Annotated in this window: 95 protein-coding genes, 3 pseudogenes and 1 riboswitch (2 of these 99 running past the window's edge); of the genes and pseudogenes, 34 read left to right on the top strand and 64 right to left on the bottom strand. The window is 74.7% G+C overall.

Annotated features, from left to right (window positions below; translation table 11 throughout):
• Together sdhA and V2S66_RS07045 are read left to right on the top strand one after the other, a co-directional pair.
• Positions 1-798, top strand: the end of a protein-coding gene (gene sdhA / locus V2S66_RS07040; protein WP_330793643.1) for a succinate dehydrogenase flavoprotein subunit. 957 nt of this gene lie to the left of the window's left edge; the window shows 798 of its 1755 coding nt (coding positions 958-1755); its start codon lies beyond the left edge, outside the window; the stop codon is at positions 796-798.
• On the top strand, positions 798-1580 hold the full coding sequence (locus V2S66_RS07045; RefSeq protein WP_330793644.1) for a succinate dehydrogenase iron-sulfur subunit: 783 nt from the start codon (positions 798-800) through the stop codon (positions 1578-1580). Before sdhA ends, V2S66_RS07045 begins: the two co-directional genes overlap by 1 nt.
• 75 nt (positions 1581-1655) lie before the next feature.
• On the opposite strand, the gene V2S66_RS07050 is transcribed toward V2S66_RS07045, so the two are convergent.
• From V2S66_RS07050 to V2S66_RS07070, 5 genes are all read right to left on the bottom strand, one after another.
• Positions 1656-4136: a DUF4132 domain-containing protein gene (locus tag V2S66_RS07050; protein ID WP_330793645.1), complete on the bottom strand. Its 2481-nt coding sequence runs from the start codon at positions 4134-4136 to the stop codon at positions 1656-1658.
• Entirely contained in the window at positions 4136-4528 is a 393-nt protein-coding gene (locus V2S66_RS07055; RefSeq protein ID WP_330793646.1) for a hypothetical protein, read from the bottom strand. Before V2S66_RS07055 ends, V2S66_RS07050 begins: the two co-directional genes overlap by 1 nt.
• Before the next feature lie 61 nt (positions 4529-4589).
• The gene (locus tag V2S66_RS07060) at positions 4590-5411 is read right to left on the bottom strand and encodes a carboxymuconolactone decarboxylase family protein (protein ID WP_330793647.1); all 822 of its coding nucleotides are present in this window, start codon (positions 5409-5411) and stop codon (positions 4590-4592) included.
• A 262-nt stretch (positions 5412-5673) separates the two neighbouring features.
• Entirely contained in the window at positions 5674-7143 is a 1470-nt protein-coding gene (locus V2S66_RS07065; protein WP_330793648.1) for a sensor histidine kinase, read from the bottom strand.
• Entirely contained in the window at positions 7140-7910 is a 771-nt protein-coding gene (locus V2S66_RS07070) for a response regulator transcription factor (RefSeq protein ID WP_330793649.1), read from the bottom strand. The genes V2S66_RS07065 and V2S66_RS07070 overlap by 4 nt, the downstream gene beginning before the upstream one ends.
• Positions 7911-8070: 160 nt before the next feature.
• Here V2S66_RS07070 and V2S66_RS07075 point away from each other — a divergent pair, with 160 nt between their 5' ends.
• From V2S66_RS07075 to V2S66_RS07090, 4 genes are all read left to right on the top strand, one after another.
• Complete coding sequence (locus V2S66_RS07075; protein ID WP_330793650.1) at positions 8071-10851, top strand: MMPL family transporter; 2781 nt, start codon at positions 8071-8073, stop codon at positions 10849-10851.
• Between the two features lie 196 nt (positions 10852-11047).
• Positions 11048-11458: a hypothetical protein gene (locus V2S66_RS07080; RefSeq protein ID WP_330793651.1), complete on the top strand. Its 411-nt coding sequence runs from the start codon at positions 11048-11050 to the stop codon at positions 11456-11458.
• A 1-nt stretch (position 11459) separates the two neighbouring features.
• Positions 11460-12134, top strand: a complete 675-nt coding sequence (locus V2S66_RS07085; RefSeq protein WP_330793652.1) for a thiol-disulfide oxidoreductase DCC family protein — start codon at positions 11460-11462, stop codon at positions 12132-12134.
• Positions 12135-12182: 48 nt separating this feature from the next.
• Positions 12183-12986, top strand: a complete 804-nt coding sequence (locus tag V2S66_RS07090; protein ID WP_330793653.1) for a TetR/AcrR family transcriptional regulator — start codon at positions 12183-12185, stop codon at positions 12984-12986.
• Between the two features lie 191 nt (positions 12987-13177).
• Here the strand turns inward: V2S66_RS07090 and V2S66_RS07095 are convergent.
• A pseudogene (locus V2S66_RS07095) lies at positions 13178-13423 on the bottom strand (SCO4848 family membrane protein); the annotation flags it as partial.
• Between the two features lie 119 nt (positions 13424-13542).
• Between V2S66_RS07095 and V2S66_RS07100 the strand changes: the two are divergent.
• Positions 13543-14868, top strand: coding sequence for a D-alanyl-D-alanine carboxypeptidase family protein (locus V2S66_RS07100; protein WP_461949942.1), 1326 nt, complete (start codon positions 13543-13545; stop codon positions 14866-14868).
• 169 nt (positions 14869-15037) lie between these two features.
• Here the strand turns inward: V2S66_RS07100 and V2S66_RS07105 are convergent.
• The 4 genes and pseudogenes from V2S66_RS07105 to V2S66_RS07120 all read right to left on the bottom strand — a co-directional run.
• Positions 15038-15979: pseudogene (locus tag V2S66_RS07105) on the bottom strand (YihY/virulence factor BrkB family protein); the annotation flags it as partial.
• Complete coding sequence (locus tag V2S66_RS07110; protein ID WP_330793654.1) at positions 15967-16503, bottom strand: GtrA family protein; 537 nt, start codon at positions 16501-16503, stop codon at positions 15967-15969. The pseudogene V2S66_RS07105 and the gene V2S66_RS07110, both read right to left, overlap by 13 nt.
• Before the next feature lie 77 nt (positions 16504-16580).
• Positions 16581-17540 carry a decaprenyl-phosphate phosphoribosyltransferase gene (locus tag V2S66_RS07115; protein ID WP_330793656.1) on the bottom strand — a complete coding sequence of 320 codons (960 nt, stop codon included), beginning with the start codon at positions 17538-17540 and terminating at the stop codon, positions 16581-16583.
• Positions 17537-18064, bottom strand: coding sequence for a phosphatase PAP2 family protein (locus V2S66_RS07120; RefSeq protein WP_330793657.1), 528 nt, complete (start codon positions 18062-18064; stop codon positions 17537-17539). Before V2S66_RS07120 ends, V2S66_RS07115 begins: the two co-directional genes overlap by 4 nt.
• A 111-nt stretch (positions 18065-18175) precedes the next feature.
• Between V2S66_RS07120 and V2S66_RS07125 the strand changes: the two genes are divergently transcribed.
• Entirely contained in the window at positions 18176-19591 is a 1416-nt protein-coding gene (locus tag V2S66_RS07125) for an FAD-binding oxidoreductase (protein WP_330793658.1), read from the top strand.
• Between the two features lie 88 nt (positions 19592-19679).
• Positions 19680-20435: a decaprenylphospho-beta-D-erythro-pentofuranosid-2-ulose 2-reductase gene (locus tag V2S66_RS07130; protein ID WP_330793660.1), complete on the top strand. Its 756-nt coding sequence runs from the start codon at positions 19680-19682 to the stop codon at positions 20433-20435.
• A 309-nt stretch (positions 20436-20744) separates the two neighbouring features.
• Here V2S66_RS07130 and rocD read toward each other — a convergent pair whose 3' ends face one another.
• On the bottom strand, positions 20745-21968 hold the full coding sequence (gene rocD, locus V2S66_RS07135) for an ornithine--oxo-acid transaminase (protein ID WP_330793661.1): 1224 nt from the start codon (positions 21966-21968) through the stop codon (positions 20745-20747).
• A 194-nt stretch (positions 21969-22162) separates the two neighbouring features.
• Between rocD and trpS the strand changes: the two genes are divergently transcribed.
• The 3 genes from trpS (at position 22163) to V2S66_RS07150 (ending at position 24813) form a co-directional block, all read left to right on the top strand.
• Positions 22163-23176, top strand: coding sequence for a tryptophan--tRNA ligase (gene trpS / locus V2S66_RS07140; protein ID WP_330793663.1), 1014 nt, complete (start codon positions 22163-22165; stop codon positions 23174-23176).
• Positions 23177-23269: 93 nt separating this feature from the next.
• Positions 23270-23890: a 2'-5' RNA ligase family protein gene (locus V2S66_RS07145; RefSeq protein WP_330793665.1), complete on the top strand. Its 621-nt coding sequence runs from the start codon at positions 23270-23272 to the stop codon at positions 23888-23890.
• Positions 23891-23949: 59 nt separating this feature from the next.
• Complete coding sequence (locus tag V2S66_RS07150; protein ID WP_330793909.1) at positions 23950-24813, top strand: hypothetical protein; 864 nt, start codon at positions 23950-23952, stop codon at positions 24811-24813.
• Here the strand turns inward: V2S66_RS07150 and V2S66_RS07155 are convergent.
• A complete protein-coding gene (locus tag V2S66_RS07155) occupies positions 24770-25318 on the bottom strand; it encodes a carboxymuconolactone decarboxylase family protein (protein WP_330793666.1) in 549 nt (182 codons plus the stop codon). The two genes, V2S66_RS07150 and V2S66_RS07155, sit on opposite strands and share 44 nt — an antisense overlap.
• A 49-nt stretch (positions 25319-25367) precedes the next feature.
• Here V2S66_RS07155 and pdxR point away from each other — a divergent pair, with 49 nt between their 5' ends.
• A complete protein-coding gene (gene pdxR / locus V2S66_RS07160) occupies positions 25368-26855 on the top strand; it encodes a MocR-like pyridoxine biosynthesis transcription factor PdxR (protein WP_330793668.1) in 1488 nt (495 codons plus the stop codon).
• Positions 26856-27044: 189 nt separating this feature from the next.
• On the opposite strand, the gene V2S66_RS07165 is transcribed toward pdxR, so the two are convergent.
• The 4 genes from V2S66_RS07165 to V2S66_RS07180 all read right to left on the bottom strand — a co-directional run bounded on the left by V2S66_RS07165 (position 27045) and on the right by V2S66_RS07180 (position 30607).
• On the bottom strand, positions 27045-28034 hold the full coding sequence (locus tag V2S66_RS07165) for a malate dehydrogenase (protein WP_330793669.1): 990 nt from the start codon (positions 28032-28034) through the stop codon (positions 27045-27047).
• A 217-nt stretch (positions 28035-28251) separates the two neighbouring features.
• Positions 28252-29097, bottom strand: coding sequence for a helix-turn-helix domain-containing protein (locus V2S66_RS07170; protein ID WP_330793670.1), 846 nt, complete (start codon positions 29095-29097; stop codon positions 28252-28254).
• Between the two features lie 228 nt (positions 29098-29325).
• Positions 29326-29766 carry a DUF3017 domain-containing protein gene (locus V2S66_RS07175; RefSeq protein WP_330793671.1) on the bottom strand — a complete coding sequence of 147 codons (441 nt, stop codon included), beginning with the start codon at positions 29764-29766 and terminating at the stop codon, positions 29326-29328.
• The gene (locus V2S66_RS07180) at positions 29756-30607 is read right to left on the bottom strand and encodes a bifunctional methylenetetrahydrofolate dehydrogenase/methenyltetrahydrofolate cyclohydrolase (RefSeq protein WP_330793672.1); all 852 of its coding nucleotides are present in this window, start codon (positions 30605-30607) and stop codon (positions 29756-29758) included. Before V2S66_RS07180 ends, V2S66_RS07175 begins: the two co-directional genes overlap by 11 nt.
• A gap of 152 nt (positions 30608-30759) precedes the next feature.
• On the opposite strand from V2S66_RS07180, the gene V2S66_RS07185 reads away from it, so the two are divergent.
• Entirely contained in the window at positions 30760-31521 is a 762-nt protein-coding gene (locus V2S66_RS07185) for an RDD family protein (RefSeq protein WP_330793673.1), read from the top strand.
• Positions 31522-31734: 213 nt separating this feature from the next.
• Here the strand turns inward: V2S66_RS07185 and purH are convergent, their stop codons facing one another.
• A complete protein-coding gene (gene purH / locus V2S66_RS07190; RefSeq protein ID WP_330793674.1) occupies positions 31735-33324 on the bottom strand; it encodes a bifunctional phosphoribosylaminoimidazolecarboxamide formyltransferase/IMP cyclohydrolase in 1590 nt (529 codons plus the stop codon).
• On the bottom strand, positions 33321-33941 hold the full coding sequence (gene purN / locus V2S66_RS07195; protein WP_330793675.1) for a phosphoribosylglycinamide formyltransferase: 621 nt from the start codon (positions 33939-33941) through the stop codon (positions 33321-33323). The genes purH and purN overlap by 4 nt, the downstream gene beginning before the upstream one ends.
• A 226-nt stretch (positions 33942-34167) precedes the next feature.
• Between purN and V2S66_RS07200 the strand changes: the two genes are divergently transcribed.
• Entirely contained in the window at positions 34168-34998 is an 831-nt protein-coding gene (locus V2S66_RS07200) for a hypothetical protein (RefSeq protein WP_330793676.1), read from the top strand.
• On the opposite strand, the gene V2S66_RS07205 is transcribed toward V2S66_RS07200, so the two are convergent.
• On the bottom strand, positions 34995-36845 hold the full coding sequence (locus V2S66_RS07205) for a cell division protein PerM (protein WP_330793677.1): 1851 nt from the start codon (positions 36843-36845) through the stop codon (positions 34995-34997). The genes V2S66_RS07200 and V2S66_RS07205 overlap by 4 nt on opposite strands.
• Before the next feature lie 137 nt (positions 36846-36982).
• Between V2S66_RS07205 and V2S66_RS07210 the strand changes: the two genes are divergently transcribed.
• On the top strand, positions 36983-38197 hold the full coding sequence (locus V2S66_RS07210; protein ID WP_330793678.1) for a SigE family RNA polymerase sigma factor: 1215 nt from the start codon (positions 36983-36985) through the stop codon (positions 38195-38197).
• Positions 38198-38204: 7 nt separating this feature from the next.
• Here V2S66_RS07210 and sucD read toward each other — a convergent pair whose 3' ends face one another.
• The 5 genes from sucD to V2S66_RS07235 form a co-directional block, all read right to left on the bottom strand.
• Positions 38205-39089, bottom strand: a complete 885-nt coding sequence (gene sucD, locus V2S66_RS07215; protein WP_330793679.1) for a succinate--CoA ligase subunit alpha — start codon at positions 39087-39089, stop codon at positions 38205-38207.
• Positions 39090-39110: 21 nt separating this feature from the next.
• Positions 39111-40283, bottom strand: a complete 1173-nt coding sequence (sucC, locus tag V2S66_RS07220; protein WP_330793680.1) for an ADP-forming succinate--CoA ligase subunit beta — start codon at positions 40281-40283, stop codon at positions 39111-39113.
• Positions 40284-40594: 311 nt separating this feature from the next.
• A complete protein-coding gene (locus V2S66_RS07225; protein WP_330793681.1) occupies positions 40595-41770 on the bottom strand; it encodes a VWA domain-containing protein in 1176 nt (391 codons plus the stop codon).
• A gap of 80 nt (positions 41771-41850) precedes the next feature.
• Positions 41851-44343: a DUF5682 family protein gene (locus V2S66_RS07230; protein WP_330793682.1), complete on the bottom strand. Its 2493-nt coding sequence runs from the start codon at positions 44341-44343 to the stop codon at positions 41851-41853.
• Entirely contained in the window at positions 44340-45524 is a 1185-nt protein-coding gene (locus tag V2S66_RS07235) for an ATP-binding protein (protein ID WP_330793683.1), read from the bottom strand. The genes V2S66_RS07230 and V2S66_RS07235 overlap by 4 nt, the downstream gene beginning before the upstream one ends.
• Before the next feature lie 149 nt (positions 45525-45673).
• Here V2S66_RS07235 and V2S66_RS07240 point away from each other — a divergent pair, with 149 nt between their 5' ends.
• Positions 45674-47056, top strand: a complete 1383-nt coding sequence (locus V2S66_RS07240) for an SWIM zinc finger family protein (protein ID WP_330793684.1) — start codon at positions 45674-45676, stop codon at positions 47054-47056.
• 298 nt (positions 47057-47354) lie between these two features.
• Positions 47355-48917: a DUF5691 domain-containing protein gene (locus V2S66_RS07245; protein WP_413966322.1), complete on the top strand. Its 1563-nt coding sequence runs from the start codon at positions 47355-47357 to the stop codon at positions 48915-48917.
• Between the two features lie 25 nt (positions 48918-48942).
• On the opposite strand, the gene V2S66_RS07250 is transcribed toward V2S66_RS07245, so the two are convergent.
• Positions 48943-49356 carry a cobalamin B12-binding domain-containing protein gene (locus V2S66_RS07250; protein ID WP_330793686.1) on the bottom strand — a complete coding sequence of 138 codons (414 nt, stop codon included), beginning with the start codon at positions 49354-49356 and terminating at the stop codon, positions 48943-48945.
• A gap of 576 nt (positions 49357-49932) precedes the next feature.
• Here V2S66_RS07250 and V2S66_RS07255 point away from each other — a divergent pair.
• Positions 49933-50787 carry an esterase/lipase family protein gene (locus V2S66_RS07255; RefSeq protein ID WP_330793910.1) on the top strand — a complete coding sequence of 285 codons (855 nt, stop codon included), beginning with the start codon at positions 49933-49935 and terminating at the stop codon, positions 50785-50787.
• A 139-nt stretch (positions 50788-50926) separates the two neighbouring features.
• A complete protein-coding gene (locus V2S66_RS07260) occupies positions 50927-52417 on the top strand; it encodes a M23 family metallopeptidase (RefSeq protein WP_330793687.1) in 1491 nt (496 codons plus the stop codon).
• A gap of 43 nt (positions 52418-52460) precedes the next feature.
• Here the strand turns inward: V2S66_RS07260 and pcrA are convergent, their stop codons facing one another.
• On the bottom strand, positions 52461-54968 hold the full coding sequence (gene pcrA / locus V2S66_RS07265; protein WP_330793688.1) for a DNA helicase PcrA: 2508 nt from the start codon (positions 54966-54968) through the stop codon (positions 52461-52463).
• Between the two features lie 230 nt (positions 54969-55198).
• Here pcrA and V2S66_RS07270 point away from each other — a divergent pair, with 230 nt between their 5' ends.
• Both V2S66_RS07270 and V2S66_RS07275 read left to right on the top strand, forming a co-directional pair.
• Positions 55199-56326 carry a C40 family peptidase gene (locus tag V2S66_RS07270; protein WP_330793689.1) on the top strand — a complete coding sequence of 376 codons (1128 nt, stop codon included), beginning with the start codon at positions 55199-55201 and terminating at the stop codon, positions 56324-56326.
• 138 nt (positions 56327-56464) lie between these two features.
• Positions 56465-56618, top strand: a riboswitch (cyclic di-AMP (ydaO/yuaA leader).
• Between the two features lie 7 nt (positions 56619-56625).
• A complete protein-coding gene (locus tag V2S66_RS07275) occupies positions 56626-57663 on the top strand; it encodes a C40 family peptidase (RefSeq protein ID WP_330793690.1) in 1038 nt (345 codons plus the stop codon).
• Between the two features lie 88 nt (positions 57664-57751).
• Here V2S66_RS07275 and V2S66_RS07280 read toward each other — a convergent pair whose 3' ends face one another.
• Positions 57752-58546 (bottom strand): class I SAM-dependent methyltransferase, encoded by a 795-nt coding sequence (locus tag V2S66_RS07280; RefSeq protein ID WP_330793691.1) that lies wholly within the window; start codon positions 58544-58546, stop codon positions 57752-57754.
• On the bottom strand, positions 58543-58902 hold the full coding sequence (locus V2S66_RS07285) for a hypothetical protein (protein ID WP_330793692.1): 360 nt from the start codon (positions 58900-58902) through the stop codon (positions 58543-58545). The genes V2S66_RS07280 and V2S66_RS07285 overlap by 4 nt, the downstream gene beginning before the upstream one ends.
• 329 nt (positions 58903-59231) lie before the next feature.
• Between V2S66_RS07285 and V2S66_RS07290 the strand changes: the two genes are divergently transcribed.
• Complete coding sequence (locus V2S66_RS07290) at positions 59232-60317, top strand: C40 family peptidase (RefSeq protein ID WP_330793693.1); 1086 nt, start codon at positions 59232-59234, stop codon at positions 60315-60317.
• 44 nt (positions 60318-60361) lie between these two features.
• Here V2S66_RS07290 and V2S66_RS07295 read toward each other — a convergent pair whose 3' ends face one another.
• Positions 60362-61324, bottom strand: a complete 963-nt coding sequence (locus tag V2S66_RS07295) for a transglutaminase-like domain-containing protein (protein WP_330793694.1) — start codon at positions 61322-61324, stop codon at positions 60362-60364.
• Between the two features lie 300 nt (positions 61325-61624).
• Here V2S66_RS07295 and V2S66_RS07300 point away from each other — a divergent pair, with 300 nt between their 5' ends.
• Together V2S66_RS07300 and V2S66_RS07305 are read left to right on the top strand one after the other, a co-directional pair.
• Positions 61625-63463, top strand: a complete 1839-nt coding sequence (locus tag V2S66_RS07300) for a TIGR03767 family metallophosphoesterase (protein WP_330793695.1) — start codon at positions 61625-61627, stop codon at positions 63461-63463.
• Positions 63464-63584: 121 nt separating this feature from the next.
• Positions 63585-63899 (top strand): hypothetical protein, encoded by a 315-nt coding sequence (locus tag V2S66_RS07305; protein WP_330793696.1) that lies wholly within the window; start codon positions 63585-63587, stop codon positions 63897-63899.
• Between the two features lie 67 nt (positions 63900-63966).
• On the opposite strand, the gene V2S66_RS07310 is transcribed toward V2S66_RS07305, so the two are convergent.
• On the bottom strand, positions 63967-64647 hold the full coding sequence (locus tag V2S66_RS07310; RefSeq protein ID WP_330793697.1) for a response regulator transcription factor: 681 nt from the start codon (positions 64645-64647) through the stop codon (positions 63967-63969).
• Positions 64644-65936 (bottom strand): ATP-binding protein, encoded by a 1293-nt coding sequence (locus tag V2S66_RS07315; RefSeq protein WP_330793698.1) that lies wholly within the window; start codon positions 65934-65936, stop codon positions 64644-64646. The genes V2S66_RS07310 and V2S66_RS07315 overlap by 4 nt, the downstream gene beginning before the upstream one ends.
• Before the next feature lie 134 nt (positions 65937-66070).
• On the opposite strand from V2S66_RS07315, the gene V2S66_RS07320 reads away from it, so the two are divergent.
• Positions 66071-67411 (top strand): PspC domain-containing protein, encoded by a 1341-nt coding sequence (locus V2S66_RS07320; RefSeq protein ID WP_330793699.1) that lies wholly within the window; start codon positions 66071-66073, stop codon positions 67409-67411.
• Positions 67408-67644, top strand: a complete 237-nt coding sequence (locus tag V2S66_RS07325; protein ID WP_330793700.1) for a hypothetical protein — start codon at positions 67408-67410, stop codon at positions 67642-67644. Before V2S66_RS07320 ends, V2S66_RS07325 begins: the two co-directional genes overlap by 4 nt.
• 49 nt (positions 67645-67693) lie before the next feature.
• On the opposite strand, the pseudogene V2S66_RS07330 reads toward V2S66_RS07325, so the two are convergent.
• From V2S66_RS07330 to V2S66_RS07370, 9 genes and pseudogenes are all read right to left on the bottom strand, one after another.
• Positions 67694-68152: pseudogene (locus V2S66_RS07330) on the bottom strand (DoxX family membrane protein); the annotation flags it as partial.
• A gap of 114 nt (positions 68153-68266) precedes the next feature.
• Positions 68267-69871, bottom strand: a complete 1605-nt coding sequence (gene guaA / locus V2S66_RS07335) for a glutamine-hydrolyzing GMP synthase (RefSeq protein WP_330793701.1) — start codon at positions 69869-69871, stop codon at positions 68267-68269.
• A gap of 391 nt (positions 69872-70262) precedes the next feature.
• On the bottom strand, positions 70263-72122 hold the full coding sequence (locus tag V2S66_RS07340; protein WP_330793702.1) for a GMC family oxidoreductase: 1860 nt from the start codon (positions 72120-72122) through the stop codon (positions 70263-70265).
• Between the two features lie 13 nt (positions 72123-72135).
• A complete protein-coding gene (locus V2S66_RS07345; protein ID WP_330793703.1) occupies positions 72136-73773 on the bottom strand; it encodes a succinic semialdehyde dehydrogenase in 1638 nt (545 codons plus the stop codon).
• Positions 73774-73929: 156 nt separating this feature from the next.
• Complete coding sequence (locus V2S66_RS07350) at positions 73930-75501, bottom strand: serine/threonine-protein kinase (RefSeq protein WP_330793704.1); 1572 nt, start codon at positions 75499-75501, stop codon at positions 73930-73932.
• A gap of 290 nt (positions 75502-75791) precedes the next feature.
• Positions 75792-77819, bottom strand: a complete 2028-nt coding sequence (locus tag V2S66_RS07355; RefSeq protein ID WP_330793705.1) for a protein kinase family protein — start codon at positions 77817-77819, stop codon at positions 75792-75794.
• A 206-nt stretch (positions 77820-78025) separates the two neighbouring features.
• Positions 78026-79936, bottom strand: a complete 1911-nt coding sequence (locus V2S66_RS07360) for a protein kinase domain-containing protein (protein WP_330793706.1) — start codon at positions 79934-79936, stop codon at positions 78026-78028.
• Positions 79937-80039: 103 nt separating this feature from the next.
• Entirely contained in the window at positions 80040-81764 is a 1725-nt protein-coding gene (locus V2S66_RS07365; RefSeq protein ID WP_330793707.1) for a serine/threonine-protein kinase, read from the bottom strand.
• Between the two features lie 60 nt (positions 81765-81824).
• Positions 81825-83531, bottom strand: a complete 1707-nt coding sequence (locus V2S66_RS07370) for a glycerol-3-phosphate dehydrogenase/oxidase (protein ID WP_330793708.1) — start codon at positions 83529-83531, stop codon at positions 81825-81827.
• Between the two features lie 209 nt (positions 83532-83740).
• Here V2S66_RS07370 and V2S66_RS07375 point away from each other — a divergent pair, with 209 nt between their 5' ends.
• A complete protein-coding gene (locus V2S66_RS07375; RefSeq protein WP_330793709.1) occupies positions 83741-85021 on the top strand; it encodes a nucleotide sugar dehydrogenase in 1281 nt (426 codons plus the stop codon).
• Between the two features lie 129 nt (positions 85022-85150).
• Positions 85151-85762 carry a hypothetical protein gene (locus V2S66_RS07380; RefSeq protein WP_330793710.1) on the top strand — a complete coding sequence of 204 codons (612 nt, stop codon included), beginning with the start codon at positions 85151-85153 and terminating at the stop codon, positions 85760-85762.
• Between the two features lie 100 nt (positions 85763-85862).
• Here V2S66_RS07380 and V2S66_RS07385 read toward each other — a convergent pair whose 3' ends face one another.
• The 4 genes from V2S66_RS07385 to V2S66_RS07400 form a co-directional block, all read right to left on the bottom strand.
• Positions 85863-86984 carry a GuaB3 family IMP dehydrogenase-related protein gene (locus tag V2S66_RS07385; RefSeq protein WP_330793711.1) on the bottom strand — a complete coding sequence of 374 codons (1122 nt, stop codon included), beginning with the start codon at positions 86982-86984 and terminating at the stop codon, positions 85863-85865.
• A gap of 122 nt (positions 86985-87106) precedes the next feature.
• Positions 87107-88606, bottom strand: a complete 1500-nt coding sequence (gene guaB / locus V2S66_RS07390) for an IMP dehydrogenase (RefSeq protein WP_330793712.1) — start codon at positions 88604-88606, stop codon at positions 87107-87109.
• A 194-nt stretch (positions 88607-88800) separates the two neighbouring features.
• Complete coding sequence (locus tag V2S66_RS07395; RefSeq protein WP_330793713.1) at positions 88801-89427, bottom strand: sigma-70 family RNA polymerase sigma factor; 627 nt, start codon at positions 89425-89427, stop codon at positions 88801-88803.
• Between the two features lie 266 nt (positions 89428-89693).
• The gene (locus V2S66_RS07400) at positions 89694-90305 is read right to left on the bottom strand and encodes a response regulator transcription factor (RefSeq protein ID WP_003948568.1); all 612 of its coding nucleotides are present in this window, start codon (positions 90303-90305) and stop codon (positions 89694-89696) included.
• Between the two features lie 477 nt (positions 90306-90782).
• On the opposite strand from V2S66_RS07400, the gene V2S66_RS07405 reads away from it, so the two are divergent.
• Complete coding sequence (locus V2S66_RS07405; protein ID WP_330793714.1) at positions 90783-91157, top strand: WhiB family transcriptional regulator; 375 nt, start codon at positions 90783-90785, stop codon at positions 91155-91157.
• A gap of 70 nt (positions 91158-91227) precedes the next feature.
• Here the strand turns inward: V2S66_RS07405 and V2S66_RS07410 are convergent, their stop codons facing one another.
• Positions 91228-92145, bottom strand: coding sequence for a LysR family transcriptional regulator (locus tag V2S66_RS07410; protein WP_330793715.1), 918 nt, complete (start codon positions 92143-92145; stop codon positions 91228-91230).
• Positions 92146-92227: 82 nt separating this feature from the next.
• On the opposite strand from V2S66_RS07410, the gene V2S66_RS07415 reads away from it, so the two are divergent.
• Positions 92228-93331, top strand: a complete 1104-nt coding sequence (locus V2S66_RS07415) for an aminotransferase class V-fold PLP-dependent enzyme (RefSeq protein ID WP_330793716.1) — start codon at positions 92228-92230, stop codon at positions 93329-93331.
• A 57-nt stretch (positions 93332-93388) separates the two neighbouring features.
• Here the strand turns inward: V2S66_RS07415 and V2S66_RS07420 are convergent, their stop codons facing one another.
• From V2S66_RS07420 to groES, 5 genes are all read right to left on the bottom strand, one after another.
• Positions 93389-94171, bottom strand: a complete 783-nt coding sequence (locus tag V2S66_RS07420; protein ID WP_330793717.1) for an SDR family NAD(P)-dependent oxidoreductase — start codon at positions 94169-94171, stop codon at positions 93389-93391.
• 10 nt (positions 94172-94181) lie between these two features.
• Positions 94182-94868 (bottom strand): MOSC domain-containing protein, encoded by a 687-nt coding sequence (locus V2S66_RS07425; protein ID WP_330793718.1) that lies wholly within the window; start codon positions 94866-94868, stop codon positions 94182-94184.
• A complete protein-coding gene (locus V2S66_RS07430) occupies positions 94865-95680 on the bottom strand; it encodes a GNAT family N-acetyltransferase (protein WP_330793719.1) in 816 nt (271 codons plus the stop codon). Before V2S66_RS07430 ends, V2S66_RS07425 begins: the two co-directional genes overlap by 4 nt.
• A 178-nt stretch (positions 95681-95858) precedes the next feature.
• Positions 95859-97481, bottom strand: a complete 1623-nt coding sequence (gene groL, locus V2S66_RS07435) for a chaperonin GroEL (RefSeq protein WP_330793720.1) — start codon at positions 97479-97481, stop codon at positions 95859-95861.
• A 148-nt stretch (positions 97482-97629) separates the two neighbouring features.
• Positions 97630-97938, bottom strand: coding sequence for a co-chaperone GroES (gene groES / locus V2S66_RS07440; RefSeq protein ID WP_075017238.1), 309 nt, complete (start codon positions 97936-97938; stop codon positions 97630-97632).
• 251 nt (positions 97939-98189) lie between these two features.
• Here groES and V2S66_RS07445 point away from each other — a divergent pair, with 251 nt between their 5' ends.
• Complete coding sequence (locus V2S66_RS07445) at positions 98190-99380, top strand: class I SAM-dependent methyltransferase (RefSeq protein ID WP_330793721.1); 1191 nt, start codon at positions 98190-98192, stop codon at positions 99378-99380.
• On the opposite strand, the gene V2S66_RS07450 is transcribed toward V2S66_RS07445, so the two are convergent.
• The 5 genes from V2S66_RS07450 to tsaB form a co-directional block, all read right to left on the bottom strand.
• Entirely contained in the window at positions 99371-100222 is an 852-nt protein-coding gene (locus tag V2S66_RS07450) for a polysaccharide deacetylase family protein (protein WP_330793722.1), read from the bottom strand. The two genes, V2S66_RS07445 and V2S66_RS07450, sit on opposite strands and share 10 nt — an antisense overlap.
• Before the next feature lie 161 nt (positions 100223-100383).
• Positions 100384-100674, bottom strand: coding sequence for a hypothetical protein (locus V2S66_RS07455; protein WP_330793723.1), 291 nt, complete (start codon positions 100672-100674; stop codon positions 100384-100386).
• Positions 100671-101822, bottom strand: a complete 1152-nt coding sequence (tsaD, locus tag V2S66_RS07460; RefSeq protein ID WP_330793724.1) for a tRNA (adenosine(37)-N6)-threonylcarbamoyltransferase complex transferase subunit TsaD — start codon at positions 101820-101822, stop codon at positions 100671-100673. The genes V2S66_RS07455 and tsaD overlap by 4 nt, the downstream gene beginning before the upstream one ends.
• Positions 101815-102303, bottom strand: coding sequence for a ribosomal protein S18-alanine N-acetyltransferase (gene rimI / locus V2S66_RS07465; RefSeq protein WP_330793911.1), 489 nt, complete (start codon positions 102301-102303; stop codon positions 101815-101817). Before rimI ends, tsaD begins: the two co-directional genes overlap by 8 nt.
• A 50-nt stretch (positions 102304-102353) precedes the next feature.
• Positions 102354-103019 carry a tRNA (adenosine(37)-N6)-threonylcarbamoyltransferase complex dimerization subunit type 1 TsaB gene (gene tsaB / locus V2S66_RS07470; RefSeq protein WP_330793725.1) on the bottom strand — a complete coding sequence of 222 codons (666 nt, stop codon included), beginning with the start codon at positions 103017-103019 and terminating at the stop codon, positions 102354-102356.
• A gap of 134 nt (positions 103020-103153) precedes the next feature.
• Between tsaB and V2S66_RS07475 the strand changes: the two genes are divergently transcribed.
• Entirely contained in the window at positions 103154-103840 is a 687-nt protein-coding gene (locus V2S66_RS07475; RefSeq protein ID WP_330793726.1) for a hypothetical protein, read from the top strand.
• Positions 103841-103877: 37 nt separating this feature from the next.
• Here V2S66_RS07475 and V2S66_RS07480 read toward each other — a convergent pair whose 3' ends face one another.
• The 6 genes from V2S66_RS07480 to V2S66_RS07505 form a co-directional block, all read right to left on the bottom strand.
• A complete protein-coding gene (locus V2S66_RS07480) occupies positions 103878-104060 on the bottom strand; it encodes a hypothetical protein (protein ID WP_330793727.1) in 183 nt (60 codons plus the stop codon).
• Positions 104061-104802: 742 nt separating this feature from the next.
• Complete coding sequence (gene tsaE / locus V2S66_RS07485; RefSeq protein WP_413966323.1) at positions 104803-105348, bottom strand: tRNA (adenosine(37)-N6)-threonylcarbamoyltransferase complex ATPase subunit type 1 TsaE; 546 nt, start codon at positions 105346-105348, stop codon at positions 104803-104805.
• An 11-nt stretch (positions 105349-105359) separates the two neighbouring features.
• Positions 105360-106553, bottom strand: a complete 1194-nt coding sequence (locus V2S66_RS07490; protein ID WP_330793728.1) for an alpha/beta fold hydrolase — start codon at positions 106551-106553, stop codon at positions 105360-105362.
• Positions 106554-106555: 2 nt separating this feature from the next.
• Positions 106556-107746 carry an alanine racemase gene (gene alr, locus V2S66_RS07495; protein WP_413966327.1) on the bottom strand — a complete coding sequence of 397 codons (1191 nt, stop codon included), beginning with the start codon at positions 107744-107746 and terminating at the stop codon, positions 106556-106558.
• A 411-nt stretch (positions 107747-108157) separates the two neighbouring features.
• Complete coding sequence (locus V2S66_RS07500) at positions 108158-109603, bottom strand: NAD(P)H-hydrate dehydratase (protein ID WP_330793730.1); 1446 nt, start codon at positions 109601-109603, stop codon at positions 108158-108160.
• A 641-nt stretch (positions 109604-110244) separates the two neighbouring features.
• Positions 110245-110613, bottom strand: coding sequence for a holo-ACP synthase (locus tag V2S66_RS07505; RefSeq protein WP_330793731.1), 369 nt, complete (start codon positions 110611-110613; stop codon positions 110245-110247).
• Between the two features lie 113 nt (positions 110614-110726).
• On the opposite strand from V2S66_RS07505, the gene coaA reads away from it, so the two are divergent.
• A complete protein-coding gene (gene coaA, locus V2S66_RS07510; RefSeq protein WP_330793732.1) occupies positions 110727-111683 on the top strand; it encodes a type I pantothenate kinase in 957 nt (318 codons plus the stop codon).
• Between the two features lie 56 nt (positions 111684-111739).
• Here coaA and glmM read toward each other — a convergent pair whose 3' ends face one another.
• From glmM to rplM, 3 genes are all read right to left on the bottom strand, one after another.
• Positions 111740-113098, bottom strand: coding sequence for a phosphoglucosamine mutase (glmM, locus tag V2S66_RS07515; protein WP_330793733.1), 1359 nt, complete (start codon positions 113096-113098; stop codon positions 111740-111742).
• A gap of 300 nt (positions 113099-113398) precedes the next feature.
• Entirely contained in the window at positions 113399-113914 is a 516-nt protein-coding gene (gene rpsI, locus V2S66_RS07520; protein WP_330793734.1) for a 30S ribosomal protein S9, read from the bottom strand.
• 39 nt (positions 113915-113953) lie between these two features.
• Positions 113954-114260 carry the 3' portion of a 50S ribosomal protein L13 gene (rplM, locus tag V2S66_RS07525; RefSeq protein WP_330793735.1) on the bottom strand. 137 nt of this gene lie beyond the right edge of the window, so 307 of the gene's 444 nt are visible here — the last part of the coding sequence; the start codon falls outside the window, past its right edge — the gene reads right to left on this strand; its stop codon occupies positions 113954-113956.

The raw sequence follows: 114260 nt of genomic DNA on the forward strand, positions 1-114260 counted from the left end.
GAGCAGCTCGACGCGAAGCTGCCGGACATCACCGAGTTCGCCCGCACGTACCTGGGCATCGAGCCGTACACCGACCCGATCCCGATCCAGCCGACCGCGCACTACGCGATGGGCGGCATCCCGACGAACGTGCAGGGCGAGGTGCTCGCCGACAACACCACGGTGGTGCCCGGCCTGTACGCGGCGGGCGAGGTCGCCTGCGTGTCGGTGCACGGCGCGAACCGGCTCGGCACCAACTCGCTGCTCGACATCAACGTCTTCGGCCGCCGCTCCGGCATCGCCGCCGCGGACTACGCGCACGCCAACGACTACGTGCCGCTGCCGGAGGACCCGGCCGCGCTGGTCGTCGAGCAGGTCGAGCGGCTGCGGAACTCCACCGGCACCGAGCGGGTCTCCGACATCCGCAGCGAGCTGCAGGAGTGCATGGACGCCAACGTGATGGTGTTCCGCACCGAGCAGACCATCAAGACCGCGGTGGAGAAGATCGGCGAGCTGCGCGCCCGCTACCGCAACGTCGCGATCCAGGACAAGGGCAGGCGGTTCAACACCGACCTGCTGGAGGCCGTGGAGCTGGGCAACCTGCTCGACCTGGCCGAGGTCATGGCGGTGTCCGCGCTGGCCCGCAAGGAGTCCCGCGGCGGCCACTACCGCGAGGACTTCCCGACCCGCGACGACGTCAACTTCATGCGGCACACGATGGCGTACCGCGAGGTGGACGCCACCGGCACCGAGTCGATCCGCCTCGACTACAAGCCGGTCGTGCAGACCCGCTACCAGCCGATGGAGCGTAAGTACTGATGAGCACCCCGACGCTCGACACGCACGACGGCAACTCCGCCGCGCTGGACGCGGCCGAGAGCGCCGCGTCGCACCTGATCACGATCACGCTGCGGGTCCGCCGGTTCAACCCGGAGGTCTCCGCGGAGCCGCAGTGGGTGGACTACCAGCTGCCGATCGACCCCAAGGAGCGCGTGCTCGACGCGCTGCACAAGGTCAAGTGGGAGGTCGACGGCACGCTGACCTTCCGTCGCTCGTGCGCGCACGGCGTGTGCGGCTCCGACGCGATGCGGATCAACGGCCGCAACCGGCTGGCCTGCAAGACGCTGATCAAGGACATCAACCCGGAGAAGCCCATCACGGTGGAGCCCATCAAGGGCCTGACCGTGCTGAAGGACCTCGTGGTCGACATGGACCCGTTCTTCCAGGCGTACCGGGACGTGATGCCGTTCCTGATCACCAAGGGCAACGAGCCGACCCGCGAGCGGCTCCAGTCCGCGGAGGACCGCGAGCGCTTCGACGACACCACCAAGTGCATCCTGTGCGCGGCGTGCACCTCGTCCTGCCCGGTGTTCTGGAACGACGGGCAGTACTTCGGCCCGGCGGCGATCGTCAACGCGCACCGGTTCATCTTCGACTCCCGCGACGAGGGCGGTGAGCAGCGGCTGGAGATCCTGAACGACAAGGACGGCGTGTGGCGCTGCCGCACCACCTTCAACTGCACGGACGCCTGCCCGCGCGGCATCGAGGTCACGAAGGCGATCCAGGAGGTCAAGCGCGCGCTGATCACGCGGCGCTTCTAGCTCCTCCGGCTCCTCGCCGCGCTCCCGGCGCCGCTCGGCCCCCGCTCCCCCTGGTGGGAGCGGGGGCCTGCGCGTTCACAGCTGGCTGAGCACCGTGGGGTCGGTGATCTCGGTGTCGCGGGCCAGCATCATCGCCTTGCTGAGGATGACGGCGAGCATCCCGTCCCCCTCGAACGGCAGGTAGCCGACGCCGTCGGCGCCGCGCGCCGCGCCCGAGGGCACGATGCACAGGTAGCGGTCGCTCGGCGCCATCAGGACGTTCCCCGAGCCGAGGTGGATGCGGTACGTGTGGCGCTCGCCGCGCACGTGCAGGAAGCGGCCCTCGACGGTGGCCCGGTCGGCGATGGCCAGCCGCGGCACGATCCGCTCCAGCAGCTCCTTGCGGCTGCGGGCGCTCTCCGCGAGTTCACCGAAGCCGTAGGACCGCCAGTAGGCCCGGAACCGCCCGTCGGGTCCGCCGTCCTGCCAGGTCGGGTCGTTGCCGACGCTGGCGACGCCGACGAACAGGTCGACGTCGCGCAGCACCTCGCTGAGCACCATCGGCGGCACCTCGGCGAGCGGCAGCGGGTCGACGCGCTCCGCGCCGCCGTGCCGCCACTGCTCGTACCCGCCGCCGCACGCGTGGGCGTGGTTGCGCGGCGCGTCCAGCGGATAGAAGCGCACCTGGTCGGTGGCGAGCCGCAGGAAGGAGCCCGATCCGGTGGTATCCGCGCCGTAGTCGTCGCCGGCGCCCTCGATCCAGAACTCGGCGCGCAGCCCCCACCGCGGCAGTTCGCGCACCGCCGGCTCGTAGGTGTCGTCGACCATCAGGCGCAGCTTGTTGCGCCAGCCGCGGACCGCGGCCAGCGAGTGGAACTGGTGCTGGCGCAGGACGTGCGCGGCGAACCGGTTGGAGTACGTGCCGGTGGCGCGCTCGGCGTCGGTGAGCAGGTACACCTCGCGGTGGGCCTGCTTGAACGGCTGGGTGATCCCGTACCGCTCCAGCCAGTCCCGCCACGCGACGACCTCCGCGGGCTCGCGGCCGACCGGGTGCCACAGCGCGACCGGCGCGTCGCCGGCCGGCGCGGGGAGCGGGTCGCCCGCCAGGGTGCGCAGCCCGCCGTCGGCGAAGCCGCAGGCCGCGCCGTCCACCGTCCACAGCAGCCGGCGGGCGAGCGTGCCCAGCAGCGGGTGGTCCAGCAGCCGGGCCCGCCAAGCGGTGTACGTCCAGCCGCGGCGGGCCAGGAACTGCCGGTCGAGCCGCTCGGACTGGGCGCCGAGCATCCTGTCGATGTCCTTGGCGGAGGTCTTCAGCGCGGCGACCTGCTCGGGGTGGTCGCGCCGGACGTCGGCGGACGGCGACTTGACGTCCCTGCCTGCGGCGTTCCGCCAGCGCAGCACCGCCTTGGCGCCGACGACCGCCAGTTCGCCGTGCGGGTGCGGCAGCCGGCCGACCTCGGTGAGCCCGTAGGAGGGCACCGCCAGCTCCTCGACCTCCTCGCGGCTCAGCCCGAGCGCCGCGGCCCGCGCGTCGAGCGCCGCCTCGATCGGCTTCAGGGTGCCCTTGAACGTCACCCGGGAGGCCAGCCGGGCGAGTTCGGCGAGGGCCGACTCGTGGTCGGTGCGGGCGAGGACGGCCACCGCGGCGTTGGCGACCTTCGGGTTGCGCGGGCCGGTCCCCGCGACCTTGCGCAGCGAGGTCTCCACGAGCGCGCCGAGGGTCCGCGCCGCGTCGGGGTGCGCGGGCAGCAGCGCCAGCAGCCAGGTCAGGCCGCGCACCGCGTTGGCGTTGTACGGGTCGTACAGCTCGTTGACGCCCGCCCCGTGCACACCGGGCTCCAGCGGCGCGGTGCGCGGGCGGCCGACGAGGGCGAGCCAGCCGAGGATGCGGGCGCCCGCGGCGTCCTGGCCGCCCTCGTCGAGCCGGCCGAGGATCGCGCGGCCCCGCTGGTCCCATGCGGCGGACGGCTTGGCGGACGCCGCGGTCGCCGCGTGCCGCAGCAGCTCGGTCCAGGGCGCGGCGAGCCCGGCCGCCTCCGCGAGCGCGGCGTCCGCCCATGCCTCGCCCGGGTTGACGGCCGGCTCGGTGAGGGCGGCGGCGATCGGCTTGAGCGTCTCGTGGTTCCAGTGCCGGGCGAGCAGGGCGCGGCGCACCGCGCCGACCACGGCGGGCGACGGCGGCCGGCCGGCGGCGGCCGCCTCGGTGACCAGGACCGCCAGCCAGGTGGGGCTCGGGGCGTACTGCCGCGCGCACGCTTCGAGCGCCTCCACCCGCGCGGCCGCCAGGATCTGCGCCGGCAGCCCCTCGGCGACCAGTCCCGGCAGCGCGGGGACCGCGCCGCGGTGCACCGACAGGGCCGGGTACTCGCGGTACTGCCGTTCCAGCGTCACCACCAGAGCGGCCCGATCCACCGCCGGCATCTCCCGCAGCAGCTCCAGCACGTCGGCCGCCGCGCCCTCCCACCGGTGGCCGTTCGCCTCGGCGACCCAGCGCACCTCGGTGGCCAGCGCGTCGAGGTCCCCCTTGGCGACGGCGCGGGCCACCTGCTCGCACACCTGCGCGTAGTCCAGCTCCATCAGCCACCCACCAGCGGGACCAGCTTGAGGAAGACCACCTCGGTGCCGAGCGGCAGGTCGACCTCCTCGGCGACGTCCTCGACCTGCCGGTCGCCGACGAGCAGCAGGAAGCCGTTCCTGCCGAACGCCTCCAGCGCCAGCTCGGTCTGCCGCTCCGGGTCGATCACCCGGTCGGCGCGCAGCCGGTAGCCGTTGAGCGTGCGCTCGGCGTCGGTCGGCTGCACCAGCCCGGTGAACACCTCCGGGCGCCGCGCGTGGAACTCCGCGACCTCCTGGAAGACCCGCCGCCGTATCAACTCCCCCACCGTGAGCCGTTCCTCCGCGATCTCCAGCCCCCAGGAGCCGCGCCGTTCCCCGGATGTCGTCTCGTCGACGAACGTCACCGTTGCCATGCCCGAACGGTAGGGGGTGCCTCGGACAGCGCCGCCGGGCCGCGGGCGTCCGCCGTGCCGGTCACCCGGCGTCCGCCGTCTCCGCGAAGATCTCCCGGGCGGCGGCGACGCCGTTGAGGGCGGCGGGGAAGCCCGCGTACCCGGCGAGCTGGGTCATCAGCTCGACGACTTCCTCGCGGCTGCCGCCGACGTTGAGAAAACCGCGGATGTGGACGCGCAGTTGGGGCGCGGCGGTGCCCAGGGCCGTGCACATCGCGACCGAGGCGAGCTCGCGCAGCGGCAGCGCCAGGCCGTCGCGGGCGTAGATGTCGCCGAAGACGTACTCGACGAGGTAGCGGCCGAGATCGGGTGCGATGTCGTCCAGCGAGCGGACGACGTCGACACCGTGCGGGCCGTCGACCGCGCGGAGCGCTTCGAGGCCGCGCCGGTGGCGGTCGCCGTCGGACGGGACGGACGCGGCCGCCGGGTCGTCGCCGGGGGCGGCCGGGCGGTCGGCGAACACCGCGCGCGCCGCGGTGAGCGCGTTGAGCGCCGCCGGGAAACCGGCGTAGACGGTCGCGTGCAGAAAGGTTTCCACGATCTCGCGCCGCGAGCAGCCGACGTTGAGCGCGCCGCCGATGTGGAAGCGCAGCTGCGGCGCCGCGTTGCCGAGTGCGGCCAGCGCGGCGATGGTGGCGATCTGCCGCTGCTTGGGCGTGAGGCCGGGCCGCGACCAGACGTCGCCGTAGCCGAACTCGACGGTCAGCCGTGCCAGGTCGGGCGCGATCTCGGCGATCGGGTCGAGCACCGCGGGGTGCTCGGTTCCGGTGACCAGCCGGAGCGCGGCGAGCCCGCGGGCGTAGCGGTCGGCGGGGGCGTCGTTGCGGTCTGCTGCGTGCGTCATGCCCACGACGCTAGAGGTTGGAGTCGACTCCAACGCAAGTCGGGCGAAGCCGGTCCGCCGTGTCCGGCCTTTCCGTCACGTCCGCCGGGTACGTCGCGTCTCGGCGACGGTCAGGCCCCGGCGCGGCGGGCCGGTGGCCGGTGGCCCGGCGGCGGCCGCGACTGCCCCTCCGGGCCGGTGGAGACGTACCGCCCTCGCGCTGGCCGGCCGCGCCGTTCCCCGCGCCCTTCACCCCCCCTTGGATGCGCCCGGACCGCGTGGGTCAGGGCGCGGCGGCGGGCAGGCGGACGTGGACGGTCAGGCCGCGGGTCGGGGCGGTGTCGAGGTCGACGGAGCCGCCGTGGGCGTGCACGACGGCCTGGACGATGGACATGCCGAGGCCGGCCCCGCCGGTCTCGCGGGCGCGGTCGGGCGCGGCCCGGAAGAACCGGTCGAAGACCCGCGCGGCGTCGTCGGCGGCCATCCCCGGGCCGGAGTCGGCGATCCGCAGCACCACGTCGCCGCCCTCGCGGACCAGCTCGATCGTCAGCGGGGAGTCCGCGGGGGTGTGCACCAGCACGTTGCCGAGAAGGTTGCCGACCACCTGCCGCAGCCCGGCCTCGTCGCCGAGCGCGCGGACCGCGGCGGCGCCTCCCACGCCCGCCGGCAGCAGCGTCAGCGGCCGCTCCGGCTGCTGGGCGGCCAGATCCGCCGCCGCGTCGCCGACCAGGGCGGCCAGGTCGACCGGGCAGTGCGGGAGCGCGGGGCGGTCCTCCAGGCGGGCCAGCGCGAGGAGTTCGTCGACCAGGCGGCTCATCCGCAGCGCCTCCGCGGAGACCCGGCCCAGCGCGCGGTCGCGCTCGTCCGGGTCGAGCATGCCCTTCTCGTAGAGCTGGAGGTAGCCGCGGACGGAGGCCAGCGGGGTGCGCAGTTCGTGGGAGGCGTCGGCGAGGAACTGCCGGAGCTGCGCGGTGGCGCGCTCGCTCTCGGTCAGCGCGGTCTCGATCTGCTGGAGCATCGCGTTGAGCGCGCTGCTGAGCTGCTCGACCTCGCTGGAGCCGTGCCGGGCCGCGCCGATCCGCCGGGACAGGTCGCCCTCGGCGATCGCCGACGCGGTCTCGACCATGTCCTCCAGCGGGCTGAGCCGGCGTCTGGCGGCGGTCAGCGAGCCGGTGGCGAGCAGCCCGAGCAGTACGACGCCTGCCGCCGACTCCCAGATCAGCAGCTTGCCGATGGCGTGCTTGACGCCGTTGAGCCGGATGCCGTGGACCACCAGGGTGCCGTCGGGCAGCCGGGTGGCCATCACCCGGTACTCGGTCATCCCGGACCGCACCGTCGAGGTGCCGCCGGAGGCCAGGTGCGCAGGGTCGGAGAGCGCGTCGGCCATCCGCCGCTGGTCGGCGGTGACCGGCCCGGCGTCGTCGTGGCAGACGGTGGCGGGCCGCCCCTGGGCGTCGAGCACGATGAACAGGTCCTGCTGGAAGGCGTCGGCGACGGACGCGCCGCCCTTGCCCATCTGGAGCAGCTCGGCGAGGGTGCACAGCTGGCGCAGCCCGTCGCTGCCGAGCGCGGCCCGGTCCAGCGCGGTGCTCTGCGACCGCAGCGTCTCGTCGATCTGCCCGATCAGCACCATGTACGTCGCGGCGATGCTGGCGGCCGCCGCCAGCACCAGCCCGGCCGCGAGGAACAGCACGTTGGCGATGGTGAAGCGGCCGCGCAGCGACTGCGGCCGCGGCCAGAACGAGCACTTCACGCCGGGTCCCCGGTCAGCCCGTAGCCGATGCCGCGCCGCGTCTCGATCAGCGGCGGCCCCAGCCGGTCGAGCTTGCGCCGCAGGTAGGAGATGTACGTCTCGACGACGGTGGACGACACCGCGGTGTCGTACCGCCAGACGTGCTGGAGCAGCTGCTCCTTGGTGAGGATGCGCCCGGCGTGGCGCAGCAGGTGCCGCAGCAGGTTGTACTCGGTGGGCGTCAGTTCGACCGGCTGGCCGGCCCGGCGCACGGTGTACGTCGCCTCGTCCATCTCCAGGTCGCGGTGGCGCAGCACCCGCTCGGCCTGGCCGGTGCGGCGGCGGGTGCGGCGCAGCACCGCGTGCACCCGGGCCACCACCTCGTCGACGCCGAACGGCTTGGTGATGTAGTCGTCGCCGCCCAGCGCGAGCCCGGCCACCACGTCGCGCGGCGCGTCCCGGGCGGTGACGAAGATGATCGCGAGGTCGTCCTCCTCGTCCTGCGCGGCCCGGTCCGCGCGCAGCGTGCGGCAGACCTCCCAGCCGTTGCCGTCCGGCAGCATCACGTCGAGCAGCACCAGGTCGGGCCGGTGCAGCCGGGCGACGGCGACCGCCTCGCGGCCGGTGGCCGCGCCGAGCACCGCGAAGCCGTTGTACTTCAGGGTGATCCGCAGGATGTCCGCGATGCCCGGCTCGTCCTCGACGACGAGCACGGTGGCGAGCGGCGCGCGGGGGGCGGGTGCCTGCGCGCTCTGCGGGCCGGCGGCGGCGGCCGGGTCAGCGTCCATGGCACCCAGTATCCGGTCGCCGGCCCGCGGTCCGGCAGGACCGAACTTTGGAGTTCCCTGAGAGAACGTCGATCCGTTTGGTGACGGCCACCAGAGCCACGGAGGCTGAAGAGGCTCGTTGGACAAACACGCGTGGGAAGACGCGTACTTCACCTGAACGATGGGGGATGTGGCCGTGGCCGGTGTGGCACGATGGTGTTTTCGTCACAAATGGTGGGTGATCGCCCTGTGGGTGGCGACACTCGTGGGAGTCGGCGCGGCCGGCAGCATCGCGGGCGACGCGTACTCCAACGCCTTCTCCCTGAAGGGCACCGAGTCGACCAAGGTCCTCGACCTGATGGACAAGGCGCTGCCGGCGCGGTCCGGTGAGGCCGACACCGTGGTGTGGCACGTGGACTCCGGTTCGGTGAAGGACGCCTCGGTCCGGCGGCACATCACCCCGGTGCTGGCGAAGATCGCCGGGCAGCCGGACGTCGGCACCGTCGTCAGCCCGTACGACACCGCGGGCGCCGCGCAGATCAGCAAGGACGGCCGCACGGCGTACGCCACGGTGACGTACACCAAGCTCGGCAACGACATGTCCAACGACCAGGCGACGCTGCTGATCGACACCGCGCACACCGCGCGCGCCCCGGGCCTGGAGGTCGAGGTCGGCGGCAACAAGCCGGCGCAGGCCGAGCAGCCGGTGCCCGGACTCGCCGAGGGCGTCGGCATAGCCGCCGCGGCCGTGGTGCTCTTCCTGGCGCTCGGCTCGCTGTTCGGCATGCTGCTGCCGATCCTCACCGCGCTGTTCGGCGTCGGCATCGCCTCGTCGGCGATCATCCTGCTCAGCCACGGCATGAACGTGGCGGACTTCTCCCCGCAGCTGGCGAGCCTGGTCGGCATCGGCGTCGGCATCGACTACGCGTTGTTCATCGTCACCCGGCACCGCAAGGGCATCCTGGCCGGCAAGAGCCCGGAGGAGGCGGCGGTCGCCTCCCTCAACACCTCGGGCCGCGCGGTGCTCTTCGCCGGCGGCACGGTGTGCATCGCGCTGCTGGGCATGTTCACCCTGCGGCTGACCTTCCTCAACGGCGTCGCCGTCGCCGCCTCGCTGACCGTCATCGTCACGGTCGCGGCGGCCACCACGCTGCTGCCCGCGATGCTCGGCGCGCTGGGGCCGCGGGTGCTCAGCCGCCGCCAGCGCCGCAAGCTGGCCGCGGCGGGCCCGCAGACCGCGGGCGCCACCGGCCCGGCGGCCCGCTGGTCGTCGTTCCTGGAGCGGCACACCCGCGCGCTGGCCGCCGTCGCGGTGGTCGTCATGGCGGTCCTGGCGGTCCCCGCGCTCAGCCTGCGCCTCGGTTCGTCGGACCAGGGCAACAACCCGACGACGACCACCACCCGCAAGGCGTACGACCTGCTGGCGGACGGTTTCGGACCGGGCTCCAACGGCCCGCTGACCATCCTCGCCGAGGCGCCGACGGCCGCCGACAAGGCCGCGGTGACGCGGCTGGTGGCCACCCTGAAGTCGACCGACGGCATCGCCTTCGCCGCGCAGGTGCCGCTGAAGAACGCCGGCGACATCGAGTTCATCGACGCGGTGCCGACCACCTCGCCGCAGGACAAGGCGACCTCGGACCTGATCGACCACCTGCGCGACGACGTCGTGCCGGCCGCCGAGCGGGGCACCACCATGCACGCCTACGTCGGCGGCCAGACCGCGATCTTCGAGGACTTCGCCACCGTCCTGTTCGCCAAGCTCCCGCTGTTCATCGGTGTGATCATCGCGCTGGGCTTCGTGCTGCTGCTGTTCGCCTTCCGCAGCCTGGTCGTGCCGCTGACCGCGGCGGTGATGAACCTGGTGGCGGCCGCCGCGTCGTTCGGCGTGCTGGTGGCGATCTTCCAGTGGGGCTGGGGTGGTTCGCTGGCCGGGCGGGCCGGCCCGATCGACGCCTTCCTGCCGGTGATCATGCTGTCGCTGCTCTTCGGCCTGTCGATGGACTACCAGGTCTTCCTGGTCAGCCGGATGCACGAGGAGTGGGTCAACAGCAAGGACAACGCGCGGGCGGTGCGGGTCGGCCTGGCCGAGACCAGCCGGGTGATCAACTCCGCCGCGGTCATCATGATCTGCGTCTTCTTCGCCTTCGTGCTCAGCGGCGAGCGGGTGCTCGCCATGTTCGGCATCGGGCTGGCCGGGGCGGTCGCGCTGGACGCGTTCATCCTGCGGACGGTGCTGGTGCCGTCGCTGATGCACATGTTCGGCCGCTCCAACTGGTGGCTGCCGGAGTGGCTGGACAAGCGCCTGCCGCACCTGGCGGTCGAGCCCGCGGAGGAGGCGGTGGCGGTGGCCACCGCCGGGGCCGGCGTCGGGTCCGCCGCCGGGCCGGGCTCCGACGTCCCGCCGGCGCCGGTGGTGCCCGGCGCGCGGGTTCCCGCCGAGGACGGCGGTCCCGCCGTGCGCGGCCGGGTGACCGGCGTCGCCGGGCTGCCGGTGCCGGGCGCGGAGCTGACCCTGATCGCCTCCGACGGCCGCCAGGTCGGCCGGGCCAGTGCCGGGCAGGACGGTGCGTTCCTGCTGCCGACGCCGGGACCCGGCCCGTACGTCCTGGTCGCCAACGCCGACGGCCACCACCCGCAGACCGCCAGCGTGCTGACCGACGACGGTCCGGTCACCTGTGATCTGCACCTCACCGGCACCGGCTCGCTGACCGGCACGGTCCGCCGCGCGGACGGCGAGCCGGTGGAGGACGCGCAGGTGGTGCTGAAGGACGCCGACGGCAAGGAGATCGCCTCGATCACCACCGGCAAGGACGGCGGGTACGCCTTCGGCAACCTGCACCCGGGCAGCTACACCCTGCTGACCATGGGGTATCCGCCCTTCCCCGTGACCGTGCGGGTCGCCGAGGGCGACGACGACGGTGACGGCAGCGTCGATCTGGAGCTGAGCTTCTCCTCCGACTGACGCAGCGCGCGGCCGCTCCGGCCGCCCCGCAGGACTGGGCCCGGCTCCTTCCCCCGAGGGAGCCGGGCCCTTCTGCGCGCGGGCTCGGGCCGACGCCGGCCGGACCTGGCCTTGAACGTGTTCAAAAAGAGGTCTACCGTGAGCGTGTCAGCTCTTTTGAACACGTTCAAAGAACGAATGAGGGGTGGTACGCGCCATGGACATGACTGTCCTCGCGTATGTCGTCTACCTGCTGATCAGCGTCTGCCTGACCGTGTGGGTGGCCCGCACGCTCAGCAGCAACGGCCGGGTCTTCCTGGCCGACGTGCTGCACGGCAACGACGCGCTCGCCGACGCCGTCAACCGCCTGCTGGTGGTCGGCTTCTACCTGGTCAACCTGGGCTTCGTGGCCCTGTACCTGAAGTCCGGCGACACCATCGACGACGCCCGGCAAGTCTTCGAGGCCCTGTCGGTCAAGCTCGGCGTCGTCCTGCTGGTGCTCGGCGTGATGCACCTGGGCAACGTCTACGCGCTCAACCGCATCCGCCGCCGCGGCCTGCTGGAGCGCGAGCAGTTCCCGCCGATCGAGCCGGACGACCACACCCGGATCGCTCCGGCGGGGGTCTGAGATGACCGCCGGCGCCGCTCCCGGGGTCCGGCCGGCGGGAGGCGGGCGCCCCGAGCGCACCCCGCTGCGCGGACTCACCGTGCTCTACGACCCGGACTGCAGGCTGTGCGCCTTCGTCGGCGGCTGGCTGCGCGGCCAGCGCCAGCTCGTGCCGATCCGGCTGGTGCCGGTCGGCTCGGCGCAGGCCAGGAACTGGTTCCCGGCGCTCGACCACGACGGCGCCACCCGGCGCGAGATCACCGTGGTCGGCGACGCCGGCCAGGTCTACACGGGCGACGCCGCCTGGGTGGTGTGCCTGTGGGCGCTGGCCGACCACCGCGCCCTCTCGCACACCCTGGCCACCGCGCACGGCCGCCGCGTGGCCAGGGCGGCGGTCCTCGGCGCCGCCAAGTGGCGCGAGGCGCAGGCCCGCAAGGACGCCGCGGCCGGCGGCGGCTGGGCGCAGTGGCAGCGCGCGGACACCACCGCCGGCCTGCCCCGGCACCCGGTCGCGCCGCGCGCACCCGACCCCGCCGGGCCGTTCGCGGGGCGGTACTCCCCCACCGGGGCAGCCCGGCAGGGCCCGGCCCCGGTGTGGGTGTACGAGGGCAACGGCGGCTGGACCCAGCGGTTGCCGGCGCCGCCGGCCGCGGAGGGCGACGCGACGTGCACCGACGGATGCGCGCCGCCCGGCTAGTGCTCTGGCCTTCGTGGCCAGAGCACTAGGCTCACCGGGGTGGAGGACATGAACAGCGCAGCGGCTCCCGCCCCCGGGCCGGAGCCGGGCGCGGCGGCCGAGGAGCTCCCCGGCGGCCGGGCCCGGCCCAAGACGGGCAAGAGCGAGCAGACCCGGACGCTGATCCTGGACACCGCGATGCGGCTGTTCCAGGAGCGCGGCTACGACAAGACCACCATGCGGGCCATCGCCAAGGAGGCCGGCGTCTCGGTCGGCAACGCGTACTACTACTTCGAGTCCAAGGAATTCCTGATCCAGGGGTTCTACGACCTGATGACGCACGCGCACGCGCTCGACGCGACCGCCCGGATGGAGGGCGTGCGGGACTTCGCCGGCCGGCTGCAGATCTCTCTGGAGTCCTGGCTGGACTGCGCCGCCGAGTACCACGAGTTCGCCGCGCAGTTCTTCCGTACGGCGGCCGACCCGGACAGCTCCCTCAGCCCGTTCTCCAACGAGTCCCACCCCGCGCGGACCACCGCCGTCGCCCTCTTCCGCGACGTGCTCACCGGCTCGGACCTGGCGCCCAAACTCGACACCGAGCTGGCCGAACTGCTGCCCGACCTGCTCTGGCTGCACCTGATGGTCGTCGTCCTCTACTGGGTCTTCGACCGCACCCCCGACACCGCCCGCACCCGCGAGTTCGTCCGCCGCTCGACTCCCTTCGCCGCCCGCGTCATCTCGCTGTCCCGCTACCGCGCCTTCCGCCCGCTGGTCCGCGACGCCACCGGGCTCATCCAGGAGTTCATCCTCCCGACGATAGGCAAGAGCCCTTTGCCGTCGGCCGAGTACGGCGCCGGACGCCGACGGTCCTGACGCAGGACACCACGGGTGGACGGCCCGTACCGCCCGACGGCGACGCGGAGTCCGGCCGCGGCCTCTTACTGGTCCAGGCGCTGACCCGCGCGTGCGGCGTGTCCTCCCGCGACGTCGGCAAGACCGTCTGGGCCGAAGTGGCGCTCGCCGAGGGCCGTTGAGCCGGTGCTCTCGTCGGTGGGCGCGGGCTGCGCCTGGTGGCGCGCGGCGCGCAGGCCGCGGAGGCCGAGGATGCCGATCGCGGTGCCGAGGGCGGTGGAGACGACCGCCAGCGTGAGGTGGATCCAGAAGTAGGCGGTCGGGTGGGAGTGGTCGCCGTGGTGGAAGGCGAGGCCGCTGGTGTCCTTCCACAGGTTCTTCACGAACGTGGTCCACACGATCCACGACCACACGCCGAAGGCGGCCAGGAACCAGGAGACGCGGCGGCTGAGCTTCATACGTCCCAGTATGGGCGGGCTCCGCGGGGAGGTTCCCTCGGGGGTGGGTGGCGATACTCACCCCGACGCCGCCCGACCCGGTGGCGCGGGCGTCCCGCGCGGCCCTGTACGTTCGGCTGGTGCCCGCGAAGACCACCACCGCCCTGCGGTACCGCGCCCTGACCGTGACCGTGACCGCCGCCGTACTCGGCGGCGCGTCGCTGACCGGGACCGCGGCGGCGGCCCCGAAGCCGACGCCCACGCCGCAGCCGCCCGCGCGGATGTCGACGATCGGCGGCGACCGGCTGGGAGCCCCGGGCACCCAGGTGAACGCCGCGCCGGGCGTCCCCGCGCTGCCGGCCAAGCTGACGTCGCGCTCGTGGATCGTCGCGGACGCCGAGACCGGTGCGGTGCTCGCCGCGCACAACGCGCACTGGAAGCTCCCCCCGGCGAGCACCCTGAAGATGCTCTTCGCCGACACCGTGCTGCCCAAGTTCCCCAAGAACCAGGTGTACAAGGTCAAGCTCTCCGACCTCTCCGGCATGGGCGAGGGCAGCAGCCTGGTCGGGATAAAGGAGAACCTCCCCTACTCGGTGCGCGACCTGTGGCTCGGCGTCTTCCTGCGCTCGGGCAACGACGCCGTGCACGTCCTGTCCGCGATGAACGGCGGCGTCCCGGCCACCGTCAGCGGCATGAACGCTGAGGCCCACGAACTCCAGGCGGACGACACCCACGTCGTCACCCCCGACGGCTACGACGAGCCCGGCCAGGACAGCAGCGCGTACGACCTGACGCTCTTCGCCCGCCAGGGCCTGCAGAACGCCGACTTCCGCGCGTACTGCTCGACGGTCTCCGCCCAGTTCCCCGGCGACTTCAAGAAGGACAAGAAGGGCAAGCCGACCAAGGCCCGGGAGTCCTTCGCGATCTCCAACACCAACCGGCTGCTCAGCGGCGACTACGACATCGACCGCTACCCGGGGATCGCCGGGGTGAAGAACGGCGACACCACCAACGCCGGCGCGACCTTCACCGGGGTCGCCGAGCGCGGCGGGCGCAAGCTGCTGGTCACCGTGATGAACCCGTCCCACGACAAGCACAACCTCGTCTACAGCGAGGCCGCCTCGCTGCTCGACTGGGGGTTCAGGGCCGCGCCCACCGTGCAGCCGGTCGGCACGCTGGTGCCGCCGCTGAGCAAGGTGCCGCACCCGTCGCCGAGCGCCACCGTGCAGGCCGCGGGCCCCGCGCGGCATGCCGCGGCCGCGGCGGCCGGCTCCTCGTCGCGCGGGATGTGGACCGCGGCGGGCATCGCCGCGGGCACCGCGCTGCTGCTGGCGCTGGTCGTCATCGTGGTACGCCGCCGCCGCCCGCTTCCGTCCGAGGCGGTTCCTTTCGCGGGCGTCGCCTCGCCGGCCGGACCCAGCGGTGGGCGCCGCCGACGCGGCGGCTCCGGCCGCCGCCGACGCTGACCGCCGCCTCTCCCTCCCCGTCGGGGCGCCCCGGCTCCCCGGGCCGCTCCGGCTTCCCGGACTCCGCCGACCCCTCGGCCCGACCCGGCTGGTCGGGGTGACCCGGCTCTCCGGCCTGGCCCGGCCGCCCGGGCTTTTCGGACTCCGACGGCCCGTCGGGCTGCCGCGGGCCGCCCGGCTTCGCGGCCGCGGGGCGTGCGTCCGTGCTCTCCGGCTCGTCAGAGCCGGCCGGCTCGGCGGTGCCGACGAGCGGCGGGTCCCCGGCGTGCACCGGGGTCGCCGTCCACGCGGCGCAGTACAGCAGCAGCTTGGCCATGAAGTTGATCCAGAGCAGCAGGGCGACGGGCGTTCCGAACGCTCCGTAGATGTTCTTGCCCGCGACGCTCTGGAGGTAGCTGCTGAGCAGCAGCTTCAGGAGTTCGAAGCCGACCGCGCCGATCAGGGCGGCGACCACGACCGAGCGGCGGGGCGGCTCCACGCCGGGCATCAGCGTCAGCAGGTACGTGAGGATCAGGAAGTCGGCGACCACCGCGAGGACGAAGCCGACCGCGGTGAGCAGCGCGCGGCCCGGTCCCTGGTCGGCGAGGTCGATCCGGTCGGCGGTCCAGGCGACGGCCGCGGTGGCGAACCCGGACGCGCCGAGCGAGACGACGACGGCGGCGCCGAGCCCCATCAGGACCCCGAAGTCGGCGAGTTTGGCGACGAAGGGGTTGCGCTCCTCGTTGTCCTTCGCCCACACCGCGCGCAGGCAGTCGCGCAGCGAGCTGACCCAGCCGATGCCGGTGAGGACCAGCAGCGCCGCGGCGATGCCGCCGACCGTGCCGGCGTTGGCGACCAGGCCGCTGATGTTCAGCTGGTCGGCGATGCCGGGGATCTGCTCGCTGATCTTGTGCTCGATGGTGTCGAGCTGGCGCCGGCTGAGCAGGGCCGCGCCGACCGCGGCCGTCACCGCGAGCAGCGGGAACAGCGACAGGAAGCTGGTGAAGGTCATCGCCGCGGCCAGCCGGGTCCAGTGCACGGTCTGGAGGTGCGCGAACGCCCGCCAGGCGTGGGTGCGCAGGGCCGCGCGGATGCGCGGTCCGATCCACGGCAGCCGCGTCAGCCAGTCCATGTCGGTCGGCTACCCTCCTCCCGCCGGCGCACGCTTGCCGCCTCGGGGGCGACGGGGTCCGCGGTCCCGGGACCGGCCGGATCCGCCGCCGGATCCGCCGCCGCTCCGGCGGCCGGTCCGCCCGCCGGGGCCGGGCGGAAGACGAGCGTGCGCGTCCCCCAGAACCGCAGCGCGGTGGCGAGCAGCATGCCGATGACCAGCCCCGACACCACGTCGTCGCGTGGCGCGGTGAAGCCGAGGACGTAGTGCGAGAAGCCCAGGCACACCAGCTGGACGAGGGCGCCGGCGATGTTCACGGCGAAGAACACCCCGTACCGGCGGGCGCGGCCGGACGCCCTCGTACGGCCGCGGTAGGTGCCGAGCGCGTTGCCGAGGTAGGCGACCGTGCAACCGGCCAGGAACGACAGCGCCTTCGCGGTGAGCGGGCCGAGTCCGCCGGAGCCGCGCAGCCAGATGAACAGGCCCAGGTCCGCCGCGTAGGCGGCGCCGCCGGCCACCGCGAAGCCGAGCAGCTCCCGCCCCATCGTGCGCGGGCCACCGCGACCGGAGCCGCCGCGGGGACGCCGGCCGGCGCCCCGGCCCGCCCGCCCCGCGGGACCGCTCATCGGTTGACCACGGCCAGCACGTACAGCACGCCCCACGCCAGCCCGATGACGGCCAGCGCGCGGTCGCGCAGCACCACGTCCTCGGGCTCGCCGGCCGAGCCGGCGTCGGCGAAGACGGCGTAGCGCAGCACCGAGAGGGTGAAGGGGATCATCGACAGCTGGCGCCACGGCAGCAGTCCGCCGGCCCGGCCGCCGGTCTCCATCGCCCACAGGCAGTACGCCAGCACCGCGACGCCCGCCGCGAGCTGCCAGACGAACCGCAGGTAGCCGGTGGTGTACGAGCCGAGCAGCGCGCGGGACGCGCCGAGTTCGCCGTCCTGGCCGGCCATCAGGACCAGCTCGGAGTACCGCTTGGCGGCGACCATGAACAGCGCGCAGAAGCCGGAGGTGATCAGGAACCAGCGGGAGAGGGTGATGCCGAGCGCCAGCCCGCCGGCCATCGCCCGCATCAGGAATCCGGCGGTGACGATCACCAGGTCGACCACCAGGATGTGCTTGAGCCGCATGCAGTAGGCCAGTTGCATGGCCACGTAGGAGGCGAGCAGCGCGGCGGTGTCGGCGTTGCAGGTCACGGCGGCGACCGCGGGGGCGAGGACGGCGAGCAGCGCGCCGGCGGTGTAGGCGGCGCCGATCGGGACGGCCCCGCTGGCGACCGGGCGCAGGCACTTGACCGGGTGGGCCCGGTCGGCCTCGGCGTCCCGCGCGTCGTTGATCAGGTAGACCGCCGCGGAGCAGGCGGTGAACAGGGCGAAGACCAGACCGAGGCGTACCACCTGCGCGCCGGTGAGCAGCCGGGCTGCGGCCAGCGGCGCGGCCAGCACCAGCCCGTTCTTCACCCACTGCCGGGGCCGTGCGGTGCGCAGCAGCCCGATCGCCAGCGTCAGCGCGGTGGCGGGGGCGGGCAGCGCCGGGACGGCGGCGGACTTGTCGATGACGCCGGCGGTCGGTTCGGTCATGCAGAGACACCTGCCAGGGCCCAGCCGCGGCCGAGCCGGGCCATCGCCCCGCCCAGCAGCGCACCGAAGGCCACGTCGGTGGGGTAGTGCACGCCGACGACCAGCCGGGACACGCAGACGGCGGCGGCGAGCGGGGGGACGGCGGGCCCGAAGGGGCCGCGCGGCAGCAGCGCGCCGAAGGCGATCACCGCGGCCGCCGAGGAGGCGGCGTGCGAACTGGGGAAGCTGTGCCGGCCCGCGGTGCGGACCAGCGGGCGGGCCCGCGCGGGTTCGGGCCGCGGCCGGCGCACCGCCCGCTTGAGCACCATGCTCGCCGCGTGCGCGCCGGCGACCAGGACGGTGGCCCGCAGCCAGGCGTCGCGCCGGGCCCGGTCGGCGCCCGCGGCGCCCGCTCCGGCCAGACCCGCGGCGAGCCAGAGCGCGCCGTGCTCACCGGCCCGGGACAGCCCCCTGGCGACACCCGCGACCTGACGGCGGTCGCCGCAGCGGCGCAGCACGGTGAGGAGTTCGTGGTCGTAGCGCACCTGGTGTCCTTACCGTGCGGCTCGCCCGCTCACGCACCCCCTTTCGCCCTTTCCAGTGAGAAAAGCCGCATAACAAGCAATACGGATGTTCCAGGGCGATACGGTCGCCGTATGCCCGTACCCTCCGCCCCCGGCGCCCCCGGTCCCACCGCGGCCCCGGCCGTCCCGACGACCAGCGTCACCGGCTGGGGGCGCACCGCCCCGACCTCGGCCCGGCTGCTGCGCCCGGTGTCGTACGAGGAGGCCGCAGCGGCGGTGCGCGAGTGCGGCCCGCGCGGTGTGGTCCCCCGCGGCCTGGGCCGGGCGTACGGCGACGCCGCGCAGAACGCCGGCGGCGCGGTGCTGGACATGACCGGCCTCGACCGCGTCCACGAGATCGACGCGGTGAACGGCCTGGTGGTGTGCGACGCCGGGGTGTCGCTGCACCGGCTGATGCAGGTGCTGCTGCCGCTGGGCTGGTTCGTGCCGGTCACCCCCGGCACCCGCTACGTGACCGTCGGCGGCGCGATCGGCGCGGACATCCACGGCAAGAACCACCACGTGTCCGGGTCGTTCAGCCGCCATGTGCGGGCGATCGAGCTGCTCACCGGCGACGGCGAGACCCGGCTGGTCACCCCGGAGGATGAGCCCGAGCTGTTCTGGGCGACCGCCGGCGGCATGGGCCTGACCGGCGTGATCCTCGCCGCGACCGTCCAACTGCTGCCGGTGCAGACGTCGTTGATGTCGGTGGACACCGAGCGGGCGGCCGACCTCGACGACCTGATGGCCCGGCTGACCACCACCGACCACCGCTACCGGTACTCGGTGGCCTGGATCGACCTGCTGGCGCGCGGCGCGGCGACCGGCCGCGCGGTGCTCACCCGCGGCGACCACGCGCCGCTCGACGCGCTGCCCGAGCGCGACCGCGGCGCCGCCGCCCGGCGCGACCCGCTGGCCTTCCGCCCGCTGCGGCTGCCCGCCGCGCCGCGCTTCGTGCCCGAGGGCCTGCTCGGCCGCACCGCGGTGGGGCTCTTCAACGAGGTGTGGTTCCGCAAGGCCCCCCGCGAGCGCCGCGGCCGGCTGCAGAAGCTGACCTCGTTCTTCCACCCGCTGGACGGCGTGCCGGAGTGGAACCGGATCTACGGGCGCGGCGGCTTCGTCCAGTACCAGTTCGCGGTCGGCCACGGCCAGGAGGAGACGCTGCGCCGGATCGTCGGCCGGCTGGGCGAGCACCGCTGCCCGTCGTTCCTCGCGGTGCTCAAACGGTTCGGCGACGGCGACCCCGGCTGGCTGTCCTTCCCGGTGCCCGGCTGGACGCTCGCCCTCGACATCCCGGCCGGCCTGCCCGGCCTCGGCGAGCTGCTCGACGGCCTGGACGAGCAGGTGGCCGCCGCGGGCGGCCGCGTCTACCTCGCCAAGGACTCCCGGCTGCGCCCGGACCTGCTGGCCCGGATGTACCCGCGCCTCGACGACTTCCGCGAGCTGCGCGCCCGCTACGACCCGCGCGGCGCGCTCACCTCCGACCTGGCCCGGCGGCTCGCGCTGTGACCGCGCGCCGCCGGTCCTTCCCGTCCCCATTCGTCCCGTCCCCGTTCGTCATCCCCCGGATCACCCTGAGCCCACCCTGGAGGCCCTCGTGAAGGACGCATTCGGCGCACCCCAGTCCCTGCTGGTCCTCGGCGGCACCTCGGAGATCGGCCTGGCCACGGCGCGGCGCCTCATCGGCCGCCGCACCCGCCGGGTCCACCTCGCCGGGCGGCCCTCCCCAGCGCTGGACGCGGCCGCACGCGAGCTGGGCGCGCTCGGCGCCGAGGTCGGCACGGTCGCCTTCGACGCGCTCGACCCGGACACCCACGAGGAGGTGCTCGGCAAGGTGTTCGCCGAGGGCGACATCGACGCGGTGCTGCTCGCCTTCGGCGTCCTCGGCGACCAGGCCAGGGACGAGCAGGAGCCGTCCGCCGCGGTGCGCGTCGCGCAGACCAACTACGCGGGCGCGGTCTCCGCGGCGCTGGTCTGCGGGGCGGCGCTCCAGCGCCAGGGGCACGGCTCGCTCGTCGTGCTCTCCTCGGTGGCGGGCGAGCGGGCCCGGCGCTCCAACTTCATCTACGGCAGCAGCAAGGCCGGCCTCGACGCCTTCACCCAGGGCCTCGGCGACGCGCTCCACGACGACGGCATCCACGTCATGGTGGTGCGCCCCGGCTTCGTCCACACGAAGATGACCGCCGGGCTCCCCCCGGCCCCCCTGTCCACCACCCCGGACGCGGTGGCCGCCGCCATCGAGACGGGCCTGCGGCGGCGCACCGAGATCGTCTGGGTCCCGTGGGGGCTGCGCCCCCTGATGGCGGGGGTTCGGCTGCTGCCGAGGCGCGTCTTCCGCAGCATCACGCTGTAGCGTCCCCTCCCCCGGAAACGGCGCCCGCCCCCTCGCACCTCGGGCCCCGCGCCCCGACAACGGGCTGCGCCCGGACCGCGGTGGGCGTCGCACCCCACCAGGGGCGCGGGGAACGGCGCGAGCGACCACCCACCGGCCGGCGGCCCGGAAACGACCGCAACAGCCCCACCGGGCCGGAGACGACCCCCAGCCCTCGCGACGGCTGGCCGCGCAGTTCCCCGCGCCCCCGAAGAACCCGGGCCGCGCCCGGAACGCGCGCCCCACCCGGGGGCGCGGGCGGCCGGTGGCCCGGGAGCGTCAGCGACAAGCTCAGGCGGCCAGGACCTCGCGGAGCTGCGCGAGGGACCAGTCGAGGTCGTCCTTGCTGATGACCAGCGGGGGGGCGAGGCGGATGGTCGAGCCGTGGGTGTCCTTGACGAGGACGCCGCGGGCGAGGAGGCGCTCGGAGATCTGGCGGCCGGTGCCGAGGGCGGGCGCGACGTCGACGCCCGCCCACAGCCCCCGGCCGCGCACCGCGGCCACCGCGCCGCCCGCGGTGAGCAGCCCGAGCTCCGCGTGCAGGTGCGCGCCCAGCTCCGCCGCCCTGTCCTGGTACTCACCGGTGCGCAGCATCGCGATCACCTCCAGGCCGACCGCGCAGGCCAGCGGGTTCCCGCCGAAGGTCGACCCGTGCTCGCCCGGCCGGAACACGCCGAGCACCTCGCGCGAGGAGACCACCGCGGAGACCGGCACGACGCCGCCGCCGAGCGCCTTGCCGAGCACGTACATGTCGGGCACGACATCCTCGTGCTCGCACGCGAAGGTGCGCCCGGTGCGGCCGAGCCCCGACTGGATCTCGTCGGCGATGAAGAGCACGCCGCGCTCGCGGGTGACCGCGCGCACCCCGGCGAGGTAGCCGGGCGGCGGCACCAGCACGCCCGCCTCGCCCTGGATCGGCTCGATCAGCACCGCGACCGTGTCCTCGTCGACCGCCGCCCGCAGTGCGGCCAGGTCGCCGTAGGGGACGATCTCGAAGCCGGGGGTGTAGGGGCCGTAGTCGGCGCGGGCCTCGGGGTCGGTGGAGAAGCTGATGATCGTGGTGGTGCGGCCGTGGAAGTTGTCGGCGGCGACGATGATCTTCGCCCGGCCGTCGGGCACGCCCTTGACCCGGTAGCCCCACTTGCGCGCGGTCTTCACGGCGGTCTCGACCGCCTCCGCCCCGGTGTTCATCGGCAGCACCATCTCCATGCCGCACAGCTCCGCGAGCGCCTGGCAGAAGTCCGCGAACCGGTCGTGGTGGAAGGCCCGCGAGGTCAGCGTGACGCGGTCGAGCTGCGCCTTGGCGGCGGCGATCAGCCGCGGGTTGCCGTGGCCGAAGTTGAGCGCGGAGTACCCGGCGAGCATGTCGAGGTAGCGGCGGCCCTCGACGTCCGTCATCCAGGCGCCCTGCGCGGACGCCACGACGACCGGCAGCGGATGGTAGTTGTGGGCGCTGTACGCCTCGGCGGCCGCGATCGAGCGGTCGGTCTCACCGGTGGCGGGTGTGGTGGTCACGTGCGTACTCCGTTCGTCGTGCGTCAGGAGGCTGGCCTGCGACGGGGCGGGGTGGTGCCCCTTCCTATCGTCGCTCGCCGGTGGTGACCGCAAACCTTACGGCCGCGGCGGCCGTACGTCGGCGGTTCCACACCGTGTGCCGGGAGGCGTTCCGGGGGTATGGGAGCGCGGGCGCCACCTGAGAGAATGAGGGCATGGCCACTGATCGTCCTCGCGCACTGTCCGGCATCCAGCCCACCGCCGGCTCCTTCCACCTGGGCAACTACCTCGGTGCGATCCGCCAGTACGTGGCACTCCAGGAGACCCACGACGCCTTCTACATGGTGGTGGACCTGCACGCGATCACCGTGCCGCAGGACCCGGCGACGCTGCGGGCGAACACCCGGCTGGCCGCCGCCCAGCTGCTGGCGGCCGGCCTGGACCCGGACCGCTGCACGCTCTTCGTGCAGAGCCACGTGCCCGAGCACGCGCAGCTCGGCTGGGTGATGAACTGCCTCACCGGCTTCGGCGAGGCGTCCCGGATGACGCAGTTCAAGGACAAGTCCGCCAAGCAGGGCGCCGACCGCTCCACCGTCGGCCTGTTCACGTACCCGATCCTCCAGGTCGCCGACATCCTGCTGTACCAGGCGGACGCGGTGCCGGTGGGCGAGGACCAGCGCCAGCACATCGAGCTGACCCGGGACCTGGCCGAGCGGTTCAACTCCCGGTTCGGCGGCACCTTCACCATCCCGGCGCCGCACATCGTGCGGGAGGTGGCGAAGATCTACGACCTCCAGGACCCGACGGCGAAGATGAGCAAGTCCGCGGCGACGCCCAAGGGCCTGGTCAACCTGCTGGACGAGCCGTCCGTGTCGGCGAAGAAGTTCCGCAGCGCGGTGACCGACACCGACACCGTCATCCGCTTCGACGAGACGGACAAGCCGGGCGTCAGCAACCTGCTCACCATCCACTCCGCACTCACCGGCACCACAGTCGCCGCACTCGAGGAGAGTTACGCCGGCAAGGGCTACGGTGCGCTGAAGACCGACCTCGCGGAGATCTTCGTGGCGTGGGTCACGCCGTTCCGCGAGCGCACCCAGGAGTACCTGGGCGATCCGGAGACGCTGGACTCGGTGCTGGCGAAGGGCGCGGAGAAGGCGCGCGCGGTGGCCGCCGAGACGCTGGCCACGGCGTACGACCGGATCGGCCTGCTGCCCGCCAAACACTGACACGACGGGACAAGCCCCTCCGGTGGCTGTGACGGATCTCGCTCTCTGCGGGCGGGGTCCGCGCGCGACACTGGACGGGGTATCCGTCCCGGCATGACCGTTTCTGACCGACCTGGGCAAGGGGTGAACGCAGTGGCCGGCTCCGCCATCACCACCATTGGCGTGTCCATCGCGGTCCCGGAGCCGTACGGGCGGCTCCTCCAGGAGCGCCGGGCCGGTTTCGGGGACCCGGTGGCGTACGCCATCCCCACCCACATCACGCTGCTGCCGCCCACCGAGGTCGCCGACGCCGAACTGCCGGACCTCGACCGCCACCTCGCGCACGTCGCGGCGCACGGCCGGTCCTTCCGGCTGCGCCTGGACGGCACCGACACCTTCCGTCCGCTGTCGCCCGTGGTCTACGTCCGGGTCGCCGACGGCGCGTCGTCCTGCGCCGCGCTCCAGGAGGCGGTCAGGTCAGGGCCGGTGGTGCGGGACCTGCAGTTCCCCTACCACCCGCACGTCACGGTGGCCCACGGCATCGCCGAGGAGGCGATGGACCGCGCCCAGCGCGACCTGGCGTCCTTCACCGCCGGCTGGCAGGCGAGCGGCTTCGCGCTGTACGAGCAGGGCGCCGACGCGGTGTGGCGCAAGGTCCGCGACTACCCCTTCGGCCCCGACCCGCGGCCCGCACTCCCCCACCAGGCGACCCGCGAGCCCGCCTCCCACCTGTGACGGCCTCGGTGTGAGGGCGTCCGCCGCCGCGCCCATAGGGTGGGGCGGTGGGCATGGGAATGGTGGCGGCGCTCGGCGCCGCGGTCTGCTTCGGAGTGGCGTCGGTGCTGCAGGCCGTCGCCACCCGCGCGACGGCGCCGGGCACCGGATCGGGCGTGGACGCGCGACTGCTGGCGCGGGCCGCGAAGCAGTGGAAGTACCTCGCGGGGCTCGGCCTGGACACCGCCGGCTTCGTCCTGGAGCTGATCGCGCTGCGGTCGCTGCCCATCTACACGGTCGGCGCGGCGCTCGCCGCGAGCCTGGCGGTGACCGCGCTGGCCGCCAGCCGGATGCTCGGGGTGCGGCTGGCCGGCCGCGAGTGGGCCGCGGTCGCCGCGGTGTGCGGCGGCCTCGCGCTGCTGGGCCTGTCCTCGGGCGGCGAGGGCGACTCGCACGGGAGCGACGCGCTGCGCTGGGCGACGCTCGGCGCGGCCGCCGTGGTGCTCGCGCTGGGCGCGGCCGCGGGCCGGCTGCCGGAGCGGTCCCGCGCGGCCGCGCTCGGCCTCGGCGCGGGATGCGGCTTCGGGGTGGTCGAGGTCGCCGTCCGCCTCATCGACGGGATCAGGCCCGCCACGCTGCTGGCGAACCCCGCCCTGTACGCGCTGCTGCTCGGCGGCGCCGCCGGCTTCCTGCTGCTGACCTCGGCGCTCCAGCGCGGCTCGGTCACCGCGGCGACCGCGGGCATGGTGCTCGGCGAGACGGTCGGCCCGGCGCTGGTCGGGGTGCTCGCGCTGGGCGACCGCACCCGGCACGGCTGGGCGCCGGTGGCCGTCGCCGGATTCGCCCTCGCGCTGCTCGGCGCGCTGGCGCTGGCCAGGTTCGGCGAGGGCGGCGCGCCGGCTAGCGAGACGCCGCGTCGGGAGCCGGCGACATCCGGCAGGTGACGCCGATCCGGTTCCAGGCGTTCATCGTCACGCACATGGCGATCAGCCGCGGCAGCTCGCCGGCGTCGAAGAGCGCGGCCGCCCCGTCGTAGGCGGCGTCGGACACGCCGTGCGCGCCGAGCCGGGTGACGTCCTCGGCCAGCGCCAGCGCGGCCCGCTCCCGGGCGGTGAAGAACGGCGTCTCGCGCCACACCGCGACCCCGTACACCGTCCGCTCCGACAGGCCGAGCGCCCGGGCGTCGCCGCTGTGCTTGTCGACGCAGTAGGCGCAGCCGTTGAGCTGCGAGACGCGGATGCGGACCAGCTCGCGCACGGCGGGGTCCAGGCCGCGGGCGGCGGCCTTGTCGAGGGCGAACATCGCCTGGTAGAAGTCCGGCGCCCCGTCCATCAGGTCGATCCGGCGGGCCGGCGCGGCCACCGCGCCGCTCGCGCTCCGGTTGCTCTGGGTGTCCTGGGTGCTCCGGGTGCTCTCGTTGTCCTGGGCGTTCTCGGTGATCGTCGTCATGGAACCACCCTAGGAGCGAAGTGGCGCCCGGCCGTGGTCCACTTGGACCATGAACTCATGGGCCACTGCGGCAGGTCCCGCCGGTCCCGAGCGCGGCGGCGACTACGACCTGCTGCTCGACCTGGCCGGCCGCCGCTCCCGCGCGGGCCTGGAGGGCGCGCTGCGCGAGGCGGTACGGGACGGGCGGCTCGCCCCCGGCACCCGGCTGCCGTCCAGCCGGGTGCTCGCCCGCGACCTGGACCTGGCACGCAACACCGTGGCCGACGCCTACGCCCAGCTCGTCGCCGAGGGCTGGCTGACCGCGCGGCAGGGCTCCGGCACCGCGGTCGCGCCGCGCCCCGGCGGCGCGCCGGCCGCCGCTCCGCCGCCGCGGCGGCCGCCCTCGCCGGCCGAGCGCGCCGCGCGGATGGCCTCCCCCGACCTGGTGCCGCACACCCACACCGCCGGCCTGCCGTACGTGCTGTGGCCCGGCTCCCCCGACCTGTCGTCCTTCCCGCGCGCCGCCTGGGCCGCCGCGGCGCGCCGGGCGGTGACCACCGCGCCCAGCGAGGCCTTCGGCTACTCCGACCCGCGCGGCCGCCCCGAGCTGCGCACCGCGCTCGCCGACTACCTGGCCCGGGTGCGCGGCGTGCGGACCCGGCCCGACCTGCTGGTGGTCTGCACCGGCTACGTCCAGGCGGTCGGCCTGCTGGCACGCGCGCTGCGCGGCCTCGGCGCGCGGCGGATCGCCGTCGAGGAGGTCGGACTGCCCGACACCCGCACCCAGTTGCGGGCGGCCGGCCTGGAACCCGTACCGCTGCCGGTGGACGCGGACGGCGCCGCCGTCGAGGGCCTGGACGCGGGCGTCAGCGCGGTGCTCCTCACCCCCGCCCACCAGTTCCCGATGGGCGTGCGGCTCTCGCCGGCGCGCCGCACCGCGGTCGCCGCGTGGGCGCGCGAGACCGGCGGGCTGGTCGTGGAGGACGACTACGACGGCGAGTTCCGCTACGACCGGCTGCCGGTGGGCGCGTTGCAGGGCCTCGCGCCCGACCACGTCGTCTACGCCGGCACCGCGAGCAAGAGCCTCGCGCCGGGGCTGCGGCTGGCCTGGATCGCGGTGCCCGAGCGGCTGCTCGCGCCGGTGCTGCGGGAGAAGCGGCTGGCCGACCACCAGTCGCCGGTGCTCGACCAGTTGACGCTCGCGGAGTTCATCGGCTCCGGCGGGTACGACCGCCATGTGCGGCGGATGCGGCTGCACTACCGGCGGCGCAGGGACCACCTGGTGGCCGCGCTCGCCGCGCGGGCGCCGCGGGTGCGGCTCTCGGGGATCGCCGCGGGCCTGCACGCGCTGCTCGAACTGCCGCCGGGCGCCGACCCGCTGGACACCGTGATCGCCCGCGCGTACGAGGGCGGACTCGCGGTCGGCGGACTGCCGTCCTTCGGCGCGCCGCAGGACACCCCGCCCGCGCTGGTCATCGGCTACGGGACGCCGCCGGAGCACGCGTTCAGCGGCGCGGTGGACCTGCTGTGCGAGGTGCTGGCCGCGTCCGCCACCTGACGGCGTACCACCGCATCGCGCCGCCGCGCGCCCGGAGCGCTCCGCCAAACGGTGGAACCATCGACAGCCACGACGTGACGCGTGACGCGCGCCCACCGGTGAGCCCGGCCGCCGGGCGCCGGACACGCGCGAGGGGCGCCACGGTCCCGTGGCGCCCCTCGTCGATCAGGCCGTCGTGCCGTCGCGCCGTCAGATCAGGCCGAGGGCGCGCACCGCGTCGCGCTCCTCCGCCAGCTCCTGGACCGAGGCGTCGATGCGGGGGCGGGAGAACTCGTTGATCTCCAGGCCCTGCACGATCTCGAAGGAGCCGTTCTCCGTGGTCACCGGGAAGGACGAGATCAGCCCGGCCGGCACGCCGTAGGAGCCGTCGGAGACGATGCCCATCGACGTCCAGTCGCCGTCGGCGGTGCCGTTGACCCAGGTGTGCACGTGGTCCAGGGCGGCGGACGCGGCGGAGGCGGCCGAGGACGCGCCGCGGGCCTCGATGATGGCCGCGCCGCGCTTGGCGACGGTCGGGATGAAGGTGTCGGCGAGCCACTGCTCGTCGTTCACGACCTCGGCGGCGTTCTTGCCCGCGACCTCGGCGTGGAAGATGTCCGGGTACTGGGTCGCCGAGTGGTTGCCCCAGATGGTGAGGCGCTTGATGTCGGAGACCTGGGCGCCGGTCCGCTTGGCGAGCTGCGCGATGGCGCGGTTGTGGTCCAGGCGGGTCATCGCGGTGAAGCGGTCGGCCGGCACGTCCGGGGCGGCGGACTGCGCGATCAGCGCGTTGGTGTTCGCCGGGTTGCCGACCACCAGCACCTTGATGTCGTCGGCCGCGTGGTCGTTGATCGCCTTGCCCTGCGGCTTGAAGATGCCGCCGTTGGCCTCCAGCAGGTCGCCGCGCTCCATGCCCTTGGTGCGGGGGCGGGCGCCGACCAGCAGCGCGACGTTCGCGCCGTCGAAGGCGGTGTTCGGGTCGTCGGTGATCTCGATGCCGCGCAGCAGCGGGAAGGCGGCGTCGTCCAGCTCCATCGCGGTGCCCTCGGCGGCCTTGAGACCCTGCGGGATCTCCAGCAGCCGGAGGCTCACCGGCACGTCCGCGCCGAGCAGGTGGCCCGAGGCGATGCGGAAGAGGAGGGCGTAGCCGATCTGGCCGGCCGCTCCTGTGACGGTGACGTTGACGGGAGTGCGAGTCATTGCCTTCTCCTGGCCTTTGCTGCGGGTGTGCTGCGGCGTGTGCGGTCGCCCCGGCAGCGCCCGAGCGGCCCCGATCGTGGCATCTCTCGGCGTCAAGAGAGCCATCCGTCAGGCTATCGCGCGCGGCGTCCGCGCTCGACGCACGGTCGTGTGGCCCCGGTCACCGGGAGCCCCGGCCCGCCGTCCGGCCGGCTGCCCGTGCGGCTGCCCGTGCGGGTCAGCCGACGCAGACGCCCAGCAGTATCAGGCCGAGGCAGAGCTGCGAGCGGGTCGGGGTGGGGGACGCGGTGGCCGTGCCGCCCGGCGCCGGGGTGGTGGCCGGCGGGCCGGTGGGGTCCTGCGGGCCGGTGCTCGCGGTGGCGCCGCCCGGCGCCGCCGGGGCGGTCGAGGCCGGCGCGCCCGCGGCGGGCGCGGCGGGCGCGGCGGGCGCGGCGGTCGGCGCGGCCGCGGGCGAGGTGGCGCCCATCGCCGCGGACGGCCGGTCGGCGGGCGCGCCGGGCGCGGGGGCGGCGGGGGCGCCGCCCGGACGGGCGCGGTGGGAGGGCGAACCGGGGGTGGTGAAACGTTCCGGCACGGCGGGGCCCGTGGCCGTCGGGTTCGCGGTCCCGCTGCCCGGCGCGCGCCCGCTGCCCGCGCCCGCGGTGAGGATCACGCCGACGAGCGCGGCCACCGCCAGCGCGGCGACCGCGGCGAGCAGCAGGAACCGGCGCCGCCTGCCCGGCAGCCCCTCCTCGGCCCCGAGCGGGTCCAGCGGGTCGGGGCGCGGCACCGGGCGGCCGCGACCGCGGTCGCCGCTGCCGGCCGCGGCCTTCTCCGCGAGCTTCCACAGCGCGCCGGTCCTGTCGTAGTCCGCGCCGCTGGCCTGCGCGAGCACCTCGACGGCGTCGAGCGGCGGCAACTGGCGGGCGGCGAAGGCGTGTTCCCAGCCCTCGACGGAATGCGCGGTACGGGCCGCGAGCGCCGGCACGGTCAGGCCGCTGCGGTCCTTCATCCGCCGCAGCTGTGTGGCCAGCCGCCGCATGTCCACGGGAAGGCGGTCCGGCAACGGCTCCCACTGACCCACTCGGCACCCCTCGTGATCACCCGGATACTCAGGGCCACGCTAGAACACGCGTCCATCCGGCGGGGTGATTTCCGCCAACTCGGTCCGGGGCGACCCGCCACCGGCCGGTGGTCCGCCGGCCACCGCGACAGCCCCACCGGGCCGGTGACGACGTACCGCCGCCGTGGCCGGCCGCGCAGCCCGGCCCGCCCCTCGACGGACGGGGCGGCGCCCGGCCTCCGGCGGGGGTCAGCGGACCGAGAAGTGGATGATGTCCTCGAGGAACGGGATGCGGATCAGCGGGTCGGGCTGCGCCATGAGTGCCAGCAGGATGATGCCGAGGCCGAGCACGGCGTAGGTGATGACGTCGGTGAAGCGGCTGCGCACCGCGAGCATGCCGACGTTGGTGAGCCCCCAGCGCAGGCCCGCGCCGAGCAGCAGCGCGGTCCCGACCACGAGGGTGCCGGGGCGGAACGCGCCGGTCGCGGTGGTGATCAGGCCGATCACCACACCGGCGATGACCGCCAGGATCGGCCACTGCCGGGCCGGCGCCGGCGCGTCGCCGCCCGCCGCACGGCCGCCGCCCTCCGGGCGGGCGGTGCCGCGGGTGACCGCCGGGCGGCCGCCCGGCTCGCGCGGCGCCGAGTGCCGCCAGGCCGGCTCGGGCGCCGGCGTCCCGTCAGACGACACGTTCCGCCGCCTCGACCACGTTCCACAGCAGCAGTGCCCGCGTCATCGGACCGACGCCGCCGGGGTTCGGGGACAGCCAGCCGGCCACCTCGGCCACCCCGGGGTGCACGTCCCCGACGATCTTGCCGTTCTCGTCGCGGCTGACGCCCACGTCGAGCACCGCGGCGCCCGGCTTGACGTCCTCGGGCTTGACGATGTGCGGCACGCCCGCGGCGGCCACGACGATGTCCGCCTGCCGCAGCTGCGCGGACAGGTCACGGGTGCCGGTGTGGCACAGCGTCACCGTCGCGTTCTCGGACTTGCGGGTGAGCAGCAGGCCGATCGACCGGCCGACGGTGATGCCGCGCCCGACCACCACCACGTGCGCCCCGTTGATCTCCACGCCGTGCCGGCGCAGCAGCTGCACGATGCCGTTGGGGGTGCAGGGCAGCGGCCCCGGCACGCCGAGCACCAGCCGCCCCAGGCTGGTCGGGTGCAGGCCGTCCGCGTCCTTGTCCGGGTCCATCAGCTCCAGCACGCGGTTGGTGTCGATGCCCTTGGGCAGCGGGAGCTGCACGATGTAACCGGTGCACGCCGGGTCCTCGTTGAGTTCGCGTACGACCGCCTCGATCTCCTCCTGCGTGGCGGTGGCGGGCAGCTCGCGCTGGATGGAGGCGATGCCGACCTCCGCGCAGTCGCGGTGCTTGCCCGCCACGTACCACTTGCTGCCCGGGTCGTCGCCGACCAGCAGCGTGCCGAGGCCGGGGGTGATCCCGCGCGCCTTCAGCGCCTGGACGCGGGTGGTCAGCTCTGACTTGATCGCGGCGGACGTGGCCTTGCCGTCGAGAATCTGGGCGGTCATACCCCCATCCTCGCGGATCGCCCCGGCCGCCGACCAATCACCCCGGCACTCACCCGGCCGGTGGGCAACTTTGTCCCTTGCGCACCGCCCCGCCCCGGCCGCACGATGTGCCGCGTCCCCCGATTCGTCCGTCCCCGCCCGAAGGACCGCACGTGAGTCAACCTCCCGGCCCCGGCAACCCCTACGGCGGGCCGCCGCAGCAGCCGTACGGTTCCCCACAGCAGCCCCCGTACCCGCAGGCCGGTCCCTACGGGCAGCCGGCGCCGCAGCCCGGCGGCCACCCGGGCGTCCCGCCTCAGGGCGGATACGGGCAGCCGTACGGCTACCCGCAGCAGTACGGCGGCCCGCAGACCCCGTACGGCGCTCCGTACGGCTATCCGCAGCAGTACGGCGGCTATCCGCCGCCCGGCGGCCAGGTGCCGGGGATGCCGCCGCCGGCCAGCTGGGGTGCGCGGTTCGGGGCGCTGCTGCTCGACTGGCTGACGGTGATGCTGGTGCCCTCCGGGCTGGCGACCGCGGGCTATGTGCAGATCTCCATCAAGATCGCCGACCGCTGGAACGACTGCGACGACGCGCACATCCCCCGGGACGCCTGCCCGACGCCGAAGACCTCGGGCGGCTCGCTCACGCTGATCGCGATCGGCGGCATTCTGTCGCTCGCGGCGTTCATGTTCCTCGTCCACCGCGAGGGGGCGACCGGCCAGACGCCGGGCAAGCGGATCGTGGGCATCCGGCTGCTGCGCGCGTACGACGGCTCGACGCTCGGCTTCGGCCTCGCGTTGGGCCGTCGCCTGCTGCACGTACTCGACGCGCTGCCCTGCTACCTCGGATACCTGTGGCCGCTGTGGGACGCGCGGAAGCAGACCTTCGCCGACAAGATGACCCACACGGTGGTGATCAGGGACCCGCACTGAGTGGTCTCGGGCGACCGGCCGCACGGGAGCACCGGCAGGAGGGGGTGGGGAGGGGCGTCCCCGCAGACCAGGCGACCGCCGGCCAGGGCAGCGGGCGGACGTGCGTGCCGCAGGGTCGAGGAGTCGCCCCCGGACCGCCGGCCGGACGCCGGGACGATCCCCGACGCCCAGCCGGAAGGCCCGCCGGCCCACCGCCCGCCGGCCCACCGGAACTCAGTGGAAGAAGTGCCGCGTCCCCGTGAAGTACATCGTCACGCCGGCCTTCTTCGCCGCCTCGACCACCAGCTCGTCGCGCACCGAGCCGCCCGGCTGGGCCACCGCGCGCACGCCCGCCTCAGCGAGCACCTCGAAGCCGTCGGGGAACGGGAAGAACGCGTCGGACGCCGCGTACGACCCGGCCGCCCGCTCCGCGCCGGCCCGCGCCACCGCGAGCTTCGCCGAGTCCACCCGGTTGACCTGGCCCATGCCGACGCCGACCGTCGCGCCGTCCTTGGCCAGCAGGATCGCGTTGGACTTCACCGCGCGGCAGGCCCGCCACGCGAACGCCAGCTCGGCCAGCTCCGCCGCGGGCAGCGCCTCGCCGGTGGCGAGCGTCCAGCCGGCCGGGTCGTCGCCGTCGGCCTGCAACCGGTCCTTCGCCTGGACGAGCAGGCCGCCCTCGATCGGGCGCTGCTCGACGACCGCGGCCGGGGCGTCCGGGCAGCGCAGCACCCGGATGTTCTTCTTGCGGGCCAGCACCTCCACGGCGCCGTCCTCGTACCCGGGGGCGACGATCACCTCGGTGAAGATCTCCGCGACCTGCTCGGCCATCGCCACCGACACCGGACGGTTCACCGCGATGACGCCGCCGAACGCCGACAGCGGGTCGCACGCGTGCGCCTTGCGGTGCGCCTCGGCGACGTCGGCGCCGACCGCGATGCCGCAGGGGTTGGCGTGCTTGATGATCGCCACGCAGGTCTCTTCGTGGTCGTGGGCGGCCCGGCGGGCGGCCTCGGTGTCCACGTAGTTGTTGTACGACATCTCCTTGCCGTGCAGCTGCTCGGCGCCCGCCAGGCCGGTACCGGAGCCGTCGGTGTAGAGCGCCGCGCCCTGGTGCGGGTTCTCGCCGTAGCGCAGCGTGTTCTGCCGGGTGTAGGTCGCGCCGGTGAACGCCGGGAACTCGTCCGCCTCGGCGTAGCCCGCGACGAACCAGGAGGCGACGGCCACGTCGTACGCGGCGGTGTGCTGGAACGCCTCGGCGGCCAGCCGCTTGCGGGTGGCGAGGTCGAAGCCGCCGTCCTGCGCCGCGGCGAGCACGTCGGCGTAGCGCGCCGGGCTGGTGACGACCGCGACCGACGGGTGGTTCTTGGCGGCCGCGCGGACCATCGAGGGGCCGCCGATGTCGATCTGCTCGACGCACTCGTCGGCGCTCGCGCCCGAGGCGACGGTCTCGCGGAAGGGGTACAGGTTCACCACCACCAGCTCGAACGGGCTGATCTCCAGCTCCTCCAGCTGCCGGCGGTGGTCCTCCAGCCGCAGGTCGGCGAGGATGCCGGCGTGCACCCGCGGGTGCAGCGTCTTGACCCGGCCGTCCAGGCACTCGGGGAAACCGGTCAGCTCCTCGACCTTGCTCACCGGGACGCCCGCGGCGGCGATCCGCCCGGCGGTGGAGCCGGTCGACACCAGCTCGACGCCGGCCGCGTGCAGGCCGCGGGCCAGCTCCTCCAGGCCGGTCTTGTCGTACACGCTGATCAGGGCACGCCGCAGCGGCCGCTTGGCCTCGGGGGTTTGCGTGGTGCTGCCGGGGGTGACGTCGGCGCTCATGCCGGAATCCGTACCTTTCGTCCTTCGATGCGGTAGCCGTCGCGCGACAGCCGCCCTACGACGTCGACGAGCAGGCGCCGCTCGACGTCCTTGATGCGCTCGTGCAGCGCGTCCTGCGTGTCGTCCTGCCGGACCTCGACCACGCCCTGCGCGATCACCGGCCCGCTGTCGACGCCGTCGTCGACGAAGTGGACGGTGCACCCGGTGACCTTCACGCCGTACGCGAGTGCGTCCCGCACGCCGTGCGCGCCGGGGAAGCTCGGCAGCAGCGCCGGGTGGGTGTTGATGAACCGGCCGCCGAAGCGGGCCAGGAACTCCTTGCCGACGATCTTCATGAACCCGGCCGAGACCACCAGGTCCGGCTCGTGCGCGGCGGTCGCCTCCGCCAGCGCCAGGTCCCACGCCGCGCGGTCCTGGTGGTCCTTGACCCGCACGACGAAGGTCGGCAGGCCGGCGCGCGCCGCGCGCTCCAGGCCGGCGATCCCGTCGCGGTCGGCGCCGACCGCGACGATCCTGGCGCCGTACGCGGGGTCGGTGTCGATGGCGTCGAGCAGCGCCTGAAGGTTCGTACCGGAACCGGAGACGAGGACGACGAGGCGGGCGGGGGTGCGGGCCACGGGGTGGGCCTCTCTCGGGGCTGCGCGGAACGCGGAGTGCCGGCCGCGCCGCGGGGTTGGATGTTCCTACGAGCCGGGGGCCGCCCGGATTCCGGGGAACCCTACGAGGCCGCCGACCGTCAGCAACGATACCGGCACTCGGAACGGCCCCCGCGGGACGGGGGCGCGCGCGGGCGGTAGCGTTCGCCAGGAGAACACGTACGCGACAGGAGTCGAGCCCAGAGGGATGGCGCATCACATCATGAGCAGCGGCCGCATTGAACTCATGCTGCGTGCGCCCGAGGGCGATCAGCGGGACAACCCGTTCGCGCCGCCCGCGGAAGGCACGCCGGACCGGCCGTGGCAGCCCAGGGCACCGCAGTCGCAGCACTCGGAGCAGGAGCCGGGCACCGGTTCCGGGTCGGGGCAGGACTCGGGGTCGGGCTCGGGCTCGGGCTCGGGCTCGGGTGGCTCCGGCTCCTCGGGGGACGACGAGGGCACGCCGCCCTCGCAGCCACCCGCGTGGGGCAGCCAGTGGAGCAGCAGGCAGCCGCAGTCCGGGCGGCCCGACCCGTTCCAGCGCCCCCAGCAGCCGAACGGCCCCCAGGGCAACGCACCGCGCTTCGACCCCACCGACCCGGCGCAGCGCCGCTCGCGCTACGCCCTGGTCTGCGGCGGCTGGGGCCTGATCTTCTCGCTCTTCGGCTGGACCGCGGTCGGGCTGCTCCTCGGCGCGCTGGCCCTCTACTGGGGGATCAGCGCGCTGCGCATGACCCCGGAGCAGCGCGCCACCGCGCGCGCCTCGGCCGCCTCCGCGCTTGCCGACGCGGCGCAGACGCCGCGCCCCGCGCCGCCCGCGCCGGGCCCGGAGTCGCAGCGGTCGTTCATGACCGCGGCGTGGACGGGAATCGTGACCAGCGCGCTCACCCTGGCGATCGTCGGGGCGACCTACGGCTTCCAGTTGGCCTATCGCGACTACTACACCTGCAAGTCCGACGCGCTCACCTCGCCCGCGTCCCACGCCTGCACCAAGCTGCTGCCGAAGCCGCTGCGCGACCTGCCGGCCTTCCGCGACTAGGGCGCGGGCGGCGGCTCGCCGCCCTCGGCGGCTCCGGTCCCCGGCGGCTGCGGGGCCGTGCCCGGAGGCGGCGGCAGCGGCGGCTGCGGCAGCGGCGGCGGGAAGACGGGCAGCGGCGGCGCCATCGGCCACGGCAGCGGATCGGGCGGCGGCGGTACGAGGTCCGGCTCCGTGTCGGCCTCGGCGTCCGCCCCGGCCCCGGCTTCCGCGCCGTCGGACGGGCGGTCGGGCAGCAGGCCGGCCAGGACCAGGCGGGAGCGCCAGCCGGGCGTCGCCCCCGGGCGAGCGGCCTCGGGCGTCTCGGGCCCGGACGATTCGGACGAGGTCGGTTCGGACGAGGGCGGCGGTTCTGACTCCGGCGGTTCGGTCCGCGGCGGCGTGATCACCGCGGGTCCGGCCGGCACGGCCTCGGTGACGTGTGCCTGTGCCTCTGCCTCTGCCGTGCGGGCGGCGCGGGCGGCGCGGAGGGCCGGCAGCCGCGGGAGCCAGGCCAGGGCGGCGCGCGGCGCGGGCAGGCTCGGACGCCACGTGGGCGACGGCAGGCGCCAGTCGTACGACGGGTGGGCGATGTGCCAGCGCAGCAGCATCGCGCCGGGCACGGCGACGACCACCGTCCAGCACAGCGCGGCGACGCCGGCCAGCCACCAGGTGGGGCCGACGTCCGCCATCACCCCGCGGCCGAGCGCGCCGCCCGCCCACGCCGAGGCGACCGCGCATCCGGCGCCCAGGCACAGCGCCGCCCCGCAGACCGCGCGCAGCGTGCGCCACAGCGACCAGCCGCCGTTCCCCAGCACCCAGGCCACCGCGCCGCCCGCCGCCACCGGCAGCGCGAGCGCCGACCAGCCCTCCCACGACGCGCCGGAGGGCAGCGCGGCGAGCAGCGGGAACGCCGGCAGCAGCGGCAGCCCGTGCACCCCGTAAGGCGCCACCGCGCTGCCCGCCCCGACGCTGAATCCGACGCCGAGTCCGTAGCAGGCAGCCCACACGGCCATGTTGGGCAGCAGTGCGACGGCGACGAGGAAGACCGCGATCCGGCCCTCGTACTCCCCGCTGAGCTGCGCGTACGCCTGCCCGGAGCGGTCGGCGTGCCAGGCCAGCGAGGCCGCCGCGAGCAGCGCGCCGCCGCCGAGCAGGACGCCGCCGCCGATGCCCGCGGCGCGCAGGCAGGCGGTGGCCTCCTCGCCGTACTGCCGCGGCAGCCGCAGCGCCCGCAGCAGCCGGACGAGCGGCGGCCGTCCGCACCCGGTCCAGGCGCCGCAGAGCGCCGCGGCCGCGGCGAACAGCGGGACGTGGACCACGCTCAGCGGCGCGACGCGCAGCGGGCCGTGGGCCGCGTAGGCGACCGCCAGGGCGCCGACGGAGAGGTAGCCGGTCAGCACCCAGCCGGCGACGGTCAGGGCCGCGCGCGGGTCGCGCGGGGAGTCCGGATCATGCGGCGGGCGCGGGTCGCGGCGGTCACGCGAGCGGTCGGCCGCCGGGACCGCGGAGGCGACGGCGGACGCGGTGCCGCGGTGGACCAGCCAGGCGGCGACCGCGCTCAGCAGCAGCGGCGCCAGCGCGACCGGGGCGGGCACGCCGGAGAACGTGTGGGCGCGGACGAGCCCCGCGCCCTGGGCGAGCAGCCAGAGGCCGGCGCCGAGGTGCAGGGCGCCGTCGATGCCGTTGTCCGGATACGGGGAGCCGATCCACAGGAGCAGCACCACGGTGGCCGGCACGCCCAGGCCGAGTCCGGCCGCGGACGCGCCCGCGACCAGGGCGGACACGCGGACGGAGGCCCACCGCGGGTGCGGCTCCCTCAGGGTCGCCGCCGCCCCGGCGGCGGGTCGGGGTTCGCTGATGTGCGTCACGCCGCCCCATGGTGCCAACAACACCCGTTTCGCCCAGGGAACAGGCGGATGGTCGACGTGTCGCCCATGGTGATCACTATGTGTCTTTTTTTCCGACCATCAGACAAACAGATCGGCTCTGCCGCGGGAGCACCACGGTGAGCGGGCGGAAGAGACACGCCGCGGCGAAGCGGGACAGCCGGCCGCGGAAGGCGCAGCGTGCCGCCCCCGCGGCCGAGACGTCCACCGCCCGGCCGCCTGGCCGGGCCGCCCGCCCCGCCGGCACTCCCGCCGCCGCCCCGGCGGCGCCGGAGCACGTCCTCCCCCGCACCGACCGCCCGGCCGCCCCCGAGGCGACCACCGGCGCGGCGACCGAGGCGACCGCCGCACCGACGGTCCCGGTCACCCCCGACGCGCCGGCCACCCCCCATCCGTCCGGAGCCCCCGGGACCCCCGAGGCCGCCGAGGCCCGCGAGGTCCCCGCCGCGCCGGCGCCGCCGCGATGGACCGCCGAGGACGCCTTCGACGCGCTCTACGTCCGCACGGCGGCCGCCCTGCTGCGGCAGACCACCGTCCTGACCGGCGACCCCGCGGCCGCCCACCGCGCCGTGGCGCACGCCTTCGACCTCGCCTGGCAGCAGTGGCCCGACGTGGCCCGCGACACCGACCCCGCCGGCTGGGTCCGCGCGGCGGCACACGAGTACGCCCTCGCGCCGTGGCAGCGGTGGCTCCCCCACCGGGGCTCCGGCCCCCGGCAGCAGCCGGCCCCGGCGGAGCGGTCCGAGGCGGAGCGGTCCGAGGCGGAGCGGTCCGAGGAAGTGTCGGCCGGTGCGGAGCAGGTCGGCGTGGAGCTGTCCGGGGAGGTGCTCGCCGCGGTTGCCGCGGCGCTGCGGGGGCTGGACCCGGCGCGGCGGCGGGCGGTGCTGCTGTTCGACGGGGTGGGTCTTGACCTGGCCGCGGCAGCGGTGGAGAGCGAGGCGTCGACCGGGGCGATGGCCGGGCGGATCGTGCGGGGACGGGAGGAGCTGGCCGCCGCGGTACCGGGGCTGCCGGGGCTGCCCGGGGTGGCGATGGCGCTGGGCGCGCTGCTGGACGCCGGGGGCGAGGCGGCCGAGCTGCCGCAGGAGCCGAAGCGGGTGCGGGACGCGAGCGAGCGCGGCGTCCGGCGCCGTACCGTCGGCGCCTACGCGCTGACCGGCCTGATCGCGGTGCTCACGCTCGTCGTCGTGCTGGTCGGCCCCGGCACCGGCGCGCACGCCTCGGGGCCGGACGCGGGGCCGGGCGCAGGGCCGGGAACGCGGTCCGGCGGCGCCTCCGGAGACGCCGCGGGCCGGCCCCCGTTCGGGGAACCGGCCCGCGACCTGCTGCCGTGACGGAGCGTCAGCCCGCCAGGATCGCCCGCGCGAGGCGCGCGGTCTCGGACGGCGTCTTGCCGACCTTGACGCCCGCGGCCTCCAGGGCCTCCTTCTTGGCCTGTGCGGTGCCGGAGGAGCCGGAGACGATGGCGCCGGCGTGACCCATCGTCTTGCCCTCGGGGGCGGTGAAGCCCGCGACGTAGCCGACGACCGGCTTCGTCACGTTCTTCTCGATGAACGCCGCGGCCCGCTCCTCGGCGTCTCCGCCGATCTCGCCGATCATCACGATCAGGTCGGTGTCGGGGTCGGCCTCGAACGCGGCGAGCGCGTCGATGTGCGTGGTGCCGATGATCGGGTCACCGCCGATGCCGACGGCCGACGAGAAGCCGATGTCGCGCAGCTCGTACATCATCTGGTACGTCAGCGTGCCGGACTTCGACACCAGGCCGATGCGGCCGGGCTTGGTGATGTCGCCGGGGATGATGCCCGCGTTGGACTGGCCGGGGGTGATCAGGCCGGGGCAGTTCGGGCCGATGATCCGGGTCTTGTTGCCCTTGGCCTGGGCGAGCGCCCAGAACGCGGCGGTGTCGTGCACCGCGACGCCCTCGGTGATCACCACGGCGAGCGGGATCTCGGCCTCGATGGCCTCGACGACCGCGTCCTTGGTGAACTTCTCCGGGACGAAGATGACCGTCACGTCCGCGCCGGTGGCCTCCATGGCCTCCTTGACGGTGCCGAAGACCGGCACGTCGCCCTGCTCGAAGGTGACGGTGGTGCCGGCCTTGCGCGGGTTGACGCCGCCGACGATGGCGGTACCGTCACCGAGCATGAGGGCGGTGTGCTTCATGCCGGTGGCGCCGGTCATGCCCTGGACGATGACCTTGCTGTCCTTGGTCAGGAAGATAGCCATGGTGTTCTTGAGTCCTCTTCCTTACTTCGCGGCCAGCTCGGCGGCCTTGTCGGCCGCGCCGTCCATGGTGTCCACGCGCTGCACCAGCGGGTGGTTCGCGTCGGACAGGATCTTGCGACCCAGCTCCGCGTTGTTGCCGTCCAGGCGGACGACCAGGGGCTTGGTGACCTCTTCGCCCTTCGAGGCGAGCAGCGCCAGCGCCTGCACGATGCCGTTGGCGACCTCGTCGCAGGCGGTGATGCCGCCGAAGACGTTGACGAACACGGACTTGACGTCCGGGTCGCCGAGGATGATCTCCAGGCCGTTCGCCATCACCTCGGCGGAGGCGCCGCCGCCGATGTCGAGGAAGTTGGCGGGCTTGACGCCGCCGTGCGCCTCACCGGCGTACGCGACGACGTCCAGGGTGGACATGACCAGGCCCGCGCCGTTGCCGATGATGCCGACCTGGCCGTCGAGCTTGACGTAGTTCAGGCCCTTGGCCTTGGCTGCGGCCTCCAGCGGGTTGGCCGCGGCCTTGTCCTCGAGCGCCGCGTGGTCCGCCTGGCGGAAGGCGGCGTTCTCGTCCAGCGAGACCTTGCCGTCGAGCGCGACGATCCTGCCCTCACCGGTCTTGACCAGCGGGTTGACCTCGACCAGCAGGGCGTCTTCCTTGACGAAGACGACCCACAGCTTCTGCAGCACGTCGGCGACCTGGTCGGCGATGTCGGCCGGGAACTTCGCGGCGGCCACGATCTCGGCGGCCTTCTCCGGCGTCACGCCCTCCAGGGCGTCGACCGGGACCTTGGCGAGGGCGTCGGGGTTCTCCTCGGCGACGACCTCGATCTCCACGCCGCCCTCGACGGACGCCATGGCGAGGAAGGTGCGGTTGGTCCGGTCGAGCAGGAAGGAGACGTAGTACTCCTCCTGGATGTCCGCGGTCTCGGCGAGCATCACCTTGTGGACCGTGTGGCCCTTGATGTCCATGCCCAGAATCGCGTCGGCCTTGGCGACCGCGTCGGCCGGGTCCGCGGCCAGCTTCACGCCGCCCGCCTTACCGCGGCCACCCACCTTGACCTGCGCCTTGACGACCGCACGGCCGCCGAGTCGCTCGGTCACCTCGCGCGCCGCCTCAGGCGTGTCGATGACTTCACCGGCCAGCACCGGTACACCGTGCTTGGCGAAGAGGTCCCTCGCCTGGTACTCGAACAGGTCCACGCGCGTCCGTCTCCCTTTTCCCTGGGCTTGTCAGGCTTGTCAGCTCGGCTGCACTCGCAGGGCCTGCCCGGTGCTTCCCGGGCTGCTCTGGAATCCAGCAGTTCGCAGGCTGCTGCCGCCATCGGGGGATGTGCAGCGCCGCCTGATCGGCTGGGCGTGCCGCTACGGGCAGGGCGACTGCACTGTCACAAGGGAAGCGCACACGGTGACCGAGTACGCGGCATGTCCGTCTTGCAGGTTATCGCCGTGGGCGGCGGCGGCCTAAATCGCGGATCACATGTGCGCGGTGAGAACGGTCACAGATCACCCGGTCACGCCTCTGGTATCGGGAGGGGACGCTTTTCGATCGCGGCGGCCATCACCTCGGGGAAGAGGTCGGGCGTGCAGGCGAAGGCGGGTGCGCCGAGAGCGGCCAGCGCCGCCGCGTGGCTCCGGTCGTACGCGGGCGCGCCCTCGTCGCTGAGCGCGAGCAGCGCCACGAACTGCACCCCCGCGGCCTTCATCGCGGCCACCCGTTTGAGCATCTCGTCGCGGATGCCGCCCTCGTACAGGTCGCTGATCAGGACGACGACGGTGTCGGCCGGGCGGGTGATCAGGCCCTGGCAGTACGCCAGCGCGCGGTTGATGTCGGTGCCGCCGCCCAGCTGGGTGCCGAACAGCACGTCCACCGGGTCGTCCAACTGCTCGGTGAGGTCCACCACGGCGGTGTCGAAGACCACGAGACGGGTGTCGATGGAGCGCATCGAGGCCAGGACGGCGCCGAAGACCGAGGCGTAGACCACCGAGGCGGCCATCGAGCCGGACTGGTCGATGCACAGCACGACGTCCTTCTTCACCGCCCGGTCCGCGCGGCCGTGGCCGACCAGCCGCTCGGGGACGATCGTGCCGTGCTCGGGCAGGTAGTGCCTGAGGTTGGCGCGGATGGTGCGGTCCCAGTCGATGTCGGCGTGCCGGGGGCGGCGGACCTTCGCGGAGCGGTCGAGGGCGCCGCCGAGGGTGGCCCGGGTCCGGCTCGCGAGGCGCTTCTCCAGGTCCTCGACGACCTTGCGGACCACCGCACGGGCGGTCTCCTTGGTGGTCTCGGGCATGGCCTTGTTCAGCGAGAGCAGCGTGCCGACGAGATGGACGTCCGCCTCGACGGCCTCCAGCATCTCCGGCTCCAGCAGCAGCGTGGACAGGCCGAGCCGGTCGATGGCGTCGCGCTGCATCACCTGGACCACGGAGCTGGGGAAGTACGTGCGGATGTCGCCGAGCCAGCGGGCGACCTGCGGGGCGGAGCCGCCGAGCCCCGCGGCACGCTCCTGGCCGCGCCCGCTCGCCCCGCCCGCGCCCGACCCGCTGCCGTACAGGGCGGCGAGCGTGCGGTCCATCGCCTCGTCGGCCCCGTCCAGGGTGTGGCCGGTGCCGTCGGCCGGTCCGCCGCCGAGCACCAGCCGCCAGCGGCGCAGCCGCTCGTCAGCGGCCGCCGTGTCCTGAGTGCCGGTCATCCGTCCGTCCCCCTCGTCGCGTTCTTCCCTGCTCCGCCGCCGCGGCGGCCGGTCCGCCGCCCACTCATCCGCCGGGCCGTTCATCCGCCGGGCCGTTCGGCCAGGTCGGCGCCGGTCATGGCGCCGAGCAGCAGCCGTACGGTCTGGGCCGCCGCGTCCGCGCGGGCCTGGTCGAGGCCGGCGCCGAAGCCGGGCGGGCCGCTCTCGCCGGAGGCCGCCGGGGCGCGGCCGGCGCCCGACGGTCCGCGGCGCACCAGCTCGCCGAGGCTCCGGCGCGCTCCGGACTCGAACTCCGCGAACGTCCGCCGCAGCAGCGGCAGCACGTCCGTGAACGCCTCCGCGGGCACGCCCGCCAGCCATCCGTCGACCAGCGCGAGCAGCCGCTCGTCGTGCACCAGCAGCATGCCGCCGCCGGCGAGGAAGCCCTCGATCCAGCCGGCCCCCTCGACGGGTCCGGCGCCGGTCGACAGCGCGAGGCCCATGAGCCGCGCGGCCTGCGCGGCGGGCAGCCGCCCCTCGTCCACCAGCAGCCGGGCGGCCGCGCCGCGCAGCAGGCCGGGTATCGCGCCGTCGCGGTCCGCGATCGCCCGCAGCACCGCGGCCCACCGCTCGCGCAGCTCGCCCGCACCCGCGCCGCCGCTCTCCGCACCGCCTCCTTCCGGGCTGCCGCCTTCCGCGCCGGCGGCGGCGGGTGGGCGGTCGGGGAGCAGGCCGAGCGCGCGGTGGACCTCGTCCAGGTGGGTGCGCATCTGCCGCGCCGCGTCGGCGTCCAGCCCCACGCAGGCCGACGGGAAGCCGACGCAGATCCGCTCGGCGAGCCCTGCCGCCACCTCGCCGAGCGCGGCGGAGTCCGTACCGCGCACGTCTCCGTAGCGCACCGCGCGGACCAGCGCGGGCAGCGCCGCCGCCAGATGGGCGACGTCCGCGTCCAGGGCGGCGCGGTCGGCGAGCATCCGCATCACCATGGGCAGCGCGTCGGAGAGCCCGGCCTGCAGGCACCACTCGGCGACCGCCGTGACCTCGGCGAGCGTCCCGGCGCGCAGGGCGGCGTCCTGCGCCTTGGCGCTCGCCGCGGCCCGCACGGTGGTGCCCCAGATCCCCGCCTCGGCGACCCGGATCGCGGCCTCCGGCTCCCAGCGCAGCCGCCAGGTCTCGCGGAAGGTGCCCTTGCCGCCGCGGCTCGCCACCGGCTCGCCCCACTCGATGTGCAGCAGCCGCAGCCGGTGCAGCAGGCGGCTGCGGCCGGCGTCGATGTCCTTGCGCAGGTCGAGTTCGAGCTCGCGCTCCAGCGCCTCGGGCTTCAGCCGCAGCGAGCGCTGCTCGCGGGCGAGGTCGCGGGCGAGCGGCACCGCGGGCGCGTCCGGCGGGACCTCGCCGAGCACGTCGCCGACGACGAGCCGGTCGTGGATCAGTGCGAGCGGCACGTCGGAGCCGTCGCACATCACCGCTCTGATCGCGTCGGTGGTCTCGCCGAGGCCGGCCAGCGGGCGGCCGCGCATCGCCGCCAGCGTGTCGGCCAGCCGCACCGCCTCGATGACGTGCGCGGAGGACACCGGGAGGTCCTCCTCGCGCAGCAGCCCGGCGACCTTCGTCATCCACCGGGTCACCGGCCGGTCCTGCGCGGTGAACAGGTGCCGGTACCAGCCGGGGGAGTCGATCCCCGCGCCGTAACCGCTGGCGCGCGACAGCCTGCGGTGCGTCCAGGGCACCCACGTCGTCTCCACCTTGGCCTTGGGCAGGCCCTTGAGCCGGGCCCTGTCCGCGGCCGCGGTGGTTCGCGCGGCCAGCGCGGGCACGTGCCAGGCGCCGCAGACCACGGCGGTGCGGTCGTACGCGCGGCGGGCCTCCCTGATCCGCAGCCGCATGTGGGCCTCCCGCACCGCGTCCTGGTCGTGGCCGCCGTCGCCGTACGTCTCGCGGATCGCCCCCATCGCCTCGGCCAGCGCGGCGAACGGCGCGAGCGCGTCGTCCTCCCCCGCGCGGTGCTCCACGGCGTCCTCCCACCACCGCTCCGGGTCGTCGTACCCGGCGGTCTCGGCGAGCACGGCCAGCGGGTCGATCCGCAGCTGCGCGGCGGCCGCCGGGGCATCCGGCGGCGCGAGCGCGGCGGGCTCACCGGGCGCGGCGGGATCGGGCGGCCCGGTGGGCCCGGCGGGTTCGACGCCCTCGGCGGAGCCGGCGGCGCGCAGGGCGAGCGTGTGGGCGGCCGGCAGGTCGATGAAGCGGAGCTCGGCGCCCGCCTTGGCCGCCCACCGGATCGCCACCCACTCCGGGGAGAACTCCGCGAACGGCCAGAAGGCCGCACGCGAGGGGTCGTCCACGACGTGGGCGAGCAGCGCGACCGGCGGGCGCATCGCGGGGTCCGCGGCCAGCGCGGTCAGCGCGTCCGCCTCCGGCGGCCCCTCGATGAGCACCGCCTGCGGCCGGTACGCGTCGAGGGCGGCGCGGACCGCGCGGGCCGAACCGGGGCCGTGGTGCCGCACGCCGAGCAGCACCAGGTCCTCGTCCGGTCCGCCCCGCGCGGCGGGCGGGGGACCCGCCGCCTCGCGGAGGTCCGTGGTCCGGGCGGTCATGCGGACACCTCCCGGCAGGCGCGGTAGAAGTCCTTCCACCCCTCGCGCTCCCTGACGACCGTCTCCAGGTACTCCTGCCAGATCAGCCGGTCGGCGGCCGGGTCCCTGACCACCGCGCCGAGGATGCCGGCGGCCACGTCCCCGGCGCGCAGCACGCCGTCGCCGAAGTGCGCGGCCAGTGCGAGGCCGTTGGTGACCACGGAGATCGCCTCGGCCGTGGAGAGCGTGCCCGAGGGCGACTTGAGCTTGGTGCGGCCGTCCTCGGTGACACCGCCGCGCAGCTCGCGGAAGACGGTGACGACCCGTCGGATCTCGTCGGCGCCGCGCGGCGCGGCCGGCAGGTCGAGGCCGCGCCCGAGCTGCTCGACGCGGCGGGACACGATGTCCACCTCGTCCTGGGCGGAGGCCGGCAGCGGCAGCACCACCGTGTTGAACCTGCGGCGCAGCGCGCTCGACAGCTCGTTGACCCCGCGGTCCCGGTCGTTGGCGGTGGCGATCAGGTTGAAGCCGCGGACGGCCTGCGTCTCGCTGCCCAACTCCGGTATCGGCAGCGTCTTCTCGGACAGGATCGTGATCAGGGTGTCCTGCACGTCCGCCGGGATGCGGGTCAGCTCCTCGACCCGCGCGATCCGCCCCTCGGCCATCGCCCGCATGACCGGGCTGTGCACCAGCGCGGCCCGGCTGGGCCCGTGGGTGAGCAGCTGCGCGTAGTTCCACCCGTAGCGGATGGCCTCCTCCGGGGTGCCCGCGGTGCCCTGCACGAGCAGCGTGGAGTCACCGCTGATCGCGGCGGCCAGGTGCTCGGACACCCACGTCTTGGCGGTGCCCGGCACGCCGAGCAGCAGCAGCGCCCGGTCGGTGGCCAGCGTGGTGACGGCGACCTCGACGATGCGCCGCGGACCCACGTACTTCGGTGTGATCACCGTGCCGTCCGGCAGCGCGCCGCCCAGCAGGTAGAGGGCCACCGCCCACGGGGACAGGTTCCACCGGGCCGGGCGCGGGCGGTCGTCCGCGGCGGCGAGCGCGGCCAGCTCTCCCGCGAAGGCCTCCTCGGCGTGGGGCCGCAGCGCCTGCTCGTCGCCCGGCCCCGCACCCGTCGCCGCAACCGGCCCGGTGCTCGTCCGCGCGCCGGCTCCGGTGCTGGTCGCGGCGCCGTCGGCGGCGCGCGTCGTTTCGGACATGACTCTCCCCCACTCGCACGTCCGGACCTCTTCGGTCCGGGCTTCCCGTTGCTGGTTCCCACGATGCACCCGACCACTGACAATCGGTCACCGACAGCGATTCGCGCAGGTCAAAGCGATTGTCAGAGGGGGGTTCTACGGTTTTGCGCATGGAGACCGAGGCACGGTGGACGGTCGATCAGGTGCTCGCGCTCGCGCCTGACGACGCATCACGAAAAGCGGGCGCGCGGCTCGCCACGTCCGCGCCGTGGTCCGGCACGGGGGCCGCGGGCTCGGCGCTGTGGGGGCTGTGCAAGGGCAGCGGGAGCAAGCCGTACCAGACGGCCGTGGACGTGAACGGCCCGGCGTTCCGCTGCACCTGTCCGAGCCGCAAATTCCCGTGCAAGCACGCACTGGCCCTGCTGATGCTGTGGGCCGAGGGGGCGGACGGGCCGGTCGGGGCCGGCGCCGCGCCCGACTGGGTGGAGCAGTGGACGGCGGCGCGGCGCAAGAAGGCGGAGGACGCCGGCGCGCCGCCGGCTGCGGCCGCCGCGGCCGGTGGCGAAGGGGCCGGTGAGGGGGCCGGGCCGGCGCAGGAGACGCCCGCCCGGGAGGCGGCCCGGCGACGCGCCGAGCGGCGCGCGGTCCGCGTCGAGGGTGGCGCGGTCGAGCTGGAGCAGCGGCTGACGGATCTGCTGCGCGGCGGTCTGGCCGGCGCGGACCGGGCCGGCTACCAGCCCTGGGACGAGATCGCCGCCCGCATGGTGGACGCGCAGGCGCCGGGTCTGGCCTCGCGGGTGCGGGAGTTGGGGGCGCTGGCCGGGACGGGGGGCGACTGGCCGTCGCGCATGCTGGAGGAGACCGGGCTCCTGCATCTGCTGGCCCGCGGCTATCTCGGCCGCGAGGGGCTGCCGAAGCCGCTGGCCGGCACGGTCCGCACCAGGATCGGTTTCACCGTGGAGACCGCTGAGGTGCTGGCGGGCCCGCTGGTGCGCGGGCGGTGGCTGGTGCTCGCCCAGTACGACACGGCGGACGACCGGCTCACCACCCGGCGTATCTGGCTCCACGACGACGAGACCGGACGCTTCGCGCTGCTGCTCTCCTTCGGGCCGGCCGGGCGCGCACCCGACCTGGTGCTGCCGGTGGGGGCGGTGCTCGATGCCGAACTGGGCTACTACCCCTCGGCGTTGCCGCTGCGCGCGGCGCTCGGCCCGCAGTACGGCACCGGTCTGCTGTCACCCGGCGCCCCGCCGGGGGTCGGGGTCGCCGCCGCGCTCGACTCCTACGGGACCGCCCTGGCCGACGATCCCTGGCTCGACGAGTGGCCGGTGATCCTCTCCGGCGTCGTCCCCATACCCTCGGCCACCCGCTGGCAGCTGGCCGACGCCGACGGCGACGACGCACTGCCCCTCGCGGGCAGCGCCCCCCACTGGCGGCTGGCCGCCCTCTCCGGCGGCCACCCGCTCACCGTCTTCGCCGAGCTGACCCCCACCGGCGCGAAGCCGCTCGCCGCCTGGCCCGCGGGCGAGGCCGCACCGGTCGCGCTGCCGTGACCCCCGCGGGTCGCGGCGCCGTGCGCGAGGCCGCCCGCCGGGGGCGGCCGGGGGTGGCGGCTGAGGTGCAGCGGCCCCGGTGCGGCGCGAGGCCGTTCCGTCAGGCGCGCGGGGAGCCGCTCCCCCCGGGCTTCGCCCGGGAGGGGCCCCCACGGCCGCGAACCGGCCCGCGGGACGCCACCGCCCCTTGGGGGGCGGCCCGGTTGGCGGTCTCCCGAGGCGGAAGGCAGGAGGCGCGCGCGAAGGCGCGATGAAGGGAGGGACCCGGAATGGGAACGGGAACGGAGGGAGTGCGGGGATGAGCGTGACCTGGGACGACCTGGTGGGGACCGCCCTGCTGGGGACGGAGCGGCGGCGGCCGGCCGGCGTGGTGGGGGACGCCGAGGAGGCCGCCGGCGGCCTGCTGGACGCGGCGGCCGGCGGTGCGGTGCGGCGCAGGGCCGGCGTGCGGGCGGCGGTGGCGGGTGAGCGGCCGGCCGCGGCGCCCGAGGACCGCCGGCCGCGGCTGCCCGAGGCCGCCAGGCGACGTCTGGAGATGCTGCTGACCGACCGCGCGGGCCGCGGCTCGACGCCGAATCTCGCCGAACTGCTGCCTCAGTGGCTGGCCGCCGCCCGGCGCGAGGGTTACGCGGCGCCGGCCGCCGCGCTGCCCGCGCTGCTGGACGCGGCCAGATCCCGTACCGATCTGCGGGCTGACGCGCTGACCCTGGCGGGACCGCGCGGGCTGTGGCTGGCCGCGCTGAACCCGGACTGGCGGTTCGCGCTGCGCGCCGGGCAGGGCGCGGCGCCGGCCTCGGACGGCGGCGCGGAGGAGGACGCGCGGCTGTGGGAGGAGGGGCTCTTCGCCGAGCGGGTCGCGCTGCTCACCCGGATTCGGCTCGCCGATCCCGCGCGCGGCCTGGCGCTGCTGGGCTCGTCATGGCGCGCCGAGCGCGCCGAGGACCGGCTGCTGTTCGTGGACGCGCTGCGCACCGGTCTGTCGGCGGCGGACGAGGAGTTCCTGGAGCAGGCGCTGGCCGACCGCAGCCGCAATGTGCGGGCGACGGCGGCCGAGTTGCTGTCGGCATTGCCGGAGTCGGCGCTGGCCGGGCGGATGGCGGCGCGGGCCCGCAGTTGCGTGTCGCTGGGCGCCGAGGGCGTCATCGTGGAGGCGCCGTACGAGTGCGACGCCGCGATGGAGCGGGACGGGGTGGCCAGGAAACCGCCCAGCGGCCGGGGCGAACGGGCCTGGTGGCTGGGCCAGTTGGTGGAGGCGGCACCACTGGCGAGCTGGCCGGGTCGGTTCGGCGGCCGCACCCCGCAGGAGATCGTCGCTCTGCCGGTGCTGGACGACTGGCAGCCGGACCTGCACGCGGCCTGGTGCCGGGCGGCGGTGCGGCAGCGGGACGCCGCGTGGGCGCGGGCGCTGCTGGGGCCGCCGCCGAGGCCGTCCGCGCCGGTCGCCGCGATCGGGGACCCGGCGAAACTGCTGTCGATCCTCCCGGCGGCGGAGCGTGCGGCGTGGGTGGCGGAGTTCGTCGCCACGCACGGCCTGGCGGACGCCTTCCAGATGCTCGGCGTGTGCGCGGTTCCGTGGGCGGCGCCGCTCGGCCGCGCGGTGGTGGACGCGCTGGACATCGCGCGGGACGCGGGCAGTTACCCGTGGAGCTTCAGCGGGGTGATGGGCCTGGCCGAGCGCTGTCTCGACCCGGCGGCCGCCGAGCAGATAGCCGTGCTGACCCCGGCCGGGGACGATCCGCGTGACGGTGCGCCGGGCGCACGCGCCTACTGGAGCGAGGCGTTCCAGCGGCTCGCCGGCACGCTGCGGCTGCGCGCGGTGATGCTCGCGGAGCTGCGCCCGGGCACCGCCGACGCGGGTTGACCGCCCCGGCCGCCCCGGGAGGGGATCAGGTCTGCGCGGGCTGCCGGATGTTGGCGCGGACCCAGGCCACGACGTCACCCGTGGACGTGCCGGGCGTGAAGATCGCGGCGACGCCGAGCTGCTTGAGCGGCGGGATGTCGGCCTGGGGGATGATGCCGCCGCCGAAGACCTTGATGTCCTCGGCGTCGCGCTCCTTGAGCAGCTCGACCACCTTCGCGAAGAGCGTCATGTGGGCGCCGGAGAGGATGGACAGGCCGATCGCGTCGGCGTCCTCCTGGATGGCGGTGTCGACGACCTGCTCGGGGGTCTGGTGCAGGCCGGTGTAGATGACCTCCATGCCGGCGTCGCGCAACGCCCGCGCGATGACCTTGGCTCCGCGGTCGTGGCCGTCGAGCCCCGGCTTGGCGACCACCACGCGGATCGGTCCGGACACTCCCATCACTGCCTCCATGCCTGCGGGGGTACGGCTCACGGCGGAGCACTGCGTGAACGAACGTTATCGCCCGTGGCTGGGCGCCGACAGTTTTACGGGATGCATGGAGGGGGAAATCACATGAGAATGGAAGGCAGCCCCCCAGCGGGGGCGTCACTCGGGCCCGCCAGGCCCCCCGGGCGAAGGACGCGCGCGGAGGCCGTCCCACCGGGCCCGGCCGCCTCCCTGGAGCCGCAGAGGGGCGGAGGAAGCACCGAGCCGCTGTTCAGGACGGCGCGGCGGCGCGTTCACGGCCTCAGGGGTGTGAGCACGGGACGCGACGCCCGTACCGGCCAGGAGGTGTGTGCCATGGCCGACCGGATTCCGGATCTCTCCAGGTCAGCGAAGCGTGCGACGCCCACGACGACGGACACCGCGCCCCCGGGGCCGGCGGGGCCGCGCCGGCCCGTCCCGACCGCACCGTCCGTGGCGCTCGCGTCACCTCTCGCCGCGCCCGGAGCGGGGCCCGCACCGGCCGGGGACCCGGCCGACCCGGGGTCCGCCGACCCGCCGCCCACCGCGCCCGCCGGCGCCAGTGAGGAGCTGTCCCCGCTCTCGGCGGTGCGGCACGGCGCGTGCCTGGTCAGGGCCACCGCGATCGACCTGGCGATCCTCGCCGCGCACCTGCTGCTCTACCCGACCGGGATGCTCCCCGAGCACCCGCCGCGGATCGTCCCGAGGGACCCGGCGGCCGATCCCTACGCGGTACCGGGCACCCCTGCCGGCGGCGCCGCCGACCTGCTCTCGGTGCCCGCCGTGGGCGGGACCGCCGCGCACCCGCCGGTCCTGCTGCTGCACGGCTTCGTCGACAACCGCTCCGCGTTCGCCCTGCTGCGGCGCTCGCTGAGCCGGCACGGCTGGACGCACGTCCAGGCGGTCAACTACTCGCCGTTCACCCCCGACCTGCGGGCCGCGGCGGAGCAGCTCGGCGCGCACGTGGAGCGCACCTGCGAGCAGACGGGCCGGCGCCGCGTCGACATCGTGGCGCACAGCCTGGGCGGCCTGATCGCCCGGTACTACGTGCAGCGCCTCGGCGGTGACGCCCGGGTGCGGACGCTCGTCACGCTCGGTACACCGCACGCCGGAACCCGGGCCGTGCCGTCGTTCACGCCGCACCCGCTGGCGCGGCAGATGCGCCCGGGATCACCGGTGCTGAGCGAGCTGGCGGGATCGGCGCCCGGCTGCCGGACCCGGTTCGTGGCCTTCTGGAGCGATCTGGACCAGTTGATGATCCCGGTCGGGTCGGCGCGCCTCGAACACGCCGACCTGCTGGCCGAAAACGTCCATGTCACCGGAATCGGGCACCTCGCCCTCCCGGTGCACGCTCCGGTGGCCGCCGAGATCCGCCGGGCGCTGGGCGGACGACTCCTCGCCGGCGTCGAAACCCACGCCGCATAACGGGCACATAACGGTCGAATATCGCCCGAACACCGGGCAAGTCGGGCGTCGGTTCCAGGGAGAAGGTTGTCCCCGCCGGATACCGAGGGCTACAGTCGCCGCTAATTCTCCTGCTGCCGAGGCGAAAGAGAAGCTGGCGGTGAACGAACGTCACGAGTCGGGGTACGCCCCTGACTACGACGCCTACGGGTACGACCCTTATTCCACGGGGACCTACCAGACCGTCGGCACCGGCTTCGCCGACGACACGGCGACCGGAACATATGCGTACATTCCGCAGCAACAGCCGTACGGGGTCTACGACCAGGGCCATCCGCAGGACCCGGCGCAGTCCCAGGCGCAGGGCTACGGCTACCCGCAGCAGCAGGCGTACGAGCCGCCGGCCGCGCAGAGCGGCTGGGACACCGGCCGCTACCAGGGCTACGACCTCTACGCCTACGGCCAGAGCACCGCGCCGACGGCGACCGGCACCGCGACGTACTACGACACCGGCACCTACGTCGGCCTCACCGACTTCCCGCAGGCGCCGCTCCAGATGGAGCAGCCGCAGCAGGACTGGGACTCCGGCGCCTACCCGGCCTACGGCTACGGCACCGGATACGCCACCGGCTACGGATACGGCGCCTCGGGCGACACCGGGGTGTACGAGCAGGTGGCGCCGCCGGTCCAGGAGCCCGCGCCCGCCGCGTACCACACCGAGCACGACGCCGATCACTACGCCGGCGACGCCGCCGCCGACTTCACCGCGGCGGACTTCGGTGAAGCCGACCTCACCGCGCACCTCGACGAGACCGCGCACCTCGACGAGACCGCGGACCCGTACGCAGCCTTCGTGGACCGGGACGACGAGCCGGTGCGGCACGACTACGCCGGCGACGGGTTCGGCGGCGGCGACGTCCCTGCGGCCCGCAGCCGGCGCCGCAAGCCCGCCAAGCGGTCGGCGCTGCTGACCGTCGCGGTGCCCTCGGTGGCCGTCATGGGCGTCGCCGCGGTCGGCGCGGCCGCGGTGACCGGGGTCGGCATGGCCCAGGACACCTCCAGCAGCCAGGCCGACGCCGCGACCGGCAAGGCGCCCACCACCCAGCTGGACCGGCAGCTCGCCGGGGTCAGCCGCGACGCCGACGACTTCGCGTCACGCGCCAGCCGCTCGCAGGAGAGGCTGGACCTGAAGGAGCGCCAGGCGGCGGCGAAGAAGGCCGCGGAGGCGGCGGCGGCGCGCAAGGAGGCGCTGCGGCCGAAGTTCGTGCTGCCGGTGACGCAGAAGGGGCTGAGCGCCTACTTCGGGCAGGCCGGCGTCAACTGGATGGCGCTGCACACCGGCATCGACTTCCCGGTGCAGGTCGGCACGCCCGTGATGGCGGTGACCGACGGCACGGTCCGCACGCAGTGGAACTCCTCGTACGGCAACATGGCCATCGTCACCGCGCCCGACGGCACGGAGACCTGGTACTGCCACCTGAGCAGTACGAAGATCCGCTCGGGCAAGGTGAAGGCGGGCACGGTGATCGCCTACTCGGGCAATACCGGCAACACCACCGGCCCGCACCTCCACCTAGAGGTCCGCCCGCACGGCGGTCTGCCCATCGACCCGCTGCCCTGGCTGCTCGCCCACGGCCTCGACCCGCGCTGAGCGGCTTCTTCGCCGTCGGCTCTGACCCCCGCGGCTGCGGGGGTCAGAGCTTCTGCACCGGCGCGTACCGCAGCAGCAGCTGCTTGGGGCGCTCGTCGCCGAAGTCGATGGTCGCCTTCTCGTCGCCCGGACGGCCGGTGACGGAGATGACCGTGCCCAGGCCGAACTGGTCGTGGGTGACGCGGTCGCCGACCGCCAGGGAGATCACCGGGCGGTCGCCGCTGGACCTGCGGGTGGCGAAGCCGCCCGCGCCGCCCTTGGAGCGGGCCGCCAGGGTGGACGACAGCGAGGCGGCGGCCTTGGAGACCGCGCCGCCCGAGGAGGCGCCGCCGGAGCCGGGGCCGCCGAAGGAGCCGCCGGTCCGCTTCCACTCGATGAGCGGGACCGGGATCTCCTCCAGGAAGCGCGACGGCGGGTTGTACGAGGGCTGGCCCCACGCGCTGCGCATCACCGAGCGGGTCACGTAGAGCCGCATCCGGGCCCGGGTGATGCCGACGTAGGCGAGCCTGCGCTCCTCCTCCAGCTCCTTGACCTGGCCGAGCGCGCGCATGTGCGGGAAGACGCCGTCCTCCATGCCGGTCAGGAACACCACCGGGAACTCCAGGCCCTTGGCGGTGTGCAGCGTCATCAGGGTGATCACGCCGCCGGAATCGGTGTCGTCGTCCGGGATCTGGTCGGAGTCGGCGACCAGGGCCACGCGCTCCAGGAAGTCGGAGAGCGTGCCGGTCTCGTCCTCGGCCTGCTCCTGCTCGAACTCCAGCGCGACGGCGGCGAGTTCCTGGAGGTTCTCGACGCGGGTCTCGTCCTGCGGGTCGGTGGACGCCTGCAACTCGGCGAGGTAGCCGGTGCGTTCCAGCACCGCCTCCAGGACGACCGCGGGGCCCGCGCCGGACTCCACGATGGTGCGCAGCTCGTCCATCAGCGTGTTGAACCGCTTGACGGCGTTGGCCGAGCGGGCGGCCATGCCGTACGCCTCGTCGACGCGGCGCAGCGCCTGCGGGAAGGAGATCTGCTCGCGCAGCGCGAGCGCGTCGACCATCGCCTCGGCGCGCTCGCCGATGCCGCGCTTGGGGACGTTGAGGATGCGGCGCAGCGGCACGCTGTCCTCGGGGTTGGCGAGCACCCGCAGGTAGGCGAGCACGTCGCGGACCTCGCGCCGCTCGTAGAAGCGGACGCCGCCGACGACCTTGTACGGCAGGCCGACGCGGATGAAGACCTCTTCGAAGACCCGGGACTGGGCGTTGGTGCGGTAGAAGACGGCGACGTCGCCGGGGCGGGCGTCGCCGGCGTCGGTGAGCCGGTCGATCTCGTCGGCGATGTACTGGGCCTCGTCGTGCTCCTGGTCCGCGACGTAGCCGGTGATCACCGGGCCGCTGCCGGACTCCGTCCACAGGTTCTTCGCGCGGCGGCCGGCGTTGCGCTCGATGACGGCGTTGGCGGCGGACAGGATGGTCTGGGTGGAGCGGTAGTTCTGCTCCAGCAGGATGGTGCGGGCCTGCGGGTAGTCCTCCTCGAACTGGAGGATGTTGCGGATGGTGGCGCCGCGGAAGGCGTAGATCGACTGGTCCGCGTCACCGACCACGCACAGCTCGCCCGCCTCGTCGCCGGTGCCCACCAGCTCGCGGACCAGCGTGTACTGCGCGTGGTTGGTGTCCTGGTACTCGTCGACCAGGACGTGCCGGAAGCGCCGCCGGTAGTGCTCGGCGACGTCGGGGAACGCCTGCAGCAGGTTGACGGTGGTCATGATGATGTCGTCGAAGTCCAGCGCGTTGGCCTCGCGCAGCCGCGACTGGTAGAGCGCGTACGCCTCGGCGAGCTTCTTGTCGAAGGGGTTCTCCGCCTGGGCGGCGAAGGTCTCCTCGTCGATCAGCTCGTTCTTGAGGTTGGAGATCTTGGCGCTGAAGGACTTCGGCGGGAACTGCTTGGGGTCCAGGTCCAGGTCGCGCTGGCAGACCAGGGCCATCAGCCGCTTGGAGTCGGCCGCGTCGTAGATCGAGAAGGACGAGGTGAAGCCGAGCTTCTTGGACTCGCGGCGCAGGATGCGCACGCAGGCGCTGTGGAAGGTGGACACCCACATCGCGGCGGCCCGGGGGCCGACGAGCTGCTCGACGCGCTCCTTCATCTCACCGGCGGCCTTGTTGGTGAAGGTGATCGCGAGGATCGAGCCGGGGTGCACCTGGCGGGCGCCGAGCAGGTAGGCGATGCGGTGGGTGAGCACCCGGGTCTTGCCCGACCCGGCGCCCGCGACGATGAGCAGCGGGCCGCCGGCGTGCTGCACGGCCGCGGCCTGCTGCTCGTTGAGCCCGTCGAGCAGCTGCGCGGGGTCGGTGGCCGGGCGCGGCGCGCCGTCCCGGTAGTGGGCGTCGCGGACCGGGGGCGCGCCGTCGAAGCGGTCGCCGAACAGGTCGTGCGGGACGTCCTCGGGGGCCGGCAGGTCCGGGTGCGCGTCGTCCTCCGGCGGCGGCGCGCCCTCGGCGTCGGAGGGGCTGTGGGCCGGTCCGTGGGACGCGTCGAGTCCGGCGAGGAAGTGTTCGTCAAAGAGGCTGCTCATCGCCTCCCGATTCTAGGCGTCCGCACCGACACCGCGACGCCGTCCCGGCAAAGCCGGCCCCGGCCTCGCGGTAGCCCGATCGCCACCGTGCGTGACGACACGTCCGGTTCGGCGGAAGATGACGAAAAGGTATCGGGCCTATCGGACATCGCTCTTCCCTGCAACGGCGGGGTTTGGCTACGGTTCCGCACCAGCCGCTCCGGTCAGCGTCCGAGAGGAGTCCGTCCGTCATGGCGACGCACCGTAAGGCCCGTACCGCGCTGCTCGGCACCCCAGGCCCCCGCACGGCGGTCGGGATCACGACGGCGGCACTGGCGACCGTGACCCTCTTCGGGGAGAGCGCGAGCGCCACCCCGGCCCCCGCCGGGCCGGCGCAGCCGAGCATCGCCCAGGTGAAGGCGAAGGTCGACGGGCTGATGCACCAGGCCGAGGTGGCCACCGAGCACTACAACGGCGCCAAGGAGCAGACCGACCGGCAGAACGCCACGGTCGACAAGCTGCTCACCGCCGCCGCGCAGAAGACCCAGGCGCTGAACGACTCGCGCCGCACGCTCGGCCAGTTCGCCGCCGCGCAGTACCGCAACGGCGGCGACACCACCACCAGCCGCTACATGCTGGCCGACGATCCCCAGGCGCTGCTGGACCAGCTGCACCTGACCGACCTGATGAACCGGCGGCAGCGGGCCGCGGTCGAGACCTACCGCGTCCGGCAGGTCGCGGCCACGCAGCAGCGCGTCGAGGCGGCGAAGAGCCTGGCGACCCTCACCGCGCAGCAGGCGAAGCTGCGGACCGCGAAGCAGACCGTGCAGACCAAGCTCGGCGAGGCGCAGCACCTGCTCAACAGCCTCACCGCGCAGGAGAAGGCGCGGCTCGCGGCGCTGGCGGCCCAGCAGGAGGCCGAGGCGAAGGTGAAGGCCGCCGCGCTCGTCGCGCGGCAGAAGGCGGCGCGGGCGGCGGCCGTCAAGGCGGCCGCCGCCAAGGGCGCCGCTCCCCCGTCGACGAGCACCTCGTCGGTCGCGGAGCAGGCCATCGCCTTCGCGCAGCAGCAGATCGGCAAGCCGTACGTGTGGGGGGCGACCGGGCCCGGCTCGTTCGACTGCTCGGGGCTGACCCAGGCCGCGTACAAGGCGGCGGGCATCGACCTGCCGCGGACCACCTACGACCAGGTGGACGTCGGCACCCGGGTCTCCGAGGCCGACCTGCGGCCGGGCGACCTGATCTTCTTCTACAGCGACGTCAGCCACGTCGGCCTCTACATCGGCGACGGCAAGATGATCCACGCTCCGCACACGGGCACCGTCGTCAAGGTCGCGCCGATCACGGAAATGCCCTTCTACGCGGGAGTTCGCCCGTATTGAGCACCGGTGGGACGCCCACGGATCGTAAGATCACGGAGCGATCTCGGTCACATTGCGATCGAAACTTCCCAAGACTCACAGAAGTTGGCTACGGTAACCGGCTAGGTGACAGACCTTCCGCCGGGGAACGCCGGCAGCCTGCCGCCTCCGCTCAATCCGGCCGTGAGGCCGGAGCCGGGGACCCACTGCATTCCGGGGTGAATCGGGCCGGTGCCGCGAGGCGCAGGACCGTAGGGCGACCTTTCCCGTCCGAACCCGTCAGCTAACCCGGTCGGCGGTTCACGGAAGGAGTCGCCTCCTTGGCGTCGCACCGCAAGCCGCGCACCCGAATACTCGCCTCCGCCGCGCCGCGCGCGGCGGTCGGAGTCACCGCAGCGGCACTGGCGTCGGTCACCTTGATGAGCGAGAGCGCGAACGCGGCGCCCGCCAAACCCTCGATCTCCGAGGTCAAGAAGGAGATCGACACGCTCAACCAGCAGGCAGAGGTCGCGACCCAGCAGTACGACCAGGCGACGGAGCAGACCGCGCAGGCGCGCACCAAGGCCAACCAGTTGCTCACGCAGGTGGCCCAGAAGACCCAGAAGATGAACGAGACCCGGCGCGTGCTCGGGCAGTTCGCCACCGCGCAGTACCGCGACGGCGGGCTCGACCAGACCACGCAGCTGCTGCTCTCCGACGACCCGGAGCAGTTCCTCGAGCAGTCGCACATGCTCGACCGGCTCTCCAGCACGCAGGAGCAGGCGCTCCAGACCTTCAAGGTCCAGCAGGAGCAGGCCACCATCCAGCGGTCGCAGGCCACCGCGAGCCTCAACGAGCTGACCACCGCGCAGGGCAGGCTCGCCGCGCAGAAGAAGAACGTCGACGCGAAGCTCGCCGCCGCGCAGAAGCTGCTCAACAGCCTCAACGCCGAGCAGCGCAGGAAGCTCGCCGCGCTGACCCCCTCGACGGCCTCGGCGACCGCGCACTACACGTACAACGGCCCGGCGAGCGGCCGCGCCGCCGCCGCGATCCAGTTCGCCCTGGCGCAGCGCGGCAAGCCGTACGCCCGCGGCGCCACCGGCCCCGGCGCGTACGACTGCTCGGGCCTGACCCAGGCCGCCTACGCCGCGGCGGGCGTCAACATCGGCCGCACCACCTGGGACCAGGTCAAGGAGGGCGTCGCGGTCTCCGAGGCCGACCTGCGCCCCGGCGACCTCGTCTTCTTCTACTCCGGCATCTCGCACGTCGGCATCTACCTCGGCGGCGGCAATGTCGTGCACGCGCCGCACACCGGGGCGACCGTCGAGGTCGCCCCGATGAGCTGGATGCCGTTCGCGGCCGCGCGCCGCGTCGCGTAGCCCCCCGGCACGCGGGCGGAGCCCGGACCGGTCCACCCGGTCCGGGCTCCGTCGCGTCCGGCCGCCTGCGCGCGCCCTCGCGGGCGGCTCAGTGCAGCACCAGCAGGTCCATCACGCTGACCGCGGGCCCGGCCGGGTCGGCCGCGCGCAGCCGGGCGGCGCCGCGGGCGAACGCCGCGTCGTCCAGCGCCCGCAGCTTGGAGTCGGCGGCGCGGCTCAGCGTCCGCGCGTACGTGCCCACGTCCACCGCGTTGCGCTGGGCCAGCGGGCGCAGCGCGCGCCGCGCGAAGCCGGCCGTCGCGAAGGCGGCGACGACCTCGTCGACGGTCGGGTACGTGGTCTCGATGTCGCGCGCGGTCTCCGGGAAGAAGCGGACCCGGATGTCGCCGGCCGCCCGCCCGGGAAAGGCGTTGCGGATGAGCACCGGCGCGCCGGGCCGCAGCGCGCGCCGCAACTCCCGTGCGGCGGCGGCCAGATCGGGGATGTGGTGCACGACCGAGCCCAGCCAGGCGGCGTCCGCGCAGGCGTCGGGCACCGGCAGCGCGGCAGCGGTCCCGTCCAGCGGCTCGACGGCGCCCGGCAGTTCGGGGATGAGCGCGCGCATCGCCGGCGCCGGCTCGACGGCCAGCACCCGCACCCCGAACCAGTCGTGGAAGGCGGACGCGAAGCCGCCGGTGCCGGCGCCGACGTCCAGCAGCGTCATGCCGGGCGCGAGCGCGGCCTCCTCGGCGACGGCGGCCCGCCATTCGGCGAGGCCCTCGCGCGGGATCTCCCGGGCGCGGCGGTACTGCTCCGCGGTCGCGGCGTCGTAGCCGGCCGCCCGGTGCGCGGGGTCGGGGCGGGGCGCAGGGTCGGGGCGGGGAGTGCCGTCGGGGCGGCTCACGTCCACAGCACCGCGATGAAGATGTTCACGGCGGTGAGGGCGCCGACCGCGGCGAAGAGCCGGGTGTCCACGCGCTCCTCGTCGCGCTGGACGTACACCAGGCCCAGGATCACGATCAGCACGGCGAGCTTGACGCCGAGCTTGGCACTGCTCGGGTGGTGGTCGTCGGCGTGCGCGACGCCGACCAGGGCGACGCCGGTGACGAGCATGGTCAGCGCTCCGTAGAGCATCCCCGGCACGAACCGGACCTGCCCGCTCCTGTTGCCCATCACGGGGAGCTGGGTGAGGAAACCGCCGAGCAGCCCGGCTATCCCGATGATGTGCAGGCCGACAAACACGTTGAGGAGGGTGTCCATATCAGCTGACCCTAGCGACGCCCTTAGCACGCTCGCCGGGCCGGGGTGAGCGGACCGGCTGATCTGTCAGGTCGGGTGGGGATACGGGCGGGTCACCCGTCGAACGGCGGTCGGGAGCGGTCCCGCGGTGGACGAAAGACGGCAGTCCCGGTCTCCGTACCCGCGCCGCCGCCGGGTCAGGTTTAACGTCGCTCTCCAGGCGGCCACCCCTCATCGGGGCGCCCTTTCCGGGCAGCACGGCCGCCTCCGCCGAGGTCCGGCGGCGACCCGTCCCCCCGTGCGGGCGCCGCCGGACCCCCGGACCCCCTCCGGAAGGAGTGACGGCCGCCATGGCCTCACACAGTCGTCCGCCCGCACCGCGCGTCACCGTCCGCAGGGTCCACCGCACGGCCGTCACGCTGGCGCTCGCCTCGGCGGCGTCCGTGCCGCTGTTCGGCGCCGGCGCCGCGCAGGCCGAGCCGCGGCTCAGCCGGGCCCAGGTGCAGGCGAAGGTCGCCGAGCTGTACCGGGAGGCCGAGCAGGCCACGCAGGCGTACGACGGCGCCGCGCAGCGGGCCGACCAGGAGAGTGCGGCGGTGGACCGGCTGCAGGACGAGCTGGCGAGGAAGACCGCGCGGCTCAACGCGGCCCGCGACGCGCTCGGCACGGTCGCCGCCGCGCAGTACCGGGCCGGCTCGCTCGACCCGACGCTGCAGCTCGCGCTCGGCTCGGCGCCGCAGGACTACCTCGAACAGGCGGGCATGCTGCACCAGTTGGGCACCCGGCAGACCGCGGCGCTGGCCGACCTGGCCGCGCAGCGGCGCGACATCGCGCGGACCCGCGGCGAAGCGGCGGGCACCCTCGCGTCGTTACGGTCGGCGCAGGGGCAACTGGCCGCGCGCCGGCGGACGGTGCAGGACACGCTGGCCCAGGCGCAGGCGCTGCTCGCCTCGTTGCGCCCGGTCGACCGGGCCGCCGTCGCCGCCGCGGACACCGCTCCCGCGCCCTCCCACGGCGCCGCCGCCACCCGCGCCGCGACCCGCACGCCGCTGTCCGGCAGCCCCGCCGCGGCGGCCGCGGCCCCCTCCGCACGCGCCGCCGCGGCCGTCGCCTTCGCCTACCGGGCGCTCGGCCTGCCCTACGTCTGGGGGGCCACCGGCCCGAACGCGTACGACTGCTCGGGACTGACCCAGGCCGCCTGGAGGGCCGCGGGCGTCTCGCTGCCCCGCACCACCTACACCCAGATCGACGCCGGCGCCCGGATTCCCGAGTCCCGACTGCGCCCCGGCGACCTGGTGTTCTTCTACTCCGGCATCTCGCACGTCGGCCTCTACATCGGCGACGGCCGGATGATCCACGCCCCGCACCCCGGGGCGCCGGTGCGGGTCGCCCCGATCTCCGAGATGCCCTTCGCCGGCGCGACCCGCCCCGCCTAGCCGCGCCTCACAGAAGCTCCGCCGTACGCCGGCCCCGCGCCACGTCAGCGCAGGGTGACGTGGCGCGGGCCGGCCAGCGGGGCCAGGGACAGCACGGTGCGCGGCGTGCGCAGGCCGTCCTCCTCGGCGAACATCGCGCGGGCGGCGGCGAAGGGCACGTCGCCCGCGACGATCGCGGCGGCCCGGTCGTAGAGGCCGCGCACCTCGTCCGTCAGCTTCGCGTCGCCGTCCGCGCCGGCGTCGCCCGCGTCGAAGGCGCCGGCGCCCCAGACGTCCCACAGCAGCGTCTCGACCTTGTTGAGGAAGGCGAGGTCGAGCCGGACGTTCCCGGCCACGAACCACGCGCCGATCATCGGCGCCTCGGGCAGGTTCAGCCCGAAGGACGCCGGGTCGGCCTGACCCGCCCGGATGCGGTGCCATGCCTCGCCCGCGACCAGGAAGCGGTCGCGCGGCACGTCCGCCGGGTCGAAGTCCACGGGGTAGCGCTCGGGGTCGGCGAGCTGCGGGTCGGCCAGCCGCCAGGCGCCGCGCTCCTCGTCCCAGAACTCGGTGACCACGTGGTCCCAGTGGAAGCCGGTCGCGTCGAAGTAGTCGGCGAACCCGGAGCGCATCCGGGCCGGAACGCCCAGGTGCCGCAGCATCGAGACGTGCAGCAGGGTGAAGTCCCGGCAGATCCCGACGAAGCGGTCGCCGAAGTCGCGGCGGCAGCCGAGCGGCCGGCCGTCGCGCGCCGTCACCAGCCGCAGGATGTCGTCGACATAGCGCGTCTCCGCGTCGTCGCGCATCCGCTCCTCGGGTATCGGCGCGTCGCTGAACCCGCCCTCCATCCGGTGGATGAGCAGGTCGCGCACGGTCCTGGCGAGCTGCCCGGCGTCGCGGGGCAGCTCCGCGTACCACCCGGCCAGCTCTCCCGGGTCGGACACCGTGCTCTGCGCGGCGTAGAACTCCCGCTCCTGCGGCGCGAGCCCGACGCCCCTCGATCCACCGGCGTTCTCGGAAACGGACACTGCGGTACCCCCGGTTGCCGACGCGGCCTGTCCCCGCTGGACGTCCGCCGGCGCACACCGTGCCAAATTTCGCCGTGAATTGTCCAGCGCCGGACAGCGCTGTCCAGCCCGATGGACGCCCCCTCGCCATCCTGAATTCACACGGAGGGCTATTCCCCGGTCATTCCGCGGCGCTCGGGACCAGCTCCGCGCTGCCTGGCCTGTTTCCCGGCCGGCAGCGTTCCGGTCCTGTTCACAGGCAGGCCATGCCCGGAGCCGAACCTCCAGGTGAGGGAATTCCGCATTTCACCGGAGGCTTTCATGGCCGGGACTCGTTCCGCCGTCAACCGCCGTCATTTCCTTCTCACCTCAGGGTCCGTCGCCGCCGGCGCCGGCGTCGCCTGGGCGATCACCGGGGCGGCGGGGCCGAGCAGCGCCGCACCCGTCACCGCGGCGGCCGCCCCGGCGGGACCGCGCAAGAACGCGGGACCGGTGCGGCTGACCGGACCCGCCGTGGTGCGGCGCGCCGCGCCGTACGGGACCACCACGCTGGAGTCGACCGCGCGGCTGCAGGGCTCCGGCGCCTACCGGCGGATCGGCGCCGGGCCCGGCTGGCCGTCGGCCGTGCGCACCGAGCTGGCCGCGGCCGACAGCCGGCGGACCGGGCGACGGGTCCCGCTGGCGTGCTTCGTGCAGTTCACCGACCTGCACATCGCGGACGTGCAGCACCCGCTGCGGACCGAGTTCCTGCGGGCCGGCTCGCCCGGGTCGTGGCGGGTGCAGGAGGCCCTGTCGGCGCAGGGCGCGGTCGCGCTGGTGGAGCAGGCCAACGCCCTGCGCGCCGGCCCGCACACCGGGCTGCGCCCGGCCTTCGTCATCTCCACCGGGGACAACGCCGACAACAACGCGGCGATCGAGCTGGAGTGGTTCCTGACCGCGATGAGCGGCGGCCGGATCACCCCCAACACCGGCGACCCCGGCCGGTACGAGGGGGTCCAGGACTCCGGGCTCGCGCTGTTCTGGCAGGCCGAGGCGGCGCTGCGGGACCAGGACAAGCAGCGCGGGCTGCCCCGCGTGCCCGGCTACCTGTCGGCCGCGACGGCCCCGCTGACCAGCCCAGGACTGGACATCCCGTGGTACTCGACGCCCGGCAACCACGACGCGCTGCCCGGCGGGTGCATCGCGCCGCAGGACCCGGAGCTGCACGACCTCGCGGTCGGCGCGCGCAAGCTGCTGACGGTGCCCGACACCGACGTGGCGGCCTACCGCAAGGTGCTGGTCAGCGGCGCCGACCCGAAGAGCGCCGTGCTCAAGGACATCCTGCGCAGGAACGCCGCCGGGGCCAGGACCGTCACGCCCGACCCGCGCCGCCGGATGATCACCCCGCACGACTACCTGACCGCGCACCTGGACCCGGCGTACGCGGGCCACGGCCCGGCCGGGCACGGCTTCACCGAGGACAACCTCGACGGCGACCGGATGTACTACGCGTTCGAGGTCGCCCCGGGCGTGCTCGGCATCAGCCTGGACACCACCTACCGCAGCGGCCACCTGGAGGGCTCGCTCGGCACCGACCAGCTGCGCTGGCTGGAGCGGACGCTGACCGCGCACAGCTCGCGGTACTACGACACGGACGGCCGCGCGGTCACCCACAGCGGCGCCGACGACGCGCACGTGCTGGTGTTCAGCCACCACCACAGCCCGAGCATGACCCGGCGGCCCGACGCCACCGACGAGGACAAGCAGCGGCACGACGGCCAGGAGGTCATCGCGCTGCTGAGCCGCTTCCCGAACGTCGTGGCGTGGATCAACGGACACAGCCACGTCAACAAGATCACCGCGCACGGGCACGCCGTCGCCGCCCGCTCCTTCTGGGAGGTCAACACCGCCTCCCACGTCGACTACCCGCACCACGCCCGGCTCTTCGAGCTGGCCGACAACCAGGACGGCACGGTGTCGCTGTTCACCACGCTGATCGAGTCCGCGGCGCCCTACCGCGCCGACGCCGCCGACCTGTCCTCGGTGGGCCTCGCCTCCCTGTACCGGGAGCTCTCGTACAACGCGCCGGGGCTGGCCGCCACGCTGGGCGGCGGCGTCAAGGAGTCCTCCGCGGGGGCGCGCCAGGACCGCAACACGGAGCTGCTGCTGCGCCGGGCGTGAGGCGCTCCGCGGCGGTGACTCCAACCGTTGGGGGAAAGCGACCCACAGGCGGGCCCGGCGGGCGTAATGTCGTCTGTCGCCCTGGACGGGGCCGGTTGCCGGACTGACGGGAGAACGCACGATGCAAGCCCTGACGGCGGGTTGGGGAGCCTGGGTGGCGGCGTACGAGCTGCACTGCAAGGCGCTGCCGGAGCGCGCGGGGCACGTCAGGTGCCCCACGTGCGGCTGCCCCGACCTGCGGCTGACCTTCACCGGGCTGCCGAAGGAGCGCACCGGGTACGCGGCCTTCTGGTGCGACGGCTGCCTGGTGGGCATCCACCTGAGCCGCCGCACGGTGCCGGAGGGGGCGCCGATGGAGTCCCTGGAGACGCCGGTGGAGCAGCGCGCGGTGAAGGTGCCCAACTACACGCTGCTCTGGCCGGACGAGGACGCCTAGGGCCACCGGCCGGGCCGCCGCCGGGCGGCCCGGGGTCACACGGCGGCGGTCACCCGCCGGCGCGCGGTCACACCAGCCGGCGCGCGGTCGCCCAGCGGGTCAGCTCGTGCCGGTTGGACAACTGCAGCTTGCGCAGCACCGCCGACACGTGGGACTCGACGGTCTTCACCGAGATGAAGAGCTGCTTGGCGATCTCCTTGTACGCGTAGCCGCGGGCGATCAGCCGCAGCACCTCGCGCTCGCGGGTGGTGAGCCGGTCCAGGTCCTCGTCGACCGGCGGCGCGTCGGTCGAGGCGAAGGCGTCCAGCACGAACCCGGCCAGCCGCGGCGAGAAGACGGCGTCCCCGTCGCGGACCCGGAAGACCGAGTCGATCAGGTCGGGCCCGGTGATCGTCTTGGTGACGTACCCGCGGGCGCCGGCCCTGATGACGCCGATGACGTCCTCCGCGGCGTCGGAGACCGACAGCGCGAGGAACCGCACCGGCCGCTCCGGGTCGGACGACAGCGCGGCGCAGCGGCGCAGCACCTCGACCCCGCCGCCGCCGGGCAGGTGCACGTCGAGCAGCACCACCTCGGGCCGCGTCGCGGTGACCACGGTGACCGCCTGTTCCACGTCGGCCGCCTCGCCGACCACCTCGACGCCGGTCTCCTCGGTCGTCCCGATCTCCGCCTGCACCCCGGTGCGGAACATGCGGTGGTCGTCGACGAGCACCACCCGGACCCGGCGTCCAGCCTCGCTGTCGCTCATGCCGATGCCACCCTCTCCATCTCCAGCTCCACTTCCGTGCCGCCGCCGGGCGCGGGCCGCAGCCGCGCCTGCCCGCCGTTGCGCTCCATCCGGCCGATGATCGACTGCCGGACGCCCATCCGGTCCTCCGGGACCTCGTCGAGGTCGAAGCCGGGGCCGTGGTCGCGGACCGAGACGAACACCCGGGCCTCCTCCACCTCGGCGTACACCTGCACCGGTTCCGCGGCGGGACTACCGTACTTGGCCGCGTTGACCATCGCCTCGCGCGCCGCCTGCATCTGCGCCACCAGCCGGTCGTCGAGCGGGCAGTCACCGACGCAGACCACCTCCACCGGCACCCCGTGGGCGTCCTCGACCTCGGCGGCGGCCGCCCGCGCCGCGTCGGCGAGGGTGGTCGGCTCGTCGTCGCGGCCGGTGCCCTCGGGGCGGTAGAGCCAGGCCCGCAGCTCGCGCTCCTGGGCGCGGGCGAGCCGGGTGACCTCGCGCGGGTCCTCCGCGTTGCGCTGGATCAGCGTGAGGGTGTGCAGCACCGAGTCGTGGACGTGCGCGGCGACCTCGGCGCGCTCCTGCGCCCGGATGCGCATCAGGCGCTCGGCCGACAGGTCCTGCGTCATCCGGACCAGGTAGGGCCCGGCGATCAGCGCGACGCCGACGAGCACCGCGAGCGCGGCCTGCAGGATGCCGCCGAGGTGGCTGCCCGAGCCGCGGACCACGATGAAGCCGGTGACGCCGGCGATCACCAGCGCGACGCCCGCCGCGGCCCTGGCCAGCGGCCAGAACCGCTTGCCGTGGCTCATCTCCACCCAGCGGGCGCGGCGCGCGTTGTCCGCCTGCCGCCAGACCAGGGCCACGCCCAGCGCGATGACCAGCAGCGGCCACACCGCGCGGTTGGCGGCGCCGAGGTTGAGGTTGTCGACCAGGATGCCGGTGCCGGCGGCGAGCGCGATCAGGGCGAGGATCTGGCCCTTGTCGGGGCGCTTGCCGGCCAGCCAGGACCGGGCGTCGCGCGGCTCCTTCGCCTCGGCGACGCCGCCGACGCCCAGCGGCACGAAGAACCAGAAGACCGCGTAGAGCAGCACGCCGATGCCGTTGAAGGCGGCCAGCACGATGAACAGCGCCCGCACCCACAGGACCGGCAGGCCCAGGTGCCCGGCGAGGCCGCGGGCCACCCCGCCGACCATCCGCCCCTCGGAGCTGCGGTACAGCTTGCGCACGCCGGAGTCCTCCGGCTCCGGCGGGGCGAGGAACGACGCTCCGCTGGGGCCGGAGGGCGGGCTGCTGGCTGACATGCCCCGATCGTCACACAGGGCCGCCGTGCGGGGCATCAGGGTTGACCCCCGAAGGACTCTCAGGGGCCGGATCAGGGTCGTACCAGGGCGGGGGCGGGTGCCGGGCGCCGCCGCGAACCGCCACCATGGTCCGTATGACGGACCATCCCGCCCCCGGCCCCGCCGACCGCGCCCCGCACGACGGCGCCGCGGCCGAAGGCGACACGGCACAGGCCGACGCGGCGGACGGCGGCGGGCGGCCCCGGCCGAGGCTGACCCGCGGCCGCGACAAGGAGAAGGTGCTGGCCGGCGTCTGCGCCGGCGCGGGCCGCTACTTCGGCGTGGACCCGGTGATCTTCCGGGTGGTGCTCGCGGTGCTCTCGCTGACCGGCGGCATCGGCCTGATCGTCTACGGCATGGGGTGGCTGGTCGTGCCGCAGGAGGGCGAGCGGGAGAGCGAGGCGCAGCGGCTGCTGTCCGGCCGGATCGAGGGCGCGCCGCTGACGGCGGTGCTGATGGCGCTGGTCGGCTGCGGCCTGTACGCCTCCATGATCGGCAACGGCGCGAACCAGGCGTTCTCGCTCGTGCTGCTGGCCGCGACGGCGGGCGCTGTGTACTGGTCGCAGCAGCGCCGCCGGCTGGAGGAGGCCGGGCAGGCGCCGTTCACCGCGGCCGGCACCGGCGGCGCGACCCGCGCGCCGGGGGCGGTCCCGGACGCGCCGCCCGCCGTGCAGGCGCCGCCGGAGCCGGGCGCCACCTCCTGGTGGCGCGAGCCCCTGACGAAGGAGCCGGCGTATCTGTGGGGCCCGGACGACGGACCGTACGGCGCGAGCGACAAGCGGGCGTGGAAGCAGCGGATGAAGGCGGCGCCGGAGCGGCGCAACTGGGTCTTCAGCTTCCTGCTGTTCGTGGCGGCGGTGGCCGCCGCGGGCATCGGCGCCGGCGCGTCCTGGCCGTACCAGCCGGCGGCGGTCAGCGCGGAGATCGGCCTGGCGGCGGCGCTCGGGGTGCTCGGCGCGGGCTTCGTGATCGCGTCCTTCGCCGGGCGGGCGCGCGGCGGCACCGTGTTCTGGGCGCTGGTCACCGTCGCCGGGCTGATCGGCGCGGCCGCGCTGCCCAAGTCCGGCCAGGGCGCGGGCTCGCAGACCTGGCGGCCCTCGGCGGTCGCGGCGGTGCAGCCGTCGTACGAGCGCGGGGCGGGCCGCGGGGTGCTGGACCTGACGGCGCTGCCGCTCGCCGGCCGCACCGTGCGGACCCGGCTGGAGATCGGCGCGGGCGAGGCCCGGGTGCGGCTGCCCCGCGACGCGACCGTGCGGATCGACTACGACCTGGGCGTCGGCGCGGTGGAGCTGCCCGACCAGCCGAACGACGGCGTGCAGATCAAGAAGTCGCGGCACGGCAGCATGAGCTTCGACGCCCCCGCGGGCACCATGCCCGCCGGCACCATCGACCTGGAGGTCAGCGTGGGAGTGGGCAAGCTGGAGGTGATCCGGTGAGGCGGCACCGCTTCGAGCCGGCGGCGCTGGTGATGGGCCTGGTCCTGCTCGCCCTGACCGTCTTCTTCGTCCTCGACGCCTGCCGGGTGTGGGACCTGTCCGCGCCGGACCGCTCGGTGCCGATCGCGGGCGGCGGCCTGCTGCTGGCCGCCGCGACCGCGATCCTCACGCAGGGTGTTCGGACCGTGCGGGGGCTTCGGTCGCGCCGGCGCCGCCGCGCCTCGGGCCGCTGACGGCGGCGGCGCCCGACGGCGCGGCCGTGCCGCGGCGCAGGAGCCCGCCGCGCCGCCGCCCGGCCAGGGAGTCGAGCGACAGGTACGGCGTGCCCGCGAGCACCAGCGGCAGCCAGGCCATCAGGTACGCGAGGTCGTTGCCGTAGTAGTACGGCGTCGTGGACCAGCTGACCGTCAGCCACAGGCTCAGCGAGATCAGGGCGCCGCCGAGCGCCGCGACCCGGCCGAGCAGCCCGGCGAGTACGCCGAGCCCGGCGGCCAGCTCGCCGAGGGCTATGGCGTAGCCGAAGCCGTGCGGCGCCTTCAGCGCGAGGTCGATCATCGCCGGGATCGCGGCCTGGTCGTGCGCGCCGTGCAGGATCTGCACCAGCGAGCCGTTGGCCGAGTCGGTGAAGAAGGTGTCGCTGGTCAGCTTGTCGAGCCCGGCGTACACGAACGTCACGCCGAGGAAGATCCGCAACGGCAGCAGTGCGTAACGCCGAGCGGTACTCCGCCACACCTCAAGCATCGTCTCCCGCCTCTCCCGCCGCCGTGTCGTGGGGTGGAAGCGGTTCTTCCGGTGCGGCGGCGTGCACCGGGACATACGGACGCGCGGCGCGTCCGACTCAACGGGGCGTCGACGTCACTCCCACTCGATGGTGCCCGGGGGCTTGCTGGTGACGTCGAGGACGACCCGGTTGACGTCCTTGACCTCGTTGGTGATGCGGGTGGAGATCTTCGCGAGCACGTCGTACGGCAGCCGCGACCAGTCGGCGGTCATGGCGTCCTCCGAGGACACCGGGCGCAGCACCACGGGGTGCCCGTAGGTGCGGCCGTCGCCCTGCACGCCCACCGAGCGGACGTCGGCGAGCAGCACCACGGGGCACTGCCAGATCTCGCGGTCGAGGCCGGCCGCGGTCAGCTCCTCGCGGGCGATGGCGTCGGCCTCGCGCAGCAGGTCCAGGCGCTCCCCGGTGACCTCACCGACGATCCGGATGCCGAGGCCGGGGCCGGGGAAGGGCTGCCGCTGGACGATCTCCTCGGGCAGGCCCAGCTCCTGGCCGACCATCCGGACCTCGTCCTTGAACAGCTTGCGGAGCGGTTCGACCAGCCGGAACCGGAGGTCCTCGGGGAGGCCGCCGACATTGTGGTGGGACTTGATGTTGGCGGTGCCGGTGCCGCCGCCGGACTCCACCACGTCCGGGTAGAGGGTGCCCTGCACCAGGAACTCCACCGGGTGGTCGTCCGGCGCCTCGGCGACGATCTCGGCCTGTGCCTGCTCGAAGACCCGGATGAACTCCCGGCCGATGATCTTGCGCTTCTGCTCGGGGTCGGAGACCCCGGCGAGCGCCGCGAGGAACCGCTCCGAGGCGTCGACGACCTTCAGCTTCACGCCGGTGGCGGCGACGAAGTCCTTCTCGACCTGCTCGGTCTCGCCCTTGCGCATCAGGCCGTGGTCGACGTAGACGCAGGTCAGCTGGTCGCCGATGGCCCGCTGGACGAGGGCCGCGGCGACCGCGGAGTCCACGCCGCCGGACAGTCCGCAGATCGCCCGGCTCGCGCCGACCTGCGCGCGGATCAGGGCGATCTGCTCGTCCACCACGTTGCTGGTGGTCCACTCCGGCTTGATGCCGGCGCCGCGGTAGAGGAAGTGCTCCAGGATCTGCTGGCCGTGCGTGGAGTGCAGCACCTCGGGGTGGTACTGGACACCGTAGAGCTTGAGGTCGTCGTTCTCGAAGGCGGCGACCGGCACGACGCCGGTGGACGCGGTGACGGTGAAGCCCTCGGGCGCGGCCGAGCAGGCGTCGCCGTGCGACATCCACACCGACTGCTCGGCGGGGGTGCCCTCGAAGAGCGTCGAGCCGGGCTTGGAGACGCTCAGCTGGGTGCGGCCGTACTCGCGGGCGCCGGTGTTGTCGACGGTGCCGCCGAGCGCGGTGGCCATCAGCTGGAAGCCGTAGCACATGCCGAAGACCGGCACGCCGGCCTCGAAGATCGCGCGGTCCAGCGACGGGGCGCCCTCGGCGTACACCGAGGAGGGGCCGCCGGACAGGATGATCGCGCTGGGCCGCTTGGCGAGCATCTCGGCGACCGGCATGGTCGAGGGCACGATCTCGCTGTACACCCGCGCCTCACGCACCCGGCGGGCGATGAGCTGGGCGTACTGCGCTCCGAAGTCGACGACGAGAACGGTGTCGACGGCCTGCTCGAAAGCGGAGTCGTGGGCGGACGGGGTCGCTGATGCCACGGGCGGCCTTCCGGCGGTTGCTCAAGGGGGGCGACCCCGAGTCTACCTTCGCCTTTCCGCGTCGCGGGCCGCACGCCCGGGGCACCCCTTTCGAGGGGGATCACCCGAACGGCACGTGACCGCCGCAGGCCCGCTTCGTTGGACGGGTTGTCCGTGCCATCCAGGGGCGGTAACCGACACCACGCGTGGAACAGGACACCGCCCAGACGCAGCTGGGCGGAGTGTGACCGGTGCGATGAGGCGGCCGCAGGCTTGCGCCCGCCGTGGGACCTCGCACCGGTGTGAGTGACCGGACAGCAGGGGACAGCAGCCCGGTCGCGACTCAAAGAGGCGGTCGGTCTCCAGGGACGCCTGGGGCCGGCCGCTCTGCGAAGGACACATTACAGCGTGTTCAGGGCTTTTTGGACGCGTTTTCCACCTCGGCGGCCCCTTGCGTCCCGTCCGCACCATCGGCTGCGGCGGTGCGCGGCGGTACCGCGGGGACCGGCAGCAGCGGCAGCCGCAGCGCCCCGAAGGCGTCCTCCGGCACCGCGGGCGCGGCCGGCTCCACCGCCGCCACCACCCGGTACGGCTCGCCCTGCGCCGGACGCGGGTCCCGCTGTCCCTTGTTGGGCCACAGCGACATGGCGCGTTCCGCCTGCGCGGTGATGGTCAGCGACGGGTTGACGCCCAGGTTCGCGGAGACCGCGGAGCCGTCCACCACGTGGATGCCCGGATGCCCGTAGAGCCGGTGGTACGGGTCGATCACCCCGTGCTCGGCGTCCTCCCCGATCGGGCAGCCGCCCAGGAAGTGCGCGGTCAGCGGGCGCTCGGTGGCCTCGCCGACGTTGCTGCCGGCGAAGCCGCCGATCTCGGCGGCGATCAGCCGGGCCGCCTCGGCGCCCTCGGGGATGTGCGTGGGGTTCGGGGCGCCGTGGCCCTGGCGGGCGGTGAGCAGCCCCTTCCCCAGGCCCTTGGCTTTGCGGTAGGTGGTCAGCGAGTTGTCGCTGGTCTGCATGACCAGGCCGATGATGGTCCGCTCCGACCACTTGTAGGTGACCATCGAGCGCAGCGTCAGCACCGGGTGCCTGGCGTTGTTGGCGACGAACTCCAGCCAGCGCGGCGCCTTCCCGCGGTGCGGCGCGGCCAGGATCGACAGCGAGCCCATCGAGTTGGAGCCCTTGCCGTAGCGGACCGGCTCGATGTGGGTGTGGTCGTTGGGGTGCACCGAGGAGGTGATCGCCACGCCCCGGGTGAAGTCCAGCGGCCGGTCCGGGTGGCGCCTGCGGTAGCGGCCCGGCGAGGTCTGGGCGCCCACCAGCGCCTCGGAGTTGGTCCGGGTGAGCACGCCGAGCCGCGCGGAGGTGCCGGGCAGCCGGCCCGCGTCGCGCATGGCGTGCAGCAGCGTCTGGGTGCCGTAGGTGCCGGCCGCCAGCACCACCTGGCGGGCCCGCAGCACGGTCCTGCGGCCCTTCCTGCGCCGGTCGGTCGGCACGGTGGTGACGCGGTAGCCGCCGTCCGGCTCCTCGGTGACGTCGACCACGGTGGTCATCGGGTGGATCACCGCGCCCGCCTTCTCGGCCAGGTGCAGGTAGTTCTCGTTGAGGGTGTTCTTGGCGCCGTGCCGGCAGCCGGTCATGCACTCGCCGCACTCGGTGCACGCCCTGCGGGCCGGGCCCGCGCCGCCGAAGTACGGGTCGGCCACCTCCTCGCCGGGCGCCGCCCGCCCGTCGCCGTCCGCGTCCCGGCCGTCGCCGAAGAACACGCCGACCGGCGCCATGTGGAAGGTGTCGCCGACGCCCATCTGCTCCGCGGCCGCCTGGAGATGGACGTCGGAGGGCGTCATGGTCGGGTTGAGCCGCACTCCGAGCATGCGCTGCGCCTGGTCGTAGTACGGCGCCAACTCCCGCTGCCAGTCGGTGATGTGGCCCCACTGGCGGTCCTGGAAGAAGGCGGCGGGCGGCACGTACAGGGTGTTGGCGTAGTTCAGCGAGCCGCCGCCGACGCCCGCGCCGGCCAGCACCAGCACGTTGCCCAGCACGTGGATGCGCTGGATGCCGTAGAGGCCGAGCGCCGGCGCCCACAGGTAGGTGCGCAGGTCCCAGGAGTTCTTGGGCAGTTCGTCGCGGGCGAAGCGGCGGCCGGCCTCCAGCACGCCGACCCGGTAGCCCTTCTCGGTCAGCCGCAGCGCCGAGACGCTGCCGCCGAAGCCCGAGCCGACCACGACCACGTCGTAGTCGAACGCGTCGTCCCGCGTTGCCTCGTGTGTCACCGACGTCCTCCGCTCAGCGCATCCGCAGGGTCTTCATCAGCCGCAGCGACCTGGTCAGGAAGGCCGCGTACCGCTCGTCGTCCATCCCGAACGCCGGCGCCATCGGCATCAGCCGCTGGATCGCGACGGTCTGCGCCTCGGTGTACTTGAGGATGCCCTCGGAGCCGTGCCTGCGGCCGAGTCCGGAGTCCTTCATGCCGCCCATCGGCGCCCGCACGCTGCCGTACGCCGCCGCGTACGCCTCGTTGACGTTCACCGTGCCGGAGCGCAGCCGGGCCGCGATCCGGGCGCCGCGCCGCGTGTCGCGGGTCCACACGCTCGAGTTGAGGCCGTAGTCGGTGGCGTTGGCGCGCTCGATCGCCTCCTCCTCGTCGCGGAAGCGGTAGACGGAGACGACCGGGCCGAAGGTCTCCTCGGTGCAGACCGCCATCGGCGCCTCCACGCCCTCCAGCACGGTCGGCTCGTAGACGTACGGGCCGAGGTCCGGCCGGGCGCGGCCGCCGGCCAGCACCTTCGCGCCCTTCTCCCTGGCCTCGTCGACATGGCGGGTGACCGTCGCCAACTGCCGCTCGCCGACCAGCGATCCCATGCCCGCGCCGTAGGCGAGCGCGGTGCCGAGCCGGATCGCCCGGGTCCTGGCGACGAACTTCTCGGTGAAGGCGTCGGCGACCGACTCGTCCACGAAGAGCCGCTCGATGGAGATGCACAGCTGGCCCGCGGAGGCGAAGCAGGCCCGGACCGCGCCCTCCGCCGCCTTGTCCAGGTCGGCGTCGCGCAGCACCAGCAGGGCGTTCTTGCCGCCGAGTTCCAGGGAGGCGCCGACCAGCCGGGCGGCGGCGCGCTGGGCGACCTCGCGGCCGGTGCGGGTGGAGCCGGTGAAGGAGACGTAGTCGGCGTGCTCGACGACCGCGGGCCCGACGACCGGGCCCTCGCCGATCACGATCTGCAGCACGTCCGCGGGCAGACCGGCCTCGATCAGCTGCTCGCGCGCCCACAGCGCGGTCAGCGCGGTCTCGGTGTCGGGCTTCATCACCACCGCGTTGCCGGCCGCCAGCGCGGGCAGCGCGTCGCCGACGGACAGCTCCAGCGGGTAGTTCCAGGGGGCGATCTGGCCCACCACGCCGCGCGGCTGCCGCAGTTCGACGGTTCTGGTCAGGGTCGGGATCGCGCCGGTGTGCCGCTTGGGCCGCAGGTACGAGGGGGCCTTGAGGCCGTAGTGCCGGGCGGCCATCGCGACCACCTGCACCTCCTCGTGGGCGTGCAGCCGGGCCTTGCCGGTCTCCACCTGGATCAGGTCGAGCACCTCGGCCTGCCGGGAGAGCACCAGGTCGTGGAAGCGCAGCAGCACCCGGGCGCGCTGCCGTGCGGGCAGCGCCGCCCACGCGGCCTGCGCCGGCCGGGCGCGGCCGAACGCCTCGGCGACGTCCTCGGGCGTGGCCTCGGGCAGCACGGCCAGCCGCTCACCGGTCAGCGGCGTGTGGCCGGCGGTCGCGCCCGAGCCGATCACGCCGCGGGTCAGACGCGCGACCAGGTCGGGGGTGACGACGTCCTGCGGGCCGCGCGCGGTGGTGGGCGCGGCCGGGTTGCCGTCGGCGGGGGCGGTCGGGCCGCCGTCGGCGACAGGCGTGCTGAGCTCCGGCGAATCCGTCATGCGGCGAGATTACGGCCGCGGGACTGCTGTGGATACCCATCAGTAGCCATTTTCTCGGTGATCCGCGCGACCATGCCAGCGCTCGGTGGCCGCGTTCGCATCGCCCCAGGTCGCGCGGGCGTAACCGGCGGTAGCAGAGGGGCGCCGCGGTGCTGCTCAGGAGCCCTGGAAGGACGCGACCGCGGTGTCGAAGGCGGCCCGCGCCGCCTCCGTCCGCGCCACTGGCGCCGAGAGCCACACGTCGTACATCCGGCCCCCTTCCGTCCAGCACAGGTCGAAGGTCCTCCGGGCGCCCCTGCCGTCGCCGAAGCCGTCGTTGGTGAACTGCCACAGCGCGGCGGGCAGGCCGTGCCGCGCGGTCCTGGTGATGAAGCCGTCGCGGTAGCCGTGGTAGGCCGCCGGGCCCTTCGCGTGCTGGTCGGCGAGCACCGCGTACGGGCCGCGGGGGTCGGGCGGCTGCTCGCGCTCGCCGAACCGGAAGCTGCGGTCGGGCGACCAGTAGTACGTCCGCAGCACCCCTGCGGCATCCCGCTGCGGGTCGCGGACGTAGCCGGCCGGCAGCACGGTGGAGAAGCCCGACGGGTCGGTGTAGCGGCGGGAGCCGGCCGGGACGTCCGCGGGCGTCGTGGCCGCGGGTGTCGTGGAGGCGCGGGCCGTCGTGGCCGGCGCGGTGGTGGTCGGCGGCGCGCCGCCGGTGTCCGAACCGCCGCGGGTCACCACCAGCGCGGCCGTCGCCCCCGCCACCACGGCGATCACCGTCGCCGCCACCGCCGCCAGCGCCCACCGGCCGCGCGGCCCGCGCCGCGGCGGGGCCGGGACGGGCGCGGTCACCGCCTCCGACAGCGGCAGCCGCGGCGTCGGGCGATCCGCCGGCGCGACGCCGGTCTCCGCGTACGCCATCAGCACGGTCCGCACCTCGGCGGCGGCCATCCGGCGCGCCGGGTCCCGCTCCAGCAGCCCCCGCACCACCGGCAGCAGCGGGCCGACCGTCGTCGGCGGGGTGATCTCCCCGATCGCCACCGCGTGCACGATCTCGCCGATCGACTCCCGGTGGAACGGCGAGCGGCCGTCCACCGCCGCGCACAGCAGCGCGCCGAGCGACCACAGGTCGGACTCCGGGCCAGCGCCGCCGCCCGCCATCCGCTCCGGCGCGGTGTACTCCGGCGAGCCCATGAACGCGCCGGTCTCGCTGATCGTGGCGCTGCCCGGGACCCGTGCGATCCCGAAGTCGGTCAGCACGACGCGGCCGGTGGCGCGCTCGATCAGCACGTTCGCCGGTTTGACGTCACGGTGCTGGATGCCGTGCTCGTGCGCGGCGAGCAGCGCACCGGCCACCGCGGCGCAGATCCGGGCGGCCTCGCGCGGCGCGAGCGGGCCGTCGTCGCGCAGCACGTCGGCCAGCGAGCGGCCGTCGACCAGCTCCATCACGATCCACGGGCGGCCGTCCTGCTCCACCACGTCGTGCACCACGACGACGTGCGGGTGGCGGATCCGCGCGACGCTCCGCGCCTCCCGCAGCGCGCGGTCCCGGCGGCGCTCCGCGTCCGGCTCGCCCAAACCGGTGTCGGGCAGGTGCAGTTCCTTGACGGCGACCTGCCTGCGCAGCAGGTCGTCGGTGGCGCGCCACACCGTGCCCATGCCGCCGCGGCCGAGGCGGGCGGTGATGCGGTAGCGCGCGGCCAGCGTGCGTTCCGGCTTCGCCGGTGGCCGGCCCCCGTCGCTCCCCATCCCCCCATCATCCCCCACCGGTTGCCCGTGCCCGGGCGCGAGCCCGTTTTCCCCGCGCGAGCGGTGCGCTGGGCGCGCGGCCCTTGTTCCAGGGGCGCGGGGAACTGCGCGACCAGCCACCACGACGGCTGCACGTCCCCACCGGCCCGAAGGGGCGATTCCCGTCGCCGACGGACCACCGACCGGCGACCGGTCACCCGCGCCGTCCCCGCGCCCCCGGTGGGGCGCCACGCCCACCGCCGTCCGGGCGCCAGTCCGGGAGTCGGGGTGGGCGTCGGACGGGGGGTGGGTCAGCCGGAGGCGTATGTTTCCACCGCTTTGTCGAAGGCGCGCTGGACGGCGGCCCGTTCGGAATCGGGGCCGGCGATGAGGACGACGTGGTAGCGCCCGCCGATCTGGACGGCGAGATTGCGGGCGTACACCGTGTTGTCGCCGGCGTCACGCCACGTGTACTCCCCCTCCGCGGCGGGACGCCCCCGTACCGTGAGGGACTGGAGGCCGGACGCCGAGGACCAGGACGACGCCCGGAAGTCGGCGAGTTCGGACTCGACGAGCTGGTAGGCGAGCGGATCGTCGGAGTCGCCGGTGGCCCGGTCCCGGCCGGGGACGACGGTCATCTGCAGCCCGCTGCCGGAGAACCGCACCTCGTCCCTGGCGTTCTTGCCGGCGCGCAGCCACCCGGTGTGGACGGCGACGGTGAACCCGGCGGAGTCGGTGTGCAGGGCGAAGTCCGAGCCGAGGTCGGGCGGCGGCGGGGCGGCCGGGGTGGTGGGCGCGGCCTTCGTGGTGGGCGCGGCCTTGGTGGTGGGCGCGGTGGTGGCCGGCGTGGGGGCCTTGCCGCCGCCGTCGCCCGCCGCGCCGCCGGACACCTGGGCCGGCACCGTCCGGGTACCGTCCGCACCGCTCTTCGCGGCGTTGCGGTGCGGCATGACGAGCAGCGCGTAGAGCACCACGGCGAGCAGGATGACCAGGACGGCGACGAGCAGCCGTACGCCGAGCCGGCGCGGGGAGTCCTCGGCGCGGCCCGCGGTGCGCGAGGAGACCACCTGCTCGCGGTGGAAGAGCTGCTCCTGCCGCATCTCGCTGCGGGCGGCGGCCGGTTGCGGCCTGGTCTCGCGGGCCGGGCGGGCGGCCTTGGCGGGCCTGGTCTCGCGGACCGGCCGGGCCGCCTTGGCCTGCTTGCCGCGGGCGTGCCGCCGGTGCTGGGCGCCCATCGGCTCGGCCGCGGTCCTGCGCCGGCGCCGTACCAGCTCGCCGCGGCGCCGCTTGACCGGCAGCTTCGCCGGGTCGGTCGGCACCTGGACGGTCGGCACGCCGATGTCGGGTTCCGGCGCCGAGCGCACCAGCGAGCGCAGCCAGCCGCCCAGCTCCTCGGCCTCGGGCCGCTCCTCGGGGTCGGGGCGCAGCAGCGACTCGACGATCGGGCGCAGCGCGCCGCACTCCTCGGCGAAGGCGGGCGGCTCGGCGCAGACCATCTGGACGAGTTCGGCCGCGGACTCCTCGGGGTAGGGCGGGTGGCCCTGGACGCTGCGGAAGAGCAGCGACCCGAGCGCCCACAGGTCGGCGGCGGGGCCGACCGGCGGCGACAGCCGCCAGTTCTCGTGGACCGCGTGGGCCTGCTCCGGGGCCCAGCGTTCGGTGACCGCGCCGACCACGGTGATGCGGTTCTGCCGGGCGCGTTCCTGCTCCAGGGCGGAGTGCGGGCCGTGCCAGGGCGGCTCCGCGGCCGAGCCGTCGCCGCCGGCCAGCACCTCCTCCGGCAGCGGGTTGTAGCCGCAGAGCGCTTCCTGGGCGGCGCCGGCGGCGAGCCCGGCGAGCATCGCCCGGCCGTCGTCGGCGATCAGCACGGTGCTCGCGGTGACGTTGCGGTGGGTCCAGCCGCTGGCGTGCACCGCGCGCAGCGCGGTCAGCACGTCGGAGGCGACCTCGGCGGCGCGGTAGGCGTCCAGCGGGCGTTCGACGAGCAGGGCGGCGAGCGGGCGGGCGGACACCAGTTCGCTGGCGATCCACAGGCTGCCGTCCTCGACGAAGATGTCGAAGACCTGCACCAGCCGCGGGTGGTCGGCTATCGCGGCGGCGGCGCGGGCGGCGTCCAGCGCCCGGCGGGCGCTCTCGCCGAGCCCGTCGTGGTCGGCGAACCCGTCCTCGCCGTCGGCGGGTTCCGCGCTGACCACCTCGGGCAGCAGCACCTGCCCGACCAGGACCTCCTGGCCGCTGTACGTGTCGAAGGCGCGGGTCTCGACCAGCTCGAACTCGTCGGCGGGCGGCCGCGGCAGCCGGTACCGGTCGGCGAGCACCCGTCCTGCGTATTCGTCCACGGCGCCCCCCTTTCCGGCCCGTTCACGTCACTGCCCGAACCGATCCGATCCGGACACATGCGGATGCGGACAGTCCACACCCACTCACGATACGTGCTTCCGGTCCACGGTAGTCCCCGAACGGCCCGCCGGAACCGGCCCGTTCGCGCGTGTGGCGCGACGGCCGCCTTTCACAGCTGCGGTTACCCACTCGCGGGGCCCGCGATTCAGCCGACGGACCGGAAAGTGTCGTAGAACCCGTTGCGCGTCGCCTGGCCGCCGGCGCTGTCCCAGTCGGAGGCCGGGAGCGACACCATGATCGCGTAGCCGTGGTGGTCGTCCACCACGAAGCCGCGGTCCTTGACGTGCGTGTGGACGCCGCCCTTCTCGGTGCGGGTGAAGTCCCAGTCGGCGACGGTGCGGTAGCCGCGCCACTGGATCGCCTTGATGCCGATCAGGTGGTAGTCCTGGCTGCTGCGCCCGACGCCGGGCTCGATGTCCTCCCAGTTGGCGGCGGCGTCCGTGCCGGGTGAGGAGGTGAAGTCGACCTGGACGCGCGGGTATCCGCCGTCCGCGCTGTAGATCGCGCCGGAGCCGCCCGAGGTGGTGCCGGTCCAGTGCCAGCCGGGCGGCATCGCCACGGCGAAGTGGAACCTGGTGTTGGTGACCATGTGCCAGCCCGCCGGGAGCTTCGCCGAGCCGCCGGTCCCGGCCGAGGCCGGCCCGCCCGACGGCGTGCCGGCCGAGTCGTCGGACGAGCCCTTGCCGTCGTCCGAGCCCTTGCCCTTGCCGTCCCCGCCGTCCTTGCCGGTCCCGGTGCTCGTCCCCGCGCCGGCGGTCGTGGTGGAGCCGCCGCCGGGGGTCTGCGTCCCGGAGCTCTTCGTGTGGCCGTGGGTGGCCGCCGGGCTGGCGCCGCCCTTGTCCGGGTTCTTGCTGTCGCCGCCCCCACCGCCGGAGTTGGCGATGGCGACGCCTATCACGGTGCCCAGCAGCGCGAGGACGAGCGCGGCGACCACGATGACCAGGGTGCGGCGCGGCACCACGTCGGAGAGCGACGAGGGCGCGGACGGCCGTACCGTCTCCGGGGTGCCGGGCTCGGGGGCGGGCCGGGGGCGGGCGCCGGCCTTGCGCACCGAGCGCAGCGCGTCGCGCACCCTGGCCTGCTCGGCGGCGGCCTCGCGGGTGGCGGGCGGCGCGTCGGTCGGGGTGGGCTGCGGGTCGACGGGCATGAGCGTGGTCCGGGTGTCGCCGGTCGGCGCGGGCGGCGCCACCGGGCGCTCGGGGGCCTTGACGACGGTGGTGAGCAGCGCCCGCGCCCCGGCGTCGTCCAGCCGCTGCTCCGGGTCCTTCACCAGCAGGCCCCTGATCGCCTCGGCGAGCGGTCCCGCGTTGGCCATCGGGCCGACCGGCTCGGTCATCACCGCGGTCAGCGTGGCGATCGCCGAGCCCTTGTCGTAGGGCGGCCGGCCCTCGACGGCGGCGTAGAGCAGCGCGCCGAGCGACCACAGGTCGGCGGGCGGGCCCGGCTTCTGGCCGCGGGCGCGCTCGGGCGAGATGTACGAGGGGGCGCCGACGAGCATGCCGGTGGAGGTCACCGAGGGGTCGCCGTCGATCTGCGCGATGCCGAAGTCGCCGAGGACCACCCGGCCGCCGCCGGAGTCGCCGTCCGAGGGGCGGTCGGCGATCAGCACGTTGGAGGGCTTCACGTCGCGGTGCAGGATGCCCTCGGCGTGCGCGGCCTTGAGCACGTCGAGCAGCACCAGGCCGACCTCGGCGGCGCGCCGGGGGGTGAGCGGGCCGTCCTCGCGGATGGCGTCGGACAGCGACCTGCCCTCGACCAGCTCCATCACGATCCAGGGCCGGTCGTCCTCCTTGACCACGTCGAAGACGGTGATCGCGCCGGTGTTGCGGATGCGCGCGGTGGCCTTGGCCTCGCGCAGGGTGCGGGTGACCAGCCGGCGCTTCTCGTCCTCGTCGACGTTGCCGGGGAAGCGCAGCTCCTTGACGGCCACGGTGCGGCCGAGCGTCTCGTCGACGGCCCGCCACACGGTGCCCATACCGCCCTTGCCGAGGACCTCGCCGAGACGGTACCGGTCGGCGAGCAGACGTCCCTCGGTACGGTCTTCGTCCTCGCTCATGGGTGCTGTCCCTCTGCCGTGCCGGCTGTTGTCGACTTGTCGCGCCGTCAGCGGGCGCACGAGTCCATCATCCCCGAACCGGGGACGGCGAAGCGAACCCGGCTTATCCGCCGGAAAGCCGGAAACCGGCCAGCGCGGTGTTGAAGACCGGCAGGTAGTCCAGCCAGTCGGCCTCCGGAGCGGACAGGTACACCGCGTACTCGGTGCCGCCGGCCTTCCCGAACCCCAGGTCGATGGCGCGGTAGGAGCGCTTCGACCCCTTGAAGGTGAACTGCCAGATGGCCGCGGGGTCGCCGAACCGCTCGGTGGGATCGAGCCGTTCGCGGTGGTAGTCGTCGACCTGCGCCTCGGTCTCGGGCTCCAGGTTCTGCCAGTGCTGGTAGGGGCTGGTGCTGGCGAAGGGCAGCGCGCTGACCTTCAGGCCGACCCTGCCGGCGTCCTGGGCGTCGCCGTCGTTGACCCAGTCCAGCTCGTCGCCGCCGTTCTTCTCGGAGCGGGTCCAGCCGTCCGGCACCGGCACCGAGTAGCCGCGCTCCGGGTTGGCCTCCAGGTGGTAGCCGTCGGGCACCGGCGGTGGCGGCGCGGTGGTGGGCGTGGCCGAGGGCGTCGTGGGTGCCGTGGTCGGCGGCGTGGTGGCCGGCCGGGTGGTGGGACCGTCCGCGGTGCTGCCGCCGTGCCCGGCGCGCTGGTGCTGGACGGCCAGGGCGGTGCCGGCGGCGAGCACCGCGACGGCGAGGGCGGCGCCGATCCACCGGCCGGCCCGCCGGGGCCGCTGGTGCACGCCGGTCGGCCCGGTGGGCGGCTCCTGCCCCTGTCCGGCGCCGTGTCCGGCGCCGTCGCCCACCCGCGCTGTCGGCGGCTCGTACGGGCCCGCCCCAGCCGATGTGCCCGTCGCGCCGGTCTGGCCGTACACGCCGCCCTGGAGTCCGTCCGTGGCCGACTCCGACCCGTACGCGCCCGGCGGCCCGAGCCGGTCGTGGTCGACGAGGGCGGTGTCCGGCTCGGCGGCCGGCAGCCGCAGCATCCACTCGGCGTCCTCCGCGGACAGCCGCTCGTCCGGCTCCTTGACGAGCAGCCTGGCGATCACCTCGGTGAGCGCGCCCGCGTTCGGCGCGGGCACCACCGGCTCCTCGGCGATCGCGTAGGCGGTCTCGATCGCGGTGGGCCGGCGGAAGGGCGAGGCGCCCTCGACCGCCTGGTAGAGCGTGGCGCCCAGCGCCCACAGGTCGGCGGCGGGGCCGGGCGGCACGCCGCGTATCCGTTCCGGCGACAGGAAGTCGATGGAGCCGATGAGTTCGCCGGTGCGGGTCAGGGTGGAGGTGCCGGACGCCTGCGCGATGCCGAAGTCGGTGAGGACCACCCGCTGGTCCTCACCGAGCAGCACGTTCCCCGGCTTGACGTCGCGGTGCAGGATGCCGGCGCGGTGGGCGGCGCGCAGCGCGGCGACCATCCCCCGGCCGATCCTGGCCACTTCGGCGACCGGCAGCGCGCCGTCCTGCTTGAGCCGCTCGCCGAGGGTCAGCGAGGGCACGTACTCCATGACGATGGAGGGCAGTCCCGCGTCGTCCACCACGTCGTGCACGACGATGACGTTGGGGTGGCTGATCCGGGCGGCGGCGCGCGCCTCGCGGCGGGTGCGCTCGAAGAGGGTGGCCAACTCCTCCTCGTCCATGTGCGGTTGCGGCGGGTGCAGTTTCTTCACCGCGACCTGGCGGCCGAGCAGTTCGTCCTCGGCGCGCCAGACGGTGCCCATGCCGCCGCGGCCGATCCGCTCCAGCAGCCGGTAGCGGCCCGCGACCAGCCTGCCCTCGTCGACGTCTCCGACCATCTCGTGTCCTCCGCCTGCCCCCGTTCGCGCGCAACTCCAGGCCGCGCCCAGGCAATCCGCCTAGAGAGGAACGATATCCGGCGCCCCCAGCCGGGCCGCATCCGCGGTCTGGTCGTCGGGCTGCAACTGCGACTCCCGCTCGGCCTCCACGCGCTTCTCGTAGTGCTCGACCTCGCGGTCCACCTGGCCCTGGTCCCAGCCCAGTACGGGCGCCATCAGCTCGGCGGCCTCGCGGGCGCAGCGGGTCCCGCGGTCGAAGGTCTCGATGGAGATCCGGGTGCGGCGGGTCAGCACGTCCTCCAGGTGGCGGGCGCCCTCGGCGGCGGCCGCGTAGACGACCTCGGCGCGCAGGTAGTCGTCGGCGCCGGTCAGCGGGCGGCCCAGCTCCGGGTCCTGGGCGACCAGGTCGAGGACGTCCTCCGCCAGCGAGCCGTAACGGTTCAGCAGATGCTCCACCCGGGCGACGTGGACGCCGGTGCGGGCCGCGGTGCGGGCCCGCGCGTTCCACAGTGCGTGGTAGCCCTCGGCGCCCATCAGCGGCACGTCCTCGGTGCAGCACTCCGCGACCTTGCGGTCCAGGCCGTGCACCGCCTCGTCGACCGCGTCCTTGGCCATCACCCGGTACGTGGTGTACTTCCCGCCGGCCACCACGACCAGACCGGGCGCCGGGTGGGCGACGGTGTGCTCGCGGGACAGCTTGCTGGTGGCGTCGGACTCGCCGGCCAGCAGCGGGCGCAGCCCGGCGTACACCCCCTGGACGTCGTCCCTGGACAGCGGCGTGTGCAGCACCGAGTTGACGTGTTCGAGCACGTAGTCGATGTCGGCGCTGGACGCGGCCGGGTGGGTCTTGTCCAGGTCCCAGTCGGTGTCGGTGGTGCCGACGATCCAGTGCCGGCCCCACGGGATGACGAACAGGACGCTCTTCTCGGTGCGCAGGATGAGCCCGCTGGTGGAGTGGATGCGGTCCTTGGGCACCACCAGGTGGACGCCCTTGGAGGCGCGGACGTGGAACTGCCCGCGCTCGCCGATCAGCGCCTGCGTGTCGTCGGTCCACACGCCGGTGGCGTTGACCACCTGACGGGCCCTGACCTCGTACTCGCCGCCCTGCTCGCCGTCCTGCACCCGGGCGCCGACCACCCGCTCGCCCTCGCGCAGGAAGGCGGTGACCCGGGCGTGGTTGGCGGCCAGGGCGCCGTAGGAGGCCGCGGTGCGGGCCAGGGCGACCACCAGGCGCGCGTCGTCCACCTGGGCGTCGTAGTACTGCAGGGCGCCCACCAGGGCGTCCTTGCGCAGCGCGGGGGCGACCCGCAGGGCGTGCTTGCGGGTGAGGTGGCGGTGCAGCGGCAGGCCGCGGCCGTGCCCCGAGGAGATCGACATGGCGTCGTACAGCGCCACGCCGGAGCCGGCGTAGATCCGCTCCCAGCCCTTGTGCTGGAGCGGGTAGAGGAACGGCACCGGCCGCACCAGGTGCGGGGCGAGCTTCTCCAGCAGCAGGCCGCGTTCCTTGAGCGCCTCGCGGACCAGGGCGAAGTCCAGCATCTCCAGGTAGCGCAGGCCGCCGTGGATGAGCTTGCTGGAGCGGCTGGACGTGCCGGACGCCCAGTCCCTGGCCTCCACGATGCCGGTGGACAGGCCGCGGGTGGCGGCGTCCAGCGCGGTGCCCGCGCCGACCACCCCGCCGCCCACGACCAGGACGTCGAGTTCGTGCTCGGCCATCCGGGCCAGTGCTCCGGCTCGTTCGGCGGGGCCGAGTGATGTGGTGCGCATCCGTGCCTCCGTGGCTGCGTCGCTGGGCGGGACGGGATCGTCCGCTGTCCGGGACCTCCTTCGATAGTGACCGGAACCGCCGCGACCGGCCAGCCCGGATCGGCGCGCCGAGTGGTCATATCAGTCATTTGTCTGGTTAGCCTGTTTTAACAGCCATTCGGCGACGACGGCCGCGGGTCGGCGGACGCCACAGGTGGAGGACGTCAGCCATGCCAGCAGACCTCGCCGTGCTCGGACTCGGCCACACCGGACTCCCCCTCGCCCAGGCGGCCGCCGCCGCGGGCATCGGCGTCATCGGCTACGACCCGGACCCCGCCGTCGTCGCCGACATCAACGCCGGCCGGGTGCCGCCCGGCACCCTCGCCGCCGCCGACCTGCGGCGGATGCTCGCCTGCGGCTTCCGCGCCACCGCCGAGCCCGCCGTGCTCGGCCGGGTCAGGACCGCGGTGATCTGCGCGCCCACCCCGCTCGGCGAGGACCACGCGCTCGACCTCGACGCGGTCGCCGCCGCCGCCCGCACGCTCGCCGTCCAGCTGCGCCCGCACACCACGGTGGTGCTGGAGTCCGCGGTCTACCCGGGCACCACCGAGCAGTTCCTGCGCCCGCTGCTCGAAGCGCACGGCCTGCGCGCCGGACGGGACTTCCACCTGGCCTACTCGCCCAGCCGGCTCGACCCCGGCAACCGCACCTTCCAGCTCTCCAACACCCCCAAGGTGGTGGGCGGTTGCACCCCCGCGTGCACCGAGGCCGCGGCCGCCTTCTACGGCCGGCTGACCGAACGGGTGGTGCGCGCCCGCGGCCCGCGCGAGGCCGAGGCGGTGAAGCTGCTGGAGACCAACTACCGGCACGTGAACATCGCCTTCGCCAACGAGATGGCGGTGCTCTGCCACGACCTGGGCGTCGACGTCTGGGAGGTGCTGCGCTGCGCCGAGACCAAGCCGTTCGGCTTCCAGGCGTTCCGCCCCGGCCCCGGCGTCGGCGGCCACTCCCCCGCCCTCGACCCCAACGCGGCGCCGCCGTTCGCCGCCGCCCCCGCGGCCGGCCGCACCCGCACCGCGGGCCACCCGCTGCGGATGGTCGAGCTGGCCCAGGAGGTCAACGGCCGGATGCCGCGCTACGTCGTGCAGCGCGCCGCCGCCCTGCTCAACGAGCACGGCAAGTCGCTGCGCGGGGCGCGGGTGCTGCTGCTCGGCGTCACGTACAAGGCCGACACCGCCGACCAGGAGGGCGCCCCGGCCCGCGAGATCGGCGCCCGGCTGATCGAACTGGGCGCCCAACTCGGCTACCACGACCCGTACGTGCCGCAGTGGCGGGTGCTGGACCGGCCGGTGCCGCGCGCCGACGCGCTGTGGGAGGCGGCCGCGGACGCGGACCTGACGCTGCTGCTCCAGCACCACCGCACCTACGACCTGCAGGGACTGGCGGTCAAGGCCCAACTCCTGCTGGACACCCGGGGAGCGACTCCGGCGGGCGCGGCGGCCCGGTTGTAGCGGGCCTGTGCCGACCGTATGAACGGGCTTGTCCGGTTGTCATGCTCCCCTGCTACATTTCGGCGTCACTCGTTCGCACGCCGCTCGTTCGTGCGCACGGCATTTCTCGTGTCCTCGGGGGAACCCTTCATGAGCGCCAACGTCCCGCCGCCGCAGCAGCCCGCGCCCGGCCAGAACCCGTACGCGCAGCAGCCGCCGGCCGGCCCCTACGCACCGCAGGCCCCGCAGGCTCCCGCGCCCTCGCCGTACGGCGCGCCGCAGCAGCCCGGCGCCTTCGACCCGGCCGCCTACCCGCCGCCGGCGCCGTTCGCGCAGCCCGCGCCGCTCGCGCAGCGCCCGGGCAACCCGGCCCTCGGCGTCCTGGCCGCGGTCGGCGCGGCCCTGGTCGCCGCGCTCCTGTACGGCCTGATCATCAAGGGCACCAAGCACGAGATCGGGTACGCGGCGGTGGCCGTCGGCGCCGTCGTCGGCCTCGCGCTCGGCAAGATCGGCGGCCGCAACCCGGCGCTGCCGATCATCGGCGTGCCGATCGCGCTGCTCGGCGTCTACCTCGGCCAGCTCTTCGGCATCGCGCTGCTGGTCGACTCCACCTACCACATCGGCGTGGTGAACATCTTCACCCACCACTTCCACGACCTGCAGCAGACGTGGAAGGAGGCCATGAACGGCATGGACTTCGTCTTCTTCGGCATCGCCGGCCTGGAGGGCTTCGTGATCACCCGTCGGGTCGCGCGCGGCTGACCCGGGCCGCTCCCCGCGGCACGGCGCCGGCACGGCGAAGGGCCCGTACCGCCGAGGCGGTACGGGCCCTTCGCGTCGGCCTCGCGCGGCCGCCGGCCGGCTACCGGTGGTGGGTCGGTGAGACGGTGACCTCGACGCGCTGGAACTCCTTGAGGTCGGAGTAGCCGGTGGTCGCCATCGAGCGGCGCAGCGCCCCGAAGAAGTTCATCGAGCCGTCGGGCGCGTGGGACGGGCCGAGCAGGATCTCCTCGGTGCTGCCCGCCGTGCCCAGGTTCATCCGCTTGCCGCGCGGCAGCTCCGGGTTGACCGCCTCCATGCCCCAGTGGAAGCCGCGGCCGGGCGCGTCGGTGGCGCGGGCCAGCGGCGAGCCCATCATCACCGCGTCCGCGCCGCAGGCGACGGCCTTGGGCAGGTCGCCGCTGGAGCCGAAGCCGCCGTCGGCGATCACGTGCACGTAGCGGCCGCCGGACTCGTCCATGTAGTCGCGGCGGGCCGCGGCCACGTCGGCCACCGCGGTGGCCATCGGCACCTGGATGCCCAGCACGTTGCGGGTGGTGTGCGCGGCGCCGCCGCCGAAGCCGACCAGCACGCCCGCGGCGCCGGTCCGCATCAGGTGCAGCGCGGCGGTGTACGTGGCGCAGCCGCCGACGATCACCGGCACGTCCAGCTCGTAGATGAACTGCTTGAGGTTCAGCGGCTCGTGCGAGCCCGAGACGTGCTCGGCGGAGACGGTGGTGCCGCGGATCACGAAGAGGTCGACCCCGGCGTCCACCACGGCCTTGGAGAACTGGGCGGTGCGCTGCGGGGAGAGCGCGGCGGCGGTCACGACGCCCGCGTCGCGGACCTCCTTGATCCGCTGGCCGATCAGCTCCTCGCGGATCGGCGCCGCGTAGATCTCCTGCAGCCGCGCGGTCGCCTGGCTGTCGTCCAGCTCGGCGATCTCGGCGAGCAGCGGCTCGGGGTCGTCGTACCGGGTCCAGAGCCCTTCCAGGTTCAGCACGCCGAGGCCGCCGAAGTTGCCGATCCTGATGGCCGTCTCCGGCGACACCACGGAGTCCATCGGCGCGGCCAGGAACGGCAGTTCGAAGCGGTACGCGTCGATCTGCCAGGCGATCGAGACCTCCTTCGGGTCCCGGGTCCGCCGGCTCGGCACCACGGCGATGTCGTCGAAGGCGTACGCCCTGCGGCCCCGCTTGCCCCGCCCGATCTCGATCTCAGTCACTACCCGCGCCTCTCTGTCTGGCTTCGCGACCCCAGTATCCCGCACCCCCCGCCCGCGGCGACCCGCACCTCGGCGCGGCGGCCGCGGGCGATCCGCGGCCGCGGCGTGCGGGGAAGGCGGCGTCAGCCGTGGTAGTTCGGGGCCTCGACGGTCATCTGGATGTCGTGCGGATGGGACTCCTTGAGGCCCGCGGCGGTGATCCGCACGAAGCGGCCCTTCGTCTCCATCTCGGAGATCGACGCCGCGCCGACGTAGCCCATGGTCTGGCGCAGGCCGCCGACGAGCTGGTGGAGGACGGCGGACAGCGGCCCGCGGTACGGCACCTGGCCCTCGATCCCCTCGGGCACGAGCTTGTCGTCGGCGGAGACCTCGGCCTGGAAATAGCGGTCCTTGGAGTACGAGCGGCCCTGGCCGCGCGACTGCATCGCGCCGAGCGAGCCCATGCCGCGGTAGGACTTGAACTGCTTGCCGTTGATGAAGAGCAGCTCGCCGGGCGACTCCTCGCAGCCCGCGAGCAGGCTGCCGAGCATGACGCTGCTCGCGCCGGCCGCCAGCGCCTTGCCGATGTCGCCGCTGTACTGGAGGCCGCCGTCGCCGATCACCGGCACACCGGCGTCCAGACACGCCTGGGCGGCCTCGTGGATCGCGGTGACCTGCGGGACGCCGATGCCCGCGACCACGCGGGTGGTGCAGATGGAGCCGGGCCCGACGCCGACCTTGACGCCGTCCACGCCCGCGTCGATCAGCGCCTGGGCGCCGTCGCGGGTCGCCACGTTGCCGCCGACGACGTCCACCGGGACGTTGGACTTGATCTTCGCCATCCAGTTCAGCGCGTTGCTGTTGTGGCCGTGCGAGGTGTCCACGACCAGGAAGTCGACACCCGCGCCGACCAGCGCCTGGGCCCGGTCCAGCGCCTCGGGGCTCGCGCCGACGGCCGCGCCGACCAGCAGCCGGCCCTCGGCGTCCTTGGCCGCGTGCGGGTACTGCTCGGCCTTGACGAAGTCCTTGACGGTGATCAGGCCCTTGAGCCGGCCCGCGTCGTCGACCAGCGGCAGCTTCTCGATCTTGTGGCGGCGCAGCAGCGCCATCGCGTCCACGCCCGAGATGCCGACCGCGCCGGTGACCAGCGGCATCGGCGTCATGACCTCGCGGACCTGGCGGGAGCGGTCGGTCTCGAAGGCCATGTCGCGGTTGGTGACGATGCCCAGCAGCCGGCCGGACTCGTCGGTGACCGGCACGCCGCTGATCCGGAACCGGCCGCAGAGGGCGTCGGCCTCGCCGAGCGTCGCGTCGGGGCGGACCGTGATCGGGTCGGTGACCATGCCGGACTCGGACCGCTTGACCAGGTCCACCTGGCTGACCTGGTCCTCAATGGAGAGGTTGCGGTGCAGCACGCCGACGCCGCCCTGGCGGGCCATCGCGATCGCCATCCGCGCCTCGGTGACCTTGTCCATCGCCGCGGAGAGCAGGGGGATGTTCACCCTGACGTTGCGGGAGACGAGCGAGGAGGTGTCGACCTCGTTGGGCAGCACCTCCGAGGCCCCCGGCAGCAGCAGCACATCGTCGTAGGTCAACCCGAGAGTGGCGAACTTCCCGGCTGCTCCGTCGGCGTTCAGCGACATGACACCTTCCCGAATGGTCTTGCCCGGCGAGTTGTTCAATGGTAATGGCTGTGCCGGTATTCCCCCGACCACCCGGATTGTCGCTGCTCAGAGCCCCGGCGCCGACCTCCGCGGGCCGACCCGGGAAGGCTGCGGACCGAGTCCGGAACGCCGCGCGCCCCGGACCTGGAACGCCGCGCGCCGGGCCGGGCGCGTTACGCGCTGAGCCCCGGCGCCTCGCCGGCGGGCGTGCCCGCGGGCCCCGCCGACTCCTCGGCGATCGCCCGCAGCCTGCTGAGCGCGCGGTGCTGCGCCACCCGTACGGCCCCGGGCGACATCCCCAGCACCTGTCCGGTCTCCTCGGCGCTCAGGCCCACCGCGACCCGCAGCAGCACCAGCTCGCGCAGGTGGCCGGGGAGCCGGTCGAGCAGCTTCTTCGCCCAGGCCGCGTCGCTGTTGAGCAGCGCGCGCTCCTCGGGGCCGAGGGAGTCGTCCGGCTTCTCCGGCATCTCGTCGGAGGGCACCGCGGTGCTGCCGGGGCCGCGCATCGCCGCGCGCTGCAGGTCGGCGACCTTGTGCGCGGCGATGGACACCACGAACGCCTCGAACGGGCGGCCCAGGTCGCGGTAGCGCGGGAGCGCGCAGAGCACCGCGAGGCACACCTCCTGCGCGAGATCGTCCACGAAGTGGCGCGCGTCTCCCGGCAGCCGGGACAGTTTGGTCCTGCAGTAGCGCTCGGCCAGCGGGTGGACGTGCGCGAGCAGGTCGTGCGTGGCCCGCTCGTCGCCGTCGACGGCGCGACGGACGAGGGCACCGATGGCGGGGGTGTCGTCGTCACGCATCCACCCATGGTGCCTCGCCGCGGGACGATCCGCCGCATCCCGGCCGTACTTCTGCATCGAAGCGTTATGAGCGCCGGGCGGTGGGCCGTCCGCGGCAGCGCCGCCCGGCACGCCGCGTCCGGCCGGTTCGGCCTGCGCCGAAGCCTCAGTCGTCGTCTCCGTCATGTGCGGCCCCCGCCGATCCCCGAGGAAGTCCATACCTCAAGCATGCGTCCTCCCCCGGGAAACCGAGGACTCGCGGGCGACATCGCCCGGCACCGCGCTCGTTACCTGACCAGGCCCCAGCGGAAGCCGAGAGCCACCGCGTGGGCCCGGTCCGAGGCGCCGAGCTTCTTGAACAGCCGCCTGGCGTGGGTCTTCACGGTGTCCTCGGACAGGAAGAGCTCCCTGCCGATCTCCGCGTTGGACCGGCCGTGGCTCATGCCCTCCAGCACCTGGATCTCGCGTGCGGTCAAGGTGGGCGCCGCGCCCATCTCGGCCGAGCGCAGCCGGCGCGGGGCCAGCCGCCAGGTGGGGTCGGCGAGCGCCTGGGTGACGGTGGCCCGCAGCTCCGCGCGGGAGGCGTCCTTGTGCAGGTAGCCGCGGGCGCCCGCGGCGACGGCCAGCGCGACCCCGTCGAGGTCCTCGGCGACGGTGAGCATGATGATGCGGGCGCCGGGGTCGGCCGACAGCAGCCGCCGTACCGTCTCGACACCGCCGAGCCCGGGCATCCGCACGTCCATCAGGATGAGGTCCGAGCGGTCGGCCCCCCAGCGGCGGAGCACCTCCTCGCCGTTGGCCGCGGTGGTCACGCGCTCCACGCCGGGCACGGTGGCCACCGCGCGGCGCAGGGCCTCTCGGGCGAGCGGGGAGTCGTCGCAGACGAGGACGGAAGTCATGACCGCCCCCCGCAGCTGAACCGCGTCACGTAGTGCCTCCTGGCTGTACTGAGTACGAATGTTCACCGCGGAGGTGGACGGCCTCGGGCATCTGCCCGAATCCGCGCGTTCCGCCAACCGCTTCCGCCAGACTCAACGACCCTCACCCGAAAGAGTTACGAAGTTTGGTCGCGTCTCTCGGCACTCTACGTGATCATGCGCGTGCGGACCGAGCATGCCGCAGGTCAGACGGGTGAGAGCGGAGGTTTTTCGGAGGCTGCGAGCGCGTCGGAGCGGCCCTTGAAGCAGGGGCGATACTGCCGATCGGGTGTTATGCCGCACTTTGCACTGATTGGCCGCTCTTTTCTGTTGTGCGGGCTAATCGTCGCTAGATTGGCGATGAGTCATATTTACATCTACTACGACTGTAGATGTACCGTCGGAGACGATCGGAAGATCGGCCTCACGACCTTCCCGCACGCTTCGAGGGGATGAGCAATGGCAGACTTCTCCCGCCTTCCAGGACCGAACGCCGATCTGTGGGACTGGCAGCTGGTGGCCGCCTGCCGCGGCGTGGACAGCTCGCTGTTCTTCCACCCCGAGGGCGAGCGGGGGGCCGCCCGCAGCGCACGCGAGACCGCTGCCAAAGAGGTGTGCATGCGCTGCCCGGTACGGGCCGAGTGCGCCACCCACGCGCTGGCCGTCCGCGAGCCGTACGGCGTGTGGGGCGGACTCACCGAGGACGAGCGCGAGGCGATGATGGGGCGGTCGCGGTCGCGCGACCGCGACCACGGGCACGAGGCCGAGATGGACTCCGAGCCGCTGGACCCCGAGCACGACGACCACCGGTCGTCGGCCGCGGCCACTTACTGACGAAACGTTCCTTCACTCCCCCCCGGGCCGCGCCCGCCGGCCCGGTGCCCCCGCCGCGAGGGGCGCGGGGTCAGCGCGCCGGCGCGGGAAGCGCGGCGCGGGCCAGGCGGGCGAGCATCATGTCGACGGCGGGGACGTTCGCGAGATCCGGCAGGGTCAGCGCGACCACCTCGCGCTGGACGGCGGGACGCACCTCGACGACGGCGACGCCCTTCGGCCGTACCGACTCCAGTGCCAGCTCGGGCAGGACCGCGACGCCGAGACCGGCGGCGACCAGGCCCACCACGGCCGGATAGTCGTCGGTCGCGAACTCGATCCGCGGGGTGAACCCGGCCCGCTCGCACACCTCCACCAGATGCCGCCGGCAGCGCGGGCAGCCGGCGATCCACTCCTCCTGCGCCAGTTCCTCGATGCCGGCGGGCCCCGCGCGGCCGGCCAGCCGGTGCCCCCGCGGCACCACGCCGACCAGCCGGTCGGTGAGCAGCGGGCGCACCACCAGGTCGTCCCAGGACTCCTCGGCGGGCGTCGGCAGATCGACGTACCGGAAGGCGAGCGTGATGTCGCAGTCGCCCGCCCTGAGCATGTCGACCGAGCGCGGCGGCTCCGCCTCGACCAGCGAGACCTTGGTGCCCGGGTGGTGCGCGCGCATGTCGGCCACCGCGCGCGGCACCAGCGTGGAGCTGCCGGAGGGGAAGGAGCTGAGCCGCACCCGGCCGGCCCGCAGGCCGGCGATCGCGGCGACCTCCTCCTCCGCGGCGGTCAGCCCGGCGAGGATGCCGGCCGCGTGCCTGACCAGCGCCTCGCCCGCCTCGGTGAGCCGCATCTCGCGGGCGCCGCGCACCAGCAGCGGAGTGCCCGCGCTGCCCTCCAGCGCCTTCATCTGCTGGCTGACGGCGGGCTGGGTGCAGCCCAGGTCCCGGGCCGCGGCGGAGAACGATCCGGTGCGGGCGACGGCGCGCAGCACGCGAAGATGGCGGGCCTCGATCATGCTTCAACCATAAGCGCTGCTTAGGGTCACCCGACAAAGATCGTCGATGGACTTTGAGAGCCGGTGCGCCCAGGGTGGACGCATGGACACGGGCATCGACGCACACCCCATCGACGGACACGAGGACACCGGCGCGCTGCTGGCGGCGGCCGCCGCCGAGTATCCCGGCACCGCGGCCGGCTACCTGGACACCGCCACCCTGGGCCTCCCCCCGGCCAGGACCGCGGCCGCGCTGCGCGCCGCGGTCGACGCGTGGGCGGCAGGGCGGCCGGACACCGCGGTGTACGAGGAGGCGACCGCCGCGAGCCGGGCCGCGTACGCCCGGATCACCGGCGTGCCGGCGGCGCGGGTGGCGCTGGCCGGAACGGTGGCCGGCGCGGTCGGGCTGGTCGCGGCGGCGCTGCCGCCCGGCGCCGAGGTGCTCGTCGCCGAGGGCGACTTCAGCTCGGTCGTGCAGCCCTTCGCCGGCCGCGGCGACCTGCGGCTGCGCACCGCGCCGCTGGACGCGGTCGCCGCCGCGGTGCGCGAGGACACCGCGCTGGTCGCGGTCAGCACCGCGCAGTCCGCCGACGGCCGGGTCGCGGACCTGGCCGCGATCTCCGCGGCGGCGCGCGCGTACGGGGCGCGGATGCTGCTGGACGGCACCCAGTCGGTGGGCTGGCTGCCGGTGGACCCCGACGCCTGCGACTACCTCGTCTGCCACGGCTACAAGTGGCTGCTCAGCCCGCACGGCGCCTGCTTCCTCACCGTCCGCGAGGGGCTGGAGCCGACGCTGTCGCCGGCCTTCGCCGGCTGGTACTGCGCCGACGACCCGTGGGAGTCCTGCTACGGCCCGGTGGAGCGGCTGGCGCCCGGCGCCCGGCGCTTCGACACCCGGCCGGCGTACCTGTCCTACGTCGGCGCGGCGGCCTCGCTGTCCCTGGTCGAGGAGATCGGCGTGCCCGCGATCCACGCCCACGACGTCGCCCTCGCCGCCCGGCTGCGCGACGGGCTCAGCGCGCTGGGCCACACCCCGCTGCCGGGCGCGTCGGCGATCGTGGCCGTCCCCGGCATGCCCGCCGACGCCGCCGACCGCCTCGCGGCGGCGGGCATCCGGTGCAGCGCCCGCGCCGGGAACCTGCGGTTCGCGCTGCACCTGTACAACCGCGCGTCGGACGTCGACGCGGCCCTCGCCGCACTGGCCTGAGCGGCGCCCACCGAACGGCGCCGCACTCCACCGTGCCGGCCGCGCCGACCGCCGGCGTCAGCGCGTCTTCGGGTCGTAGCGGCGGCCGGTACGGGTGGAGGCCGCGCCGAACACACCGGCGGGGACGTGCCGGGCAAGACCGACGGCGATCTTGTAGCGGACCGAGGGGACGCTGACCGTGCGGCCGCGGGCCAGGTCGCGCAGCGCGGCGGCGACGACGCGATCCGCGTCCAGCCAGGCGAAGGACGGCAGCCGGGAGGCGTCCATCCCGGCCCGCTGGTGGAACTCGGTGCGCACGAACCCCGGGCACAGCGCGAGCATCCGCACCCCGCTGCCGCCCAGCTCCTGGGCGACGCCCTCGGTGAAGCGCACCACCCACGCCTTGCTGGCGCCGTAGGTGCCGCGCGGCATGAAGGCGGCGACCGACGCCACGTTCACGATCGTGCCGCGGCCGCGGGCCCGCATCGGCTCCGCGGCGGCCGCGGTGAGCCGCAGCACCGCCTCGCAGTGCACCCGCAGCATCCGCACCTCGTCCTCGACCGGCACGTCGAGGAAGGTGCCGCGGTTGCCGAAGCCGGCGTTGTTGACCAGCACGTCCACCGGCCTCGGGGAGCCGTCCCGCAGCCGCGCCGCCACGGCCGCGACGCCCTCCTCCTCGGCCAGGTCGGCGGCCAGCACCTCGACCTCGACGCCGTACCGCTCGCGCAGCCCGGCCGCGCTGCCGGCCAGCCGCTCGCCGTCCCGTGCGACGAGCACCAGCGCGTGCCCGTCGGCGGCCAGCCGCCGCGCGAAGGCCGCGCCGATCCCCGCGGTGGCGCCGGTCACCAGTGAAGTGGTCATGCGACAGACCTTAGGGCGTGCCGGGGCCGTCGTGGGCGGCCCCCGGGCCGCGGCCCACCCGGCGGCGGATCGTCTCGCGCTCCGCGTCGGGGAAGGCGGCCACCTCCAGCAGCCGCGGCAGCAGCTCGGGCTCGGTGGTCAGCGCGCGGAAGCTCAGCGCGACGGTGACCCGGTGGTCGGACGGCCGGGACAGCACGGTCACCGGGTCGCCCGCGGCCAGCGCGCCGGGCTCCACCACCCGCAGGTACGGGCCGGGCAGCGCGGCCCGGGTGAAGGTCCGCAGCCAGCCCTCCTGCTCCAGCCAGCCGGCGAACGTCGCGCACGGGATGCGCGGGCAGGACACCTCCAGGACGGCCGAGCCGATCCGCCACCGCTCGCCGAGCAGCGCGGCGTTGACGTCGATGCCGGTCGTGGTGAGGTTCTCACCGAAGGCGCCGTTCGCCAGGTCGCGGCCCAGTGCCCGCTGCCACCCGTCGAGGTCCTCCCGCGCGTACGCGTACACCGCCTGGTCGTCGCCGCCGTGGTGCTTGACGTCGTAGGCGCGGTCGCCGGCCAGGCCCACCGCGCCGGTGCCCTTGGGGCCGGGCGCGCTCACCGCGACCGGCCCGGTCACCGGCCGCTTGTCGATGCCGGTCGCCGGCAGCCGCTTCCAGGGGTTGGGCCGCGGACGGCCGACGTTGACGCTCAGCACCTTCACCGCGGCGCCTCCGTGGCCGCCGGGGGCCGCGGCCTGAGGTAGGGGGTGGTCACGGTCAGCGGGGCGAAGCCGAGGCGCTGGAGGATCGGCCGGCTGTCGTCGGTCGCGTCGACCTGGAGGTACCGCACGCCGCGGCGGGCGGCGAGCCCGGCCCGGTGGGCGACCAGCGCGCGGTAGATGCCGCGCCCGCGCCACTCCCTGACGGTGCCGCCGCCCCACAGGCTCGCGAAGTCCGTGCCCGGGTGGAACTCCATCCGGGCCGAGCAGACCGGGAGGTCGCCGGCCATCGCCACCACCAGGTGCAGGGTCTGCGGCGCGTGCTCCAACTGGTCGAGCAGCCGGGCGCGCAGCCGGGCCGCGCTGGTGCCGAACGCCGACTCGTGCGCGGCGGCCGCCCGCTCCACGCCCGCCGCGTCGGCGACCGTCTCCAGCCGCACGCCGGCCGGCAGCCGCGGCTCCTGCGGCAGCGCCGCGACCTCGGCGACCATCAGCGTCTCCGGCGGTTCCGGCACGAAGCCGGCCGCGCGCAGCCGCGCGCCGAGGTCGGCCGGGCGGTCGTGCGCGTACAGCTTCCACTCGAACTCCAGGCCGCGCCCCTGCGGGCCGTCCGCCCAGGCCGCCTCCGCGGCGACGGCGGCGTCCGCGGTCCCCTCGTCCAGGTCCGACCACAGCACGCCCGCCCACCCGTCGGCGCCGCCCTCGACGTGCCGCAGCACCCCGCCGGCCTGCTCCGACCGGCCGCCGGCGCCCTGCGGCACGGCGGCCCGCCTCATCTGCGCGTCGAACAGCGCCAGTACCTCAGCCGTATCCATCCGGGCATTCCAGCACGTCCGGCTCCGCGGGCCCACCCAATTTCGCCGCCCTGGCGGCGGGCGGGCGCGGGACGGGCTCCGGGGCAGGCGCCGGACACGGGTGAGGCCCGGCGCCCCCGAAAGGGACACCGGGCCTCACCCGTGGTCGGACCGTGGCCGGTCCAGCGGCGCGCAGCGCTCAGTGGCTGTGGCCGTGGCTGTGGCCCGCCTCGGCCGGCTCCTCTTCCTTCTTCTCGACGACCAGGGTCTCGGTCGTGAGCAGCAGGGAGGCGATGGACGCGGCGTTCTCCAGCGCGGAGCGGGTGACCTTGACCGGGTCGATGACGCCGGCCTTGACCAGGTCGCCGTACTCGCCGGTGGCCGCGTTGAAGCCGTGGCCCTTGTCCAGCTCGGACACCTTGGCGGTGATCACGTAGCCCTCGAGGCCGGCGTTCTCGGCGATCCAGCGCAGCGGCTCGACCGCGGCGCGGCGCACGACCGCGACACCGGTGGCCTCGTCGCCGACCTTGCCGAGGTTGTCGGCGAGCACCTTGACGGCGTGCACCAGCGCGGAGCCGCCGCCGGAGACGATGCCCTCCTCGACCGCCGCGCGGGTCGCGGAGATCGCGTCCTCCAGGCGGTGCTTCTTCTCCTTGAGCTCGACCTCGGTGGCCGCGCCGACCTTGATGACGCAGACGCCGCCGGCCAGCTTGGCCAGCCGCTCCTGAAGCTTCTCGCGGTCCCAGTCGGAGTCGGTGGTGGAGATCTCCGCCTTGATCTGGCCGATCCGGCCCTCGATCTCGGCCTTGTCGCCGGCACCGTCGACGATCGTGGTGTCGTCCTTGGTGACGGTGACGCGGCGGGCGGTGCCCAGCAGGTCGAGACCGGCCTGGTCGAGCTTGAGGCCGACCTCCTCGGCGATGACCGTGGCGCCGGTCAGCGTCGCGATGTCGCCGAGCATGGCCTTGCGGCGGTCGCCGAAGCCGGGGGCCTTGACCGCGACGGCGTTGAACGTGCCGCGGATCTTGTTGACCACCAGCGTGGACAGGGCCTCGCCCTCGACGTCCTCGGCGATGATCAGCAGCGGCTTGGAGGCGCCGGCCTGGATGACCTTCTCCAGCAGCGGCAGCATGTCCTGGATGGAGGCGATCTTGCCCTGGTGGATCAGGATGTACGGGTCGTCGAGGACGGCCTCCATACGCTCCTGGTCGGTCACGAAGTACGGCGACAGGTAGCCCTTGTCGAACGCCATGCCCTCGGTGAAGTCCAGCTCCAGCCCGAAGGTGTTGGACTCCTCGACGGTGATGACGCCGTCCTTGCCGACCTTGTCCATCGCCTCGGCGATCAGCTCGCCGACCTGCTTGTCCTGGGCGGACAGCGCGGCGACCGCGGCGATGTCCTCCTTGCCCTCGATGGCGCGGGCGGAGGCCAGCAGCTCGTCCGAGACGGCCTTGACGGCCGCGTCGATGCCCTTCTTCAGGGCGGCCGGGGAGGCGCCCGCGGCGACGTTGCGCAGGCCCTCGCGGACCAGCGCCTGGGCCAGCACGGTCGCGGTGGTGGTGCCGTCGCCCGCGATGTCGTTGGTCTTGGTCGCCACCTCCTTGACGAGCTGCGCGCCCAGGTTCTCGTACGGGTCGTCGAGCTCCACCTCGCGGGCGATGGTCACGCCGTCGTTGGTGATGGTCGGGGCGCCGAACTTCTTGTCGATCACGACGTTGCGGCCCTTGGGGCCGATCGTGACCTTCACGGTGTCAGCGAGCTTGTTGACGCCGCGCTCCAGGGCGCGGCGGGCGTCCTCGTCGAACTTCAGAATCTTGGCCATGCCTGCGAACTACCTCGTCTACTCGTCAGATGTCGTCGTCAGTCGTCGTGCAGAACGGTGAGGACGGTCAACGAAACCGCCCCGGGACCCGGCCTCTAGGACACGGACACCCGGGGCGGGATCACGGCTGCGCGTGGAGCCGGAGAGATTACTTCTCGACGATCGCGAGGACGTCGCGAGCCGAGAGGACGAGGTACTCCTCGCCGTTGTACTTCACCTCGGTGCCGCCGTACTTGCTGTACAGCACGACGTCGCCGACGGCGACGTCGAGCGGCAGGCGGTTGCCGTCCTCGAAGCGGCCCGGGCCCACGGCCAGGACGACGCCCTCCTGGGGCTTCTCCTTGGCGGTGTCCGGAATGACCAGGCCGGAGGCCGTGGTCTGCTCGGCATCGAGCGGCTGGACCACGATGCGGTCCTCGAGCGGCTTGATGGCAACCTTGGTGCTGGCGGTCGTCACGATCCGACCTCCCCCTTCAAAGGGCTCACGGGAGTGTCTGTCTGGGTCGGCGACCTGGTAGGCCCGTCGTCGCGGGTGCCGGACCTGCCCGTCGCTGAGTTCTGGCACTCAGCGGTGCCGAGTGCCAGAACTGAGACTAGGACGCACTTAGCACTCGGTCAAGCGGAGTGCCAGGCGACCGCTCACCTGGCGGTACCCGGCGCCCGGCGGGGGCGGCGTCGGGCACGGCCGCGGAGGGCGAGAATGGCCGGGTGGACGTCGACGGATTCGGGGAGCTGCTGCTGCCCGCAGGGCAGGAACTGCTGGACGAGGTGCGGGAACTGGCCCCCGGGGAGGAGCTGGCCGCGGCCACCCGGCTGCGGCGGACGTACGACGCCCGGCTGGTGTCCGCCGCGCTGACGCAGGGCCGCCTGCGGCAGCGCGCCGCCGCGAAGTTCGGCGCGGCGGACGCGCGCCGGATGTACTTCACGCCGGACGGCGTCGAGCAGGCGACCCGCACCACCGTGGCCGCCCACCGGGCGGAGCGCTTCCGCGCGCTGGGCGTGCGCAGCGTCGCCGACCTGTGCGGCGGCATCGGCGGCGACGCCGTCGCGCTGGCCCGCGCCGGCATCGGGGTGCTGGCCGTCGACCGCTCCCCGCTGACCTGCGCGGTGGCCCGTGCCAACGCGGAGGCGCTGGGCCTCGCCGACCGGATCGAGGTGCGCTGCGCGGACGTCGCGGACGTCGTCCTCGACCCGTACGACGCGGTGTTCGTGGACCCGGCGCGCCGGTCGGGCGGCAACCGCACCTTCGACCCGGAGGCGTACTCGCCGCCGCTGTCGTGGGCGGTGGCGGCCGCCCGCCGGGTCCGGTACGCCGCGGTGAAGGTGGCGCCGGGCATCCCGCACGACGCGGTGCCGGGCGACGCGGAGGCCGAGTGGGTGTCGGACTCCGGCGACGTGAAGGAGGCCGCGCTCTGGTTCGGCACCGCCCCCGGCACCGTGCGGGCCACCCTGCTGCCCTCGGGCGCGCAGCTGGCCGCCGCAGGCGCACCGCCGCAGGCGCCGGTGCGGGCGCCGGGACGTTTCCTCTACGAGCCGGACGGCGCGGTGATCCGCGCGCACCTGGTCGCCGAGGTGGCCCGCGCGCTGGACGGCGGCCTGATCGACCCGACGATCGCCTACGTCACCGCCGACGCGCCGCACCCCACCCCGTACGCGACCGGGTACGAGATCAGCGACGTGCTGCCGTTCGGCCTCAAGCGGCTCAAGGCGCTGCTGCGCGAGCGCGAGGTGGGGACGCTGACGGTGAAGAAGCGGGGTTCCGCGGTGGAGCCTGAGGAGGTCAGGCGGCGGGTGAAGCCGCGGGGCCCGCACGCCGCCACGGTGTTCCTGACCCGGGTGGCAGGCGCGCCGTCGATGCTGATCGGCGCACCGCTCGGCCCGCGGTCCGCTCAGACGTAGTCCTCCAGCGGCGCCACCGTGAAGCCCTGCGCGGCGATGGAGCGCAGCATGTTCCGCACCATCGCGGTCATCGACTCGCCCTTGAGCTCGGAGGGCCCGCGGAAGTGCGCGAGGACGATGTCGCCGGGATGGTATCTGCGTCCGGGGTCCTGGAAGGCCACGTCCTTGATCTGCATGGACTCCCGCCACAGGATGATCGCCCGCAGGCCGCCGCAGGACCGCACCGCGGCCCGGGTGGCCGCGTCGTAGTCGCCGTAGGGCGGCCGGAAGAGGCCGGGCCGCACCCCGTACTCGCGGGTGAGCCTGGTCTGCTGCTCGCAGATCTCCTGGCGCTGCCGGGCCGGGCTCCGGGTGGGCAGGTCGGGGTGGCTGAGGGTGTGGTCCTCTATCGGGTTCCCCAGCGCCTGGAGGGGTTTGAAGAAGGCGTAGTCGTTCCTGATGATGTCGTCGGTCAGGAACATCGTGAACGGTATCCGCAGGTCCTTCATCATCTGGACGAACCGCGGGTCCTTCTCCGCGCCGTCGTCGAAGGTCACGAAGACGATCTTCCGGGTGGTGGGTATCCGGCTGACCACGGGTATCTGCCCGCCGCCGGTGCGCACCGGCTTGACCGCGGGCGGCGCCGGCGGCGGCGGCAGCAGCGGGACGCCCCACCTGCGGAAGGCCGCGGCGCGCGCGGCCCTGGCGGCGGCCGGGTTCCGGCCCGGCGCCGCGTGCACGGCAGGGGTCGCGGCGGGCGTCCGCGCCGCGGCGGCCGGGGCGCCGGGCGCCGAGCAGCCCGCCGCCAGCAGCAGGCCGAGCAGGGCCAGGAGCGGCCGTGCGGCCGCCGTCGGGTTGCGCATACCGGTGGAACCTCGCCCCTGTGCAGAACTCCGCGGCCACGAACGCGGGGCTGCTGCCGTCGGCGCCCGGTCGTGCGATCACCCTGGGTGATGCGGATTCCTGGCCAAGGGTTCCGCCGCGGGGCCGCCGGTACGGGCGGTACCGGAGCGGTCGCTCCCGGTCAGCCGGCGCGGGTCCCGTCGGCCGGGGGCTCGACGGAGACCGAGACGAAGCGCCAGCGGTGCACCGGCCGCCGCACCAACTCGGCCGGCGGGTCGGCGAGTTCGGGCAGCTCCGCGGCGTAGGGCGCGTCCCACCAGGTGAGCACCAGGACCCGGTCGCCGGGGGCGGTGAGGAACTCCCTGCGGCGCGGCTCGCCGGCCAGTGCGGCCGCCTCCTGCCGCGCCCAGTCGAGGAGTTCGGGCCCGCGGCCCTCCGCGGCCGCGGCCTCCCACATCAGCGTCACGGTCATCCGTACAGGTTGTCCTTGCCGGTCTCGTGCGCGTGGTCGTGCGCGTGGTCGTGACCGTGACCGTGGCCCTGCGGGTGGCCGTCCTCGTGCGGGTCGGGGTGGCTGTGGCCGGGCACGGAGACCTCGGTGACCGGCAGTGAGGAGTCCGCGGGCAGGTCGAGCGTGGACGCCGCGCGGCCGCGCGCGACCATCTCGGACCCGAGGGAGGCGACCATCGCGCCGTTGTCCGTGCACAGCCCGGGCCGCGGCACCCGCAGCCGGATGCCGGCGCCCTCGCAGCGCTCCAGCGCCAGCGCGCGCAGCCGGGAGTTGGCGGCCACGCCGCCGCCGATCATCAGATGGTCGACGCCGTTGTCCTTGCAGGCCCGCAGCGCCTTGCGGGTCAGCACGTCCACCACCGCCTCCTGGAAGGACGCGGCCACGTCGGCGACCGGCACCTCCTGGCCGTCCCTGCGGCGCGCCTCCACCCAGCGCGCGACGGCGGTCTTCAGACCGGAGAAGGAGAAGTCGTAGAGCGGGTCCCGGCCGCCGGTCAGGCCGCGCGGGAAGGCGATCGCGGCGGGGTCGCCCTCGCGCGCGTACCGGTCGATCACCGGGCCGCCGGGGAAGCCGAGGCCGAGCACCCGGGCCACCTTGTCGAACGCCTCGCCCGCCGCGTCGTCGATGGTCGCGCCGAGCGGCCGCACGTCGCTGGTGATGTCGGGTGCGAGCAGCAGCGAGGAGTGGCCGCCGGAGACCAGCAGCGCCATCGTCGGCTCGGGCAGCGGCCCGTGTTCGAGCTGGTCGACGCAGATGTGCGAGGCGAGGTGGTTGACGCCGTAGAGCGGCTTGCCGAGGGCGTAGGCGTACGCCTTGGCGGCCGACACGCCGACCAGCAGCGCGCCGGCCAGGCCCGGTCCCGCGGTGACCGCGACCGCGTCGAGGTCGCGGGCGCTCACCCCGGCCTGCCGCAGCGCCCGCTGGATGGTCGGGACCATCGCCTCCAGGTGGGCGCGGCTGGCCACCTCGGGGACGACCCCGCCGTAGCGCGCGTGCTCGTCGACGCTGGACGCGACCGCGTCGGCGAGCAGCGTGCGGCCGCGCACGACGCCGACACCGGTCTCGTCGCACGAGGTCTCGATGCCCAGGACCAGGGGTTCGTCAGCCATGGTTGTCCTCAGTGGTGTTCAGTACGGGCTGCCGCGCGGGGTCGGCGAGGCGCATCACCAGCGCGTCCACGTTCCCCGGCTGGTAGTAGCCCTTGCGGAAGCCGATCGGCTCGAAGCCGAAGCGCTGGTAGAGGCGCTGGGCGCGGGCGTTGTCGACCCGCACCTCCAGCAGCACCTCGTGGCACTCGGCGGCGGTCGCGGCGCGCAGCAGCACCGTGAGCAGCCGGGCGCCGAGGCCGGTGCTCCAGTGGTCGCGGGCGGCGGCGATGGTCTGCACGTCGCCGGTGCCGGCCACCGCGGCAAGGCCCGCGTAGCCGACCAGCCGGCCGTCGGCGGGGTCCTCGGCGACCACGTAGGTGCGCGTCGCGGCGGGGTGGCGGGTGTCGGCGAGCTCCGACCAGAACATGCCGCGGGACCAGGCGTCCTCGGGGAACAGGTCGTGCTCCAGGGCGATCACCGCGTCCAGGTCCCACCAGCGCATCGCCCGCAGGACGACGCCCGCGGGCCGCGCCGCCCCGGCCGTCGGGTGCGTCACTTCGGCAGTACCGCCTTGTAGCCCGCGGGCACCTGCGCGTCGGGCCGGCGCAGGTACAGCGGCAGCGGCGGGTCGAAGGGCGTGCCCTCGGCCAGCCGGTGCGCGGCCAGCGCCGCCAGCGCGCCGGCCGACTGGTGCGCGGGGTCGGGCCGGTGGCCGGTGAAGACGTCCGGGTAGAGCGCCGCGCCGGCGCCCACCGACGGCAGGTCCGTCAGCGCGGTCGGCAGCTGCCCGGGACGGTCCACCGCGGGCCCCTCGGCACGGTGCAGCGGGCCGTCGTAGCGCGCCCAGTAGACCTCCTTGCGGCGCGCGTCGGTCGCCACCACGAAGGGGCCTTCGAGCCCGGCCTCGCCGGCCGCCCAGGCCAGCCCGTCGAGCGTGCACACGCCGTGCACCGGCACGCCGAGCGCGTCGCCGAAGGCCGCGGCGGTGACCAGGCCGACGCGCAGGCCCGTGTACGGGCCGGGTCCAGTGCCGACCACGATCCCGGTCACGTCGGAGAGCGGCCGCCCGGCGGTCGCCAGCACCCGGTCGACGGCGGGCACCAGCAGCTCGCCGTGCCGGCGCGCGTCGATCGCCGTGGACTCGGCGAGCACCCGCTCCCCGTCGTGCAGGGCGGCGGTGACGGCGGGCGTGGCGGTGTCGAAGGCAAGCAGCAGCACGCGCCCAGCCTACGGCGCGTGCACGTGCCGCCGGGGCGGCGGGCGGCAACGCTGGTACGGTCGACCTCCCGAAATCGCACCAAAGCGCGACATAGACGCCATACAGGACCGCGATCGGAGAGTGGGAGCGCCCCTTGCCACGGAAGCCACGCACGCATCGCGTCACCGCCCTGTCCGCAGGGATCGCGTCGGGGATCGCCTCCCGCGTCCCGGCCCGGGTCCGCCGGTGGCGGCCGCCGATCCCCGGCCGGCCGGGCGCTCCTGAGCTGCCGCGCGTCCCCCCGGGCGCGCTGGTCGCGGCGCTGCTGACGGCCGCCTTCATCACGCTGGGCGCGCTCGCCTCCGACGCCTCCGACGCGGCGCCCGAGGAGGCCGCGGCGGCCACCAGGGGCGGAGTGGCCAGGACCGCGCACGGCCTGACCGCGGCCCGCCAGAACGGGCTGCCGCCGCGGTCGGGCAGCGGGGCGCGGGTCGTCTACAGCGTCGCCCGGCGCCAGGTGTGGCTGGTCGGCCCGGACGAGCGGGTGCGCCGCCGCTACCAGGTGACGCCCGGCGGCACGCCCCCGCCGGGCGGCACCCACACGGTCTTCGCCCGCCGCGCCCTGGGCGTCGGCGGCGACGGCCGCCGCGTCGAGCACGCGGTGTTCTTCGCGCAGCTCGGCGACACGAACGTCGGGTTCAGCGCGCCCGTCGAGCCGCTGCCGGCGGGGCGGCTGGCGGAGCGGGCGAAGCTCGGCGCGGCGATCAGGGAGAGCCGGGCGGACGGCCAGGCGCTGTGGCTCTTCGCCACGATCGGCAGGACGGTCGAGGTGATCGGCTAGCGGATTCACCCCTACGGGTGAGCCCGCCGCGCCGCGCTCAGGCCGCGTCCCGCCGCTCCGGCGCCTGCCGCGGCTCGTCGCCGGGCGGCGTGGAGACGGTACGGGCGGCGGCCCCGGCCGCCAGCAGGTCCCGTACGGACGGGGCCGTCGTGGCGGTGGGCGGTGCCGGTACGGGGTCGTGGTGCGGGTCCTGCGGGTCCTGCGGGTCCTGGGCCGCCATGCGGGCCTCCCCATCAGACGAACTTAGGTGTGCCTTACGGGGCGTCTCCCCCAGCACACCATGCCTGTGCGCTGCCGCGCAACATCTTCCCGACACGATGTCGGCGCCATCCCCTCCCACCCTGCGCCGGGCGCGCGGCCGCCCTCCGGGCGCAGCCCGGGGCCTTCCAGGGGCGCGGGGAACCGCGCGACCAGCCACCACGACGGCTGCACCTCGCCACCGCCCCCGGAGGGGCTGCCGCTGTCGCTACCGGGCCACCGACCGGCGGCCGGTCACCCGCGCCCCCGGCAGGGCGCGACACACCAGGGGCGCGAGAAACCGCGCGACCAGCCACCACGACGGCTGCACCTCGCCACCGCCCCCGGAGGGGCAGTCGCTGTCGCTACCGGGCCACCGACCGGCGGCCGGTCACCCGCGCCCCCGGCAGGGCGCAACGCCCACCGCCGTCCGGGCGCAGCCCGGGACCTTCCAGGGGCGCGGGGAACTGCGCGGCCAGCCACCACGACGGCTGCACGTCGTCACCGCCCCCAAAGGGGCAACTCCCGTCGCCGACGGACCACCGACCGGCGACCGGTCACCCGCGCCCCCGGCAGGACGCAACGCCCACCGCCGTCCGGGCGCAGCCCGGGGCCTTTCAGGGGCGCGGGGAACCGCGCGACCAGCCACCACGACGGCTGCACCTCGCCACCGCCCCCGGAGGGGCAGTCGCGGTCGCTACCGCGCCACCGGCCGGTGGGGGGGGTCAGCGGGGCGGCGCAGCCAAAGGGGTGAGGTCCTCGGTGGCCCAGCGCGGACCCACACCGGTCACGGTGACCTCGCGGACATCCTCGACCCCGCCGGGCGCAACGGCGTCGCGCCCGATGACGACATGGAGCCGGGCCTCGGAGAGGTCCTCGACCTTGCCGTCGCCCCACTCCACCACGACCACCGACTCCGGCAGGGACACGTCGAGATCGAGGTCCTCCATCTCGTCGAGCCCGCCGCCGAGGCGATACGCGTCGACGTGGACCAGCGCGGGTCCCCCGACCAGCGAGGGATGCACACGGGCTATGACGAACGTCGGGGACGTGACCGCCCCGCGCACCTGGAGTCCCTCGCCGAGCCCGCGGGTCAGCGTCGTCTTGCCGGCGCCGAGCTCCCCGCTGAGCAGGACTAGGTCGCCGGGGGTCAGCAGGGTGGCGAGCCGCCGCCCCAGCTCGTGCATGTGCGCGGCGGTGCGGACGGTGAGCCGGACGGCGGGAGCGTCCTGCGCGGTACCCCCGGGGTAACGGTCGTGCGGTGTGCCCATATCGGCGAATGCTACGCGTCGAGCGCCGGGGCCGTGAGCGCGCGCAGCGGCTCGGGCACCGGAGCCCGCACCGAGTCGGCCGCCCCGGCGATGAGCCGGGCGAGTGCGGAGTTGACCAGCTCGGGCCGTTCCAGGATGACCAGGTGCCCGGCGCCCTCGACGACCAGCAGCTCGGCGCCCGGCAGCTTCTCGGCGATGCCCACGCTGTGCGCGCTGGGCGTCAACAGGTCCTTGTCCCCTGCCAGTACGAGCCCGGGAAGGCCGTCCAGCTCGGCGAGCGCCTCGCCCTTCTCGTGCTCGGTGAAGGCCGGGTAGAACTCCGCGACCACGTCGATCGGGGTGGCCTCGATCAGCCGCTCGGCGAACCGCTCGACCGCCGGGTCGATGTCGTCGGAGCCGAAGGAGTAGCGCTTGATGACGCCCGCGAAGAGGTCGGCGGTGGCCCGGCGTGTCCGCTCCACCAGGTCGACCTGGCTGCCGAGCACGCGCAGCGCTCCGGGCGCGACGAGCCGGAAGGCGCGCGCGGCGGCCGCGGGCAGGCCCAGGGTGACCGCGGCGAGCTTGCCCGCCGAGGTCGACACGAAGGCGACGCCCGCGACGCGCTCGCGCACGTACTCCGGGTACTGGTCGGCGAACGCCATCACCGTCATGCCGCCCATCGAGTGGCCGACGAGCACCACCGGGCCCTCGGGCACGGCCGCGTCGAGGACCGCCTTGAGGTCGCGGCCGAGCTGGTCGATGGTCGCGGGGCCGCCCGCCACCTGGTCGCGGCCGCGCTCGCTGCGGCCGTGGCTGCGCTGGTCCCAGTAGACCGCGCGGACGCTGCCGCGCAGCGCGGCCCGCTGGAAGTGCCAGGAGTCCTGGTTCAGGCAGTAGCCGTGCGAGAAGACGACGGTGACCGGCTGGGCCGCGCGCCGGGGGCGGCCGCGCAGCCAGCCGCGCCTGGCCGGCGGCTCCGAGGGGGCCGGCGCGGCCTCCTCGGTCTCGTAGTACAGCTCGGTGCCGTCCTCGGCGGTCGTGCTGCCCGGAGCGCCGCGCAGGGTCCCGTACGGGCCTGCCGCGTCCAGCGCGAGGCGGGCCCTGCGGCGGGTGCCGCGGCCCACGGTGACGCGCTCTATCGCCACGCCCGCCGCCGCACCGGCCGCGAGGACGCCGACGGCCGCGCCGACCAGGCCGGCCCGCTCCCAGGCCACGTTCTCCCCCATGGTCAGCCGCCGGTGTGGACGCGGGGCACACGGGCGCCGATCCGCGTCACGATCTCGTAGGCGATGGTGCCGCAGGCGCGCGCCCAGTCCTCCGCGGTGGGCTCGCCGCGGTCGCCGGGGCCGAAGAGGACGGCCTCGTCGCCGGGTTCCGCGGCGTCACCGCCGAGGTCCACCACGAACTGGTCCATCGCCACCCGTCCCGCCACCGTCCGCCGTCTGCCGGCCACCAGCACGGGGCCCGTGCCGGAGGCGTGCCGTGGCACACCGTCTGCGTACCCCACCGGGACCAGCGCAAGCGTGGTCTCCCCCGCGGTAACGTACCGGTGGCCGTAGCTGACGCCGTGCCCGCCGGGCACCCGCTTGACCGAGGCGAGCCGCGCGGTGAGGGTCATCACCGGGCGCAGCCCGAAGTCGGCGGGGCCGCCGAGCTGCGGCACCGGGGAGATCCCGTACATGGCCACGCCGGGCCTGACCAGGTCGAAGTGCGACTCGGGGAGGGTGAGGGTGCCGGGCGAGTTGGCCATGTGCCGGACCTCGGGGGTCAGTCCGGCGGCGGCGGCCTGGTCCAGGGCGCGGCGGAAGACGGCGAGTTCGCGCGCGACGGAGGGGTGACCCGGCTCGTCGGCGCAGGAGAAGTGCGCCCACAGGCCGGTGACCCGGATCAGGCCGTCGCGTTCGGCCGTCCGGGCGGCGCGGACCAGGTCGGGCCACTGGTCGGGCTGGACGCCGTTGCGGCCGAGGCCGGCGTCGATCTTCAGCTGGACGCGGGCGGTGCGGCCGGCCGCGCGGGCGGCGGCGACCACTTCCGCGAGCGCCCAGTGGGCGCTGACGGTGACGTCGATGTCCGCCTCGACGCAGGCGCGCCAGGGACCGCCCGGGTTCCACAGCCAGCACAGCACCCGGCCGCCGAGTCCGGCCGCGCGCAGCGCCAGCGCCTCCTCGGGCGTGGCGGCGCCGAGCCAGGTCGCGCCGGCCTCCAGCGCGGCGCGCGCGCAAGGCACCATGCCGTGGCCGTACGCGTCCGCCTTGACCACCGCCATGAACGCCGCGCCGGGCGCCTTCGCGCGCAGCGCCGCCACGTTCGAGCGCAGGGCGTCCAGGTCGATGGTGGCCTGGGCCCGCGGGTACCCGCCGGACGCCCCGGCCGGGGCGTCCGCGCTGTCCACGGCGCCGGGGTGCGCCACGCCGTTCATGTCGTTCATCAGGGCCAGTCTCTCAGGCGGCGGGTGAAGGAGCGGCCGCGCAGCCCCGGGCGGCGCGGGGCGCGAGGGTCGCCGGCTTCGGCGGGGCGGGGCGGACGCGTGGGCGACGGTCCGGCCACCGGGTCCGGCGCGGCGCAGGACAGCCCCGGCCTGCTGCCGTGGCAGGTCGCCAACCGCTGGCAGGCCGCACAGCGCGCGGCCCTCAAGCCGTACGGGCTCCCGCACGTCCAGTTCGTGCTGCTCGCCTCGCCGGCGTGGCTCCAGGAGGGCGGGCGGCGGCGCCCCGGTCACCCAGCGGGCACCGGGCGGTGGCGGCGGTGGAAGCGTGCGACGTGCGGCTTTCGCCGCGCTCGGCGGCTCCCTCGGCCCTTCGCGGCGGCCCCCCGGGACAGCGCTGGGCCTTCAGGCCCCCATGGCGTTGCGCCAGGCCGCCGGGACGGCTTCGGCGACGTCCATCGCCGACAGCGGGCCCTGCGCGAGGCGGGCGGCCAGGCCGTGCAGATAGGCCGCGCAGGACGCCGCGTCGCGCGGCGCGAGCCCCGCGGCCAGCAGCGAGCCGCACAGGCCGGACAGCACGTCGCCGCTGCCGGCCGTGGCGAGCCACGCGGTGCCGGTCGCGTTGACCCGCACCGGCGTCTCGCCCGACGGGTCGGCGACCAGCGTGGTCGACCCCTTGAGCAGCACGGTCGCACCGAACCGCGCGGCCAGCTCCCGTACCGAGTCCAACCGGTGCGCCTCCACGTCCTCCCGCACCCGGCCCAGCAGCGCCGCCGCCTCCCCCGCGTGCGGGGTGAGCACGGTCGGCGCGGTCCTGGCCCGTACGGTCCGCGGGTCCAGCATCCGCAGGCCGTCCGCGTCGACGAGCACCGGCACGTCGGTGGCCAGCGCCTCGGACACCGTCGTACGGGCGTCGGCGCCGTCGCCGAGCCCCGGGCCGACCACCCACGCCTGGACCCGGCCCGCGGCGTGCGGCGAGCCCGCGGTGACCAGCACCTCCGGATGGCGCGCGAGGACCGCCTCGCCGCCGGGGCCCGCGTAGCGCACCGCGCCGGCGCCAGCCCGCAGCGCGCCGGACACCGCGAGCACCGCCGCCCCCGGGTAGCGGGCCGAGCCCGCCGCGACGCCCACGACGCCCCGCCGGTACTTGTCGCTCTCCCCGCCCGGACGCGGCAGCAGCGCCGCGACGTCGGCGTGCTGGAGCGCCTCCAGCACCGGGGCGCCCAGGTCGGGGCCGATGCCGATGTCCACCAGGCGCAGCGCACCGGCGAGTTCGGCGGCCGGGTCGACCAGCAGGGCCGGCTTGTACGTGCCGAAGGTGACCGTCACGTCGGCCCGTACCGCCGCGCCCGGCACTTCGCCGGTGTCGGCGTCCACGCCGCTCGGCAGATCCACCGCGAGGACCGCGGCGTCCGAGGTGCGGGCCGCCTCGGCGAGGGACTCCGCGGCGGGGCGCAGGCCGCCCGTGCCGCCGATGCCGGTGATGCCGTCGAGGACCAGGTCGGCCGAGGCGACGGCCCGCAGGCTCGCGTCGGGCGCGGTCACGGTGCGGCCGCCGGCCGCGAGCAGCGCGGCGAGGCCCTCGCGGTGGGCGCGGTCGGGTGTGATCAGCACGGCGGTGACGCCGGCGCCGCGGCGGGCCAGGCGGGCCGCGGCGAACAGGGCGTCGCCGCCGTTGGCGCCGCTGCCGGTCAGGACGACGACGCGGGTGCCGTAGACCCGGCCGAGCGCTTCCGCGCCGGTGGCCGCGAGGGCGGCCGCGGCGCGCTGCATCAGCAGGCCGCCCGGCAGCCGTGCCATCGTGGCCTGTTCGGCCGCCCTGACGTTCGCCACGTCGTGCCCGTATCGCATCCGTTGCCTTTCGCTGCGCGTGCGTCCGGACTCCATCCTCCCCGGCCGCCGCCGGGTCGGCAGCCGGTGCGCCCCATTGGGGCGCGACGAACCCACCACCGGCCGGTGGCCCGGCCCCGCCCCCGCCGGCCCCTCCGGGCCGGTGACCAACCGCGAGCCGCGCCGTCGTCCCCCGCGCCCCTCACAACCCCGGCCCGCGCCCGGACCGCGCCGCACCCCCAGGGGCGCGGGGAACGGCGCGAGCAACCGGCCACCGGCCGGTGGCCGGTGGCCCGGACACGACCGCAACAGCCCCACCGGGCCGGTGGCGACGTGCAGCGATCGCCGCGGCTGGCCGCGCAGTTCCCCGCGCCCCTCAAAGCCCCCGGCCCGCGCCCGGAACACGCCGCGCCCCACCAGGGGCGCGAGGAACTGCGCGAGCAACCACCCACCGGCCGGTGGCCCGGACACGACCGCAACAGCCCCACCGGGCCGGTGGCGACGTGCAGCCGCCCCGGCGGCTGGCCGCGCCCGGACCGCGCCGCACCCCCAGGGGCGCGAGGAACTGCGCGAGCAACCACCCACCGGCCGGTGGCCCGGCCACGACCGCAACAGCCCCACCGGGCCGGTGGCGACCTGCAGCCGCGCGCCGGGCGCACGGCTCAGCGTTCGGCGATGACGACGGCGGAGGCGATGCCCGCGTCGTGGCTGAGGGAGAGGTGGAAGGAGGCGACGTGGAGGGCGGCCGCGCGAGCGGCCACCGTGCCGCGGACGGCGAGGGAGGGCTGCCCGGCCGCGGACGTGCGGACCTCGGCGTCGAGCCAGACGAGGCCGGGCGGCGCGCCCAGCGCCTTCGCAAGCGCCTCCTTCGCCGCGAACCGGGCGGCGAGCGAGGCGACACCGCGGGGCTCACCCGAGCGCAGCAGCAGCTCACCGGGGGTGAAGAGCCGCTCGGCCATCCCCGGCGTCCTGGCGAGCGACGCCGCGAACCGCTCGATCTCGGCGACGTCGATGCCGACCCCGACGATCATCCGGCGCCGCCCGCGCATCCCACCATGCCGCACATGGAATGCAGCTTAGGCCGTGACGCAGGACACCCGGCGGGCGGCGGGAAAGCAGGGCGCCGCGGCAGCACAATGGGCGCGTGCCGACGCCGACCACCGCCCCCGCCAGCCCGTACGTCGACCTCACCCGGGAGCAGTGGAGCGCGCTGCGCGAGCGCACCCCGCTGCCGCTGACCGCCGACGAGGTGGAGCGGCTGCGCGGCCTCGGCGACGTGGTCGACCTGGACGAGGTGGTGGACGTCTACCTGCCGCTGTCCCGGCTGCTCAACCTGTACGTGCGCGCGCACAGCGGCCTGCGCGGCGCGCTCAACACCTTCCTCGGCGAGGGCGCGCAGCCGGGCACGCCGTTCGTCATCGGGGTGGCGGGCAGCGTCGCGGTGGGCAAGTCCACCACCGCGCGGCTGCTCCAGGCGCTGCTGGCCCGCTGGCCCGAGCACCCGAGGGTCGAGCTGGTCACCACCGACGGCTTCCTGTGGCCCAACGCCGAGCTTCACCGGCGCGGCCTGATGTCCCGCAAGGGCTTCCCCGAGTCCTACGACCGGCGCGCCCTGACCCGCTTCGTCGCCGACGTCAAGGCCGGCCGCCCCGAGGTCACCGCACCGGTGTACTCGCACCTGATCTACGACATCGTGCCCGGCGAGCGGCTGACCGTGCGCCGCCCGGACATCCTCATCGTGGAGGGCCTGAACGTGCTGCAGCCGGCGCTGCCCGGCAAGGACGGCCTGACCCGGATCGGCCTGGCCGACCACTTCGACTTCAGCGTGTACGTGGACGCCCGCACCGAGGACATCGAGCAGTGGTACCTCGGCCGCTTCCGCAAGCTGCGGCAGACCGCGTTCCAGGACCCGGACTCGTACTTCCGCAAGTACACCCAGGTGCCGGAGGACGAGGCGCTGGAGTACGCCCGGCTGATGTGGCGCACCGTCAACCGGCCGAACCTCCAGCAGAACGTGCTGCCGACCCGAAGCCGGGCCACGCTGGTGCTCCGCAAGGGCGCGCGGCACAAGGTGCAGCGGCTCAGCCTGCGCAAGCTCTGACGCGGGGCGCCGGCGGCCCGGCACCGGGCGGCCGGCGCCCCGCGTCAGCCCCGGCCTCAGCCCAGGGTGGACTTCACGACGTCCGCGAGACGGCCCGCCACCGAGCGGGCGTGGTCGATGTCGGCGGCCTCGACCATCACACGGACCAGCGGCTCGGTGCCGGAGGAGCGCAGCAGCACCCGCCCGGTGGAGCCGAGTTCGGCCTCGGCGTCGACGACCGCGGCGATCAGCTCGGGGCTGGTCGTCACCCGGCTCTTGTCGACGTCCGGCACGTTGATCAGCACCTGCGGCAGCCGGTCCATCACCGCGGCCAGGTCGGCGAGCGTCCGCTGCGTCGACGCGACGCGGGCGGCCAGCAGCAGCCCGGTCAGCGTGCCGTCGCCGGTGGTGGCGTGGTCCAGCACGATGACGTGGCCGGACTGCTCGCCGCCGAGCGCGTAGCCGTGCTCCTTCATGGACTCCAGCACGTAGCGGTCGCCGACCGCGGTCTGCACCAGCTGGATGCCCTCGCGCTCCATCGCCAGCTTGAAGCCGAGGTTGGACATCACGGTGCCGACCACGGTGTTCTCCCGCAGCGCGCCGCGCTCGCGCAGCGACAGCGCGAGGATGGCGAGGATCTGGTCGCCGTCCACCTCGGCGCCGGTGGCGTCCACCGCCAGGCAGCGGTCCGCGTCGCCGTCGTGCGCGACGCCGAAGTCCGCGCCGTGCTCGACCACGGCGGCCTTGAGCAGGCCGAGGTGGGTGGAGCCGCAGCCGTCGTTGATGTTCAGGCCGTCGGGCTGGGCGCCGATGGTGATCACCTGCGCGCCGGCCCGGGAGAACGCCTCGGGCGAGACCCGGGACGCCGCGCCGTGCGCCTCGTCGAGGACGATCTTCAGGCCGTCGAGGCGGTTGGGCAGCACCGCGACGAGGTGGGCCACGTACTGGTCGAAGCCCTCGTCGTAGTCCTTGACCCGGCCGACGCCGGCGCCGGTCGGGCGGGTCCACGGGGCGCCGGTGCGGTGCTCCTCGTAGATCTTCTCGATCCGGTCCTCCAGCTCGTCGTCGAGCTTGTGGCCGCCGCGGGCGAGGAACTTGACACCGTTGTCCGGCATGGAGTTGTGGCTCGCGGACAGCATCACGCCGAGGTCGGCGCCCAGCGCGCCGGTGAGATACGCCACGGCTGGAGTGGGCAGCACACCGACCCGCAGGACGTCCACGCCCGCGCTCGCGAGGCCCGCCACGACGGCGGCCTCCAGGAACTCGCCCGAGGCCCGGGGGTCGCGGCCCACGACGGCCACCGGCCGGTGTCCCGCGAAGCTGCCCGCCTCGGCCAGTACGTGCGCCGCCGCGACCGACAGGCCGAGCGCCAGCTCAGCGGTCAGGTCGGCGTTGGCCACACCGCGCACCCCGTCGGTGCCGAAGAGTCGTCCCACAGTCATTTCCTCCGATTGGTGCCGTGGGCCGGCCGTCCCGTGCCGTGCCCGTCTCGCCTCGTGCCGGTCCACCGGTACGAACTGCCGCCGTCCGGCGCCGTGTGGCGCCGGCTGGTTGACGCCGGGGCCGGCCGATGGGTGGTACGACTGCGCGGTACGACCGACATCGACTGGTATACGCCCTGGAGCCGGTAAGACGAACGCCCCGGAGGCACCAGTGTGTCTCCGAGGCGTTCGATGCGCCGGGGCGGGAACCGGCCGATGTCGTGGAGTCCCATCGGCCGGCCCCGCCGGAGCGGCTTAGCGCTTGCTGAACTGAGGCGCCTTGCGGGCCTTCTTCAGACCGGCCTTCTTCCGCTCGACCGCGCGGTCGTCACGGGTCAGGAAGCCGGCCTTCTTCAGCGGGCCGCGGTTGTTGTCCACGTCCGCCTCGTTGAGGGCACGGGCCACGCCCAGGCGGAGCGCACCGGCCTGGCCGGAGATGCCGCCGCCGCTGATGCGGGCGACGACGTCGTAGCGGTTGTCGAGCTCGAGCACCTTGAAGGGCTCGTTGACTTCCTGCTGGTGCACCTTGTTCGGGAAGTAGCCCTCGAGGGTGCGGCCGTTGATCTTCCACTTGCCGGAGCCCGGAACGATCCGGACGCGGGCGATGGACTGCTTGCGGCGGCCGGTGCCGGCGGCCGGCTGCGGGTCGCCGAAGCGCGAGGCGAGCGACTCGGAGGTGTACTCCCCCTCGACGGCCTCGGACTCGAAGGTCGTGATCTCGTCGTAGGACTCTTCGCCCTCGACGGGGGTCTCGGCGGTGGTCTCAGCCACGATTCTCCTCAGATTCTTTCTGGTAGCTGGTGGCCGGGACTACTGCGCGACCTGGGTGATCTCGAACGGGACCGGCTGCTGAGCGCCGTGCGGGTGCTGGTCACCCGCGTAGACCTTCAGCTTCGAGAGCATCTGACGGCCCAGGGTGTTCTTGGGGATCATGCCCTTGACGGCCTTCTCGATGGCCTTCTCCGGGCTCTTCGCGAGCAGCTCGTCGTAGCGCACCGAACGCAGACCGCCCGGGTACCCGGAGTGGCGGTAGGCCATCTTCTGGGTCTTCTTGTTCCCGGTCAGGTGCACCTTGTCGGCGTTGATGATGATGACGAAGTCACCCGTGTCGACGTGG

It is taken from the genome of Actinacidiphila polyblastidii, assembly GCF_036353415.1.
In the GTDB taxonomy this organism is placed as follows: domain Bacteria; phylum Actinomycetota; class Actinomycetes; order Streptomycetales; family Streptomycetaceae; genus Actinacidiphila; species Actinacidiphila polyblastidii.

Excerpts from the sequence above, each read along its gene's own strand:
- V2S66_RS07235 (WP_330793683.1), bottom strand. The coding sequence starts at position 45,524 with ATGTCCGAAACGACGCGCGCCGCCGACGGCGCCGCGACCAGCACCGGA.
- V2S66_RS07365 (WP_330793707.1), bottom strand. The coding sequence starts at position 81,764 with ATGGTCGGAGACGTCGACGAGGGCAGGCTGGTCGCGGGCCGCTACCGG.
- V2S66_RS07400 (WP_003948568.1), bottom strand. The coding sequence starts at position 90,305 with ATGACTTCCGTCCTCGTCTGCGACGACTCCCCGCTCGCCCGAGAGGCC.
- V2S66_RS07420 (WP_330793717.1), bottom strand. The coding sequence starts at position 94,171 with ATGACCACTTCACTGGTGACCGGCGCCACCGCGGGGATCGGCGCGGCC.
- V2S66_RS07240 (WP_330793684.1), top strand. The coding sequence starts at position 45,674 with ATGGAGACCGAGGCACGGTGGACGGTCGATCAGGTGCTCGCGCTCGCG.
- rimI (WP_330793911.1), bottom strand. The coding sequence starts at position 102,303 with ATGCGCTGGTGGGACCTGGACGCGGTGATCGCCCTGGAGCACGACCTG.
- V2S66_RS07410 (WP_330793715.1), bottom strand. The coding sequence starts at position 92,145 with ATGATCGAGGCCCGCCATCTTCGCGTGCTGCGCGCCGTCGCCCGCACC.
- purH (WP_330793674.1), bottom strand. The coding sequence starts at position 33,324 with ATGAGCGCCGACGTCACCCCCGGCAGCACCACGCAAACCCCCGAGGCC.
- V2S66_RS07300 (WP_330793695.1), top strand. The coding sequence starts at position 61,625 with ATGGCCGGGACTCGTTCCGCCGTCAACCGCCGTCATTTCCTTCTCACC.
- V2S66_RS07290 (WP_330793693.1), top strand. The coding sequence starts at position 59,232 with ATGGCCTCACACAGTCGTCCGCCCGCACCGCGCGTCACCGTCCGCAGG.
- V2S66_RS07380 (WP_330793710.1), top strand. The coding sequence starts at position 85,151 with ATGAGCGCCAACGTCCCGCCGCCGCAGCAGCCCGCGCCCGGCCAGAAC.
- V2S66_RS07050 (WP_330793645.1), bottom strand. The coding sequence starts at position 4,136 with ATGGAGCTGGACTACGCGCAGGTGTGCGAGCAGGTGGCCCGCGCCGTC.
- V2S66_RS07345 (WP_330793703.1), bottom strand. The coding sequence starts at position 73,773 with ATGACGGATTCGCCGGAGCTCAGCACGCCTGTCGCCGACGGCGGCCCG.
- V2S66_RS07085 (WP_330793652.1), top strand. The coding sequence starts at position 11,460 with ATGACCGCCGGCGCCGCTCCCGGGGTCCGGCCGGCGGGAGGCGGGCGC.
- V2S66_RS07080 (WP_330793651.1), top strand. The coding sequence starts at position 11,048 with ATGGACATGACTGTCCTCGCGTATGTCGTCTACCTGCTGATCAGCGTC.
- V2S66_RS07115 (WP_330793656.1), bottom strand. The coding sequence starts at position 17,540 with ATGACCGAACCGACCGCCGGCGTCATCGACAAGTCCGCCGCCGTCCCG.
- V2S66_RS07350 (WP_330793704.1), bottom strand. The coding sequence starts at position 75,501 with ATGGGGAGCGACGGGGGCCGGCCACCGGCGAAGCCGGAACGCACGCTG.
- sucD (WP_330793679.1), bottom strand. The coding sequence starts at position 39,089 with ATGGCTATCTTCCTGACCAAGGACAGCAAGGTCATCGTCCAGGGCATG.
- V2S66_RS07455 (WP_330793723.1), bottom strand. The coding sequence starts at position 100,674 with ATGACCGTGACGCTGATGTGGGAGGCCGCGGCCGCGGAGGGCCGCGGG.
- V2S66_RS07145 (WP_330793665.1), top strand. The coding sequence starts at position 23,270 with ATGACCGTTTCTGACCGACCTGGGCAAGGGGTGAACGCAGTGGCCGGC.
- pcrA (WP_330793688.1), bottom strand. The coding sequence starts at position 54,968 with ATGAGCAGCCTCTTTGACGAACACTTCCTCGCCGGACTCGACGCGTCC.
- V2S66_RS07180 (WP_330793672.1), bottom strand. The coding sequence starts at position 30,607 with ATGACCGCCCAGATTCTCGACGGCAAGGCCACGTCCGCCGCGATCAAG.
- alr (WP_413966327.1), bottom strand. The coding sequence starts at position 107,746 with ATGAACGGCGTGGCGCACCCCGGCGCCGTGGACAGCGCGGACGCCCCG.
- V2S66_RS07075 (WP_330793650.1), top strand. The coding sequence starts at position 8,071 with ATGGGGGATGTGGCCGTGGCCGGTGTGGCACGATGGTGTTTTCGTCAC.
- tsaD (WP_330793724.1), bottom strand. The coding sequence starts at position 101,822 with ATGGCTGACGAACCCCTGGTCCTGGGCATCGAGACCTCGTGCGACGAG.
- V2S66_RS07225 (WP_330793681.1), bottom strand. The coding sequence starts at position 41,770 with ATGACCGGCACTCAGGACACGGCGGCCGCTGACGAGCGGCTGCGCCGC.
- V2S66_RS07165 (WP_330793669.1), bottom strand. The coding sequence starts at position 28,034 with ATGACTCGCACTCCCGTCAACGTCACCGTCACAGGAGCGGCCGGCCAG.
- V2S66_RS07375 (WP_330793709.1), top strand. The coding sequence starts at position 83,741 with ATGCCAGCAGACCTCGCCGTGCTCGGACTCGGCCACACCGGACTCCCC.
- V2S66_RS07505 (WP_330793731.1), bottom strand. The coding sequence starts at position 110,613 with ATGATCGTCGGGGTCGGCATCGACGTCGCCGAGATCGAGCGGTTCGCG.
- V2S66_RS07110 (WP_330793654.1), bottom strand. The coding sequence starts at position 16,503 with ATGGGGCGGGAGCTGCTCGGCTTCGCGGTGGCCGGCGGCGCCGCCTAC.
- V2S66_RS07305 (WP_330793696.1), top strand. The coding sequence starts at position 63,585 with ATGCAAGCCCTGACGGCGGGTTGGGGAGCCTGGGTGGCGGCGTACGAG.
- guaB (WP_330793712.1), bottom strand. The coding sequence starts at position 88,606 with ATGTCGCTGAACGCCGACGGAGCAGCCGGGAAGTTCGCCACTCTCGGG.
- V2S66_RS07060 (WP_330793647.1), bottom strand. The coding sequence starts at position 5,411 with ATGACGCACGCAGCAGACCGCAACGACGCCCCCGCCGACCGCTACGCC.
- tsaE (WP_413966323.1), bottom strand. The coding sequence starts at position 105,348 with ATGGGCACACCGCACGACCGTTACCCCGGGGGTACCGCGCAGGACGCT.
- V2S66_RS07250 (WP_330793686.1), bottom strand. The coding sequence starts at position 49,356 with ATGGGAGTGTCCGGACCGATCCGCGTGGTGGTCGCCAAGCCGGGGCTC.
- V2S66_RS07045 (WP_330793644.1), top strand. The coding sequence starts at position 798 with ATGAGCACCCCGACGCTCGACACGCACGACGGCAACTCCGCCGCGCTG.
- V2S66_RS07150 (WP_330793909.1), top strand. The coding sequence starts at position 23,950 with ATGGTGGCGGCGCTCGGCGCCGCGGTCTGCTTCGGAGTGGCGTCGGTG.
- V2S66_RS07320 (WP_330793699.1), top strand. The coding sequence starts at position 66,071 with ATGACGGACCATCCCGCCCCCGGCCCCGCCGACCGCGCCCCGCACGAC.
- V2S66_RS07490 (WP_330793728.1), bottom strand. The coding sequence starts at position 106,553 with ATGGGGGAGAACGTGGCCTGGGAGCGGGCCGGCCTGGTCGGCGCGGCC.
- trpS (WP_330793663.1), top strand. The coding sequence starts at position 22,163 with ATGGCCACTGATCGTCCTCGCGCACTGTCCGGCATCCAGCCCACCGCC.
- V2S66_RS07430 (WP_330793719.1), bottom strand. The coding sequence starts at position 95,680 with ATGGATACGGCTGAGGTACTGGCGCTGTTCGACGCGCAGATGAGGCGG.
- V2S66_RS07270 (WP_330793689.1), top strand. The coding sequence starts at position 55,199 with ATGGCGACGCACCGTAAGGCCCGTACCGCGCTGCTCGGCACCCCAGGC.
- V2S66_RS07285 (WP_330793692.1), bottom strand. The coding sequence starts at position 58,902 with ATGGACACCCTCCTCAACGTGTTTGTCGGCCTGCACATCATCGGGATA.
- pdxR (WP_330793668.1), top strand. The coding sequence starts at position 25,368 with ATGAACTCATGGGCCACTGCGGCAGGTCCCGCCGGTCCCGAGCGCGGC.
- V2S66_RS07480 (WP_330793727.1), bottom strand. The coding sequence starts at position 104,060 with ATGGCGGCCCAGGACCCGCAGGACCCGCAGGACCCGCACCACGACCCC.
- V2S66_RS07070 (WP_330793649.1), bottom strand. The coding sequence starts at position 7,910 with ATGGACGCTGACCCGGCCGCCGCCGCCGGCCCGCAGAGCGCGCAGGCA.
- V2S66_RS07370 (WP_330793708.1), bottom strand. The coding sequence starts at position 83,531 with ATGCGCACCACATCACTCGGCCCCGCCGAACGAGCCGGAGCACTGGCC.
- V2S66_RS07200 (WP_330793676.1), top strand. The coding sequence starts at position 34,168 with ATGGCGCATCACATCATGAGCAGCGGCCGCATTGAACTCATGCTGCGT.
- V2S66_RS07405 (WP_330793714.1), top strand. The coding sequence starts at position 90,783 with ATGGCAGACTTCTCCCGCCTTCCAGGACCGAACGCCGATCTGTGGGAC.
- V2S66_RS07230 (WP_330793682.1), bottom strand. The coding sequence starts at position 44,343 with ATGACCGCCCGGACCACGGACCTCCGCGAGGCGGCGGGTCCCCCGCCC.
- V2S66_RS07055 (WP_330793646.1), bottom strand. The coding sequence starts at position 4,528 with ATGGCAACGGTGACGTTCGTCGACGAGACGACATCCGGGGAACGGCGC.
- groL (WP_330793720.1), bottom strand. The coding sequence starts at position 97,481 with ATGGCCAAGATTCTGAAGTTCGACGAGGACGCCCGCCGCGCCCTGGAG.
- V2S66_RS07360 (WP_330793706.1), bottom strand. The coding sequence starts at position 79,936 with ATGAGCGAGGACGAAGACCGTACCGAGGGACGTCTGCTCGCCGACCGG.
- V2S66_RS07245 (WP_413966322.1), top strand. The coding sequence starts at position 47,355 with ATGAGCGTGACCTGGGACGACCTGGTGGGGACCGCCCTGCTGGGGACG.
- V2S66_RS07155 (WP_330793666.1), bottom strand. The coding sequence starts at position 25,318 with ATGACGACGATCACCGAGAACGCCCAGGACAACGAGAGCACCCGGAGC.
- V2S66_RS07395 (WP_330793713.1), bottom strand. The coding sequence starts at position 89,427 with ATGCGTGACGACGACACCCCCGCCATCGGTGCCCTCGTCCGTCGCGCC.
- V2S66_RS07310 (WP_330793697.1), bottom strand. The coding sequence starts at position 64,647 with ATGAGCGACAGCGAGGCTGGACGCCGGGTCCGGGTGGTGCTCGTCGAC.
- V2S66_RS07315 (WP_330793698.1), bottom strand. The coding sequence starts at position 65,936 with ATGTCAGCCAGCAGCCCGCCCTCCGGCCCCAGCGGAGCGTCGTTCCTC.
- V2S66_RS07415 (WP_330793716.1), top strand. The coding sequence starts at position 92,228 with ATGGACACGGGCATCGACGCACACCCCATCGACGGACACGAGGACACC.
- V2S66_RS07500 (WP_330793730.1), bottom strand. The coding sequence starts at position 109,603 with ATGCGATACGGGCACGACGTGGCGAACGTCAGGGCGGCCGAACAGGCC.
- V2S66_RS07450 (WP_330793722.1), bottom strand. The coding sequence starts at position 100,222 with ATGCGCAACCCGACGGCGGCCGCACGGCCGCTCCTGGCCCTGCTCGGC.
- V2S66_RS07125 (WP_330793658.1), top strand. The coding sequence starts at position 18,176 with ATGCCCGTACCCTCCGCCCCCGGCGCCCCCGGTCCCACCGCGGCCCCG.
- V2S66_RS07090 (WP_330793653.1), top strand. The coding sequence starts at position 12,183 with ATGAACAGCGCAGCGGCTCCCGCCCCCGGGCCGGAGCCGGGCGCGGCG.